The sequence below is a fragment of the Fonticella tunisiensis genome, assembly GCF_004364155.1.
GTDB classification, from domain to species: Bacteria; Bacillota; Clostridia; order Clostridiales; family Caloramatoraceae; genus Fonticella; species Fonticella tunisiensis.
The window spans coordinates 1-97,571 of sequence record NZ_SOAZ01000012.1 but is presented as its reverse complement, the minus strand read 5'-3'; the positions used below and the strand labels follow the sequence as shown (position 1 = coordinate 97,571).

The 97,571-nt window shown below is 37.2% G+C and carries 81 protein-coding genes, 3 pseudogenes and 4 riboswitches; of the genes and pseudogenes, 64 read left to right on the top strand and 20 right to left on the bottom strand.

The genetic code is table 11. The features are described from left to right. The first annotated feature begins 157 nt into the window (after positions 1-157). The 3 genes from EDD71_RS08720 to EDD71_RS08710 all read left to right on the top strand — a co-directional run bounded on the left by EDD71_RS08720 (position 158) and on the right by EDD71_RS08710 (position 5,475). Positions 158-2,791: a DEAD/DEAH box helicase gene (locus EDD71_RS08720; protein WP_133628349.1), complete on the top strand. Its 2,634-nt coding sequence runs from the start codon at positions 158-160 to the stop codon at positions 2,789-2,791. A gap of 8 nt (positions 2,792-2,799) precedes the next feature. Continuing rightward, positions 2,800-4,401, top strand: a complete 1,602-nt coding sequence (locus EDD71_RS08715) for an ATP-dependent helicase (RefSeq protein WP_133628348.1) — start codon at positions 2,800-2,802, stop codon at positions 4,399-4,401. Between the two features lie 297 nt (positions 4,402-4,698). Then, complete coding sequence (locus tag EDD71_RS08710) at positions 4,699-5,475, top strand: YhfC family intramembrane metalloprotease (protein WP_133628347.1); 777 nt, start codon at positions 4,699-4,701, stop codon at positions 5,473-5,475. 25 nt (positions 5,476-5,500) lie between these two features. Here EDD71_RS08710 and EDD71_RS15335 read toward each other — a convergent pair whose 3' ends face one another. Then, on the bottom strand, positions 5,501-5,671 hold the full coding sequence (locus EDD71_RS15335) for a hypothetical protein (RefSeq protein ID WP_166636414.1): 171 nt from the start codon (positions 5,669-5,671) through the stop codon (positions 5,501-5,503). 252 nt (positions 5,672-5,923) lie between these two features. Between EDD71_RS15335 and EDD71_RS08705 the strand changes: the two genes are divergently transcribed. From EDD71_RS08705 to EDD71_RS08675, 7 genes are all read left to right on the top strand, one after another. After that, a complete protein-coding gene (locus tag EDD71_RS08705) occupies positions 5,924-6,427 on the top strand; it encodes a YcxB family protein (protein ID WP_133628346.1) in 504 nt (167 codons plus the stop codon). Between the two features lie 163 nt (positions 6,428-6,590). Next, the gene (locus EDD71_RS08700) at positions 6,591-6,833 is read left to right on the top strand and encodes an SHOCT domain-containing protein (protein ID WP_133628345.1); all 243 of its coding nucleotides are present in this window, start codon (positions 6,591-6,593) and stop codon (positions 6,831-6,833) included. Positions 6,834-6,900: 67 nt separating this feature from the next. Further along, on the top strand, positions 6,901-7,281 hold the full coding sequence (locus EDD71_RS08695) for a NusG domain II-containing protein (RefSeq protein WP_166636413.1): 381 nt from the start codon (positions 6,901-6,903) through the stop codon (positions 7,279-7,281). Positions 7,282-7,400: 119 nt separating this feature from the next. After that, the gene (locus EDD71_RS08690) at positions 7,401-7,670 is read left to right on the top strand and encodes a metal-sensing transcriptional repressor (protein WP_133628343.1); all 270 of its coding nucleotides are present in this window, start codon (positions 7,401-7,403) and stop codon (positions 7,668-7,670) included. Between the two features lie 5 nt (positions 7,671-7,675). Further along, entirely contained in the window at positions 7,676-10,120 is a 2,445-nt protein-coding gene (locus EDD71_RS08685) for a heavy metal translocating P-type ATPase (protein WP_133628342.1), read from the top strand. A 59-nt stretch (positions 10,121-10,179) separates the two neighbouring features. Beyond that, a complete protein-coding gene (locus EDD71_RS08680) occupies positions 10,180-10,392 on the top strand; it encodes a heavy-metal-associated domain-containing protein (protein WP_133628341.1) in 213 nt (70 codons plus the stop codon). A gap of 252 nt (positions 10,393-10,644) precedes the next feature. Further along, positions 10,645-11,541, top strand: a complete 897-nt coding sequence (locus tag EDD71_RS08675) for a GNAT family N-acetyltransferase (RefSeq protein ID WP_133628340.1) — start codon at positions 10,645-10,647, stop codon at positions 11,539-11,541. 26 nt (positions 11,542-11,567) lie between these two features. On the opposite strand, the gene EDD71_RS08670 is transcribed toward EDD71_RS08675, so the two are convergent. Beyond that, positions 11,568-13,358: an urease accessory protein UreH domain-containing protein gene (locus EDD71_RS08670; RefSeq protein ID WP_133628339.1), complete on the bottom strand. Its 1,791-nt coding sequence runs from the start codon at positions 13,356-13,358 to the stop codon at positions 11,568-11,570. A 374-nt stretch (positions 13,359-13,732) separates the two neighbouring features. Here EDD71_RS08670 and EDD71_RS08665 point away from each other — a divergent pair, with 374 nt between their 5' ends. The 3 genes from EDD71_RS08665 (at position 13,733) to EDD71_RS08655 (ending at position 17,307) form a co-directional block, all read left to right on the top strand. Next, on the top strand, positions 13,733-14,428 hold the full coding sequence (locus EDD71_RS08665) for a response regulator transcription factor (RefSeq protein WP_133628338.1): 696 nt from the start codon (positions 13,733-13,735) through the stop codon (positions 14,426-14,428). Between the two features lies 1 nt (position 14,429). After that, positions 14,430-15,824, top strand: a complete 1,395-nt coding sequence (locus tag EDD71_RS08660) for a sensor histidine kinase (RefSeq protein ID WP_133628337.1) — start codon at positions 14,430-14,432, stop codon at positions 15,822-15,824. 238 nt (positions 15,825-16,062) lie between these two features. Further along, a complete protein-coding gene (locus tag EDD71_RS08655; RefSeq protein WP_133628336.1) occupies positions 16,063-17,307 on the top strand; it encodes a hemolysin family protein in 1,245 nt (414 codons plus the stop codon). Between the two features lie 308 nt (positions 17,308-17,615). Here EDD71_RS08655 and EDD71_RS08650 read toward each other — a convergent pair whose 3' ends face one another. Further along, the gene (locus tag EDD71_RS08650) at positions 17,616-18,182 is read right to left on the bottom strand and encodes a class I SAM-dependent methyltransferase (protein WP_133628335.1); all 567 of its coding nucleotides are present in this window, start codon (positions 18,180-18,182) and stop codon (positions 17,616-17,618) included. 181 nt (positions 18,183-18,363) lie between these two features. Here EDD71_RS08650 and EDD71_RS08645 point away from each other — a divergent pair, with 181 nt between their 5' ends. The 4 genes from EDD71_RS08645 to EDD71_RS08630 all read left to right on the top strand — a co-directional run bounded on the left by EDD71_RS08645 (position 18,364) and on the right by EDD71_RS08630 (position 22,657). Next, positions 18,364-18,918, top strand: a complete 555-nt coding sequence (locus EDD71_RS08645; RefSeq protein ID WP_133628334.1) for a rubrerythrin family protein — start codon at positions 18,364-18,366, stop codon at positions 18,916-18,918. Between the two features lie 597 nt (positions 18,919-19,515). Continuing rightward, a complete protein-coding gene (mnmL, locus tag EDD71_RS08640) occupies positions 19,516-20,469 on the top strand; it encodes a tRNA modification radical SAM protein MnmL/YtqA (RefSeq protein ID WP_133628333.1) in 954 nt (317 codons plus the stop codon). A 173-nt stretch (positions 20,470-20,642) separates the two neighbouring features. After that, positions 20,643-21,185: an ECF transporter S component gene (locus tag EDD71_RS08635; protein WP_133628332.1), complete on the top strand. Its 543-nt coding sequence runs from the start codon at positions 20,643-20,645 to the stop codon at positions 21,183-21,185. Between the two features lie 332 nt (positions 21,186-21,517). After that, on the top strand, positions 21,518-22,657 hold the full coding sequence (locus EDD71_RS08630; RefSeq protein WP_133628331.1) for an NlpC/P60 family protein: 1,140 nt from the start codon (positions 21,518-21,520) through the stop codon (positions 22,655-22,657). Here the strand turns inward: EDD71_RS08630 and EDD71_RS08625 are convergent. Together EDD71_RS08625 and EDD71_RS15330 are read right to left on the bottom strand one after the other, a co-directional pair. After that, positions 22,657-23,157: pseudogene (locus EDD71_RS08625) on the bottom strand (recombinase family protein); the annotation flags it as partial. The gene EDD71_RS08630 and the pseudogene EDD71_RS08625 sit on opposite strands and share 1 nt — an antisense overlap. 109 nt (positions 23,158-23,266) lie before the next feature. Continuing rightward, on the bottom strand, positions 23,267-23,404 hold the full coding sequence (locus EDD71_RS15330; RefSeq protein WP_166636412.1) for a hypothetical protein: 138 nt from the start codon (positions 23,402-23,404) through the stop codon (positions 23,267-23,269). A gap of 1,175 nt (positions 23,405-24,579) precedes the next feature. Here EDD71_RS15330 and EDD71_RS08620 point away from each other — a divergent pair. Continuing rightward, entirely contained in the window at positions 24,580-24,822 is a 243-nt protein-coding gene (locus EDD71_RS08620) for a hypothetical protein (protein ID WP_133628329.1), read from the top strand. Between the two features lie 1,055 nt (positions 24,823-25,877). On the opposite strand, the gene eam is transcribed toward EDD71_RS08620, so the two are convergent. Next, positions 25,878-27,167, bottom strand: coding sequence for a glutamate 2,3-aminomutase (eam, locus tag EDD71_RS08615; RefSeq protein ID WP_133628328.1), 1,290 nt, complete (start codon positions 27,165-27,167; stop codon positions 25,878-25,880). Between the two features lie 305 nt (positions 27,168-27,472). Here eam and lspA point away from each other — a divergent pair, with 305 nt between their 5' ends. Continuing rightward, a complete protein-coding gene (gene lspA / locus EDD71_RS08610; RefSeq protein WP_133628327.1) occupies positions 27,473-27,922 on the top strand; it encodes a signal peptidase II in 450 nt (149 codons plus the stop codon). 76 nt (positions 27,923-27,998) lie between these two features. On the opposite strand, the gene EDD71_RS08605 is transcribed toward lspA, so the two are convergent. Then, the gene (locus EDD71_RS08605) at positions 27,999-28,604 is read right to left on the bottom strand and encodes a DUF1836 domain-containing protein (RefSeq protein ID WP_133628326.1); all 606 of its coding nucleotides are present in this window, start codon (positions 28,602-28,604) and stop codon (positions 27,999-28,001) included. 266 nt (positions 28,605-28,870) lie between these two features. On the opposite strand from EDD71_RS08605, the gene EDD71_RS08600 reads away from it, so the two are divergent. Next, entirely contained in the window at positions 28,871-29,290 is a 420-nt protein-coding gene (locus EDD71_RS08600) for an NfeD family protein (RefSeq protein WP_133628325.1), read from the top strand. Positions 29,291-29,303: 13 nt separating this feature from the next. After that, on the top strand, positions 29,304-30,239 hold the full coding sequence (locus EDD71_RS08595; RefSeq protein ID WP_133628324.1) for an SPFH domain-containing protein: 936 nt from the start codon (positions 29,304-29,306) through the stop codon (positions 30,237-30,239). Between the two features lie 86 nt (positions 30,240-30,325). Here EDD71_RS08595 and EDD71_RS08590 read toward each other — a convergent pair whose 3' ends face one another. Beyond that, positions 30,326-30,520, bottom strand: a complete 195-nt coding sequence (locus EDD71_RS08590) for a hypothetical protein (protein ID WP_133628323.1) — start codon at positions 30,518-30,520, stop codon at positions 30,326-30,328. 432 nt (positions 30,521-30,952) lie between these two features. On the opposite strand from EDD71_RS08590, the gene EDD71_RS08585 reads away from it, so the two are divergent. Both EDD71_RS08585 and EDD71_RS15540 read left to right on the top strand, forming a co-directional pair. Next, positions 30,953-32,665 carry a flavin monoamine oxidase family protein gene (locus tag EDD71_RS08585; RefSeq protein ID WP_207669317.1) on the top strand — a complete coding sequence of 571 codons (1,713 nt, stop codon included), beginning with the start codon at positions 30,953-30,955 and terminating at the stop codon, positions 32,663-32,665. A 346-nt stretch (positions 32,666-33,011) separates the two neighbouring features. Continuing rightward, positions 33,012-38,696: an Ig-like domain-containing protein gene (locus EDD71_RS15540; protein WP_133628322.1), complete on the top strand. Its 5,685-nt coding sequence runs from the start codon at positions 33,012-33,014 to the stop codon at positions 38,694-38,696. 221 nt (positions 38,697-38,917) lie between these two features. On the opposite strand, the gene thiE is transcribed toward EDD71_RS15540, so the two are convergent. The 5 genes from thiE to thiW are packed head-to-tail and all read right to left on the bottom strand — an operon-like array spanning position 38,918 to position 42,856. Next, positions 38,918-39,556 carry a thiamine phosphate synthase gene (thiE, locus tag EDD71_RS08575; RefSeq protein WP_133628321.1) on the bottom strand — a complete coding sequence of 213 codons (639 nt, stop codon included), beginning with the start codon at positions 39,554-39,556 and terminating at the stop codon, positions 38,918-38,920. After that, positions 39,540-40,358, bottom strand: coding sequence for a hydroxyethylthiazole kinase (thiM, locus tag EDD71_RS08570; RefSeq protein WP_133628320.1), 819 nt, complete (start codon positions 40,356-40,358; stop codon positions 39,540-39,542). Before thiM ends, thiE begins: the two co-directional genes overlap by 17 nt. Beyond that, on the bottom strand, positions 40,316-41,554 hold the full coding sequence (cytX, locus tag EDD71_RS08565) for a putative hydroxymethylpyrimidine transporter CytX (RefSeq protein WP_133628319.1): 1,239 nt from the start codon (positions 41,552-41,554) through the stop codon (positions 40,316-40,318). Before cytX ends, thiM begins: the two co-directional genes overlap by 43 nt. Continuing rightward, a complete protein-coding gene (thiD, locus tag EDD71_RS08560) occupies positions 41,547-42,353 on the bottom strand; it encodes a bifunctional hydroxymethylpyrimidine kinase/phosphomethylpyrimidine kinase (protein ID WP_133628318.1) in 807 nt (268 codons plus the stop codon). The genes cytX and thiD overlap by 8 nt, the downstream gene beginning before the upstream one ends. Positions 42,354-42,364: 11 nt before the next feature. Continuing rightward, on the bottom strand, positions 42,365-42,856 hold the full coding sequence (gene thiW, locus EDD71_RS08555) for an energy coupling factor transporter S component ThiW (RefSeq protein WP_133628317.1): 492 nt from the start codon (positions 42,854-42,856) through the stop codon (positions 42,365-42,367). An 82-nt stretch (positions 42,857-42,938) separates the two neighbouring features. Continuing rightward, positions 42,939-43,051: riboswitch (TPP riboswitch) on the bottom strand. 248 nt (positions 43,052-43,299) lie between these two features. Between thiW and EDD71_RS08550 the strand changes: the two genes are divergently transcribed. Together EDD71_RS08550 and EDD71_RS08545 are read left to right on the top strand one after the other, a co-directional pair. Then, positions 43,300-43,935 carry a DUF2238 domain-containing protein gene (locus EDD71_RS08550; protein ID WP_166636410.1) on the top strand — a complete coding sequence of 212 codons (636 nt, stop codon included), beginning with the start codon at positions 43,300-43,302 and terminating at the stop codon, positions 43,933-43,935. 152 nt (positions 43,936-44,087) lie between these two features. Beyond that, a riboswitch (SAM riboswitch) is annotated at positions 44,088-44,187 on the top strand. Positions 44,188-44,312: 125 nt separating this feature from the next. Continuing rightward, positions 44,313-45,122, top strand: coding sequence for a MetQ/NlpA family ABC transporter substrate-binding protein (locus EDD71_RS08545; protein ID WP_133628315.1), 810 nt, complete (start codon positions 44,313-44,315; stop codon positions 45,120-45,122). A 219-nt stretch (positions 45,123-45,341) separates the two neighbouring features. On the opposite strand, the gene EDD71_RS08540 is transcribed toward EDD71_RS08545, so the two are convergent. Together EDD71_RS08540 and EDD71_RS08535 are read right to left on the bottom strand one after the other, a co-directional pair. Next, on the bottom strand, positions 45,342-46,139 hold the full coding sequence (locus tag EDD71_RS08540; RefSeq protein WP_133628314.1) for a metal ABC transporter permease: 798 nt from the start codon (positions 46,137-46,139) through the stop codon (positions 45,342-45,344). 4 nt (positions 46,140-46,143) lie between these two features. Next, on the bottom strand, positions 46,144-46,797 hold the full coding sequence (locus EDD71_RS08535; protein ID WP_133628313.1) for a metal ABC transporter ATP-binding protein: 654 nt from the start codon (positions 46,795-46,797) through the stop codon (positions 46,144-46,146). 137 nt (positions 46,798-46,934) lie between these two features. Between EDD71_RS08535 and EDD71_RS08530 the strand changes: the two genes are divergently transcribed. After that, a complete protein-coding gene (locus tag EDD71_RS08530) occupies positions 46,935-47,837 on the top strand; it encodes a metal ABC transporter substrate-binding protein (protein ID WP_133628312.1) in 903 nt (300 codons plus the stop codon). Positions 47,838-47,976: 139 nt separating this feature from the next. On the opposite strand, the gene EDD71_RS08525 is transcribed toward EDD71_RS08530, so the two are convergent. Together EDD71_RS08525 and crcB are read right to left on the bottom strand one after the other, a co-directional pair. Beyond that, complete coding sequence (locus tag EDD71_RS08525) at positions 47,977-48,414, bottom strand: Fur family transcriptional regulator (protein WP_166636409.1); 438 nt, start codon at positions 48,412-48,414, stop codon at positions 47,977-47,979. 72 nt (positions 48,415-48,486) lie between these two features. Beyond that, complete coding sequence (gene crcB / locus EDD71_RS08520) at positions 48,487-48,852, bottom strand: fluoride efflux transporter CrcB (protein WP_133628310.1); 366 nt, start codon at positions 48,850-48,852, stop codon at positions 48,487-48,489. A 44-nt stretch (positions 48,853-48,896) separates the two neighbouring features. After that, a riboswitch (Fluoride riboswitch) is annotated at positions 48,897-48,957 on the bottom strand. Positions 48,958-49,529: 572 nt separating this feature from the next. Between crcB and EDD71_RS08515 the strand changes: the two genes are divergently transcribed. The 9 genes from EDD71_RS08515 (at position 49,530) to phaZ (ending at position 59,508) form a co-directional block, all read left to right on the top strand. Further along, positions 49,530-50,843 carry a Fe-S-containing protein gene (locus EDD71_RS08515; RefSeq protein ID WP_166636408.1) on the top strand — a complete coding sequence of 438 codons (1,314 nt, stop codon included), beginning with the start codon at positions 49,530-49,532 and terminating at the stop codon, positions 50,841-50,843. A 52-nt stretch (positions 50,844-50,895) separates the two neighbouring features. After that, positions 50,896-52,179 carry an ABC transporter permease gene (locus EDD71_RS08510; RefSeq protein WP_133628308.1) on the top strand — a complete coding sequence of 428 codons (1,284 nt, stop codon included), beginning with the start codon at positions 50,896-50,898 and terminating at the stop codon, positions 52,177-52,179. A 22-nt stretch (positions 52,180-52,201) separates the two neighbouring features. Continuing rightward, a complete protein-coding gene (locus EDD71_RS08505) occupies positions 52,202-53,473 on the top strand; it encodes an ABC transporter permease (protein WP_133628307.1) in 1,272 nt (423 codons plus the stop codon). A 1-nt stretch (position 53,474) separates the two neighbouring features. Continuing rightward, positions 53,475-54,149, top strand: coding sequence for an ABC transporter ATP-binding protein (locus EDD71_RS08500; RefSeq protein WP_133628306.1), 675 nt, complete (start codon positions 53,475-53,477; stop codon positions 54,147-54,149). Between the two features lie 287 nt (positions 54,150-54,436). Next, positions 54,437-56,725, top strand: a complete 2,289-nt coding sequence (locus EDD71_RS08495; RefSeq protein WP_133628305.1) for an EAL domain-containing protein — start codon at positions 54,437-54,439, stop codon at positions 56,723-56,725. Positions 56,726-56,936: 211 nt separating this feature from the next. Further along, positions 56,937-57,101 (top strand): hypothetical protein, encoded by a 165-nt coding sequence (locus EDD71_RS15305; protein ID WP_166636405.1) that lies wholly within the window; start codon positions 56,937-56,939, stop codon positions 57,099-57,101. Positions 57,102-57,367: 266 nt separating this feature from the next. Continuing rightward, a complete protein-coding gene (gene larE / locus EDD71_RS08490) occupies positions 57,368-58,177 on the top strand; it encodes an ATP-dependent sacrificial sulfur transferase LarE (protein WP_133628304.1) in 810 nt (269 codons plus the stop codon). A gap of 18 nt (positions 58,178-58,195) precedes the next feature. Then, complete coding sequence (locus EDD71_RS15300) at positions 58,196-58,354, top strand: hypothetical protein (RefSeq protein WP_166636404.1); 159 nt, start codon at positions 58,196-58,198, stop codon at positions 58,352-58,354. 260 nt (positions 58,355-58,614) lie between these two features. Further along, complete coding sequence (phaZ, locus tag EDD71_RS08485; protein WP_133628303.1) at positions 58,615-59,508, top strand: intracellular short-chain-length polyhydroxyalkanoate depolymerase; 894 nt, start codon at positions 58,615-58,617, stop codon at positions 59,506-59,508. 308 nt (positions 59,509-59,816) lie between these two features. On the opposite strand, the gene EDD71_RS08480 is transcribed toward phaZ, so the two are convergent. Further along, positions 59,817-60,494: a heparan-alpha-glucosaminide N-acetyltransferase gene (locus EDD71_RS08480; RefSeq protein ID WP_133628302.1), complete on the bottom strand. Its 678-nt coding sequence runs from the start codon at positions 60,492-60,494 to the stop codon at positions 59,817-59,819. A gap of 395 nt (positions 60,495-60,889) precedes the next feature. Between EDD71_RS08480 and EDD71_RS15535 the strand changes: the two genes are divergently transcribed. Further along, positions 60,890-61,837 carry a M15 family metallopeptidase gene (locus EDD71_RS15535; RefSeq protein WP_207669316.1) on the top strand — a complete coding sequence of 316 codons (948 nt, stop codon included), beginning with the start codon at positions 60,890-60,892 and terminating at the stop codon, positions 61,835-61,837. Positions 61,838-61,872: 35 nt separating this feature from the next. Here the strand turns inward: EDD71_RS15535 and EDD71_RS08470 are convergent, their stop codons facing one another. After that, on the bottom strand, positions 61,873-62,556 hold the full coding sequence (locus EDD71_RS08470) for a YetF domain-containing protein (protein ID WP_166636403.1): 684 nt from the start codon (positions 62,554-62,556) through the stop codon (positions 61,873-61,875). Between the two features lie 243 nt (positions 62,557-62,799). Between EDD71_RS08470 and ymfI the strand changes: the two genes are divergently transcribed. The 19 genes from ymfI to EDD71_RS08370 all read left to right on the top strand — a co-directional run bounded on the left by ymfI (position 62,800) and on the right by EDD71_RS08370 (position 90,343). Continuing rightward, the gene (ymfI, locus tag EDD71_RS08465; RefSeq protein WP_133628300.1) at positions 62,800-63,543 is read left to right on the top strand and encodes an elongation factor P 5-aminopentanone reductase; all 744 of its coding nucleotides are present in this window, start codon (positions 62,800-62,802) and stop codon (positions 63,541-63,543) included. A 73-nt stretch (positions 63,544-63,616) separates the two neighbouring features. After that, the gene (locus EDD71_RS08460) at positions 63,617-65,107 is read left to right on the top strand and encodes a TIGR02677 family protein (protein WP_133628299.1); all 1,491 of its coding nucleotides are present in this window, start codon (positions 63,617-63,619) and stop codon (positions 65,105-65,107) included. Beyond that, positions 65,104-66,273, top strand: a complete 1,170-nt coding sequence (locus tag EDD71_RS08455) for a TIGR02678 family protein (RefSeq protein ID WP_133628298.1) — start codon at positions 65,104-65,106, stop codon at positions 66,271-66,273. Before EDD71_RS08460 ends, EDD71_RS08455 begins: the two co-directional genes overlap by 4 nt. After that, entirely contained in the window at positions 66,266-70,339 is a 4,074-nt protein-coding gene (locus EDD71_RS08450) for a TIGR02680 family protein (protein ID WP_133628297.1), read from the top strand. Before EDD71_RS08455 ends, EDD71_RS08450 begins: the two co-directional genes overlap by 8 nt. Beyond that, positions 70,339-71,631 (top strand): TIGR02679 domain-containing protein, encoded by a 1,293-nt coding sequence (locus tag EDD71_RS08445; RefSeq protein ID WP_133628296.1) that lies wholly within the window; start codon positions 70,339-70,341, stop codon positions 71,629-71,631. Before EDD71_RS08450 ends, EDD71_RS08445 begins: the two co-directional genes overlap by 1 nt. 74 nt (positions 71,632-71,705) lie before the next feature. After that, positions 71,706-72,182, top strand: a complete 477-nt coding sequence (locus EDD71_RS08440; RefSeq protein WP_133628295.1) for a coiled-coil domain-containing protein — start codon at positions 71,706-71,708, stop codon at positions 72,180-72,182. Positions 72,183-72,583: 401 nt separating this feature from the next. Next, positions 72,584-74,371 (top strand): single-stranded-DNA-specific exonuclease RecJ, encoded by a 1,788-nt coding sequence (gene recJ, locus EDD71_RS08435; protein WP_133628294.1) that lies wholly within the window; start codon positions 72,584-72,586, stop codon positions 74,369-74,371. Positions 74,372-74,862: 491 nt separating this feature from the next. Continuing rightward, positions 74,863-76,425 carry an ABC transporter substrate-binding protein gene (locus EDD71_RS08430; protein ID WP_133628293.1) on the top strand — a complete coding sequence of 521 codons (1,563 nt, stop codon included), beginning with the start codon at positions 74,863-74,865 and terminating at the stop codon, positions 76,423-76,425. A gap of 333 nt (positions 76,426-76,758) precedes the next feature. Continuing rightward, the gene (locus EDD71_RS08425; protein ID WP_133628292.1) at positions 76,759-77,763 is read left to right on the top strand and encodes an ABC transporter permease; all 1,005 of its coding nucleotides are present in this window, start codon (positions 76,759-76,761) and stop codon (positions 77,761-77,763) included. Positions 77,764-77,800: 37 nt separating this feature from the next. After that, complete coding sequence (gene nikC, locus EDD71_RS08420; protein WP_133628350.1) at positions 77,801-78,667, top strand: nickel transporter permease; 867 nt, start codon at positions 77,801-77,803, stop codon at positions 78,665-78,667. 13 nt (positions 78,668-78,680) lie between these two features. Continuing rightward, complete coding sequence (locus tag EDD71_RS08415; RefSeq protein ID WP_133628291.1) at positions 78,681-79,658, top strand: ABC transporter ATP-binding protein; 978 nt, start codon at positions 78,681-78,683, stop codon at positions 79,656-79,658. A gap of 2 nt (positions 79,659-79,660) precedes the next feature. Further along, complete coding sequence (locus EDD71_RS08410) at positions 79,661-80,623, top strand: ABC transporter ATP-binding protein (protein ID WP_133628290.1); 963 nt, start codon at positions 79,661-79,663, stop codon at positions 80,621-80,623. A 586-nt stretch (positions 80,624-81,209) separates the two neighbouring features. Beyond that, on the top strand, positions 81,210-82,031 hold the full coding sequence (locus EDD71_RS08405; RefSeq protein WP_133628289.1) for a flagellin N-terminal helical domain-containing protein: 822 nt from the start codon (positions 81,210-81,212) through the stop codon (positions 82,029-82,031). A 110-nt stretch (positions 82,032-82,141) separates the two neighbouring features. Further along, on the top strand, positions 82,142-83,284 hold the full coding sequence (locus EDD71_RS08400; RefSeq protein ID WP_133628288.1) for a tetratricopeptide repeat-containing glycosyltransferase family 2 protein: 1,143 nt from the start codon (positions 82,142-82,144) through the stop codon (positions 83,282-83,284). 504 nt (positions 83,285-83,788) lie between these two features. Further along, complete coding sequence (locus tag EDD71_RS08395; protein ID WP_133628287.1) at positions 83,789-85,423, top strand: glycosyltransferase family 4 protein; 1,635 nt, start codon at positions 83,789-83,791, stop codon at positions 85,421-85,423. Positions 85,424-86,497: 1,074 nt separating this feature from the next. Continuing rightward, a complete protein-coding gene (locus tag EDD71_RS08385) occupies positions 86,498-87,304 on the top strand; it encodes a Cof-type HAD-IIB family hydrolase (protein WP_133628285.1) in 807 nt (268 codons plus the stop codon). A 230-nt stretch (positions 87,305-87,534) separates the two neighbouring features. Continuing rightward, a riboswitch (Lysine riboswitch) is annotated at positions 87,535-87,717 on the top strand. 177 nt (positions 87,718-87,894) lie between these two features. Next, positions 87,895-88,743, top strand: coding sequence for a transporter substrate-binding domain-containing protein (locus EDD71_RS08380; protein WP_133628284.1), 849 nt, complete (start codon positions 87,895-87,897; stop codon positions 88,741-88,743). A 65-nt stretch (positions 88,744-88,808) separates the two neighbouring features. Then, complete coding sequence (locus EDD71_RS08375) at positions 88,809-89,591, top strand: amino acid ABC transporter permease (RefSeq protein WP_133628283.1); 783 nt, start codon at positions 88,809-88,811, stop codon at positions 89,589-89,591. A gap of 14 nt (positions 89,592-89,605) precedes the next feature. Continuing rightward, positions 89,606-90,343 (top strand): amino acid ABC transporter ATP-binding protein, encoded by a 738-nt coding sequence (locus tag EDD71_RS08370; protein ID WP_133628282.1) that lies wholly within the window; start codon positions 89,606-89,608, stop codon positions 90,341-90,343. Positions 90,344-90,781: 438 nt separating this feature from the next. On the opposite strand, the pseudogene EDD71_RS16120 reads toward EDD71_RS08370, so the two are convergent. Further along, positions 90,782-90,922 (bottom strand): annotated as a pseudogene (locus EDD71_RS16120) (DUF2922 domain-containing protein); the annotation flags it as partial. A 294-nt stretch (positions 90,923-91,216) separates the two neighbouring features. Here EDD71_RS16120 and EDD71_RS15750 point away from each other — a divergent pair. From EDD71_RS15750 to EDD71_RS08325, 9 genes and pseudogenes are all read left to right on the top strand, one after another. Further along, on the top strand, positions 91,217-92,095 hold the full coding sequence (locus EDD71_RS15750) for a cysteine peptidase family C39 domain-containing protein (RefSeq protein ID WP_243116427.1): 879 nt from the start codon (positions 91,217-91,219) through the stop codon (positions 92,093-92,095). Further along, positions 92,047-92,211 (top strand): annotated as a pseudogene (locus EDD71_RS15995) (hypothetical protein); the annotation flags it as partial. The gene EDD71_RS15750 and the pseudogene EDD71_RS15995, both read left to right, overlap by 49 nt. Before the next feature lie 126 nt (positions 92,212-92,337). Beyond that, entirely contained in the window at positions 92,338-92,592 is a 255-nt protein-coding gene (locus tag EDD71_RS15740) for a hypothetical protein (protein ID WP_243116426.1), read from the top strand. Then, positions 92,579-93,076 (top strand): hypothetical protein, encoded by a 498-nt coding sequence (locus tag EDD71_RS08350; RefSeq protein ID WP_133628281.1) that lies wholly within the window; start codon positions 92,579-92,581, stop codon positions 93,074-93,076. Before EDD71_RS15740 ends, EDD71_RS08350 begins: the two co-directional genes overlap by 14 nt. Continuing rightward, positions 93,063-94,175 (top strand): HlyD family secretion protein, encoded by a 1,113-nt coding sequence (locus EDD71_RS08345; RefSeq protein WP_133628280.1) that lies wholly within the window; start codon positions 93,063-93,065, stop codon positions 94,173-94,175. The genes EDD71_RS08350 and EDD71_RS08345 overlap by 14 nt, the downstream gene beginning before the upstream one ends. A 67-nt stretch (positions 94,176-94,242) precedes the next feature. Beyond that, entirely contained in the window at positions 94,243-94,665 is a 423-nt protein-coding gene (locus EDD71_RS08340) for a hypothetical protein (protein WP_133628279.1), read from the top strand. A 5-nt stretch (positions 94,666-94,670) separates the two neighbouring features. Further along, positions 94,671-95,270, top strand: coding sequence for a hypothetical protein (locus EDD71_RS08335; protein ID WP_166636402.1), 600 nt, complete (start codon positions 94,671-94,673; stop codon positions 95,268-95,270). Between the two features lie 212 nt (positions 95,271-95,482). Further along, entirely contained in the window at positions 95,483-95,902 is a 420-nt protein-coding gene (locus EDD71_RS08330; RefSeq protein ID WP_133628277.1) for a hypothetical protein, read from the top strand. A gap of 109 nt (positions 95,903-96,011) precedes the next feature. Beyond that, positions 96,012-96,887: a hypothetical protein gene (locus tag EDD71_RS08325; protein ID WP_133628276.1), complete on the top strand. Its 876-nt coding sequence runs from the start codon at positions 96,012-96,014 to the stop codon at positions 96,885-96,887. Positions 96,888-97,571 lie beyond the last annotated feature (684 nt).

Below are 97,571 nucleotides of genomic sequence, written 5' to 3'. Positions count from 1 at the left end.
AGGGTATCCCTCCATTTATGAATTGTGTTTGGTGGTACATATATAATTCGATAAATGTTGGGGGATATCCTGCATATAGATGAATGCAGAGCCTTAAAAATTAAGCCTTTCAAGGTTTTGCAAGAGACTATTTTAGAAACTTAAAGGGGGGAAGATGATGAACATTCCTCAGTTAAAGCTCTATGAAAATAGAATTGTAGGTGAAATTAAAATAGATAAAAGAGAACCAGAGTATATGCCCTTTCCGGAGGAAATGAGTGAAGAGCTTATATCATACCTTAAGTCAAGGGGAATAGAGAGGCTTTACTCCCATCAGTACGAGATGTTTAAAAGGGCATCACGGGGGGAAAACGTAGTAATTACAACTTCAACTGCAAGTGGAAAGACGCTAAGCTTTCTTCTTCCCGTTGTTGAAAGAATACTTAAGGACCCTGCAACGAGGGCCATATTTGTCTATCCAACAAAGGCGCTTGCCCATGACCAGTTTAGAAATTTCCTGCCCATACTTGAATACTTTGGCGGAGATAGAATTCAGGCGGGAATCTATGACGGCGATACACCAACAAATGAAAGGGCTAGAATAAGGAAAAACGCCAATATAATACTTACAAACCCTGAAATGCTGAACTCTGCCTTTTTGCCAAACCACAGCATATATGGCTTCAACCATATTTTTTCAAGGCTTAAGTTTTTAGTTCTTGACGAGCTTCACGTGTATAGGGGTGCCTTTGGCTCCCACATGGCAAATGTCATGAGAAGGTTAAATAGAGTCTGCAGCTACTATAAGTCAAATCCCCAGTTTTTATTCAGCTCAGCAACTATAGCAAACCCGGTGGAGCTTGCCGAGAGCATTTCAAGTAGACCCTTTGCCCATATAAGCAGGGACGGTTCACCGGGAAGCGAGAAGAAGGTATACATATGGCAACCTCCCTTTGTGAGGGACACGGAATATAGAAAAACGCCTGAGGAAGAGGCATCTGATTTCATACCGGACCTTGTTCAGGACAATATCAGATTTATAACCTTCTGTAAAAGCAGACGTGAAGTTGAGGTCGTTTTAAAGGAGGCGAGGGATAGGCTTTCAAACATAGAGGGCCTTCCAGCCCTTTCAAATGGTCTTACAGACAGGATATCGGGCTATAGAGGTGGATACAAGCCTCAGGAGAGAAAGGAAATAGAAAGAAGGCTTTCTAAAGGCCTTATAACGGGAGTTATTGCTACAAATGCCCTTGAGCTTGGAATAGATATTGGGGATATAGAGCTTGCAATATCCTGCGGCTTTCCTGGAACAAAGGCGTCCTTCTGGCAGCAGATAGGCCGTGCCGGAAGAAAGGGGGGAACCTCCCTTGGTATTCTAATACTTGATGTATCTCCAATAGACCAGTATATAGGTATTAATAGCGAGTGGCTCGTAAAGACAGGAGTTGAAAATGCCGTTATAGATAAAAATAATTTATTTATACAGCTCGCCCATGTAAGGGCTGCAGCGGCGGAGCTTCCCCTATCCCTTGATGATGCCTCAATTTTTCCAGACCTTGGAGAGATTGTACCAGTCTTAATTAAGGCAGGGGAGCTTAAAAACGATGGGGGGCTTTTTATCTGGACAGGAAAGGATTTTCCTGCAGGGGATTTCAGCCTAAGAAACATATCAAGGGATATATATAAGGTTGTAAACAAACAAAACGGAGAAATGCTTACTGAAATGGATGAGTACCAAGCCTTCCATGAGGTTTATCCAAAGGCAATATACATACATGATGGAATGCAGTATCTTGTTGAAAGGCTTGATCTTGTAAACAGGATTGCGGAGGTTGTACCTGTTGATATGAACTATTTTACAGTTCCCTTCACAGAAACCGCCGTAAGCATTATAAAGGAGTTTAAAGCCAGGGATATAGCAAGGACCAGGGCTTCCTTTGGAGATGTAAACATTAGGGAGGCTGTGCCTGCATATAAGATGATACAGTTCCACAACAGGCAGAACCTTGGCTTTGAGCCCATAAGGGAGAATCTGTTTACAGAGCTTGAAACCGAGGGTCTATGGTATTTAATCCCTGAAGATGTCGATAACGTCATAAACGCCTACGGAGAGTTTAACTACTACAGTGGATTAAAGCATGCCCTTTTAACAGCAGCAAGGATGAGGACTATGGCAACTTCCGAGGACATCGGGGGAACCATATTTAACACCATAGAGGAAAACGGGAAAATTAAAAGGGCATACGTTATACTCTACGATCTTTACCCCGGGGGACTTGGCTTTACTGAAAAGGCATTTGATTTTGCAGATGAAATTCTCCACGAGGCCATAAACCTGGTTAAAAACTGCAGATGCAGGGATGGCTGCCCCGCATGCGTTGGAGATTATCACCTTGATAAAAAGTTAGTTCTCTGGGGCCTTGAAGGAATGCTCCAGGAGAAAAAATCTCCAGTTGAAATTAAAAAGAAAGCACCTGAAGTTGTTGTTATAGAGGAAAAACCCTTTGACTTTAGCGAGCTTGAAGAAAATTGGAGTGAATATGTAAGCTTCCTCAGCAAAAAAAGCGAGGCCTATGTTCAGTTCTTCAGCACAATAGATAAGGTTAAAGTTAAAGGCGATGTTCTTATATTAAATGTAACGGGAGATTTCTACAGGGAATGGATTCTTGAAACGGCTAACAAGAATAGGATTGAAAACGTAATTAGAAGGTATGTAAAGGTGCCCGAGAAGTTTAAAATAGATGTGGAAGTTAAGGAGTATGACAGTAAGCTCGATAAAATACTAAGAAGATACGATGATTTAACGAAATAGGTGATTTGATGGAAGAAATTTATCTAAAGGAATTTGAAAAACTAAATTCCTATCAGAAGGAGGCAGTAATTTCAAAGGGTGGTCACATACTTCTCAATGCCGTTGTTGGAAGTGGAAAAACAACGGTTCTAACCCATAAGGTACTTTATCTCAACATAATTGAAAAGATTCCCCTCGAGGACATGGTGGTTTTAACCTTTACAAATAAGGCTGCAGAGGAGATTAAGGAAAGGGTTTTGGCCTTCAGGGAGAACTTTAAGGAGGGAATGAAATATTTTGGAACTTTCCACTCCATTGCCAGGGCCATACTCTCTGAAAGCAGCAGCCTTGAAGCCCTTGGCTATTCCAGGGATTTTGAAGTTATAGATAATGTAAAGGCGGGGGATATGCTTTTAGAAATAATTGAATCAAACAAGCTTAAAGTTAAGTACAAATCAAAGCTAATGAAAAGAATCGAAGAGTTTAAAAAAGGAAATACCCTCTATGGAGCAATGAAAAAGGATGATGATATAAGCAGGCTCGCAGAACTATATAACGAGGAAAAGAGAAGGAGAAACCTCATGGACTTTGATGATCTTATTGAAAAATGCATTGAAGCCTTAAGGGAACCGATAAACCCTAAATGGATAATAATAGACGAGTTTCAGGATACGGATTTAAGGCAGCTTGAACTCATAGGAAAAATTGCTGGAAGGGATACCAGTATATTTGCAGTTGGAGACCCTAACCAGATAATATACTCCTGGAGAACGGGAACTACAAATATATTCAGCGAGTTTAAAAAGGTCTATAACCCCAGGGAAATGAGCCTTCCTATAAACTATCGCTCAAGCAGAACGATAATCGGGGCCGCAAAGGCCCTTCTTGGAGGAGAGGATATAAAGGGAGTAAAGGACGGTGGAGGCCCCATAATAGTTAAAAAACATCACGATGCCTTTAACGAGGCCCTCCACATTGCAAGAAGGATAAAAAAATTTCACGGAGAAGGCATTCCCTACAAAGACATTGGAATACTTTATAGAAGGCAGTCCCAGGGTGAAGTTTTATCTGAGGTATTTGAAAAGGAGGGAATACCCTTTAAAATAGTGTATAAAAAGGGAATTCCATTTGAAGAGGAAGGAGAATTTGACAGGGAAAGCGTAAGCCTTTTAACCATTCATGCATCAAAGGGACTTGAATTTTCACATGTTTTTATCACAGGGGTTAACATGGGAAATATACCATTAAGCACTAAAAGGGATCAGGAAGAGGAGGAGGTGAGGATCTTCTTTGTTGGAATAACAAGGGCTAAAAACTATCTTGAACTTTCATATATTACAAAGCCATCCCTTCCAGGTATGTTACCTTACCCGAGCACATATATTTCAATGATACCCTCAAGTATGGTTAAAAGGGATGATGAAGGCGAAGGTACAAGTTTTAAGGATATCATGAAGCTCCTCAGGGAGGAACGGGAAAAAAAGCAGCAGGGTGCTTCTCAAAGAAGGGCTAAGCACCCAAAGTACGGTGAGGGAATAATAACCTATGAGGATGACAGCATTATAAAGGTGGAATTTGAGGGCTACGGTGAAAAAGAATTTTCAAAGCTCTTTTGTCCACTTGTTATGTAGCAAGTTTAAATTAACTCGTTGTGCTAGATAAATTTACAGATCGGCGCTACGATAAAAAATATATTTCATTCACCAGCACGCTTAGCAAAGAAGTTCTAAGGCTTGGGATTTGAAAAATCAAGAACTTTCGTTAAACTCGCTTCTCTTAAGTCACGAAAGTTCTAGGATTTTTCTGCATCCCTTCGCCTAGAACTTCTAGCTCTTGGCTTTATGTGAATTTCATATATTTTTTATCTTCGCTCAACCCCTGAACTAGCACAACGGATTAAATTATTATTAATGTAATGGAGGATTAACATGGTAAGCGACTTATCAATAATTTTTATGTTTGTATCACTTGTTATAGCCTTTTTATTTCCAATAGGGCTTGTAATTTTCATGTATAGAAGGTATAGAATATCCTTAAGGGCTGTATTCGTTGGAGCACTTGTATTCTTTGTTTTTCAGGGTATAATAAGAATTCCGCTTCTAGCATATTTTGGCAATCAGAGCTGGTATATCTCCCTGGCACAGAACACCTTTTTAACTGCCCTTTTCCTTGGACTTACTGCAGGTATATTTGAAGAAGTTGGAAGGCTTATAGGCATTAAGCTTTTTCTTAAAAAGTATCTGAGCTGGAAAAATGGAGTTGCCTTTGGAATAGGTCATGGGGGAATTGAGGCGATTTTGCTGTTAGGTATGAACAGCCTGGCTAATTTAATGTACAGCAGCCTAATAAATACAGGGAGCTTTGATACGGTTATCGGCTCAAAAATTTCTGGTGAACTGGCAGCTCAAATTAAAAATACACTAATAAGTGCACCTTCGTATATGTTTTTAGTAGGCGGTATTGAAAGAATATTTGCAATAACCATACAAATCGGACTTTCTCTTATAATTTTCTATGCAGTTATGAAAAGAAGATATATATATGTCCTTTACGCCATACTTCTTCATGCACTTATAGATTCACCAATTGCATTTATACAGAAGTTTGGAGTATTTGCTGCAGAAGGATATACCCTCCTCTGGGCCATGATATCACTGGCATTTATAGTAAAATCAAGGGATATTTTTAAATCATTGGAAAAATAGATAAGAGGCTTTTGAAGCCTCTTTTCTATATTTTATCAATCATATGCACATAAAATCCATTATTAAACACTTCTGGGTTATAAATTATCTCTATATTTTCAAAATACATTCTATGGTTTGCTTCAATTACGAATGTTATTCCCTCGATTCTTTCGTAAATATCATTATCCCTTTGCTCATCCAGAACAAGCTCCATGGCAGGTTTCCCTCATCCGAAGGCAAGGACCTTGAGCCTTATCACCCCGTTCACCTTTGATTCCTGCAGTTTTATTAATGCATTCTTCGTTTTTTCGTTGAATTTAATGTTCACGGCACTTACCTCCATATAGTTATAGCAGCTTTGTTAATATTATAACAAAAAATGAAGAAGAATATCAAAAAAGCTTGAGGAAATGTTGAATAGGAGATGATAAAATATTTATAAAATAAAAATTAGGGAGGAAATTAAATGAGAGTAAAGGCTGATATAACACGTGAAGATTACTGGAACTTCAACAAATATGCGATTTTTAACGTTCCCTATGTTCGTACAACGTTTATTTTAAGCGCTTTGATTTTACCGATAGTCGTGCTTGTAATAGAGCTTCTAAAAAATCTTTCACCTTCAGTTATAGTAGTATCAATGCCGGTATCGACTGCAGCTGGATTTCTTTTAATGATTTATATAACTAAAAAGCAGGCAATGGGTTTACCTGATAAAAAGGAGGGGCTTATTGGAGAGCATATTTTTGAAATAGGAAAATCAGGGTTTAAGGAAATTACATCTGTTAATAGGGGATCTGTTTCATGGAATGGAGTCAAAAGCATAATGGAAAATGAGGAATATATATTCATATTTAAGGATAAAATGATGGGACACATTATTCCCAAAAGAGCCTTCTCATCCCCTGAGGAAGCAAAGGAGTTTTACAATAAGGCAATATCCTTATGGGAGGCAGGGAAGAAAAAATAGATGATTAAAAGCAAAAACGAACTTTTAAACCCTAAATCCCTAATGGGGTTAAAGCGCCAAAGGCAGCAAAACAGAGCGAAAATATAGAATTTTATCTTCATAATTCCTTCAAAAGTAGGTAGTAAAATAAATATCAGAAAAAGCAAATGAGGGAGGTAAATTTATGTTTTACGGCTGTGGAGGCTTCGGTTATGGATGGGGGCCATTTGGTATGATAATACCTATAATTTTATTTGGAGTTATTATATATGCAGTGTTCAAACTATTTGAAAGGGATAAAATGGGTTACAGATATAGGGGTACGGAGGAAGCACTTGAAATTTTAAATATGAGATATGCAAGAGGGGAAATTACAGAGGAAGAATATTTAAGCAGGAAGAAAGCCCTTAGAAATAATCGATTTTAAAGACCAGTAGTTTATCTACTGGTTTTTCCCATGTTTAAAATAATACTATATGTAAAGGATGATGGGTATGAAGCTGTGGGATAAACTGATAATAGTTACCGTTGTTTTTGGAATAATAGGAGGTTTTATTTATAACTATTTTGTATTCAGCAATAAGATTGGAAACACTGCGGTTATTTTTGTTGATAATAACATTGTAAAAAAAATTTCTATAAACTCGGAAAATAAGGTATATGATTTTAAATTTAAAGATCAAATAGGGTACGTTGAGGTAAAGGATGGAGCTATTAGAATGCTTGAAATGGATAAAAGGATCTGTCCTGAGGGGATATGTTCAGATACAGGATGGATAAGTAAAAGCTATCAAAGCATCGTGTGTCTTCCTAATAAAATTATGGTGATCATCGAAGGACAAGAAAATGAGGAGCTGGATGCTATAGTAAGTTAATTTTTATGTAAAATCCGAGTAAAATAGTAAGGATTTTTAAAAATGAATATTGCATTTTAAAAATGGAAAGAATATAATAAAAATAAAGACACCCCACTATGGGGGAGGGAGGTATAGGGATGAACGATGAGCAAAAAAAGGCCATGCAATACTTGAAAACTGCAAAGGGACAGATAGATGGAATAATTAAAATGCTTGATGAGGGACGGTACTGCATAGACATATCCAATCAAATAATTGCAGCCCAGTCCATTTTAAAAAGGGCGAACATGTTAATACTTAAGCAGCATTTAAATCACTGCGTCAAGGATGCCTTTCTTCATGATACGGGGGAGGAAAAGGTTGACGAGATTATAGATATTCTTGGAAAATTAATGGAAAGTAGGTGAATTAAATGGAAAAGGTTCTTAAGATAGGTGGTATGACCTGTGCGGCCTGTGCAAGGGCAGTAGAGAGGGCAGCAAATAAGGTTGATGGAGTTGAGGCTAACATTAACTTTGCTGCGGAAAAGCTTTACGTAAAGTATGATGAGAATAGGGTCAGCGTTGAAGATATAATAAGGGCAATTGAAAAGTCAGGATATAGTGCCGAGGAGGAAATAGAAACAAGGCGGGTTGTAATTGGCGTTGGAGGAATGACCTGCGCATCCTGCGTCAGGGCGGTTGAAAGGGCGGTTTCTAAAATAAATGGTGTAAGTAAGGCAGAGGTAAACTTAGCGACGGAGAGCCTGTTTGTTGAATATGATCCATCAAAGGTCAGACTTTCAATGATAAAAAAGACTGTAAAGTTTGCGGGATATGAACCCCTTGAGGAGCAGGATAGAACAATAGATAAGGACCAGGAGAGGAAGGAAAGGGAGGCTAAAAAGCTTTTCAGAAGCTTTATAATATCGGCTGTTTTTACAGTTCCTCTACTTTATATAGCAATGGGGCATATGACCGGGCTTCCACTTCCGGATATCATTAATAGCCACATGCATCCGCTAAACTTTGCTTTGGTACAGCTTATACTTGTTATTCCTACAATATATGCAGGTGAAAGGTTCTATAGAGTAGGTTTTAAGTCCCTCTTTAAAGGTGCCCCTAATATGGACTCCCTTGTGGCAATAGGAACATCTGCAGCGATAGTTTATGGACTCTTTGCAATATACCAGATAGCAAATCATAACGTTGAATATGCAAAGGATATGTACTTTGAAGCGGCTGCAACAATTATAACCCTCATACTTCTTGGAAAGTATCTTGAGGCGAAGACAAAGGGAAGAACCTCAGAGGCAATAAAGAAGCTTATGGGACTCGCACCTAAAACAGCAAGGGTTATCCATGATGGAAAGGAGGCTGAAATACCCATAGATGAAGTTGAAGTTGGCGACATAATAGTTGTAAGGCCAGGGGAAAAAATACCAGTTGACGGAGTAGTGGTTGAAGGTGCAACTTCAATAGATGAATCAATGTTGACGGGTGAAAGTATTCCAGTTGAAAAACAACCTGGCGACAATGTATTTGGTGCAAGTATAAATAAAAATGGAATGATTAAGTTCAAAGCAACAAAGGTTGGAAAGGATACGGCGCTTGCACAGATCATAAAGCTTGTTGAATCCGCACAGGGTTCAAAGGCGCCTATTGCAAGAATGGCAGATATCATATCAGGATACTTTGTACCTGTTGTTATAGGAATTGCCGTTCTTTCAGGGCTTGCATGGTATATTGGAGGAAGGGATGCAGTATTTGCACTTACAATATTTATTTCCGTTCTTGTAATAGCTTGTCCCTGTGCCCTTGGTCTCGCAACCCCAACGGCCATTATGGTGGGCTCTGGCAAAGGTGCAGAGTACGGTGTACTTATAAAGTCAGGTGAGGCACTTGAGACAGCACATAAAATAAACACAGTTGTATTTGACAAGACTGGAACAATAACAGAAGGTAAACCAAAGGTCACAGATATATACGCAGCTATAATGGATGAGAGGGATATTTTAAGCTATGCGGCATCCTGTGAAAAGGCTTCAGAGCACCCCCTTGGAGAGGCAATTGTTAAAGAAGCAGAGGATAGAGGGTTAGAATTATATGAAGCTTCGAATTTCTCTGCTATACCTGGCCAGGGAATTAGGGCATCGGTAAATGGAATGGAAATACTTTTAGGTAATAAAAAACTTATGAATGAAAAGGATATTGAGATAGAAAGCCTTATAGATATTGCCGAAAAATATGCAGAAGAAGGTAAAACTCCTATGTTCATTGCAATAGATGGAAAAGCAGCAGGGGTAATTGCAGTTGCGGATGTTGTAAAGGAAAACAGCAGAAGAGCCATTGAAAGGCTCCATAAAATGGGCATTGAGGTTGCCATGATAACAGGTGACAATAGAAAAACTGCCGAGGCCATTGCAAAGCAGGTTGGGATAGACAGGGTCCTTGCTGAAGTTCTTCCTGAACACAAGGCACAGGAGGTTAAAAAGCTCCAGGATGAGGGTAAAAAGGTTGCCATGGTTGGAGATGGAATCAACGATGCACCTGCCCTTGCTCAAGCAGATGTTGGCATTGCCATAGGTTCAGGTACAGACGTTGCAATAGAGTCTGCCGATATAATCCTTATGAGAAGTGATATACTAGACGTTGTAACAGCTATACAGCTAAGCAAGGCAACTATAAGAAATATCAAACAGAACCTGTTTTGGGCCTTTGCATACAACACTGCAGGTATTCCAATAGCAGCAGGGCTTCTGGTACTCTTTGGAGGGCCAAGGTTAAATCCAATGATAGCAGCGGCAGCAATGAGCTTAAGCTCTGTGTCAGTTGTATCAAATGCCTTAAGATTAAAGGGCTTTAAACCAAAGTTTTAAAAACCTGGGATATGCTTGCGGGGCATATCCCAATACATAAATAAAAGGGAGGAGTTTATATGAAAAAGAGAATAAACATCGAAGGAATGTCATGCAATCACTGCGTAATGCATGTTAAAAATGCCCTTTCAGAGGTAGCTGGTGTAAAGTCAGTTGAAGTAAGCCTGGAAGGAAAGTACGCTTTAGTTGATGTTGAAGGAGCATCAGATGATGCAATGAAGGCAGCCGTAGAAGACGCAGGGTATGATGTAATTTCAATAGTTGAAGCATAAATAAATGAATATAAGAGGGTATCTTATTTTTCGAGATACCCTCTTATATTTCTTAATGATAAGTTTTATTAAATCCCTTAAAAACCATCCTTCGAACATATTTTTCCTTTAGAATGGTTTAGATGTATTTAAAAATGGAACTTTAAATTTGTAAATTTTCTTTTCATTTCATAGCTTGCAGGAAAGTTATATTATATATAGAATATATTGTTAATAACGGTTGAGCTAATTTACAGAGTGGGGTGAGGGTTCATGATTATAAAGAGCTTTATCGAGCTTACCATGGAGGAGAAGCAGAAGCTATATAATTATATAATTAGTATAGGAAGCAACTACTCCTTTGACAGTTTTAAAGAGATGGTTAAGGATTACATTGGAATAGTATTTAACTGCGGGGAGAGCCATTTCTCCCTCTGGGATGACGGCGAGATAAAGGGAACCCTTGCTGTTATAACAAAAAACGTTGAGGAAAATGGAGAAGCTTTTTTAACCTGTGTTAATATTAGGGAGGAGGATAAGGGATATTTTACCTTTCTTCTTAAAAGAGGAATGAAATATATCTCAACAATAAAACCTAAAATAGTAAAACTTGGAATTTATACTGGAATCAGTTACCTTATCCCATGTGTCCTGGATTTTGGCTTTAAAGAAGTATACAAGGCCATGATCATGAAACATGAGGAAAACAGTGGATATTATATGAAATTTCCCGATGAAGTTGAATTCATTAACATATCCAAAGAGAATAAGATGATTTTTCAGCAAATCCACAACGATGCCTTTATAAACTCCCCTAATGGTTCAATATTAACAGATGACCAGATGGAGGAGCTTATGAATGAATACAGGCAGTGCCCTCATATGGCTGGATTAATGTATTATAAAGGACGTCCTGCAGGGATATATGAGCTTTCAATTAAAAATGACGTTGGATGGATAGATGGAATAGGCATAGCCCCTGAATTTCAGGGAAAAGGCCTTGGAAAAATTCTTTTATATAAAGCCATGGACATTTTATATACTTCGGGGACAAAGGAAGTTAAACTTTTTGTTATAAGCTCAAACGAAAGGGCTGTTAAGCTGTATGAAAAGAACGGCTTTGTAAAAGAAAAGGTAACTTCCACATGGTTTGAAAAAAGGTTAACATAAAAGAGGCTGTTTATGCCTCTTTTATGTTACTTAAAATACTTTTCCCTTATCTTTTCAAGGTCTACGTTTTTATTGTTATCAACAGCCTCAATTATGCCAAGCACGACTCCATCTTTTATGATCCCATAGGCACCGCTCTCTTTTAATGTAAATTGAATTTGAACAATTCCCTTTTTGCCTTCAAAGTCCATAAGGGTTTTACCGGAATAGCCGTCAACTATTTCAAACTTGCCTTCAGGTATTTCGAAGGAGCTTAAATCCAATGTAAGGTTTGTTTTAATACCTTTATTTGCAACAACAACCAGAGGTTCGAATTCATACTGTATACCTTTTATTTTTATGCTCTGATAATTTCCAAGCACAGTGCTTTTCCTTATAAGCCTGTCTGTTGGAACCTTTGAAATATCATTGCCGTATATGCTTGAAGGCTTAGATTCTGGAACCTCACCATCAATGCCACCACCTGTGCAGCATGATGGGCTGTTTGAATTAGGTACATCAATATTTGAGGTATCGGCTGTATTAAGATCATCCACAACCTCAATAACTCCACCTATCATCCCCATCCAGCAGCTAAAGCGTATAGTTCCATCTTTATCAGGCGTAAACTCGATTACATTATCTCCGGATTTTATCTTTTTCTGAATATTAAGTGACGGCACTACTATGGCATTGTTGCAGGAAGTTATCCTTTCGCCTTTGATAGTCCACTTAACAGGAAGCCCCCTTTGTACTACAAAGGCATTTGGGCTGTATCCGCTGTAATTTGCAGTCATGGTTATGGTTTGAACTCCGTCTTTAATTTCCGCCTTTACTATATTTGATGATCCTATAGAAGCTTTACCACCAAAAGGAATAGATGGAAGACTAATACCTGCAAGGGCAAGACCTCTGTTTGACATTATGATACCGAGAACCACAACTAAAACACCGCTTAATTTTAAAATTCTCTTTGTATAATCCTTAGCCAGAAGGCCTGTTATTGCTCCGAGGGAGAGCATAAGAGGAACTGTACCTATTGAGAAGAAGAACATGGATGCTGCGCCTTTAAGGGGGCTCCCTGTTCCAAGGGCGAAAATTTGCATTGTTTGAAGTGGACCGCAGGGCATAAAACCGTTTAAAAGTCCAACAACAAAGGGCGCCTTAACTCTGCCATTTATGTTACAGGACGACCATGGAAGCCTTATATGTAGCTTTCTAAGTATATTGAATCCTGCCATATTAAGTCCCATTAAAACCATGAAAAGACCTGCAAAAGTCATAATTAAGGACTTAACACCAATTGAAATGTTAAATATCGATCCAAGCGCACCTATAATACCTCCAAGTATTGTGTATGATGTTACACGCCCGATATTATAGAGAAGGGATGGCTTTATAGACTCAAACTTGCCTCTACTTTCCTTTAAAATACTCTGGGAAATCATTATGCCTCCGCACATTCCAACACAGTGGAGGGATGTTAGCATACCTATTGCAAAAAGTATTGGGTAGGTTACATCGCCTTTAAGCTTTGACTCCATATCAAAGCTTGCAGAGAATTTGCCGAGGAGCAAAATTACAAGTCCAATAATAATAAAACCTGTAATTTTATCAAAACTGGAATTTTTAGTGCTGTAACCGGCTCTTTCGATGGCAGCATTAATCATATCTCTGCTGCAAAGTTTGCTGTCAAACTCCACCTCAACGTTTTCTTTTTCATAGTTAGCCTTTACATAAGTAATTCCATTTAATTTTCTTATCTCACGCTCAATTCGCCCTTCGCATGACGTACAGTGCATGCCAAAGGCCTTTATTTTCTCCCTTTTAATTCCCATAAACAACCTCCTTAAAAATGATGGAGAATTCATTATGTAATATTTATTGGAAATATATTACAATAAGGATGTGTAGAATTTATGAAGATAGATAATATAAAGCAACTTGTCGTACTTGTTTTTATAGAACAAGGGATGATAAAAAATATATGAAATTCCCATTAAGCGACCAGTTGGAGGTCCTTCCATAACTTCCCTGAGCAAGTGGATTGGTGAATGAAATATATTTTTTATCGCAGCGTCTTTTGAAAATAAACTTGTACAACAAGGTGAAACCAGTATAGTGTATTAATAAAACTAAAATTGATTATTATAATCATTTTGAAGTATATATAAGATAGTTACTGTTACAACCTTGATCTGGAGGGAAAAATATGGCTGACAGAAAATCCATTCTTGTAATAGATGATGAAATAAAAATTGTGGAGTTTGTAAAATCCTATCTTGAAAGGGAAGGGTATGAAGTCTACACGGCATTTAGCGGCAGAGAGGCTATGGAAGCTTTTAAAAAGAATAGTCCATCCCTTGTTATACTTGATCTTATGCTCCCTGATATTTCAGGAGAAGAAGTATGCAAAAGGTTAAGAAGAAGATCAAGGATTCCAATAATAATGTTGACTGCAAAGGTGCAGGAGGAGAATATTCTCGAGGGTTTTGCCCTTGGTGCGGATGATTATGTTACAAAACCCTTCAGCCCGAGGCAGCTTGTAGCCAGGGTTAAGGCACTTCTTAGAAGAACAGAGGAGGTGATCCCTCTTTCAGACACCATGTCATTCAATGATGGTGATCTAGTTATAGATAGTGTAAAACACGAGGTAAAAAAAGGAAATAATATCGTAAACCTTACACCAACTGAATACAAGCTGCTTTTAACCATGATAAAATATCCCCATAAAGCCTTTACGAGGGATGAGCTTATATGCCTTGTTCTTGGAGACGAGTATGATGGTTATGACAGGGTTATAGATACACATATCAAGAATCTCAGGCAGAAAATAGAGGATAATACAAAAGAGCCCAAGTATATTATAACAATTCATGGAGTTGGCTACAGGTTTGGTGGTGAATAAAATGTCAGTAAGCCTTAGAAAAAAGCTTATACTATCATATGTGTTTATTGCAGCTGTATGCGTATTTTTAATAAGCGTTTTTGCTAATATTTTCCTAGAAAGTCAGTTTAAGAAATATATAATAGAAAATCAGGAAAAGAAGAATCAGGAAATCATAGGCCTTATTATGCGGCAGTATGATGAAGATTCAGGTTGGAACGAGGAGGTTGTCCAGAAAATAGGAATAAATGCCCTCGAAAATGGACTTATTTTGAAGGTAAGGGATGCCTCAGGAAGGATGATATGGAATGCCAGGGCCTATAACAATGGAATGTGCCAGCAGATAATAGAGCATGTATCCCAAAATATGTTCGATCGCTATCCTGGATGGAAGGGTCAATATGTTGAAAATACCTATCCTGTCTTAATAGGCTTGAAACATATAGGCAGTGTTGAAGTAGGGTTTTATGGGCCTTTTTACTATACTGATAGGGATATAGCTTTTTTAAACACATTAAATAAAATATTTATGGGAGTTGGAATTATATCAGTTTTAACAGCGGTAATACTTGGGTCATTTATGGCAAGGGGGCTTAGCAGGCCTATTTCAAAGGTTATAAAAACCTCTGAGATGATTTCAGATGGAAATTATAGCGTCAGGGTTGATGTAAGGTCAAATATAGATGAGATAAAACAGTTAACCCATACAATCAATAACCTGGCGGCTACACTTGAAAAACATGAAAAGCTCAGAAAACAGCTAACACAGGATATAGCACATGAGCTTAGAACGCCTCTTACAACCCTTCAGGGACACATGGAAGCCATGATAGATGGAGTATGGGATCCGGATGAAGAAAGGCTTAGGAGCTGTCATGAGGAAATAGTTAGAATTAGCCGCCTTGTAGGAGATATCGAAAAGCTCACAAGGTATGATACGAATAATATAACCCTGAATAAAACATGTTTTGATATTTCACAGGTTATACGGGGGATAATGTTGAATTTTCAAAGGGATTTTATGGAAAAACATATAGAGTTCAGATATAATGGAAGTGAGCAGATAGTTGAAGGGGACAGGGATAAGATAAGCCAGGTTATAATAAACCTTATATCAAATGCACTGAAGTACACGGGAGAAGGTGGAAAGGTAAGCATAATTCTCAGCAGGAAAGAAAATGGAGTCGAGATAAAGATTAAGGACACCGGAACAGGCATTTCAGAGGAGGATCTTCCATATATATTTGAAAGGTTCTACAGGGCCGATAAGTCAAGAAATCGTCTGACAGGCGGGGCAGGGATAGGACTTACCATAACAAAATCAATTGTTGAAGCCCATGGAGGAAGCATAAGGGTTAATAGTAAGTTAGGAGAAGGCACAGAATTTACGGTAATTCTACCCATTTATAGAAAATAATAATTTTTAAGGTTAAAAATGTAAGTGACAAAGGAATAGAGAAAGTCAGGATATACAATCAATAAATTTATGCTAGAGAGAAAGAGAGGAAGCATCCTATTAAATTAAAAAAAATATTTTAGATTACAAAGGAAATTTATAGGAATATATTCGAATTTGACTAATTAAATATTTAGTAAAGTTTTTTAAGTTATGATATCATATATACTATACTTTAATATTAAGGAGTGTGGTATACTTGGACCCTAGTGGTATATGGCAGCTGCTTATTTTGTTCATACTATTAATCCTATCAGCGTTCTTTTCCAGTTCTGAAACAGCCCTTATGTCCTTAAGCAAAATAAGGCTGAGACAAATGATTGAAGAAAAGGTTAAAGGAGCCGAAAGGGTTTATAAACTGATTGGAAATTCTGGAAAGCTTTTTGAAGCTGTGCTTATCAGTAGAAACATCGTAAATATTGCTGCATCAGCCATAGCTACTTCAATTGCCATCAGGTTGACAGGGGATAAGGGTGTCGGGATAGCAACAGGCGTTATGACAGTATTAATACTTATTTTTGGTGAGATAACTCCCAAGTCTTTTGCAGCTCAAAATTCAGAAAAAATTTCCCTTAAGGTTGCAGGAATAATGCTCTTAATAGTCAGGCTATTAAATCCGGTTGTAATCGCATTTACCCATGTTAATAATTTTCTTATTAAAATATTAGGGGGGAATCCTGCAGGGGAACAGTCTTTCATAATTGAAGAGGAATTTAAAGCCATTGTTGAAGAAAGTCATGAAGAGGGATTAACAAAGACAGGGGAAAGAGAAATGATATATAACGTATTTAAGTTCGGGGACCTCTATGTAAGGGATGTTATGGTGCCTAGGACCGATATAGTTGCCGTAGAAGTTGAATGGAGCTATGAAAGAATAATGGAGGTCATAAAAAGTGAGCAGTTTTCTTGTATCCCTGTTTATAAGGAGACGATTGATGACATAGTTGGTATTTTACATGTAAAGGATTTAGTTTTCTTTAACAGTGGTAAGGAGGATTTTAATATAAATAAATTTATTCGCGAGCCATATTACACCTATGAGTTTAAAAAGATAACCGAGCTTTTTGAGGAAATGAAAAGAAACAAGGCACATATGTCGATAGTTTTGGATGAATACGGCGGTGTAGTTGGAATTGCTACAATGGAGGATCTTATTGAAGAAATAGTGGGAGAAATTCAGGACGAATATGACGATGAATCAGACGAAATAGATATAATAAAAGAGGATGAGTATGTAATAAACGGAAACGTGAAGCTTGATATAGTAAACGATATGATAGGAACTGACATTGAATCGGAAAAGTTTGATTCAATAGGAGGCTTTATAATAGGGCAGCTTGGAAGGCTTCCGAAGCCCGGTGAAACCATTGAGTTCAAAAACATAAAGTTTGTTGTTGAGGGAGTGCAGAAAAACAGGATTAAAAAGGTAAGGGTATATACGTAATAATAGGCTTATACAGCCTATTTTTTATGGAATAAAAATGAAAAGCTGGCAGTGGGCCAGCTTATAATCTTTTATATATTCAAGGTAGGGGGTAAAAAGATTTCACTATTATATGATAACAGCAATTTGTTAAAACAAGGTTTAGAAAGCATGAACAAAATGTAAACGATAATTATTATCAAAAAAGTAATTGAGCCGGTTAATATCTAAACCGGCCGGAGATTTATTTTAAAGGGGGAGTTACTTATTATTGATATAATAATAACAATATAATATTAACATCCTATTGCACTAATGTAAAAATAATGTTAAAATCTCGCTTTTATCCCATAATGCTTATCTGATATTTCCACCTCTTCAAGTCTGCTAAACCCTGCCTTCCTGCAGTATTCCTTTAACTCATCCTTTGAAAGCCTATGTTCAAATGGAGGACCACCTTTTGTTTCCTTCTTTTCCCATTCGATTATATAAAGTTCACCTTCAGCTTTAAGTACACGTTTAACTTCAAGTAAATATTTAACTTTATCTTCAACTTCATGAAGAACATTTGACATTAATGCAAAGTCAATGGAGTTGTCTTCAACGGGAAAGGAGTATTCCTTACTCTTTCTGAAATCAACGTTTTCAATTTCATAGGCTCTTTCCCATGCATGCTCAAGCATTTCGTCAACCACGTCTATTCCAATTGCAGTACCACCCTTTAAAATTTTAGCCGCAGGAATTGTGAAATACCCTATACCGCAGCCAATATCCAAAAAAACCGCACCTCCGATATTTTTAAGACCAAACCTTTCCAGAGTTTCATATGGAGGCATATCCCTTCTTCTTTCGGGATTATCGAGCTTATCAAGATTTATGGAATCAAACTTATGCATAATATCACCCTTTGCTGAGTATTATAATACAGTGTGGATATAAAACACTTATTATATATATTATTATGCAAATAGCATTTTTTCACACTAAAGAATTTAGTAATAAGTATTTAATTGATTTATTTCTAATATTCAGATAAAATTATTTTATTAAACAATTATTATTGATGAGGTGATAGATATGTCAGTTAAAAACGCTATGACCGCTGATTTCCTCCGCTCAGCATATGGTGGGGAAAGCATGGCACATATGAGGTACCTAATTTGGGGAGAGGCAGCAGAAAAGGATGGCTTTCCTAATATAGGAAGGCTTTTTAAGGCTGTATCCTATGCCGAATGGGTTCATGCAAAGAATCATTTTACCGTACTTAAGGAGCAGGTTGGAGACTACACAGTTCCTGCTGGTGCTGTATTTGGACTTACAAACATAGTTGAAAACCTTCAGGGAGCGATAAATGGAGAGCTTCATGAAATAGAGCAGATGTATCCTGTTTATCTTGAAACTGCAAAGTTCCAGAATGAAAAGGATGCTCAAAGATCCTTCCACTTCGCAGTTGAAGCTGAAAAGCAGCATGCAGACCTTTTCAAGAAGGCACAGAACCTTGCAAAGGAAGGCAAGGATATGGCTGATAGCAAGTTCTACGTTTGTCCCGTATGTGGCCACACAGTAGAAGGAGAAGCACCTGATAAATGCCCAATTTGTGGAGTTAAGGGAGAGCTTTTCAAAGAATTCTAGGGATTATAAAAAGCAGTTGACCATAACAATATTATTGTGAATTTCATTCCAATTCTTTGTGGACGCGTATTTTTTAGTGGTTAAATGAATGGTGAAGCCTTCGCTGGGTGTAGATATAGTCCCTAAGGGAATGAAAGGAATGAAATGTTTATAGGAATAAACAAAGGAGCCCGGTTTAATTAAATCTGGCTTCTTTGTTTAATTTATAGGAATGTTAAAGTTTTGACCATATTGCTAAAAATGATAATTGCATAAAATGAGCGAAATTAAAAGATCTAAGTTTAAGGTGCAAGGAAAATTAAAAAATATTGCAATTCTACCATCTCTTGAAAGGGTTGTGATCTATTTTGTTCATAAATTCAATATAAAAACAAAATGCCGGTTAAACCGGCATGAAAGATATTTTAAAGGGGAATCTATCTACTATTAATAATATCACGTTATTTCTAAAAGTAAATTGTTAATTTGTAAACAATGTGTTAAAAAAATTACTGTATATAATTAATAGTTAAAATATAGTTATTAATAATTGTTTTCTTTTGTGATAATATATAAAATTGATGGTCGCTGGCGATATTAGAAAAAAGGGATGATACTATGATAAAGATGTGGGGAGATAAGCGATATAATTCAATTAATAATTATTTGAGAGAACATTTTGGTGAAAAGGTGTTTAAGATATCCCTTGACGCAGGCTTCACGTGCCCAAACAGGGATGGGACAGCAGGATACGGTGGATGTATATTCTGCAGCGAAAGGGGATCTGGAGATTTTGCAGGAACAAAGAAAAACCTTGTTGATCAGTTTTATGAAGTTAAGGAAATGATGAACAGGAAGTGGAAGGAAGGAAAGTATATAGGGTACTTCCAGGCCTACACAAACACCTATGCACCCGTTGAAGTTCTCAGAGAAAAATACTACAGTATACTTGAGCTCGAGGATGTTGTTGGGCTTGCAATTGCAACAAGACCTGACTGTCTTCCAGAACTTGTTCTTGAGCTTTTAGAGGAAATAAATAAAAAAACATATCTGTGGGTGGAGCTTGGACTTCAAACTACAAAGGAGGATACTGCAAAGCTTATAAATAGAGGATATCGTCTTGACACCTATATAAATGCCGTAAGGGAACTTAAAAAAAGAAACATAAGGGTTGTAACCCATGCCATATTTGGACTTCCGGGCGAAACAAGGGAGGATATGTTAAAGACCGTTGAATTTATTGGGAACACAGGAAGCTGGGGGATTAAGATTCACCTTCTTCACCTTATGGAAAAAACGAGGATGGTAAAGCTTTATAAGGAAGGAATTCTAAAATTCCTCGAAATGGATGAGTATGTTGAAATTGTAGTGGATGCCGTTGAGAGGCTGCCAGAGAGCATGGTAATACACAGGCTAACCGGAGACAGCCCAAGAAACCTTCTAATAGGACCAATGTGGAGCCTTAAAAAATGGGAGGTTTTAAACGCTATAGATAGAAGGTTTACAGAAAGGGATACATGGCAGGGTAAGAACTTTGTGCCGAACAGGGAAATAGAAAAGCTGTTCGTATAAGAGTGCAGATTCCTGAAAAGGAATCTGCACTCTTACATTAAGGCTTCCAATCCAATACAGTTATTTAATTAGTGTGTCTGCCATCTTGCATTTCAGCCATTCCTTTGTATAATATATTGTATCCGAAACAAATGCATTATTGTATCGGTACAATTATAATAGGAGGGATTGGTATGAACAGCTCAATTTTAAGATCACAGACTAACAGCAAAACAAAGGATATGGTAACCACATCTTTACTGATTGCTCTTGTTTTTATAGCCACAAGGTTTATAAACCTTCAGCTTCCCATATCTGTTAATGGAGGTCTGGTACATCTTGGCAATACAATGTTATTCATGACTGCAATAGTTTTTGGAAGAAAAAAGGGGGCAGTAGCAGGAGCTTTCGGAATGGGGCTTTTTGATCTTCTTTCGGGAGGCCCATGGGTTGCCTGGGCACCATTTACGTTTGTTATAAGAGGAGTAATGGGATACATTATTGGAAGCATATCGAATGCCAGGGGCAGAAATGGAAATAGTTTTATTTGGAATCTGATCGGTATCGTAATAGCTTCCATATGGATGATTATAGGATATTACATTGCAGAGGGAATACTCTATGGAAACTGGATTACTCCTATAAATTCCATCCCTGGAAACCTGATTCAACTTATTGTTGGAGCAGTTGTTGGACTTCCCCTTGCAGCGGCGCTTAAAAGGACAAAGCTTGTATAGCAAACAGACTGTGTTTATCAAGCAGGGGTTTTTAATACCCTCTGCAGAGGTATATCATGGTATGTCGTAAGGCCTTGAAGAATAATGGGTGCAGTTTAAGAAGGACTTGCGGCTGCAAGCAAGATATAATATTTAGAAGGTAGATGACCCAGGTGATAAGGTTTACAATACCTGGGTTTTTAGTATTTTTCAGCATGGTTGCTGAGGTCATGGGATGGAAGAAGACTTGTGGCCTAATGAGAGGCAAAGAATGATTGGCAGCCCTAAAAGGTTATTAAAGCTGACACCTATGGCATAGTTATATATAGAATCAATTGTTTAAGGGTGAGGAAATGTTTGGAAGATTGAGGCTACGAAGGCCATATAGAAGATATAGGAACAACTACTTATTGGACTTTTTAAAGGCATATGTTGTATTTTTCATTCTAATAAGCTCAGCAGTCTTTTTACTCAAGTTGTTCTATAAAGAAAAGCATGAAAATATAAAGCCTCCTGCAGAATATGCAGCGCTTAATAAAATGAAACGAAGTGAAGCCTTTAAAAGGGGAATGGATATGATTAATTACGTATGGGAGTATGATGTACTGAAAAACGGCCCTAAAAACAGCAGCGAAGTAGAACTTCCGGCTTTCTTAAGGGGGGCAGAAGTTAAAAAGGTTAGCGGTATACCATATGCCTGGGGAGGATATACAGCACTTGATATAAGCAATCAAAAATATGTCAAAAATTTTGAGGAGTCGGTTAAAAGTGGCTATACAACAGGAAATGTTTTGTGTGTAGGGGGATATAAAGAAATGACAGCGGGACTCGACTGTTCAGGCTTTGTAAGTGCAGTATTTAAGTTTAAGGAGAACATGGGCACTAAAGGCTTTGAAAGAGCCTTTACCAGGATAGAACTTGAAGATTTAAAGCCTATGGACATCCTCGTAAGCAGGGGTAACCATGCTATGATATATCTTGCGACAACCTCTGATAAAAGTGGAATTATAGCAATGGAATCTACAACGGGAACATCCTATGAAAAGCCGGAAAAAACGGTTATAAGCTATAGAAGCTGGGAGGAAATCAGGGAGGGGATAAATTCAGAGCCCTACATTGCAATGAGATACAACAAAATAGAGGATGATGACATTGAGTTTTTCAAAGACAGCAATGAGTTCAACAATTATGCTAAAAGGGCAGTGGATATAACCCAGGGGAAAAATTATACAGGATATATAGATTATGTTGATGATGTTGATTATTTTAAATTCGCTGTGAGCGGCAAGGAATCCCTTGTGCTTTCAGTTTCAACCATTCCTGAGTTTTGTAGAGCTGAGGTTTTAAGCCAGGGTGGGAATGTAATACTTGGGATAAATAAAAAAGGCTCATATGGTCTTAACCTGGACAAAGGGACATATTACATAAAGCTCTATGGAATGGATTTCAAATACAGTGAAGAAAAGGAGTATGAGTTTTCATTAAAAAGGTAATACTTATAGGGTGGATTCGTTGTTAAATGCTCTCCGGCCTGTCCTTTGGTACGGAATACGGCACGGATTTTCTTGCTGGTATCCCGGCAGTACCATTCGTTAATGATATTGCGAAATGGGGTAAACTCATTGTCTCCACAGGCACTGTCTACACCGTCATTTACTGCGATAAAGCGGACATTCTTCTCAGGAAACATTACCTCGGTATAAAGTCCTACTTTCAAATAGTCACGTCCAAAGCGGGACATATCCTTGATGATGGCCGTGGATACTTTCCCGTCCTCTACCATTTCAATCATACGTTTGAAATCCGGACGGTCAAAGGTGGTGCCGGATATTCCATCGTCTATAAAGAATACAGGATTGGGAAAGCCATTCTCCTTAGCGTATTTACTTAGTATTTTCTTCTGATTTACAATGCTGTTGCTATCGCCCTGCAACTCGTCATCCCTTGACAAGCGGCAATACAGGGCGGTGATATTGTCTGACTGTCTTTGTATAATATCCTCCTTTGTGGACAGTCGGACAAACGGATATTGTATGAGAATATTTTACCATACCCGTTATCCGAAGTCATGCTTTTAAGCGATAAACTGTTATTCCTCGTCCTCATGCTCTCTTAAGATAAGCCGTTTGACTTTTATAGTCATATCCTCTTTTGCATCCTGCTCTTTCTGACAGGCTGCACAGCTTTCCATATTCCGATTCCGTAAAGCGGATATGAAAGGTTTTGTTGTGTTTACGCATGCGATTCCTCCTTTGCATTTTGATAGGGGTTTCAGGGGTATCCCCCTGACAAGCGAACTTGGGCACACAAGTTCAGTGCTTGCTACAACGTAAGACACGCTACTTTTTGGCAGTATACCAACCGAAAAAAGAATAGGTGGTATGCCGTAAAATTTTGCCCTTTTCGGCTGGTTTGCTATAATATTTTGAAAAATCCCCTCACTAACCCTTTCATTTTTTTGCTAATATCGGGGAGGGTTTTAGCAAAAAATATATCCCCCTATTAATCAGCAGATTTTTTGGGTATTTGTTATCCCCCATTACAAATTTTTTTGCAAACAAGTGATGTGCTCTGCCGGAAGCTTTTTAAGGTTTTGCTTTATGAAGAAAACATCAGTATCATTAGGAAATTCCCTTATGATACTGATGTTTTCAGAATGGTATAATTGTTGGAATATATGTATTTATACTAAAAGTATGTAGTAATATATAAGATTGTCAAATGATGATAACTTTTAATTTAAAAATATTTTTTTCATCTCGTTTATGTATAAAGTACTGGTCAAGAAGTGAGAAACGTATAGAACCTAAGTGAATAAGTGGCATCTCTCTATATATGAAAATACCCTAATATTACAAACCCAAAATTTTTCAGCATTTTTTGCCACGCAGGACAAATTATACAGTTTTGTATTGAATGATAGCTTCAAGAGCGAGGCAGTATAACGAGGTGTAGTGAACCCTTGATGCTATTATTTGATACAAATATACCGATGTAAACTGCTGACAAATTTCCAGTCCGGATTTTACAAAAGCGAGGAATTTTCACTTGCAAAAACAACTTCCTCAACATAAGCAATAATAAGGCAATATTAAAAAAATACTTTTAATCGGGTGTATGAAATATAATATAAAGTTCTCTAATTCCAATAGAATAGATAAATTACATGTTTTTTAGATGAGTGGCAACGATTTATTCAACTTCTAATCTTTTTTCACATGAATTTAAGCATAGTATGCTTTGATGGATTTTATAAATTGTGAGGATGTATTAGTAAAATACGTGTTTTACTATACTAACATATGACTTTGAAACCTATTCAGGTGTTTTAGAGCGTGCATTATACGATTATACAATAAGAACAAAAAAAGCAGAAGTATATCAAACTGATGGATATAATTATTACTGGGCGCCAATGGCTACTACAGAAAAAAGAGAAACTTATGCGCAATTAAATACCGTATACCATGATATAAATGGCTACAGACAGGAGCCTGATAACCACGATGTAGGTGAAGTTAAAGAACAATACGGTGAATACTATTTAGATGAAGATAGACTTATGCAGTTAGCACAGAATACAACATCTCCACTATTCTATTCTTACACTACTGGTCCATCCTACAATTATAATAATGACTATTTACTTAAATATTAACTTGCAAAAATTAGAAAAAATGTCATAAAGAGACTATCGTACTAAGAAATTAGTGTAGCGACCCCTTACTTCACAAAAAATACGATCCCCGAACCTTTCAGGGCCGAGAAAAGAGGTTCAAAAAAAGATTAATAGCATATGGATCTTTTATTAAAGCTAACCTTTTTTTGATTATCGTCTGTTGCAGTGCACGAAAAAGATTTGGAATATCCTAACATATGGTAAAAAGGGCTGCCGCCTAACGATTTTGTCAATCGCTAAAGCGACAGCCCCCTTAATAGTGCTAATCATAATAGATGCAAAGATAGTAGAAAAAAATTAATTAAAACCTTTGCATCTGAAGCCAATAAGTATAGAAATAGAAGTCATCAAACTCTTGTACCTAATGATTTGTTCCTTCACTTTTTTAGCAAACGGATTACTTCTAATAGTGATAAAAAACTATTTATAAAATATTACTATTTGATTTATGGGGGTATCTAAATGAGAAAAATTTAAATTTCAATCTTCTTTAAAAAATTCCCTAATGGCACCTGAGAAAAAACCTTTACAAAAGTGAAGGATTTATAGATTCTTTCCCGAAGTTATTGAATTTTACTATTTTATCGTTATATAATTTGGTGACTACTGTTCCTATGCTTCATGCTTTAACTTATTCATCGCACTTGCTAATTCTAATTGCTTGTGCTTGCTTATTCGGTAGATTTCTTTTTTTACTTTTACTGGTCTTATACATAGCTTTCCATATTATTTCCCATGTCTGCTAACTCACTTAGGGAAGATATATTTGCAGACTTCCAGACAATACCGGTTTTGCATACAAGCCACGTCAATGTTTTTTAGGTAAGTATGACATACGATGTCATACTTACCTGTTTTAACATCTTCCTGCTTTGGTGATTACAAATTAGGGAGTAGATAGTTACTAGATTGTGAATTAGTTAATCTCTTTCAATTGTTTAGAATCCAATCCAATACATTCATAATGGCTGTTTCCAGCTTATTTACAATACCGTTTGCCGACTTTCCAATGTTTATTTGAGATTACTTCCTTATCACATACCCCGAATTGGCGCCTTTAAAAGTTTTTTGATATCCACTGTCGGACTGTTTGGATATTTTATTATATTCCCTTCCCAGGTTCTTAAAACTATATACTCCTTCCCCCTTGAGATCATGTACTGAGGAAGTATGGGAGTTTTTCCTTTACCTTCAGGGGCATTTATTATATAGGATGGAATTGCCATTCCGGATGTATAGCCCCTTAAATATTCCATAATTTCAATTCCATCGTCTACTGAAGTATTAAAGTGGGTAGTCCCGGTAACATGCTTGGCGTGGAAAATATAATAGGGTTTAACCCTGCATTTTAGAAGTTCATGATTTAATGCCTTCATTGTATGCCTGTCATTATTTATTCCATTAAGCAGCACTGCCTGATTTCCAAGTGGTATTCCTGCATTTGACAGCTTTTCACAGGCCTCCTTTGATTCCAGTGTAATTTCCATGGGATGATTGAAATGAGTATTTATATATACAGGATGATATTTTTTAAGCATATTGCACAGATCATCCGTTATTCTCTGGGGCATAGTTACGGGGATTCTTGTGCCAATTCTTATGTAATCAACATGGGGAATGCTTCTGATTTCCTTTATAATCCACTCTAAAGTTTCATCGGGTAAAGTTAAAGGGTCGCCTCCAGTTATAAGAACATCTCTAATTTCAGCATTAGCTCTTATGTACTGAATTGATTCTTCAATAGTATCCTTTGATTCGGCTTTATCAGTTTGTCCTATGAGCCTTCTTCTCTGACAGTGCCTGCAGTACATGGCACACACGTTTGTAACGTTAATAATCAGTCTGTCGGGGTATCTTCTCGTTATACTTCCTGCAGGATTTGTAAATTCCTCTAACATAGGGTCAGATTCACCTGATTCTTCAAGTTCAAGGTGAGTTGGAATGGACATGAGTCTAATGGGGTCAAACATATTCTGTGGGTCAATAAGGCTTGCATAATATGGAGACACAGCCCATCTGAATTTCTTACCAACTTTACTTATTTCTTCAGCCTCTTCATCACTTAAGTCTAATATTTTACTCAATACCGAAACGTTCATTATTCTATTTTTAAACTGCCATTTATAATCCTTCCAGTCATCATTTGTACCACCAAGAATTTTAAGTATTTTTTCCTTCCTTTCGTTTATAGCATCTTGAAGTTCAAGGCCTGATGGTATAGATTTGCGTGCACTAACATAATCATCTATCCTGCTTCTAAGCTCAGAGGCCCTTTGAAGTGAAATCTCCCGCTTCAGATTATGCAAAATATCACCCCTTTCCATTTTATATATTGTTTATGGATTGTAAGAGTTTAGTAAAACATAGACGTTAGTACGAAATGATGGCTGTGAAATAAGTAAAATTAAGAAAAATGCTGAATATAGAATGAATATTAAGAATATTATAATATTTATTGTTGTGGTTGTAAAGTTTTTCATCATCAATATAATTATCTTATATATCATGTTTTGTGATAGTTTCGGCTTTGGAAGATGCTGCGATAAGATAAAAAATTAAGATATTTGATATTTTAACATACTATGAATAAAATGAACATAACACTAAAAAATTTCAGGAAGGTTTTTTTATGGATGCATTATTTTTTACTTTGGTTGCAGCGATAATATTAATAGACCAGTTTAGCAAGCAGCGTGTGTTTTCCTACTTGGAGAGGAGAGGGTTTCCGGTTATTGAGAAAAAAATTATAACCTTAAGGATAGCCAAAAACGGCGGGGCAGCTCTGGGACTTTTTGAAAACAGGAGAAAGCTTCTTGTAAGCCTTACCATTATCCTTATGGCAGTAGTGGTTTATTATTTCGTCTATTCTTTAAAGAGCGAAGAAATGTTTCTTATAAAGTTATCATTATCCTTTATACTTGGGGGAGGAATAGGAAACCTTATAGACAGAGTTAAGTATAAATATGTAATAGACTTCTTCAGCTTTAATTTTAATAGGTCTCCAATATTCAATCTTGCGGATATTTTTATATTCATTGGAGTTATTATACTTCAAATCACATTAATTTTCTTCATATAAAAAAGATATTTTAAAACAATGCTTTTTTCTGAAGGGGCAGGGTGCTATCCCTGCCCGCCCCATTGGAGTTCAAGACTCAATCTTGAGTTTCTGCTTTTTTGAAATAGTTATCTATAATCTTTTCTGCAAGTCTTTTCTGGGCATCTGCCTGGGCAATAAGGATGAGAACGGTAAGGAAGAGCTCGGCCAGCTCCTTATTTTCTCCATCAAGGTTTGAAGTTTTATCCTTTATCAAATTGAACTTTTCATCAAATACATTACGGTAATTTTCGAATTCCCTGTGTTTAATTTCAATAAGTGTTGAATATATATCCTCTAGAGGGATTATGTCGTCTTCTTCTGTGTTTATATTGTTTAGTATAGGACCTATTATTGTTTTGATATCGTTTATTGAAATGATCTGTTTTAGATAATAAATAAGTATAAGAAGAATTATATGGCGTTTGCTGTATTTTTTGTTTTTAGGAGGCATGAGTATTCCAGCCTTGGTGTAGTTATTTATCATAGTCTTTGTAAGTATTTTATCCTTTTCATCCCTTTTAAGGTGCCCAAGCCTGTCATTAAAGAAGGTTGTAACCTGATCCATATATAGATCGATGTCGGGTATTTCGCTGGGCCGTATGTCATCCAGCAGGGACATGTCACTTATCAGTTTAGCTAAGTCATCTTTATTAAGTCTCATTGGTATCACCTCACATATATTATATAGTATTTAAAACTATATATCAACAATATTAACAAGATATCATAAGATTATTAAAGATTTATAGTGAGATATGAAGATATAAATATATAGTTATTTAATTTAAACAAGCTAATGCTGATATCATCTTAAAAGAGTATTGTTATTACAAATACCATGTGCTACTATTAATATAAATATTAAACATAGTATTTAATACTATGTTAACTTATATTAAGAAATAAATTTGTAAAGGGGGGAGTAATATGGAATATATAGTGCTGTGGGTTGTAGTGTCAGCAGCTGCTCTGGTATTGGATATAGTTACAACAAGCTTCTTCTTCTCCGGATTTACAGTTGGAGGTATAGCTGCAATAATTTCTCAAATGATTGGAGCTTCATTTTTAGTTCAATTTATCGTATTTGCCTTTGTAAGTGCTGCTGCAATAGCACTTGAATATTTGTGGGTCAGGAAAAGACTTAAAGGTACAATACCTAAAACTCTGAGAATGGAGGAGGAGTATATCGGAAGAAAAATTACAGTGGAAGATGACATTATTGATAGAGGCAAACTTAAGATTGATGGGATCTATTGGACGGTTGAAAATGCAGGAGAGGCTGTAAATAAGGGCGATACGGTTGAAATTATAGGCATAAAGGGCAACAAACTTATAATTAAAAAATAGGGAGGCTTAAATTATGGAAAGGATCATTATAGCCATTATTATCGTACTTGCACTGGTGCTTGTATTAATGTCAATTAAAATTGTAAACACAGGATATCAACTTGTAATTGAAAGATTTGGACAGTTCTACAGGGTTTTAGATCCAGGCTGGCACTTTTTAATCCCCTTCGTTGACTTTGTAAGAAAGAAGATTTCAACAAAGCAGCAGATACTTGATATAGAGCCACAGAGCGTTATTACAAAGGATAACGTAAAAATTTCAATTGACAATGTTATATTCTATAAGGTTATGAATGCAAAGGATGCAGTATACAACATAGAAAACTACAAGGCAGGTATTATATATTCAACAATAACCAACATGAGAAACATAGTAGGCAACATGACGCTTGATGAGGTGCTTTCAGGAAGGGACAAGATCAACTCGGAGCTTTTGAAGGTTGTTGATGAAATAACTGACGCCTATGGAATTAAGATTTTATCCGTTGAAATCAAAAATATCATTCCACCGGCTGAAATTCAACAGGCAATGGAAAAGCAGATGAAGGCAGAAAGGGATAAGCGTGCCGCAATACTTCAGGCAGAGGGTGAAAAGCAGGCAGCAATCGCAAGGGCGGAGGGTGAAAAGCAGGCAAAAATCCTTCAGGCCGAGGCTGAAAAGGAAGCAAACATAAGGCGTGCAGAAGGGCTTAAGGAATCGCAGCTCCTTGAGGCAGAGGGTAAGGCAAGGGCCATAGAGGAAATAGCAAGGGCCCAGGCTGAGGCCGTTGCGATGGTAAACAGAGCGATTATAGAATCTGGAACAAATGAAACGGTAATTGCGTTAAAGCAGGTTGAAGCTCTTCAGGAGATGGCAAAGAATCCGGCAAACAAGCTTATACTTCCAACAGAGGCAGTGTCATCCCTTGGAAGCATAGCCGCAATAAAGGAAGTCCTAAAGGATCGTTAATTACAGATATTTACAGGATAATTTACAAAAAACACTATCGGGACTGGGAACCGATAGTGTTTTTAATATAATAATTTTTTATATATTTATCTTAAGCCTCTTCTTGCACGATTAAATATTTTAAGCAGCTTCAAATCGGAGCCAAGATCGTACACCTTTTCCTTCTCCTGCCCATCGCCGGAAAATTCAGCACTACATTTATTGCATCTGTAGGAAAATGTCTTTTTCCTCATGTTATACACTGTAGTTAACCTTCCATTGCATTTGGGGCATTTTTTCATAACAGCATTGCTCCCTTCAATTTTTAATCGGTAATCATGTCAATCCGAGGCTATTATGCTTTTGACAGATACAGAATTGCGGAGATCAGTTTTATTTCCTAATTTAATTATAAACGAAATATTTCAAAATATAAAGAATATTTGTTAATATTATACAAAATATTTCAAATAAATAATTACAATTTATAACTTTGCATGTAATTTTAGATAACCTTACTGCCCACAAAATAGCAGAAAAAGTTTGGAATACGTAACACTCCAAAAGGTGTAGTTGCATTTCAAATCGAATATCTTCGAATATATTATAGTTTGTGAAGTTTTTCTAATTTAATTTCTTTTACACCTTTCTGGATTTGAAAAGTTTTCATCATATTTTACAGATGAATCAATTAAAATATTACAGATAAGTAATTCTAAGGAGTTATTTGATTTATGGATATGGATAAATATCGCCTTCAGCCCCCAAATCCGACTAATGCTAAGAGGCATGAACTACTAAAAGCAGTTTTGATAAAAGAAGGAAGAATTGAGGATTATGAAAATATTATAAACCTCCTTAGCCCACCGCCCGAAATAACAAACTACATACCTTCGGGAAAATTCAAGGGCAAAAAGGTTGGCATCATTGGTGGAGGACTTGCCGGTTTGTCGGCTGCCTTTGAGCTTAGAAAACTAGGGTTTGATATAACTATATTTGAGGCAATTAATGACCGCATTGGAGGAAGGGTCTATACCCATTACTTTGATAATGAAGGTAAACTCTACGGGGAGCTTGGAGCAATTAGAATACCCGTTTCACATGAGACCACATGGCACTACATCAATCTATTTAAGCTTGATACGATTCCATTCATACAATCAAATCCCAATGCCTTTGTATATGTTAAAAATACAAGAGTAAGAAATGATTCACAGGGTAGAAACATAACTGAAAAAATATATCCTCTGTTCAATCTTAAGGAGTGGGAGAGGAGCATACCATGGAATAAGCTTTATGAATATGTCTCTTTATATCCTCTTAAAAAGCTATCTCCTTCGGTTAGAACCGAAATATTAAGGATACTTCCGGAATATGATTATGAATACAATTACTTTATAAATTCAAGTGTCCGGCAGGTTTTAGAGGATTTAAAACTCAGCGATGAGGCTATAAACCTTTTAACAAGTATAGATCCATTTGGAGCATTTTTATACAATTCCTACAGCAATGCCATTCAAGAAGATTATTCTGCATCGTTTACTTACATGTATCATATAAATGGAGGAATGGCAAAGCTTCCTCTTGCCTTTTATAAATCCCTGATTTCGCCATATCCTTCAGAGTATAAGAATATATCCCATGAAGATTTAGGAAAAGTATTCTTAAAGTGCGGTAATTGGGTAACTGGAATATATAAATCGGCAAAAGGCGAAAAGGTTGTTCTAAAATATGAAAATAAGGAAATTGGCCATCCCATGAAGGAAGTCTTTGATTATGTTATATGCGCAATACCATATTCAACATTAAGAGAAGTAGAAATATATCCTTTGTTTAGCAATAGAAAGATGCAGGCAATAAGAGAGATTAACTATTCTTCATCCCAAAAGACCATATTCCTGTGTCGTAAGCGCTTCTGGGAGGAGGATAGACACTATGGAAGGATAGCAGGCGGTGTATCAACAACTGATATGATGATTCAGTCAATTATTTATCCACCTGATCATGCAGGTTGTAAAAAATTTTATGGAGAAGATGGGTATGTTAAAGGCTGCAGCCCATATGAGTCAGGAGTTCTTACGGCTTCATACAATTTCAATCAGGATGCAATAAGGCTTGGGAATATGGAGGAGGAGAGGAGAATAAGGCTTATTAAAAGGCAGGTGGAAAAGGTTCATGGGCTTCCTGAGGGCTACATGGATTCCATAGTTTTAGATTATAAAACTGTGCACTGGAATAGGGAGCCATGGTTTAAGGGGGCCTTTACAATACTTAACCCCGGACAAAGGAGGATTTTTTCATATGATATGCTAAAGCCTGAATACAACGGCAGGGTATACTTTGCAGGCGAACATACTTCAGCAACCCTGGGATGGATTCAGGGGGCCCTCTATACAGGGATGATTGCAGCAAACAACCTTGCATATAATGCCGCAAGGCAAAGATAAGCAAAAGGAACGGTTCATTCCTTTATTAAATTAGCCTTAAGGGGCTAAAAAGTAATGAACCGTACATGGTTAGCTTGAAGCTTTCAGAGGTGACTTTGAAATTGATATTTAAAGATACTATCAATAAACTTCATAATTTTCAAAAAAATTCATAAAATCTATTATAGGCTTATAAAATTAATACCATTCGAAATCAAATCCTCCCTGGAATTTATTAAGAAGTCAATCGTTTTTTCTTTAAGTAACTTAAATTTTTTAACATAAATAGAAGCAATTCATAAGGGGTGAAGTGAAAGATTAAGGTGAAAAATTATAACATCAAGTATTATTAACTGGGGGGGTATTGATGAAAGGTAAAAGGGAGAAGAGGTTTTTAAGCTTAATTTTGGCACTGACCTTTGTGCTAAGCAACTTTATGATGTTTGCTAATGTTAAAAAAGCCATTGCCGTTGAAGTAACACTTATAGACGAAGGCTTTGATAGCGGGAAGACAGCACCACAAGGATGGACGTTTAACAATATAGAAGGCACATATACTACATCGGGAAATTATGGACTAGCATCTCCTTCATTAAAATTAGACAGTTCAGCAGACGGCATTGTAACTCCTCAATTTAAAGATCCAAAGGTTCTGTCCTTCTGGATAAAGGGACAGGGTACAGATGCAAATTCATCCTTATTAGTTGAGCAGTTTGATGGAACAAACTGGGCTATACTGGACAACATAAAGCCTCTTCCAACATCAGGTGTTATAAAAACATATCCACTTAACAGTAATATAGTTCAAGTTAAGTTTAGCTATACAAAAGTTGCAGGTAACCTATCCTTTGACGATGTGAAAATCACAGGAACAGTGGATGAGGGTGAAACAGTCAGGGTTACAGGAATAACTATTGATAAACAAACTGCAGAGGTTGAGGTTGGAAACGCAATAACCCTTGAAGCATGGGTTCAGCCTCAGGATGCAACAAACAAAAATATAATCTGGTCATCGAGCGATGAAACCGTTGCACAGGTAAATGGCGGAGTAGTTAAGGGCATAAAGGAAGGAAAGGCCATAATTGCTGCAATAACAGAGGATGGAGGATATAGGGATACCTGTGAAGTTACAGTTAAGCCGGCAAGTATTCTTTCTATAGCTGAAGCCAGGCAGAAGCCTGAGAACACAATTGTAGCGGTCAGAGGAATAGTAACCTGGGTAGATGGGAGCAACTACTATATACAGGACGATGCTGCAGGAATTAATGTGTATAAATATGGGCTTGATTTAAAGGTTGGAGACCAGATAGTTGTAAAGGGTCCCCTTGCAATATACAATGGTCTGCTTGAAATAAAGCCTGCGTCAAATTCAGACGTTACTGCTGAAAGCAGCAATAATGCACTCCCACAGCCAAAGGTTGTAAAAATAAGCCAAATAGGGGAAGCCTATGAAGGCCAGCTCGTAAAGATTAAGGGAGCAATCCTTGGGGCTATAAACACAACAGGAAATACGACCCTTACCGATGACACTGGAACGATTAATATCTATAAAATACCTTCTTTAATGGATATTAAGGAAGGGGACAAGGTAGATGTAACGGCAATAGTTTCGCAATATAAGGATTATCAGCTAAGGGTTAGAAATACCTCAGACATTGTTCTACATCAGGGTGTGTTTGCTGACGACCTTTTCATATCGGAGTACATTGAGGGTAGCAGCAACAACAAGGCAATTGAGATATTCAATGGAACCGGTAAAGATGTAGATCTGTCAAAGTATACTCTAAAGCTTTACTCAAATGGTTCTACAACACCAGGCAATACTTTAAATCTCGCAGGAACATTGGCAAATGGGGATGTATATGTAATTGCAAACAGCAGTGCAGCTGATGCAATAAAGAGTAGAGCCGATATAATCTCAGGAGTTGCAAACTTTAATGGTGATGATGCCTTAACCCTTGAGCACGATGGAGTAGTTATAGATTCCTTCGGCCAGGTAGGTTTTGACCCCGGTACATCATGGGGAAGCGGTGCAACAGTCGACCATACACTCATTAGAAAAAGCACGGTTACAAAAGGTGATAGCAATTCAAGCGATGCCTTCGATCCGTCAAAGGAGTGGGATATTAAGAATATAAATTATTTTGATGACCTGGGTATACATACTATGGACGGCTTTGAGGGTGGAACAGTAGGAGAGGATACAACACCTCCTGCTATAACACACGATCCCGTTACTGAAGGGAGTACATCTGCAAACCTTGATATAACCGCAAAGGTTACGGACAATAAAAGGGTTGCGGCAGTTAAGCTTTACTACAGAGCAATTGGACAAACAACCTATAAGTCTATGGAAATGGAACTTTTAAATGGCAACTATTCAGCATCGATTCCAAGGGAGGATCTAAGCACTACAGGGCTTGAATATTATATTGAAGCTACAGACGGAACAAATACAGTAACATCCCCGGAGGATAAAAACTCTCCATATAAAGTAAATATTACCGATTCAGACCTTTTAGGCCCTGAAATCTCTGATATGACACCCGGAAGTGGTGAATTTACAGGGGAAAATTTAAGGCCTGTTATAAGCGCTAAATACAAAGATACAGGGTCTGGAATTGATACAGGCTCAGCAAGGTTGTACCTGGATAATACCGATGTTACAGATAAGGCAGTTATTACAGAGGATGGAATATCCTACACACCGGAGCAGGACCTTTCAAAGGGGATCCACTATGTTAAGCTTGAATTAAGGGACAAGGCACCTGTTCCAAACACCGGCATAATGGAATGGAACTTTTATGTTGGTAAGGAAGAGTATAACATATACTTTGGACAGCTCCACAGCCATACAAACTACTCTGATGGACAGGGAACCCCTGAGGAGGCCTATGACTGGGCGAAAAATACTGCAAAGGCCGATTTCTTCGCAGTAACTGACCACTCAAATTCCCTTGACAATGATACAAGTGCAACCCTTGCCGATGGTTCTGCAAGCAACGAGTGGAAGAAACTCCATGAAATTGCAGATAAGTACAATGAAGATGGTAAGTTTGCAGCCATTGCAGGATTTGAAATGACCTGGAGCGGAAGCACAGGAGGTTGGGGACACATAAATACCTTTAATACTCCAGGATTTCTTTCAAGAAACAGCAAGATAGATGGTAAATCGGTTGACCTTCCAATGTACTACAATGAAATAAAGAAATATCCTATGTCCATATCCCAGTTCAACCATCCGGGAACCACATTCGGGGACTTTGGCGACTTTGGATATTATGACCCTCAGGTTGACAGTGTAGTAAATCTTATAGAAGTGGGAAACGGTGAGGGTCCGGTTAGGGGCTCAGGATACTTTCCAAGCTATGAATATTATACCAGGGCACTTGATAAGGGGTGGCACGTGGCTCCAACAAATAACCAGGACAACCATAAGGCCAATTGGGTAACTGCAAATACTGCAAGGACAGTGGTTTTAGCACCGGCACTTTCAAGGGAGTACGTATATGATGCATTAAGAAAGATGAGGGTATACGCAACTGAAGATGAGAACCTCAGGATAATGTTTAAGGCTAATGACAAGGTGATGGGCTCCTTCCTTTCAAATCCATCATCCCTTGATATAAATATAAGTATTCAGGACCCTGATATATCCGATAAAATAGGCAAGGTTTCAATAATAACCAACGGTGGAGTTGTTGCGGCATCTAAGAATTTTGATTCAAATACTGCGGATTGGAGTTTAACCTTAAGTCCACAATACTCATACTATTATGTAAGAGTTGATCAGGAAGATAAAGATATTGCAGTTACAGCACCGGTTTGGACAGGGGCCAATATATCAGCAGGAATATCAAAGGTTGAGGCTTCCCAAAATATCTATATTACCAATAACCCGGTGGATTTAAAGGCAACACTTTTTAATAATGGCGATGAGGCCCTAAAGGATGTAAAGGTTGAATTCTTCGTAAACGAAATAAAACCAGAAAACAAAATAGAGGAAAAAACAATTTCAGAAATACCAATTAGAGGAACAGCCGACACATTAATTAACTGGACGCCTGATAAGGCAGGCAGCTACATCATATATGCAGCCACGACCCTTAACATAAATGGAGAGGACAGAGCATTTACAGCAAGTACAAAGGTTGAGGTTGCCAATAAGGATGACATAGTAAAGGTTGTAGTAGATGCGGGACACTATAATCAGTATGTTAGCGGAGACTATTCAAACAAAATAACTGCCCTTAAGGGAATACTTTCAGATAGAAAGTTCCTGTTTTATGAGAATAAGGACGCCTTAACACAAGAGGATTTGCGGGATGCAAGGATTCTTATAATAACAGACCCTCAAAGTAAGGATGATTCAAGATATAATCTCTTTAGGTCAAACTTTACAGATGCAGAGATAGATGTAATAAAGAACTTCGTGACTAATGGCGGTTCACTTATCATAACATCAAGGGCAGATTACAATGATAAAGGTGTAACCGAAAAAGCCTATGAGAACTCAAATCAGGGCAACAGAATTCTTGAAGCTATAGGCTCTAACCTGAGGTTTAACGATGATGAGGTCATAGATAAAACTTCAAATGGGGGACAGGAATATAGACTATATTTTGATGATTATGTATCAACAAAATATGGACTCACGAACAACATTCCAGAGGGGCTTACCTACAGTGCATACAGCGGATGCTCTGTGATACTTAAAGATGGTGGAAGTGATTCGGCTGTTGATTGGCTTATAAAGGGCCACGAAACAACAGAAACATTAGATTCCGACCTTCAAAATGATGCAGCTCCGGTTGAGAAGGGTAACGTTTACTCCCTTGCAGCAGAAGTTCTTCCTGGAGGAGGTAAGCTAATAGTTGCAGGAACAACCTTCTTCTCAGACTTTGAAACTACAGGAGATAACGAATATGCAAACAGGCAGATAACACAAAACATACTTGGCTGGATGACAAGGCCTAAGCTTTCAACTATCGCACAGGTTAGGGAAGATAAAGACAGGGATGGAATTTTAGATAACCTTGGAAAGAAGTTCATGGTTGAAGGAAGAGTCACGGCAGCTTCAAAGGCAGCAGTTAAAAATACAGCCTTCTTTGACGTATTCTATGTTCAGGACGAAACTGGTGGAATTACAGTGTTTGGTGTTTCAAACAAGTCCCTTCCGCTTGGTTCAAAGGTTAGGGTAATAGGAAAGGTTGACCAGTATGATGGGGATGCTGAGCTTCAGCTTTCAAATGAAAACTATGACATTGAAATATTGGGCAGCAACATAGAGCTTGTTGAACCAAGGGTAATGAAAACCTACGAGAGTATGCTTGAGGAAAATGAAGGATGGCTTGTTAAGGTTGAAGGTAAGGTAACAAAAATGACAGAGAACTCACTATTCCTTGATGATGGCAGTGGAGAAGCAAGAATATATGTAAATGGATATATTGGAGATGATACAGACAATCCTGACATGCTCGGTAAATGGGATAGAAGAATTAAGGTGGGTGATGTTGTAAGTGCAGTTGGTCTTGCATCAGAGGATCCGGAGGGGCACAGAATAAGGGTTAGAAACACTTCAGAGATTGTTCTGGTAAATTCAGCTGTGTTAGTAACAGGAATAAGCCTTGATAAAACGAATGCCGAGCTTAAGGTTGGAGATACATTAAACCTTAAGGCATCAATAACTCCTGATAATGCAACAAACAAGAATGTTAGCTGGAAGTCTGACAACGAAGCTGTGGCCAGGGTAGATAACAATGGAAAGGTAACGGCATTAAAGGAAGGAAAGGCAACAATAACTGTAACCACTGAGGACGGAAGCTATAGTGCAGAATGTAAAATCGTTGTAAAAGCTAATGAAACAACTACACCAGGGAATATAGAGCAACCAGGAAATTCTGGCGGAATAGATACACCAATAAGTTCAGATGGTTCAAAGGTTATTCCCAAGACAGGGTCACCCGTTGATAGAAACCTTCTTATAACACTGGGCATTCTTGCTTTAGGTGCAGGGGTATTTATGGTAGTTCGTAAAAGAAAGGCTGAATAATATAATAAAAACCAGGCTTAATTGCCCGGTTTTTATTTACGATATAATTCACGCTTCATTAAGCACATATGGATATATGGTATCAAGCCCTTTAAAGCGGGAAAATCTTTAGAAGAGGATGTTAAGAATTTCGAAGCAAATAGGGGACAGTTCATTCTTTTTTAAGTTAGCCTCATTAGGCTAAAAAGTTATTAACTGTCCCTAAGTAGTTTAAACTTTTATCAACTGTCTCCGTTGAGCTTTTTCTTAAGCTCGAGGGCAGCCTGCTTAATATCCTTTCTGCCGAGTATTGCAGAGATGACTGCTGCTCCGTCTGCGCCTAACTCAATAATCTGTTTTACGTTGTTTTGGTTTATCCCGCCTATTGCAACAACGGGTATTTTTATACTTTCCTTAATCCTTTTAAGCTCATCAAGGGTAACGTCCCTTGTGTCGCTTTTGCTGATTGTTGGAAACATGGCTCCAACTCCTATATAGTCAGCGCCGTCCTCCTGTGCCTTTAGTGCTTCTTTTAAATTTGCTGTGGATACTCCAAGTATCCTATCAGGTCCCAGTATTTTTCTTGCTATGTGGGCAGGCATATCATCCTGTCCCACATGAAGCCCTGCCGCATCAACAGCAAGGGCGATGTCGAGCCTGTCATTTATTATAAGGGGGATGTTATATTTATCTGTTACAGCCTTTACCCTCAATGCTGTGTTATAAAATTCAAGGGTTGAAGCTGCCTTTTCCCTAAGCTGTACGAGGGTTACGCCTCCTAATATAGCCTCCTCCACGGCCTCTTTAAGATCCCTTCCATTTAATATTCCCCTGTCAGTGACAAGATAAAGGCTGTAGTTAACATCAATCTTGTTTTTCATATACTCTTCCACCTTCCATAATGTCCCCTTCAGACAGGTTGTATATGCTATCAAACAGCCTCATTCTAAAGGTTCCTGTTCCTTCCCCTTTCCTAAGGCTCTTATATGCCTTTTCCCCTGCAAGACCCATTGTTAAAATGCCTGCTGCTGCACTTAGGTAGTAATCATTTGTTACTCCTGAATAGGTTCCAATAAGGCATGTACTCATGCAGCCTGTTCCTGTAACCATTGAAAGCATTTTGTGCCCGTTTTCTATTGTGCACAGCCTTTTTCCATCTGATATGATGTCCTTTGCACCTGTAATTGCAATAACGCTTCCCAGGCGCATTGCAAGGCTTAGGGCTATTTCTTCACCTCCGTGGGTGCCCTCCGTTGAATCCACTCCCTTTATTCTGGCGTCAATGCCTGCCAATATTTTAATCTCAGACATGTTCCCTCTTATTACCGAGAACTTAACTTCATTTATAAGCCTCTCAGCAGTTTTAGTCCTTAGTGTTGTGGCCCCAATTCCAACCGGGTCAAAAATTACAGGTATTCCTGCTTCATTTGCCTTTTTGCCTGCACGTATCATGGGTTCAATGGTTCTTGAATTTAGGGTACCGATGTTTATAACAAGGGATGATGCAATTGAAGTCATTTCTTCAACTTCATCTATATCGTCGGCCATAACAGGGGAACCGCCGAGGGCTAATATTATATTTGCACAGTCGTTTACTGTAACATAGTTTGTGATGTTATGGATGAGGGGTTTTTTTTCCCTTACCCCTGATAGGAGTTTTGAGATTTCCTTAAGTATTTCCAATTTTCAATCCACCTCCAGGATAAAATATAAATCAACGAAGTTAATATCATTACAGGGACGGTTGAGCCCAAAATGAAATCGAATTTAATAAGTATATAGTATAGAACAACTCCAATGATCCACACGATCATGGCTCCCCAATCGATTATAAGGTTATCCTGAATCCTTGTGCGCTTTTTAATTATGAAGTAGTCAGTAAAGAGTATTGCAAACAGAGGAGCAAACACCGATCCTATTGCATATAGGAAGCTCTCATACTGTTCAATAGGTACAACAATTGCAACTATAGTACCTATAACTCCCATAATAACAGAAACTGTTTTTTCATTTAAATTTGGCATTATGTTTAAGAAGGTTACCCCTGCTGAGTAGACATCCATAAAGGTAGTTGTAACTGTTGCCAGAACGATTATTCCAAGGGCTGCAAATCCCAGGTTGGCAGCAGTCATTATAGCTCCAACGTCAGGGTTTTCAAAGAGTATTGCAGCGCCAAGCCCAACAAGGTACATCCAGGAGCTTGCAACAAAGTATCCTATAAAACTTCCTGATACTGCCCCTTTTTTGCTTTTAGCAAACCTTGTGTAGTCGGCAATCAAGGGAAGCCAGGATAGAGGCATAACTATATTTAATTCTAAAGCCCCTCCAAAGCTCATGTTTCCTGTAGCCTGCTTTGTAAAGAGTTCTCCATTTTTAAAGACTATAAAGCTTAAAACAATGGTTAAAATAAGCAGGAGAAAAACAGCCGCAGTATTTATCTTCTTAAAGCCTGCACTTCCAGATACAATCCAAAGGCAAACAAGAAGTCCTATAACGATGGACCAGAAGTTAATGCTGTCAAATGACCACAGCGTTTTGCTTATTATGTTTATCGAACGCCCTCCGGATATGATCATAACTGCCGTCCATCCAATGAGCTGAAGAACGTTTAAAATCGAAAATAAATAGGAACCATATGATCCAAAGGATATTCTTGTGGACATGATTGCCGGGATTCTTTCCTCTGTTCCGATAACTCCACCTAAAACCAGTATTGCAGTTCCTATGGCATGTCCAAGCAAAATAACTAAAAATCCTGTTTTAAAGCCAAGGGGTGCTATGAGACTTCCTGTCATTATCTCTGCAATTGATATTGCAGCACCAAACCATAAAAATAGAAAATTAAATGCTGTTAAGTTGTTTTTTGTTTCGTTATTCATTTAAAACACCTGCTTTCTTGTATAGTGTATAGAAATGGTTTGTTGGACCAACACCCTTTCCAATGGACAGGGAGTGTTCAATTGCAACTGTAATGTATTCCTTGGCCCTTTCAACTGCCTCAAATATTGAGTAGCCAAGGGCTAAATTCGAAGCAATGGCAGAAGAGAGGGTGCATCCCGTTCCATGTGTATTTTTTGTATTAATTCTATGGGACTTAAAGTGATTTATTTCATATCCGTCAAAGAGAACATCAGTTGCATCCTCCTCAAGATGCCCTCCCTTTACAAGGACGTTCTTTGGACCCATTTCGAATATGGCTTTTGCTGCCATTTCCATGTCATTTATATTTTTAATTTCCATACCGGTAATTGCTCTTGCCTCATGTATATTTGGCGTAATTATCGTTGCTATTGGCAGAAGGTTTTTAATAAGGGCATCCTTTGCCTCGGGCCTTAAAAGGTCAAACCCGCTTTTGGATATCATAACAGGGTCAAGTACAATATTTTTAGCATTGTATTTTTTTAGCTCCTCTGCAATGGTATTTATAGTATCTATTTGAGATACCATTCCGATCTTTACTGCGTCAACATCTATATCCTCAAAAATTACCTCTATCTGTTTTGCAATAATATCCTTTGATATATCCTGAACAGCAAAGACACCCTGTGTGTTTTGAGCTGTTACTGCTGTAATTACGCTCATTCCAAAAACTCCGTGGGCAGAAAAGGTCTTTAAATCCGCCTGAATTCCTGCACCACCGCTGCTGTCTGAACCTGCAATTGTAAGTACTTTCTTCATATTTTTACCTCCTATGCTGTTAGTTTTTTTAACATTTCATTTTTTTCAAATATGCTAACAAGAACGTATCCTATAATGCTTCCTCCTATGGTACTTATAAGGAAGGGAACTACATAGAAAAGCACCGCTGCATCCTTTCCCACTACAAACTTTGCAACGGGATATGCAGCAATTCCTCCCAGTATACCCGTTCCAAATACTTCTCCAATAGAGGCAAAAAGCTTGCTCCCTGTTCTTTTAAATACAACGCCTGCAAGAAATGCTCCTATCATGCTGCCTGGAAATGCTAAAAGAGAGCCTGTACCAAGGATGTTCCTGAGAAGTGAAATTAAAAAAGCGTTTGAAAGGGCATACCAGGGGCCTAGCAAAACTGCTGAAATAACGTTGATGGCATGCTGGACCGGGAAGCATTTTGATGCTCCAACAGGTATGTAAATTATATTACCAAGGATTGTACCTGTTGCGATTAGCATTGCTGAAAAAGTAAGTTTTCTTGTATTCAAGATCTATACCTCCCTTCATGTTAAGAAATAAAAAAGCACAAACCCAGATAAGGATTTGTGCCATTAAATATACAAATTAAAATGCATATAAATAGCACTTCCCTACGCTGGCATTATCCAGATCAGGTACAAGGGTCAAGGTTTTTCCGGAATCCTTATCTCAGCTGGCCAATTCCAGCTCCCCTAGTGCCGGTAATTTATTCAATTCATTCTTTTAGTTAAATTTTAACATAACTTAAATTAAAATCAAGTTATTAATTAAAGGGAAAATTGGAGCCGATCTGTAAATTTATCCAGCACAACGAGTTAATATAGTGCGAAGATATGGAAAGGAAGCAGGATTATATGTTTAGATTTAAAATGCAAGTAAAATGCATACATTATAACTGAACAAATAAACGCTTTATTCATTCAAACGTAAAATGAAAAATGAGGTGAAGGGAATGAAGGCCAATTCTACCAATAAAAAATTTAATATCTTACTTACAGTTGTAATAGCGATGCTATTTGTTACATCTTCATTGTCAAACCTTCTTAATCGCAATTATGTAAATTTCGTAACTGCAGCAGCAACCCTTGTCATTATATTTTTAATTCCAGCAGCAGTAAGCAAGTTGCATATAAGGTTTCCACAAAATATATGGATGATAATGATAATATATGTTTTTTCGGCTAACTACCTCGGAACTATCAACTCCTTCTACGATAGATTCTGGTGGTGGGATATAGTGCTCCATGCTTTGTCAGGAGTTATAATTGGTACTATCGGCTATCTTCTTATATTTGTTATAAATCGTAAATTTGATAAGGATATTAAGCTGACTCCTGCTATGGCGGCGATTTTTACCTTTAGCTTTTCCCTAAGTCTTGGGTCAGTATGGGAGATATATGAGTTTTTAATGGACCACATATTCGGCCTCTTTATGCAAAAGGGAAGCCTTGTTGATACAATGCTTGATATAATAGCTGATGCGGCTGGGGCTTTAATTTCTTCGCTTTTAGCGTTTAGACATGAAAAATATAGGAAAGGAAAAGCGCTAAAGGAGCTTGTTGAAGAATTCATCGAACTGAATAGGTGACATTTGCATTTATTTTTGTATTTAAAAACTATTTGAAAGAATTGTTATATGGTATTAGTGGACGATCCAGAAAATTGAGAAAAAGTTTAGAAAGATATATTGACATAGAATATATAACAAAGTATACTTATTTTCAATAAATTAAATAGGAACTCTTATCAAGAGAGGCGGAGGGACTGGCCCGATGAAGCCCGGCAACCAGCAATCTATTGCAAGGTGCTAATTCCAGCAGCATATGCTGACAGATGAGAGAGAATTCACATGCGGCCGCAGACCTCTTTCATCGAAAGAGGTTTTTTTAATACCTAAAAATATAAATAATCGCGATTTAAAAAAGAGTACGTATAATATATTTATTCTGTTGAGGAGGAATATTTGTGAAAAATATACTTAGTAAAGCTTTAATTTTTATAATAGCAGCAGGGGTTTTATTAACCGGATGCAGCAAGAAAGCAGATGATAAGATTTTAAAGGTTGGAGTTACTCCGGTACCCCACAGTGATTTATTAAAGTTTGTTGAACCCAAATTAAAGGAAAAGGGCATAAAGCTTGAGATAGTTGAATTCAACGATTATGTTACACCAAATAAGGCTCTGGTAGAGGGAAATATAGATGCAAATTTGTTTCAGCATGAACCTTTTCTAAATAACTTTAATGCACAGAACAACACAAACTTAGTTGCCCTTGGAAGGGTAAACTTAAATCCAATGGGGCTATATTCGCATAAAATAAAAAATCTTAAGGATATTAAAAAGGGTTCCACTTTAGCATTACCCAATGACCCTATAAATGAGGCAAGGGCACTGCTGTTTCTTGAGATAAACGGATTGCTTAAGGTAAAGGAAGGGGTAGGATTAAAGGCAGATATTAAGGATGTTGTAGAAAATCCGTATGAATTTAAGTTTAAGCCCGTAGAAGCCGCACAGCTTCCTAGAGTTTTGGATGATGTTGATTTAGATGTTATTACAGGAAACTATGCCCTGGGCGCCGGTATATCACCTGTCAAGGAGGCATTGGTACTGGAGGATGCAAGGTCAATGTTCCCTAACGTTCTTGTTACAAGGCCGGAATTGAAAGATGATGAGCGTATAAAGGCTCTTTTAAGTGCACTTCAATCCAAGGAAATGGCCGATTACATGAAGGAAAAATATAATGGTGCGGTAGTGCCGGGATTTGAAGTAAAATAAGCTGCCAAAATTCCTGGCAGCTTTAATTTTTTGGGAAATACAATTAAAGGTGCCTAAAAACTCATATTTCGCTGAAAGGCATGAAAATCAGGACATTTTTCTTAACTTAAAAAACAGAATTTCTAGGACTTGCTTGTTCCTTGTTTCACCTCATCCATATGCAAGTAATTTTCTAGATAATCCATACTGCCATGCAGCAGGAATTACGCTACAAACTCTTCAGGGGACTAAATAGAATCGTCTTGTTAAAAGTACAATAAAAAGTACAAAAACAGATGTTAAAGCAATAACTCCACCCGGAGCACTGTTAATGTAATAGGAAATTATAAGTCCTCCAATTATATCTATAAAGCCAAACAGTATAGAAAAGACAAGTGTTTGCTTAAAACCTTTTCCAAGCTGCAGGCTTGCTGCAACAGGTATAATGAGCATGGATGAAAGCACAAGTATTCCCATAATCCTTATAGATGCAGATATTGTGGCACCAACGATGAGTGCAAATATATAATTTACAAGTTTTACTTTTATTCCGGCAATGCGAGCACCTTCTTCATCGAAGGTTGTATATATAAGTTTATTGTATAGAAGCATAAGTGCAGTTATTGAAATTACATTCATAACCAGAATAGTAAGGAGGTCCCTGTCAGATACCGTTAATATACTTCCGAACAAAAATGAATTGACATTGGCGCTTGCTTTCCCCATGCTTATTATGGTTATTGCGATTCCAACACAAAGGGTAAGTATTATTACAAGTATGAGTTCGGCATATCTTTTATAGTAGACTCTGAGCCCTTCTATCAAAAGGCCTGCGATGGATGTAAAAATAAATGCACTCAGGATTGGGTTAATACCCAGTAAAACTCCCAGGGCAACCCCTGCAAATGACGCATGGGATAGTGTATCTCCTATCATTGACTGCCTTTTCAGAACCAAAAACATACCTATGGATGGGTATAATATTGAGATAAGCAGTGATGCTAAGAGGGCATTTCTCATAAAACTATATTGAAACATCGATTTATACCTCCTGGAGCATTGCTGTATATTCATCTACTGAAAATAGAATGCCTTTTCCATTTTCAATCTTAAATATATGTGTGGAATTTAAAAGAGCGGCATTTAAGTTGTGCTCAACTGAAATAACGGTAACCCCAAAGTCCTTGTTAAGCCCTTTTATTATGCTGTATATCTCCCTCTGGCTTTGAACATCAACTGCCGTGGAGGGTTCATCGAGGACCAAAAGTTCAGGCTGCCCCATAAGTGCCCTGGCTATGAATACCTTTTGAAGCTGTCCACCGGATAGATTTCCTATCAGTGAATTTTTATATTCCTTCATTCCTACCTTCTCTAAAATGCTGTCGTTTAATCTTAAACCCTTCATGCCTAGTGCTTTTCTGTGGACGTTTAGCATTTCAGATACGGTTATGGGAAATTGAGGATTAAACCCTTCAACCCTCTGGGGAATATAGCCTATTCTGTTTGTATATAATTTAATAGTACCTTTTAAAGGCTTTTTCTCCCCGAGTATTAGTTTTACAAGTGTGCTTTTTCCACATCCATTATCTCCAACTATTGAAACATAGCTTCCCTTTGGAACTTTTAGATTTATGTCGTTAAGAAGATAGGTGGAAGATCTATTATAAGAAAAATACAAGTTTTCAATTTCAAGCATGTGTTAACCTCCAGAAAATTGTTTGTGTAAAATGGCTATCCCAAATATATATAACCTGATTGACAAATATTAAATTCACATTTATTATATACCTAAATGCAAAATATTTGCAACTAAAATGCGGGGTGATTGATTTTATGCATAGAAAATTTGCTGCAATTATTGTTGCAATGATTATGATTGGAGTGTTGTCCTCATGCAGCAGCAATTCTAATAGTGGAAGCACAGATACCTCTGGAAAAATTAAGGTTATGGTGAGTATTAACCCACTAAAGGAGTTTGTAGAGGCAATTGGCAAGGACAAGGTTGAGGTTCAGATGATTGTACCAGAGGGAATGGAGCCCCATGATTTTGAACCGAGGGCGAAGGATATTGAAGCTATAGGAAATGCAAAGGTGTTTGTTTATAACGGACTCGGAATGGAGAACTGGGTGGATAGGGTGCTTGGTTCTATCGATAACAGGAAATTGATAGTTGTAGATTCCTCAAAGGGGGTAAGCCTCATTAAAGCCAGCGGAGATGAAGATCATGATGCATTTGATCCTCATATATGGCTTAGCCTTAAGGAAGCTAAAGTACAGGCTGGAAATATCAAAGATGCGCTTATAAAGGCGGATGGAGCAAACAGGGATTTTTATGAGAGCAACTACAATGCCTTTGCATCACAGCTTGACAGCCTCTACAACGAGTACAGGGAAAAATTTGATAAGGTTACCAATAAGAAGTTCGTAACAGGCCATGCAGCCTTCGCATACCTGTGCAGGGACTTTGGACTTGAACAAAACAGCGTTGAAAACGTATTTGCAGAGGGCGAGCCAAGTGCTAAAAAGCTCAAGGAACTTGTAGAATATGCTAAAAATAACAATGTTAAAACCATATTTTCGGAGTCTATGGCAAGCCCAAAGGTTTCAGAAACCCTTGCAAGGGAAATAGGAGCAAAGGTTGAAAAGATATATACAATAGAGAGCAGGGAGGACGGAAAGGATTATCTTGAGAGCATGAGGTACAATCTTGAAAAGATATATAACAGCTTGAAATAGCTAAGCGTGCTGGTGAATGAAATATATTTTATCGCAGCGCCTACCTGTAGATATTATCTACCTTTATTCCAATGGACTTTTCAGAGTAGCACAACGAGTTTAATTAATATATACTTATATAAATACAAAAGCGGAGGAATTATTTCTCCGCTTTTTTTGCACAATTTTTACAATATCCATATAATTCGATTTTATGGTCAGTTACTATGAAATCGCTGTTTGAAATAATGGAGCTTATGCTGTCCATGGGGCAAAAATCTATGACTCCGGTTTTGCCGCAGTTTTTGCATATTACATGGTGATGGTGACATTCATCACATATGAGCTGGTAATAGGACGATGTACCGTTTACCGTTGTTTTATGAACGATGTCAGTTTTTTCCATCATTTCAAGGTTTCTATATATGGTTGAAAGATTTGTTTGAGGATATTTTTCCTTCGATTTTAAAAATATTTCCTCAACGCTTAAAAATTGATCTCTATGTTCAAGGAGTACTTCTATTATGGCCTTCCTCTGGTTGGTAAGTTTAAATCCCTTTTCCTTGAATATCTTTTCTGCAGAATTAATGTTAACCATCATAAACACTCCTAACGTATCCTATTAACATTTTATAATATTATTAAGACATATTCAAGGATATCGAGGCGTTTATATGATTGCTTTCCCGAGCCACACCCCGAAAAGGCTTAAAAAAAGGTTTAAGAATATATTCAAAAGTCCGAGCAAATAGCTGCCATCAGAAAACATTTTTATGGTCTCATAACTGAAGGTTGAAAAGGTTGTAAGCCCTCCCATAATACCTGTTGTGAGAAAAAGCCTTAAATTCGAGGGGATTAGTTCAGTTATAAGGCTTAGTTCCATTATAAGCCCAATTAAAAAGCCTCCAGCCACGTTTACAATTAGAGTACCATATGGAAGATAATCTCCAAACCATTTCACGGAATTAGTGGATATTATATACCTGAGTGATGCTCCTATAAAGCCTCCAATGCCTACATAAAATATCTGCTGCAATTTCAATCCTCCTTCGTATATAAAATAAAACTCCTACTTTATGATATAAAGCAGGAGCCATCAGCACAATGGCAATTAAAGGTGAACTCCATCACCTCTTTATTTATTATAACATTATTATACAATATTATTTTAATAATAGATAGATTTTGAATAAACATCTAATAAATGCCCATCAAAAGAATTTCCTTATGCTCTATGCTTTGACAGAGGTTTAACATAGTTCGGAACGATTGGAACAAAATTATTAAAGAAGAATCAGTTGCACTTACAAAAAATTTTTATATAGAATAAGCAACATACATTAAAAACTGTATAAAAGACTTGCACTCCTTTAGGACGGGGCAGTGTTTTAGACATAAATAATTTTTTCACAAAAATGCTTGTATTGATTAAAGTTATCAATTATAATTATCTTTAGAATGATAGCATTTATCAATTATTCACTAAGTTTCTATAAATTACATTTATTATGATAAATTTTAGTTTCAAAAATATTAATCTCTACTAGTAGAGATTAATATTTTTGAAGGTTAGATGAGAATGAATGTCAATATATTTTAGAGGAGGGGTGTAAAGCTTAAGTAGAAGGGTAAATTTTTGATATATACTAAGCTTGATTGTTAAAAACAAACATAAATATTTAAGTAAATTTTATGAATGAAAGGATGAAAAATATGATAGAAGCTTTAGTTGTTACCTTAAGGGAAGGTATTGAAGCGGCATTGGTAGTTGGTATTATTGTTGCATATCTGAACAAAACCGAAAAATTTGAACTAAAAAAGCATGCTTATTTTGGTTTAGCTTTAGCCGTAGTTGCAAGCATTTTGGGTGCAGTAATTTTCAATTTAATAGGGTTTGATCCTGAAAATGAAGTATTAGAAGGGATTATGTTCTTTACAGCAGCGGTATTTGTAGGAAGCATGGTTATCTGGATGCAGAAAACTTCAAAGAATATAAAAAATGAGATGGAAGAGAAGCTACATAACATTGTAAATCAAAGCAGTGATAAAGATTTGAAAAAACAAGGTATAGGAATTTTAGCATTTACATTTTTTATGGTGTTTAGAGAAGGAATTGAAACTGTGCTATTTATGACAGCTTTAACTACTGAAAGTAATGCATTTTTGAGTTTTTTAGGAGGACTTGTCGGTATAGCCCTTTCTGTGCTATTTGCAGTATTCTTCATTAGAGGCAGTCTTAAAATCAATCTTTCAAGGTTCTTTAAAGTTACCAGCTGGATTTTAATGATACTTGTTGTAAGGCTCTTTGCAGGTGGACTTCATGAGTTTGGAGAGGTTGGAATTATACCTCTAGGTCAGCTTGCTATGAAAATAATTGGTTTAATAGTAAGGGATAACTCTACTGTAATAATTTCAATGATGCTTCTAACCCTTCCAATTGTAATGGTGCTGTTAGACAGTAAAAATACAAATATTGAAATAGAAGGAGTAAAAGAAGAAACAGGGGCAGAGAAAAGAAAGAGACTGGCTGAAATTCAAAGGGACAGGATGTGGAAGAAGGCAGTTATTGTGTCAGCCTTAGCTATAAATTTAATACTTGGATTCAATTTGTATTCCCAGGCTACAAGACCTGTATTCGACCCAAATCCACAGATGATTTCAGCGGTGAATGGAGAAATCAAAATTCCATTGGAGAGCCTTAAAGAAAATATAATGAGCAAGTATGCATATGAAGTTGATGGGGTAAATGTACGATTCATTCTGGTAAAAAGACCTGGAAATGCTGTTAGCAGTGGATTAGATGCATGTGACATATGTGGTGCAATAGGATACTTCCAGGAACAAGGTAACATAGATAATATAATCTGCAAAAATTGTAATGCACCTATACCTATGACAACAATAGGATATCCGGGTGGATGTAATCCAATCCCTATTAAAACTGAAGTTGTAAATAACAATATTGTTGTAAAAGTAGGGGATTTGGCAGCTTCCAAAAATGTATTTGCAGGGGGAGTGGTAAAATAACCTCCTCCCCATTATGCTGTTCATTGTTTATAAGTTATGAGGGGGTTGTTACATGTATAGAAGAATAATTTTGAAATCCTTTAAGATTCGAAGAAAACAAATAGCCTTAGCGGTTATAGCAGTTATAATGGGCGCCTCGCTTATTTCAGCTCTTGCAGGTGTATATTTAAACATAGAAGAAAAGGTGGGTAAAGAATTAAGTTCCTATGGAGCTAATATCATTGTTAAGCCAAAGGATGATGGTATCCAGCTGGAAATCGGAGGTGTTAATTATGGCTCCAATAAACAACAAAATTATTTAAGGGAAGACGAGCTTTATAAGATAAAAAAGATATTTTGGAAATACAATATTCTTGGATTTTCCCCTTCACTAAATACAGTAGTAAAGGCTGGTCCTAAGAATGAAAGTATAGTTTTAACTGGAACATGGTTTGAAAAGGAACTTGAAATCCCGGATGAAACATTTAAGACGACTAAGGCAGGTGTAAAAACCGTTTCTTCATGGTGGACGGTTGACGGTAAGTGGATAAATGATGAAGATAACAAGCCTGAGGCAATACTAGGCGCTGCCGCAGCAAAACAGCTAAAAAACAAAGTTGGGGATGTTATTAGAATCAGATACAACGGTAAAAGTATTGATTTAAAAGTTGTTGGTATCTTACATACAGGTGGAGAAGAGGAAAACCAGATATTTACCAATCTTTCTATTGTACAGGATTTAATGGGGCTTAAAGGAAAAATCTCTGAAATAAAAGTTAGTGCAGCGATTACGCCCGAAGATGAGTTTGCAAAACGAGATATAACTAAAATGACTAAGGAAGAATATGACCGCTGGTACTGTACACCTTATATAAGCTCCATTGCCCTTCAAATTGAGGAGGTAATCACAGGATCGGATGCACAGCCAATTGAACAAATAGCCAGTGCCCAGGGGAATTTTCTAAAGAAGATTAAGCTTATGATGATGCTCATAACCCTTGTAGCAGTTGCTGCTTCAGCTTTAGGAGTAATGACGGCAATGACCACAAGCATTCTGGAGAGAAGAAAGGAAATAGGTATCATAAAGGCTATAGGAGCTCAAACATCCCAAACGCTTGCCCTATTTATGACGGAGATAAGTGCTATAGGTATAATAGGTGGTGTGATAGGTTATGGTGCAGGAATTGGCTTGGCTCAGTTAATAGGTAATGCCGTATTTAATTCCAGGATTGTAGTAAATGTTATAGTATTTCCTTTAACTATTATCATTGCCATTGGAATTACCCTTATAGGCTGCCTCATACCAATTAGAAATGCACTTAAAATTGATCCTGTTATAGTATTAAGAGGTGAATAGGGAAAGGACGGTGAGACTTAGGATGCTGAAAAGAGTTGTTTTTAAATCAATTAAAAACAGAAAAAATAGAATTTTAGTTGCCGTACTTGCTGTTGTAATGGGAGCTTCAATGATCTCTATATTGCTAAATATTTCACTGGATTTAAATGGAAAGATGGCAAAGGAGTTAAGAGCATTTGGTGCTAATTTAGTAATTCTTCCGGATGAAAATAGAGAAACTAACTGGCAATTAATATCCATGGATGAAGTAAATGAGTTGAATAATTCGAACATATCGGCCAATATATATGGTTTTGCCCCCTATATCTACAGCGTAGGAAAGATTAAAGAGCAGAATGTTGTTATCGTTGGCGGTAACTATGAAAATATAAAAAAAATAAGCCCCTGGTGGAAAGTTGAAGGTAGTTGGAATGATGACAGCAGCAGCGAAAGCACTATTATGATAGGTGCAAAGGTTGCAGCTCAGTTGGGATATAGGATTGGTGACGATGTTGTTTTAAACATTAGAAAAGAATCTTATAAAAAGCAAACAGAAGTAAAAGATTCTAATCAGACACAGGTTGATGCAACAACTTCAGCATCTCAAAATGCCAATGGTGATGCATCAAAACGGTGGCCCCTTAATATACTGTCCGGGATAGATAATGGGGAATATGAACCAAAGAAGTTTAGGCTTGTTGGTATTGTAAGCACAGGAGGTTCTGAAGATAACCAGGTATTTATAAAGCTAAATGAGGCACAAAAGCTATTTAACAGAGAATCGCAGGTTAATTTAATTCAGGTCAGCGTACTTACCAACAAAAATCCTATTGATAAGGTTGCATCACAAATCGAAAAACAAATACCAGGAACCAGAGCTAGAGTCTTAAGCCAGATTTCCAAAGCTGAAGGAAATATTCAGGGTAAAATACTATTCTTAATGATTTTGGTAACTATTTTAACTTTAGTCGGCTCGGGTCTTAGTGTTATGAGCACTATGACGACTACAGTTTTAGAGAGAAGAAAAGAAGTGGGAATGATGAAAGCAATTGGAGCTGAAAATAAAAAAATTGCTGAAATCTTTTACCTGGAGGCAAGTGCAATAGGTTTAGCGGGTGGAGCAATTGGATATATTTTAGGTTTTTTAATGGCACAGGTAATTGGGAAGAGCGTATTTAATACATTTATAAGCTTCCACGTTACTGTGATACCCATTACTTTAATTATAACTGTTTTGCTTGTTTTAATTTCCAGCAAAATACCTGTAGGGCAAGCTATAAAGATCGATCCTGTAGTGACACTGAGGGGGGAATAACATGGATAAAAATGATATGATTGTAACAACGAACCTATCAAAATCCTATGATGACAAAACACATGTTTTGAAGGATTTAAACATTGTCATTAGAAAGGGCGAATGGGTAAATATAATGGGGCCGTCCGGATCGGGAAAAACAACCCTTTTAAATATTTTAAGCTGTCTGGATAGGCCAACTAATGGCTCAATAATTATCAATGGAACGGAAGTGACAAAACTATCTCAAAATGAAATGGCTAAATTTAGGAGAGAAAATATAGGTTTAGTTTTCCAGCAGTATCATTTAATACCTTATCTAACTGCCCTTGAAAATGTAATGCTTGCCCAGCATTTTCACAGCATGGTTGATGAAGAAGAAGCTAAAAAAGCCCTGGAGCTTGTAGGATTAGGGCATAGGCTTGAACATATTCCTGCACATCTATCCGGAGGAGAGCAGCAAAGGGTGAGCATCGCAAGGGCACTTATTAATCAACCTTCACTTATTCTTGCTGACGAGCCAACTGGGAACTTAGACAGGACAAACGGTAAAATTATCTTAGATTTGTTTAAGAAACTGCACAAAAATGGCCATACCATCGTAATTGTAACCCATGACCCCGAAATAGGAATGATGGGAGATAGGTTAATAAAACTTATGGATGGAAGAACTGTTGATGAGCGTGAAAGCGCATAACTTACAGTTATAGCAAATTGTACATAAATAGGGAGTCATATCACACTGGATATGGCTCTTTCTTTATAGTCAACCTATAAGTATAAAATTATCGACATCTTTGTAGAGCGAGGATAGATTATAATTTTTATGATTAAACTATCGAAATATGAAGGAATTAAATATTTTTTGTAGAACTATTATTTATGATTCTATTCACATAAATAGTTATTTTATGTATACTTACAAATTATGGAAAGGATATGGAGATATAAATCAATTGCGACTTTCAAATACGCTGACTTTATATGATGGCATTTGGGGGATTGGATTTTATGAAATACAACGTTAGGATTGCTGGTTTGTTAATAATGATTGGAATAGTTGTAATTTATTTTATCTTACGTATACACTTTTTTTATATACATCTAATGGCATTTGGAACATTGCTCTCTATCCTGATTTTTATAGCGTTCTGGTTGTTTATGGTCCGGCATGGTAAAGCAAAATTCCGTTTAAAAGAACCAGGCCTAAGGAAAAAGGAGATTTCTGAAGGTGAGAAATTGCATAGAAGTCTTATGGACATATTACCTCAACCAATAGTTATTTACAGGGAAGGAATAATAATTTATGCAAACCCTGCCTGCGTGGATGTTTTGGGGGCTGAAAAACCGGAAGAACTAATAGGAAGACATGTTTACGACTTTATTCATCCTGACTGTGCTGAAGTTGCCACCGCAAGGGTTCAGGAAGCACTGGAAGGAAAATATATAGGGATAAAGGATCAGAGGCTTGTCAGGGTTGACGGGAAGGAGATAGATGTTGAGATTGTATCTGTAAACGTAATATATGAGGGGCAAAAAGCCGTTATGAGTACATTCAATGATGTAACCGAAAGAAAATCTATGGAAAGGGCACTTAAGGAAAAGGAAAAATTCCTGTCGGACGTTTTTGATTCAATACAGGATGGAATTGCTGTTATTGACAGGAATTTTAAAATAATACGTACCAATAAAACGATGGATGAATGGTATAAGAAATGGCTCCCAATTGAAGAGAGGATTTGCCGCAGGGATGCATTTGGAGAGAACAAACAGATCTGCGCTGACTGCTCATCTGTTAAAACTATGAAACAGGGAACACCTCATACGACGATTTCAGAGTATACCTATCCATCGGGGGAGAAAAAATGGTTTGAAATATATGCATATCCTTTAAGGGACGATAAAGGAAATATAACAGGGGTAATACAGCAAATCCGCGATATTACCGGGAGAAAGAAGATTGAAGATAGGATAAATCAATTGGCACATTATGATGCTGTTACAGGTCTGCCAAACCGTAATATGATGAGAAGCAGCCTCAAAAAAGCCATAAGGGATGCTGCTAAAAAGGGTGAAAATGTAGGAGTAATATTTATAGACCTTGATAGATTTAAAATGATAAACGATACCCTGGGCCACATCTATGGGGATAGGGTCCTAAAGCTCATGGCACAAAGGCTGAGCTTCTGCGCAGAGGAGCCATACACCATATTCAGACATGGAGGGGACGAGTTTATAGTGATTCGTAAGGCAGTGGATAAGGAGGAGCTTAGATGCTGCGCGGAAAAGATCATAGATAAAATATCCCGTCCATTCGTAATGGATGGAAGGGAAATTTACATAACTCCCAGCATAGGTATAAGCATATATCCGTCCGATGGGGATGATGTGGATACACTGATTAAATATGCCGATTCGGCCATGTATCTTGCCAAGGAAAAGGGAAAAAACTGCTATCAATTTTATAACTCAAGCCTTAACGATCAAATAACTAGAAAAATGAACCTGGAGAGTGGACTTAGAAGGGCTATAAAAAACAACGAGTTTATACTATACTACCAGCCTCTGGTGGACCTTTCTACAGGGGATATAGTAGGAATGGAGGCCCTTATAAGATGGAAGCACCCGAAACTTGGAGTCGTACCGCCTTCTGAATTCATACCTTTAGCTGAGGAAACGGGTCTTATTATACCTATTGGAGAATGGGTTCTTAAAGCCGCATGTAAGCAAATCAAGGATTGGCATGATAAAGGATACCATCAAATGAGTATTGCAGTTAATATATCGGTACGTCAGCTTCAGAAAAAGGATTTTGTTAAAACTGTAAAGAAGGTGCTGCAGGAAACAGGGCTTGAAGCAAAGTATCTTGAACTGGAAATAACCGAGGGAATAATGCTTGATGTTGATGAACTTTTAACCATTTTAAATGAATTGAAGGAAGCTGGAATAAAAATATCCGTTGATGATTTTGGCATGGGCTATTCATCCCTAAGCGTATTAAAACATCTTCCTATAGATATCTTAAAGATAGATAAGTCCTTTGTAAATGGTATTGTAAATGATGAAAGAATATCAACCCTTGTCAAAACCATAATAGATATGGGCAGCAGCCTTAACTTCAGTACGATTGCTGAAGGAATAGAAACCAGAGAACAGGCTGATTTTTTAACGAGAAACAGGTGCAATATAGGACAGGGATATCTGTTCAGCAGGCCTTTACCAGCTAACGAAGCCGAAAAACAGCTTGAAGTTATAAAGAGGTATGGAGTATAAAAACCAATCTTTTAGAGAAAATATAATTTAGCTTGTTGTGCTAAATAAATTTACAGATCGATGCTGTGATAAAAAATATATTTCATTCACCAGCACGCTTATTAAAGAAGTTCTAAGGCTTGGAATTTGAAAAATGTGAATTTCATATGTTTTTATCTTTGCTTTGATGATAAAACTGGCACAACCCGTTAATTTAAGGAGGATTGGTACAATGGCAAGAAAAAGGATAGAATATACTCGACGTGAAGCAAGAAGAGAACAGTTTAAGAGCATATTTCCACTGGATGATGTAGATACTAACGCTGAATACTATGGAGATGATGACGATATATCAACTCAGATAATTACAAATTACAAATATGATCCCAATAGATAATAAAGCTTCAGGGAATTCACTAAATAAACCAGAGCTTTGAGTATGCCCTGGTTTATTTAGATGGAGGGATTAACCCATCAAAAACTTTAGCGCTTTAGCTATATATTAAACCTGCTATGTTAAGATTTTATGAAGAAACAAATTATTTTTGATAAAAAGTTGCATTATGGTGTAAAATGTTGAAATAAATCTTCATAAAATCCACACAATTTACTTTTAAGCTTAACATGAAAAGGTGTATAATAGATTTAAAAGGGGGAATACATATGAATTTAGACCAAAAACTTGAAAAACTAAAGAATATACTTAAAGATATGGAAAGCGTTGTTATTGGCTTCTCGGGAGGTGTTGACAGCACATTTCTTCTTAAGGTTGCCAAGGATACACTTGGGGATAAAGTGCTGGCGGTTACAGCATCATCCTCAACCTTTCCTGAAAGGGAGATGAGGGAGGCTATAAAATTTGCAAAGGAAATAAACGCTAATCATATGGTTATAGAATCTGAAGAACTTGAAATTGAAGGCTTCGCAAAGAACCCTGAAAACAGATGCTATTACTGCAAGAATGAGCTGTTTTCAAAGCTTACAGCTATAGCAAGGGAAAGGGGATACAATTTTGTATTAGACGGTTCTAATGGAGATGACACAGGGGACTATAGGCCGGGAATGAAGGCAGCCAGGGAGCTTGGCGTTAGAAGTCCCCTCATTGAGGCAGGACTTTCTAAAACTGATATAAGGGCATTATCCAGAGAAATGGGGCTTCCAACCTGGAACAAGCCATCCTTTGCCTGCCTGTCATCAAGGGTTCCATATGGGCAGGAGATAACAAGGGAAAAGCTCAACATGATAGATGCGGCCGAGCAATTCTTAATCGACCTTGGATTTAGACAGCTTAGAGTAAGGCATCATGGGGAAATCGCAAGAATTGAGGTGGCGCCACAGGAAAGGGAGAAATTCTTCTCGGCTGAAATTATGGACAAGGTTGCAGATAGATTAAAAGAGATAGGGTTTAATTATGTAACTTTGGATTTAAAGGGTTATAGAACTGGCAGCATGAACGAAGTGCTTAACAGATAGAGATTGAGGAGATGAACAATGTCCTACATAATCGGAGGAATTTTTATTGCTGCGGTCATTGCAGTTTATATAATGCTTTATAGAGGAAAGGTGAAGGGCAAAGCAGAAAACATTAGTGTAAGAGGATGCTGCGGAGGATACTGCAGGGATATAAAAAACAGCAATAAAGTTGAATAGCTTAGGGTAGGTGGTTTTATAGGCCATCTGCCTTTTATATTGAACTTAAATCAACCATCATTCCTTCAACAATACTTCTTTTTTTCAAATCCCAAGCCTTAGAATTTCTTTGCCAAGGGCATTGGTGAATGAAATATATTGTTTTATCGCAGCGTCTCTTAAAAAAAACTTGCATAAAAAGTTGCTATATCAAAAAAGCATCATAAGGCATAGAGTATATATTAGGAGCTTTTTATTAATAAATTGTGTAGGTGATATTTATGGGTAAGAATATTGTTTTTAAAACCCTTGAACTTTCAAACGGGGAAACTCTGGGTTACAGGGAAGCGGGGGAGGGGGATCGAACTCTTCTTTTAATTCACGGAAATATGAGTTCATCCTTAAACTGGGATATCTTTATGGAGAACATGCCTGAAAACTTCAGGATGTATGCAGTTGATCTCAGAGGATTTGGAGCTTCAACATATAATAAACCAATAGAAACCATAAAAGATTTATCAGACGACATAAAGCTCTTTGCAGATGCACTGGGACTTAAAGAAATAATTGCAGCGGGATGGTCGGCAGGTGGAACAGTTGCAATGCAGCTTGCATCTGATTATCCTGAACTCATAAAAAAGCTAATACTTATAGATTCAAGCAGCATAAAGGGCTATCCCGTATTTAAAAGAAACCTTCTAAACAGGCCAATGCAGGGGCAATATGTAAAAACAAAAGCTGAAATGACGAGGCTTCTTTCCTATCTTAAAAGCACATTTGAAAAGAAAAACGTGGCTGACATAAAAAAGATATGTGACTCGGAAATTTATACAATTAAAAAACCTGACGAATCAAGGTACGATAAATATGCCGAGGAAATTACAAAGCAAAGGAACATAGTAGATTTCAACTACGGCCTAAGCATTTTCAATATTTCACACGTGAATAACGGTGTTGTTAATGGAACTGGCGAAGTTGACAGGATAACTATGCCTGTGCTTGTTGTTCAGGGGGATAAGGATAAGCTTGTTACAATGGACATGGCAAGGGAGATTAAGGATGGAATAGGAGATAATGCTGAGCTTGTTATCTTAAAGGACAGTGGACATGTTCCCTTTGTCGATAACCCCGAAGACTTAATAAAGGCTGTTGTGGAGTTTATTTATAAAGAGTAGCTCTGCATGAAACAAAATTCACCACAATATTATGAAAACAGTTTTTAAATTAATCCGTTGTTCCAGTTCAAGAACTAAAGCGGAGATAAAAAATATATGCAGGCAGCATTTTAGCAAGCAATTAGAAGTTCTTGGCACATAGGATGAAGCAGAGCCTTAGAAGGGTTCGTGGTGTCTGAGCGAGAGCGAGTTCACGAACCTTCTTAGGCTGTGCGAATCCGGTGCCATAGAACTTCTTTGCGAAGCGTAGCAGCGGCTGGAATATATTTTTTATCTCCGCGTCGGTCTGTAGATATTATCTACCTTCATTATATTTTATGAATAATATATAGTGCTGCAAGAAGTACTGGTTGATGCACAAAATATATTAAAAGGGAATGCTGTCCCATGTACGATAAGGGATTAAATTTAGGTTCAAACTTAAAGAGACTTTTCCTTTCTTTATAAAGAATCCTTCCAAGAACTACGCCAAGTAGAAAGACTCCAAGCCACGGGAGAAGAGGATAATAGTCGAGGGAGGCAAAGTTCGCATCCCGCAGCCCCAGCATAAACAAAAATGGGCTTTTTACAGTCATATTTGAAAATATATTTCCCAGCGATATGATTACAGCAGAAAAAATGATAAGGTAAATGTTTTTAACTCTTCTTATAAAATGATATATTATCATACTTGCGCCAAGAAGATGAAGTATACCAAACCTTATGTACATCGATGGAAAGGTTATAAGGGTAAATAAAGTCAATATCATTCCAGCACTAAACACAAAGGCTCCCCTTTTAAGGTTATTTCTACTGAAGCTGCAGCTTATGCCCGAGATGAGCATAAATAGGATTGCCGATAGCTTACCCTCATAATACCAGAAGCCACTTAAGTATTCTATATTATATGAGTAAAAATCGCTTAAGTCATAAATTAAATGAAATATGACCATAAGAACGATTGCGATTCCCCTGAGAAAATCTATTTCCCATATTCTATTCTTCATTATAGCCCCCCTAACGCATCTTATTAACGACTATATTTTAATTCTATATATATTTTCAATATATTACAAGAAAACGTATTGATAGCCGTTTTTCAATTTTCAAATCCCGAGCCTTAGAACTTCTTTGCTAAGCGTACTGGTGAATGAAATATTTTTTATCGAAGCGTCTGTCTGAATATATTTTCTGCTTTTATTTTAATGGGCTTTTCAGAGTAACACAACGCTTTAAATTAAGATTTTTTAAAGTTAGGAATAATATTTGGAACTTGTATATTAAACGAATAATTTTTACAATGATATTGTACAATAAGTATTTTTATGTAATAATATGGGCATAATTAGAAAATGTAAGTACTAAAGGGACAAAAGATTTTAAGTGTACGGGTGATTATTAAATGCACGGGACAAAGTTTATTTCAATGCTTTTAGCAATTTCAACTATATTGATTTCATGCGGTGGAGACAATAATTTTCGTGTATCCAATGAATCGAAAAATTTATCAGCAGCACAAAATGCTGTGGCAAGTAATAATAACAGCCTTCATGAAAAAACCAGGGAGTCAGCAGCAAAAGCACCTGAGGCTTTGCAAGGTACTGTCCAAAGCAGTAAGAAGAATGAAACAGTAGAAAGCAATCAGAGCACAACTAAAGCAAGCAATGGCAGTGCAAACAAATCAAAGCTCCAAAATCAGCAGCCATCTACCAAAGCTAAAGGCAGCTCAAGCCAGAAAAATACGACCAGCTCAAATATTCAGGGAGCAGTTTTGGTTACAAACCTTCAAAGTACAATGGTTTTAGTTAATAAAAGGAGCTATCTGCCTGCAAACTGGGAGCCATCAGACTTGGTAAAAGTTAACGTTTTGTACAAAGGTAAAAGGGGAAACAATAGAATGAGGAGAGAAGCTGCTGAAGCCCTCAATAGTTTATTTGCAGCAGCACAAAAGGATGGTATAATCCTTGCAGCTGTTTCAGGCTTCAGGTCCTATGAATATCAAAAAAGTTTATTTGCAAGGCATGCAGCACAGCTTGGAGAAACAGAAGCTAGAAAGATAAGCGCATATCCAGGTCAGAGTGAACATCAAACTGGCCTTGCGATGGATGTTTCCTGTGCATCTTTAGGATATACCCTTAAAGAATCCTTTGGAAATACTCCTGAAGGAAAATGGCTAAGATCCCATGCAGCTGAGTACGGATTTATAATAAGATATCCTAAGGGAAAGGAAAGCATAACAGGCTATAGCTATGAGCCTTGGCACATACGTTATGTAGGCAGGGAAGCCGCAGAAGAAATAATGAGTAAGAACATTACGCTGGAGGAATATATAGGAATGCAAAATAGTTGAAGAAGGGACATTTTAAGCTGCAAAATGTCCCTTCTTTAATCCCTATAAAGATCCACATATAGATTTCCATTGGATCCTATGGCTGCAAAGGCAACGTTTTTAACGTCGTTTACACCTTTCTTTTTAAGCTCATTTATAAGCCACTCATTATCCACATTCCTTATCCTTAAGTTGTTTTCTATTATCTCTCCATCGAGTATCAGCTCAGCAGCCAGGAATTCTTTTTGAGGTGTTAGGTTTAAATCCTTTGGGGTTAAGGGTCTGTTTTTGGATTTAAGTTGTATGCTCAGCTTTCCATCGGGCTCAAGCACGGCAGACTTAACCTGACCTATATCAAAAATTTTTTCCTCCCTCAGCTGTTGGGTTAGATAATCAAAGGAATAGTTAAGGCATTTCATATTGCGTTCAAGTATTTTTCCATTATGTATTATAACGGCGGGATGACCTGCAACAAATCTTCTAAAGGGCCTGAATTTTAGGGATATATAGGATACCAGTAATATTATTACTGTAACAAGGAATATGGAAAGTATGAAATTTAAAATATGTACCCTTAAGTTGAAAGCCAGGTTTCCAGCAATTGTTCCAAGGAGGGAGGATGCTACAAAGTCAAAGTAGGTAAGGTTTGAAAGGCTTCTTTTGTTTAAAAGCCTTGTTGATGTGAACAAAAGTACAATTGCAAGCAAAACCCTTATTGTAATGTTTAAAGGTTCAAACAAAACAATCCCTCCCAATGAAATCTACATAATAGGTTTCCACCGATGAGGAATTTTTATGAAGAACAGCCGGAAGACTTGAAACTCCCTTGCCATTTTCCAATGGCTGTGGCACAATTTTTGATATGATGATAGTTTAGAAATTCAGCTTTGGATAACCTTTACATTTATAGGTAATAGAATGGTAAACCAAACAGCCTTTAGCTTTCGTATGAGAATATTGAAAAAATATTTAAGGAGGACAAAATGTATAAATATCCTGAGAATATCATAGTAACCGGTGCCTCGAGGGGTATAGGAAGAGCAATAGCTGAGGCCTTTGCACGCAGGGGATGCAGTGTCCTTATAAATTACAACCAATCCGTAGAAAGCGCCATTACCCTATATGAAAAACTTTCAAGTGAAAATTTAAGTGTCAGGCTTTTTAGGGCAGACGTATCCAGGAGGGACGAGGTTAAATCCATGGTCGACTACTGTATAAGGGAGTTTGGGGGAGTTGATGTTTTAGTTAACAACGCAGGAATAGCTGAAAGCAAGCTTTTTATAGACATAACGGAGGAAGAATGGGACGATATGATGGATGTAAACCTGAAGGGGATATTTAACTGTACCCAGGAGGTTTTAAAGCATATGATCTCGGAAAAAAGAGGGAAAATAATAAACATTTCCTCCATATGGGGGATTGTTGGAGCTTCCTGCGAGGTGCATTATTCCGCAGCAAAGGCTGGGGTTATCGGCCTTACAAAGGCCCTTGCAAAGGAGCTTGGGCCTTCAAACATTCAGGTCAACTGCATAGCCCCTGGAATTATAAAGACGGACATGCTTTCTCCCTACAGCGAGGAGGAGCTTGAGGAGTTAAGGCAGGAAACTCCCCTTATGAGGCTTGGGACTGCGGAGGATATTGCTGCATGTGCTCTGTTTTTGGCATCAAGGGAGGCGGACTTTATAACGGGGCAGGTTATAAGCCCAAATGGAGGATATGTGATATAAAAATTGTATTAGTATATTTATAGGCAGGTATGTCAATATTTAAAATGATAACGTTGAAATACGGAGGATATCCATGGAGATAAACAACAAACTTACAAAACAGATAGATGAAACGAGATACCTTACGGCAGATAATGCATGGAGATACAGGACAATAATGAGGTTTTTCTATCTTCAATACGAGAAGATGAAATACTGGATGTATAAGGAAGAGGTCTATGAGGAGCTTAAAAAGCACAGTGAATTTGAGGGTTATACCATGGACCTTTTAAAGCAGGATCTTGACGTTTTAGTTGAATGGAAAAACCTGATACCTATACAGGACACATCAAGGGTATCGACAGTTGAGGAGTTCAAAAACAAGCAGTTCAGATATCAGCTCTCGGAATATTCAGTTGAAATAGAAAGAATGACAATAAAGCTTGAAAACCTCTTTGTTGAAAATGCTTCCCTTGAGCCATCCCTGCTTGAGAGGCTCAAGGAGTACCTTCAAAGGTTTTCAAAAATGGCGGATGAGGATGAAAAAACAGCAGGCTCATGGTGGAGAGCTCTAAACGATAACTTTAGAAGGCTAAACCAGAACTATCAGGACTATATAGGGGACTTTTACAGCTTAAAGGCTGAGGAAATGATGAAGAGCAGGCAGTTTTTGATATATAAGGAAAAGTTTATAGACTACCTCAGGGATTTTATAAAGGGGCTCCAGTATAACGTAAACGCCATAGAGAGCATTTTAAAAGGAATATCTCGGGAGGATGAGAGAAGGGTTATGGAAAAGGTACTTTCCTACGAAATGTCCATACCAAGGCTTGATATGGAGGTACCTGAGGGAGATATATTTGACAACATAATGGGAAAATGGAACAACATTAAGGGATGGTTCCTGGGGGAAGGCGGCAGGGAGAGCGAGGCAGTAAGGCTCTTTGACATAACCAATGAAATAATAAGGAAGATAACCCGCTACGCATCTCAGATTTCTGAAAGCAGAAACAGCGCCGCCAATAGAAAGGAAGAGTATAAAAAACTTGCCGAGATGTTCCTGTCCTGCAGGGATATAAGCGAAGCCCATAAGCTGTCGGCCCTATCCCTTGGAATATTAAGCCCAAGGCACATAAAGGGTGACTTTGAAAGAAGGACAGAGAGCATAAATTCAGGGGTCTTTGACGAGGAAGCCTATATATACACAATAAAACCAAGGGTTAGAACCTACAGGGAAAAGGGAAAAAGAACTCCAATCACCGATAATACACAAAGGAAGGCCGAGATGCTTGAGAAGGTAATGAAATCCAGGCAGGAGGAAAAGAAAATAATGGAAAGCTTCATAAAAAACGGCGTAATAGATTTTGAAAGCCTTCCTGTAATAGATTCAAATGTCAGGGGAACCCTTTTAAGATGGCTGACAAAGGGTATAAGCACCATGGATGGAACATCCAAGACAGAGCATGGAAGGCTCTACAGGGTACTTGCCCCAAAGGATAATAAAAGGTGCAGGGTGGTATGCGAAGATGGTGAGTTTGAAATGCCAGCATACAAATTGATTTTTGAACCGGAGAGTGAGCTATGAGGGAACTTGAAATACTACTTGAAAACTACTGGATAAGCAAGGATGATGATAAGGAGCTGTACTACAGAGTAAAGGACAGCCTTCCTGAATACAAATCCTTTTTAAATGAAAAGCTTGGATATCATGTTATAGTAAACCCCTACCTCATAAAGCTTGAGAAAATCCCGGGCAAGGCTGAGGAGTGGATGGGCATACAGGAATTTGAAAGCACCATGGAATATGCCTTCCTATGCCTTCTTCTTATGTTTCTTGAAGATAGGGGACGTGAGGAGCAGTTTGTACTTTCAAGCGTTACTGAGTTTATACAGGCAAACTACCCGGGAGATGAAAGGGTTGATTGGACTCTTTTCAGACATAGAAAATGCCTTGTTAAGGTCCTTCGATTTGCAGCTAAAATTGGAATTATAAAGGTTGACGATGGGGATGACAGCGGCTTTGCAAACGACCAGAGCCTGGAGGTTCTATATGAAAGCACAGGGCTTTCAAGGTATTTTGTAAGGAACTTTGCGGTAAACATACTAAACTACAATTCCTACAGGGATATTGAAAAGGAGGAGCTTGCTGAAATTGACAGAGAAAGGGGTACAATTAGGCGCCAGAGGGTTTACAGAAGACTTATAATGTCCCCCGTTGTATATAATGAGGGCCCTGAAGACCCTGACTATGCATATATTAAAAACTTTAGGAGCGTAATTGAAAACGACCTGGAAAAATACCTTGGATTAAGCCTTCATGTCCATAGAAACGGTGCAATGGTTCTTCTCCCAGAGAGCCACAGCTTTAAGGACACCTTCCCTGAAAACAGGGCTATAAGTGAAATAGTGCTTCAAATGAACTACCTAATAAGAAGCCTTATAGAGAATGGGGAGCTTAAACCTGAAAAGGATGACACCATAACGATATCAGGTGCGGCCTTTGATTCCATGGTGAAAAGCCTAAGGGATGAAAATTCCCCCGGCTGGAGCAAGGAATACAGGGAGATGAGCCTTGACAGGCTTATAGATGAGATAAGAAATTACATGAGGGGCTTTAACATGATAGAGGAGATAAACGGCGGAAGGGAAATAAAAATAATGCCCCTTGCAGGAAAGATAGTAGGACGATATCCTGATGATTTTAAAGCAGGGCTTGAAATAAACAGGGAGGTAGCTGTAGATAATGAGTAACAGGTGGATAATAAACAGGGCAGGACTTATAAATTTCTGGTATTACGACGATGAGGAATTCAGCTTTTCAGATGGAAGGCTTCTTTTAAGGGGCTCAAACGGTTCTGGAAAGTCCGTAACCATGCAGAGCTTCATACCTCTTCTACTTGACGGAAACAAGAGCCCCGAGAGGCTTGATCCCTTTGGCTCAAAGGCAAGGAGGCTTGAAAACTACCTCCTTGATGAGGATGAGGAAAGGGATGAAAACACTGCATACCTTTATATGGAGTTTAAAAAGGAAAAGAGCGAAAACTATCTGACCATTGGAATGGGTTTTAAGGCTCAGAGGGGAAAGCCGCTTCAATCCTGGGGCTTTTCAATAACCGACGGCAGAAGGGTTGGAAAGGATTTTTATCTTTATAAGGATGTGGGGGATAAGCTGCCCTTAAGCAAAAAGGAATTGGAGAACAGGATAGCAGGAGGAGGAAGGATAACTGAAACCCAGGGTGACTACATGAAGATGGTAAACGACCTCCTGTTTGGTTTTGACGACATAGAGGAGTATGACGAGCTTATAAAGCTTTTAGTTCAGCTTAGGACCCCAAAGCTTTCAAAGGATTTTAAGCCAACGGTTGTTTATGAGATAATGGAAAACTCCCTTCAGCCATTGTCTGAGGATGATTTAAGGCCAATGTCAGAGGCTATAGAGAATATGGACAACATAAAGAGCAGGCTTGAGGAGCTGAAGGAGAGCCAAAAGGCTGCTGAGAAGATAATGGACGCCTATGACAGGTATAACCGTTTTATCCTTGTAGACAAGGCAAAGTCCTATATAAACGCTTCAAGGGAATATGAAGGGCTTTTAAAGGACAAAAGGGCCCTTGAGGAAAAGAGGGATAATGCAAAGGAAGAATATGAGGATGCCTCAAGGAAGGTGGATGATCTTAAGATAAGAAGGGCTGCTGCTGAACAAAAGAAAAAGCAGCTTGAGGTGCACGACAGCATAAAAATAAGAGAGAGGCTCCTTGAGGTGGGAAAAAACATTGAGGAGCTTGAAAGTGAAAGGGCTGAAAAACTAAAGCAGCTTGATGGAAAAAAGAGCAGGGAAAGGCAGCTCTACCATGAAATAAAGGGGCACAGGGAAAGGGAGAACATTCAAATCCAGAGCATAAAGGAAAGACTGGATGAAATGGATGGCCTTGCAGGTGAGTTTGCATTTGATGAGCAGAGCTTCATGAAGGATGAGATAACAAGGAGTATAGATAAAAGGTACGACTTTTCATATATCAAAAATGCATTTAAAAAGCATGTAAAGTGTATTGAGGATGGAAGGTCAGCAATACTTGAAAGGGAGAGGAAAAACAGCGAATACGACAGGGCCCTTCAGGAGCTTGAAGGGGCAAAGGCTGAAAGGGAGATGAAACTTAAAAGGGTTGATGAGGTAAGGCTTCTTCTTTCTGAAACGAAGGAGGAGCTTATCGAAAAGGTATACACCTGGAGGAAAGGAAACAGGGAGCTTTTGATATCCGATGACGGGTTAGTCAGCATATCAAGGGCCATAAACAACTTCAACTACAGCAGCAGCTATGATGAAATAACCTCAATAGTAAGGGATGAATACAGCATATATGAAGATGGATTTAACAGGGAAATATCAAGGCTCGGGTTCGATCTGGAAAATCTTGAAAAGAAAAGGGATGAGATTGAAAATGAAATAAAGGAATGGAAAAACAAAAGGGATCCCGAGCCTGAAAGAAGTGAAAAGGTAATGCTTAACAGAAAAAGGCTTGATGAAGAAGGTATACCCTATATACCCCTTTACAGGGCCGTGGACTTTAGAGAAGACTTATCCGATGAAGTTAAGGGAAGGATTGAAGAGGCCCTAATGGATATGGGTCTTCTCGATGCCCTTATTGTGCCTTCTTCATTTAAAAGCAGAGTTCTAGAAACCGACTCTGATATGGCGGATAAATACATTTTTCCATCCCCAGGTTTTTTAATGCATGATCTCTCTGAACTTTTAAGGCCTGAGAAGATAGATGTAGAAGGCATAACAGCGGTGGATATAGACAATGTATTAAAGAGCATTTTAATTGATGAGGAGAGCAGCAGAACATACATCAATGAAAAGGGAGAGTATGGCATAGGAATACTTAAAGGTAAAACGTCAAAAACATATGTTCCAAGGTTTATAGGGGCATCCGCCAGAAAAAGGTTCAGGGAGGAGATGATAGAAAGCCTGACCAGGGAGCTTGAAGATATAAAAATGCAGATAAGAGCCATAGAGGATGAAAAGGAAAGGGTTTTAGTAAGGCTTGGGGCTTTAAGGGAAGAGCTGAATGCCTTTCCTAAGGACATGGACCTTAAAGTGGCCTTAAATGAACTCAGGGATGCTGAGTTTAACCTTCGAAAAAGTGAGGAAGAGGTTTTAAAAAGGGAAAGGGAGGAAAAAAGGATTTACGATGAGCTAAAGGAATTGAATCAGAGGGTATATGATTTTACCCATAAAATAAACTTAAGATCATCCCTTGAGGTATATGACGCAGCCGTTGAAGCAGCAGGAGAATACAGGGAGCTTCTATATGAGCTTGACAATCTCCATCAGGAGCTTGTTAGAAACATTGAAAACGTGAAAAGGCTTGAGGATGAGAAGGAAAATGTGGAGATAGACATAGAAAACCTGAGCTTTGATATAAATATCAGGGACAGAAAGCTCAAGGAGGCAGAAAATCTCAAATCCTCCCTTGAGGATCAGCTAAAGCTTTCCAATTATGAGGAGGTAAAGAAGGAAATAGAGGAGTGCTTAAAGCTTATAAATGAGCTTCCAGGGCTCATTGAAAGGGAAATAGACAGGAGGGCAAAGGGAGAAAACCTTTATAGAGCGTCAGTAGATGAACTTCATTCATTAAATGAAAGGATAGCTTTAAAGGAAAGGATTCTTGAAATATACAGGGATGCCTTTATTGAGGAATACAACTTGAGGTTCCTGAACCTTCCTGAAATTGAGGATCCCTTAAAGGGAGCATGGTTTGTTATAAGGGAGATAAAGCTCCCTGATAAAAACCAGAGGGAGGATTATGTAAATAAGCTCTATGAAAGGTTTACTGAAAACACACAGTATCTCAGGGAATATATTTTAAAAATGGAGAACATATTTGAAAAGGATACCGAGGGAGAACTCCCCGAAATAGCGGAGGCCCTTTCAAAGGGTAAAAGGCTTTCGATAACAGGTAAGATAAGGGGAAGGGACGTTGACTTTTATAAGCTTCTCGACTTTATAAAGGAAGGAATAGAGGAAAACGAAGGGCTTTTAAAGGAGAGCGACAGGCAGCTCTTTGAGGATATACTCGTTAAAAATATAAGCAAGAAGATAAGGGCTAAAATATACCACAGCGAGCAGTGGGTTAAGAAGATGAACGAGCTTATGGAGACCATGAACACCTCAAGTGGATTGTCCTTCAGCCTCAGGTGGACCAGCAAAAGGGCTGAAAGCGAAGGTCAGCTTGACACAAAGGAGCTTGTTGAGCTTTTAAAGCAGGAAGGAAGCCTTATGAAGGAATCTGACCTTAATAAACTCTCTGAGCACTTCAGATCTAAGATTTCAGAGGCTAGAAGAATTCAGGAGGATACGGGAAAAAGCCAGTCCTTCCACAGCATAATGAGGGAAATACTTGACTACAGGAAGTGGTTTGAGTTTAAGCTGTTTTTTATAAAGACAGGCCAGCCCAGGAAGGAACTGACAAACAACGCCTTCTTCCAGTTCAGCGGTGGGGAAAAGGCAATGACCATGTACGTTCCCCTCTTTTCAGCGGTATACGCAAGGTATGAAGGCGCAAGAAAGGACTGCCCAAGGCTCATATCCCTGGATGAGGCCTTTGCGGGAGTTGACGAGAAGAACATTAGGGATATGTTCAGGCTTTTAAATGAACTTAACCTTGACTTTATAATAAATTCCCAGATACTCTGGGGAGACTACGATACCGTTCCATCACTGTCAATCAGCGAGCTTATAAGGCCCGACAACGCAAAGTTTGTAACGGTTATAAGGTATCACTGGAACGGAAGGGTTAAGGAGCTTGTTGTGTGATGAGTCTGGAGAAAAGTTGCATTGAATACTTTAAATCCGATAAAGGTTTTAAGAGGCTATTCGAGGGCATAAGGGAGAAGTACAGGTCCCTTGGCAGCCTGGGGGGAACCGTGGTTATAAACAACTTAACCCAGGATGAAAGGGAAGCACTTTCCGGGCTTTTTAAAAAGGACTACTACAGCAGGAAGTCAGCCTCCATAAAGGTTGAAAAACTGGTAAAGGCCCTTGAGGATACAAGGTTTTCAGGAGTAGATTTTGAAAGGGTTTTAATGGGGTATTTTGGCGAGGAGCTTATCTCCAAAAGGAAAGAGCGGGATATATATGAACTTGAAAAAAGCAGCTTTTTTGATGAAATACTGTATAGTTTTCAAGGAACAAGGTCATGGAAGTGGCTGAAATCCATACTTGAAAGTAGAGACAACGCCTATAGGATGATACTTCAGAAATATGACAGGGAAAGGGAAAGCTTAAAAGAAGCGTTAATCCTTACTATGAAGGCATTAAATGAGCTTACTTTTAATGAGAGAAATGCCACGAGGCTTGCCCTTTTTTCATCTAAAATAAGCAGAAACCCCCATACCTTTGACATGGACAGGAACTGCGGAAGGCTTCTTATGTATGGTATTTCATATTTTTTAGGTATTCAATATCCAAAGGGAGCGGAGGATAAGGCAGAAGCATTATACAGCGCTGGTATTATAGCGGATGAGATTTCAAATTACACAGCAATCAGCGGGCTTTTGGCGTACAGAAATGGGAAGGTTCACAGGGGATGGGAGGGTTTTTATAGTCTTGGAGAACCACTTCAGGTATCCCTTTGGAACCTGTCTGAAATAGATTATATATTAAGCCCATCGGGAAAGATTTTTGTATTTGAAAACCCAACTGTATTTAGTGAAGTCCTGTACAGCACAAGGGAGAAAAGGCCTCCCCTTGTATGCACCTGCGGCCAGATAAAGCTGGCCTCCCTTGTGCTTTTGGATAGGATCATTGATAATGTCGACTATATATATTACTCCGGAGACTTTGATCCAGAGGGACTTCTAATCGCAGACAGGCTTAAAAAAAGGTATGGAGAAAAGCTGGTGCTCTGGAGATATAGTATAGAGGACTACGAAGGGATAAAATCAAATGAGGTACTGGAGGAGATTAGGCTTAAAAAGCTTGATAATTTAAAAAGCCCTGAGCTTAAGACCCTTGGAGAACACATCAGGAATAAAGGTTTAGCCGCATACCAGGAACTTTTAACTGACAGATATATAGAGGATATAAATAAATATATGTCTGGGTAGGATGATGTGGAGTTATTGATTTTTTATGATAAAATTTAAATAGGTGGTGGTAAAGATGGATAGAGAGATTCTTGATGTGTTACAAAGTTATCCAAAACGATATAGGCAATATAAACAAAAGAATAGACATAGTGCAGAATGATATTAGTACTTTAAACAAAAGAATGGACACAGTGCAGAATGATATAAATACTATAGACGGAAGAATGGATGTAATGCAAAACGACATAAGTACAATGAATGGCAGAATGGATGTTATGGAGAAGGATATAAAGGAATTAAGGGATAGAACGGATAGGAATACGATAATGCTTGAAAATGTAAATAGAAGTATTGAAATCCTTGCAGAAGTTCAAAGTGCATCAACAGAACAGCTTGAAAGGGCAAAGGACAAGGATGGTAAGTCCATAGCTGAAAGGTTGGATATTATAGAATTATCTATCAAAGATACTTTAGGAAGGGTAAAGGAGATACAAAAGGATTTATCAAGGGTTGTTAGGGCAACTGCCGAAAACTGGGCTGAAATCGTTGAACTAAAGGCTGTGAAATGAGTTTTAAAAGTAATCAGATGGTGGTAAACACCCTCTGGTTACTTTTTTCTGTTATAATATATATAAATTAATTCGTTGTGCTACTCTGAAAGATATTTTCATTCATATTGGTGAACAATTATTCATCTGCAGCTAGTTCAGGGGCTGAGCGGAGATAAAAAATATATGAAATTCACATAAAGCGGGCAATTAGAAGTTCTTGGCGAAGGGATGCAGAAAAATCCTAGAACTTTCGTGACTTAAGCAAGGCGAGTTTAACGAAAGTTCTTGATTTTTCAAATCCCGAGCCTTAGAACTTCTTTGCTAAGCGTACTGGTGAATGAAATATATTTTTTATCGCAGCGTCGATCTGTAAATTTATCTGGCACAACGAGTTAAATTAACTCTTTGGAGGACGGAATATGGAAAAAAGATGGAGGCTAAAATCAAGAAAGCATAACAGCGATATAGATAGAATAGCAAAGGAAGCAGGAGTAAATAGATTTATTGCTGAGATACTCGTAAATAGAGGGATTGAAACACCGGAGGAGATGGTTAAGTTTTTAAACCCTAAGCTTAAACACCTCCACAGTCCGAGGCATATGAAGGATATGGACAGAGGAACAGATATAATAATAAATGCAATAAAGTCTGGTAAAAAAATAGTTATCTACGGGGATTACGACTGCGACGGGGTTACAAGCACAACCATAATGTATAAGGGGCTAAAAAGGTGCGGTGCAAACGTTTCATACCACATACCCCATAGAATAGAAGAGGGTTATGGCATGAACAGCGAGGCTGTTAAAAGGCTCGCCCACGAGGGGTGTCAGGTTATTATAACTTGCGACAACGGAATATCCTGTGTAGAGCAGGTTGCACTTGCAAAGAGCCTGGGCATGGAGGTTGTTGTAACTGATCATCACGAGGTTCCATTTACAGTGGACGAAAACGGTGTAGAAAGGGACATACTCCCCGAAGCAGACGCGGTAATAAATCCTAAAAGGAGGGACTGTGATTATCCCTTTAAAGGTCTTTGCGGCGCAGGCGTTGCCTTTAAATTTGTTCACACCCTTTACCACAAGCTTAAAATAGATACAAAGGAGCTTTATGAGCTTATAGAAATAGCAGCAATAGGAACCGTGTGCGACGTTGTGGATTTAGTTGATGAAAACAGAATACTTGTAAGCATGGGACTCAGGATGATAAACGAAACAAGAAACATTGGCCTCAGGGCCCTTATTAAGGAGGTAGGGCTTGATGGAAGAAAAATAAGGGCGGGAAATATAGGCTTTCAGATAGGGCCATGCATTAACGCCACGGGAAGGCTGGATACTGCAAACCTTTCAGTTGAGCTTCTTATGTGTGAAGATGAAAAAAGAGCTTTAGAGCTTGCAAAGGAGCTTAGAAGGCTTAATCAGGAAAGACAGGAAATGACGGATAAGGCCCTTGAAGAGATATTCATGGAAATAGAAAGCAGCAGCCTCAAAAATGACAGGGTACTTGTTGTTTACAGGGAGGATCTCCATGAAAGTTTAGCGGGAATCATTGCAGGAAGAATAAGGGAAAGATATAACAGGCCTGCCTATGTAATTACAAATGCAAAGGATAAGGCAAAGGGATCGGGAAGGTCAATTGAGGAGTACGACATGTTTGAGGAGATATCAAAGTGCAGGGATATCCTTCTTGCTGCAGGTGGACATCCTATGGCAGCGGGCTTCTCCCTTTTAGCTGAGAACATACCCCTGTTCAGGGAAAGGCTGAACAGCCAGTGCACCTTAACCGATGAGGACCTTGTTTGCAAGGTTGATATAGACGATGAGATTGAAGTTGGCGATGTTACGTTTAATCTTATAGATGACCTTGAAAGGCTTGAACCCTTTGGGAAGGGAAACAGGGAACCCCTCTTTATGGCTAAAGATTTATACATAGACAGAATATTTTTGATGGGGCAGAACAGAGAGCACTTCAGGCTAACATGCAGGGACAGCAAAAGCGGAGCAACAATAAATGCTGTAGCTTTCTATGAAACTGATGTTCTAAGGGAAAAGCTTAGTGAAATATACGGTGTGGATATGGTGGATGATGTAATTTTAGATCCACAGGGAGCAGATCTTAGAATGGATCTATTGTTTAAGCCGGCTATAAATGAATGGAACAATACAAGGTCCATTCAGCTGATACTTGAGGACTACAGGGTTAGGGAGTAAAAGCAGGAAAATTGGAAAGCTTTTTAATACAAACAAAGGGATGTGAGATAATCACGTCCCTTTGTTTGTATTAGGGGACGGTTAACAAACTCTGGTAATTCAGGCACATCCATAATTGCATGATTATGCTGCCAATCAAAGTTTATGAATGGGAATTATATATTAAAAACTGAATTTATGTCGAAAATATGAAACATGAATTATATAAAATTTCACAGAATAAATGTACACAATGAAAATATTTCATAAAATTAATAAAAAACATAGCGAAATATGTCGAATTTAATGTAAAATGAAATTTTAATAAATGGATATTGCATGTGGTGAATTTCTATGATAGAATTAAGACTAATTAATGATAAATTAAAATGATTACAAAAAATGAATTAAAAAATTTTATTAAAAACATGTGTATAAATACAAAGTGAATACATATTAAAAATATATTATATTTTATATATCCTTAAATTAATCAAAGGGGGAGGAAGGAAATGAAAAACAAGGTATTGGCTTCTTTAATTATTGCACTTATTGCTGCCACAACGCTCCTTTCAGGATGCGGTAAAGGCACTCAAACAGGTTCAAAAAAGCCTAAAACATTAATTTATGCACAGGGTGCAGACCCCAGAGGATTGGACCCGGCCTATGTAGATGATGGAGAATCCGCAAAGATAATTGTAAATGTATATGAGGGGCTGGTTAAATATAAGCCTAACTCCACAGAGATAGAGCCATCCCTTGCAACGGAATGGACAGTTAGCCCCGATGGAAAGGAGTACACCTTTAAACTTCGCCAGGGGGTAAAGTTTCATGATGGAACACCCTTCAATGCAGATGCTGTAGTGTTTAGCGTTGAACGTCAGCTACCCCCAAAGGCAACTGATGATATGCCATACGCTTCATTTACATTTGGACCGGTTGAAAAGGTTCAAAAGGTTGATGATTATACTGTAAAATTCATATTAAAGCAGCCATACACGCCGTTCTTGGCTAACCTTGCAATGAGCCTTGCAGCACCAATTGTAAGCCCTGCAGCTGTTCAAAAATATGGAGATAAGTTCATTGAAAACCCGGTGGGTACGGGTCCCTTTAAGTTCGTTAAATGGGATAAAGGGCAATCCGTTACACTGGCAAAGAATGAGGACTACTGGGGAGAAAAGGCAAAGGTTGACACCGTAGTATTTAAAATAACAAAGGAAAATTCAGTTCGTGCAAGCGAGCTTATAACGGGTTCCGTTGATATAATAGACGGAGTTGATCCAAACGATATTAAAAAGCTTGAAGACAACAAGATTCAGATATTTAAGGGTAAGGGAATGAATATCAACTACATGGCATTTAATACTTCAAGGGCGCCATTTAACGATCCGAAATTAAGGGAAGCAGTTTCACACGCCATTGACAGGGATGAACTTGTTAAATATTTATACCAGGGATATGCATCGGTTGCAAACACCTACCTTCCAGACTTTATTCCTGGATATAACGATAAGGTGCAGCCATATAAATACGATGTAGAAAAAGCAAAGGCACTTTTAAAGGAAGCTGGCAAAGAAAATCTTGAAATTAAGATGATTACCTACTCAAACCCAAGGCCATACAACCCTGTAAACGGACAGAAGCTTGCTGAGGCAGTACAAAATTATCTTGCCAAGGTTGGTATAAAAGCTACAATAGAGGTTTATCCATGGACAGAGTACAAGCAAAAGGCTGCACAGGGTGAAGGCGATATATTGTTCTACGGATGGGTTGGAGACAACGGTGATGCAGACAACTTCCTGTCCCTGCTGGATTCAAACGAAATAAAATCATCATTAAATGCTGCAAAATACAGCAATCCAAAGGTTGATGAGCTTTTAGCAAAGGCAAGAAGGCTGCCAAATGGAGAAGAGAGAAATAACGTATACAAAGAGATTCAGGAAATATTAGCAGTAGATGCTCCATGGCTTCCTATTTCAAATGCAATGGATATGGCGGCATATTCACCAAAGGTTAAAGGGTTTACTTTACATCCAACAGGAGCTGTATATTTAAAGGATGTAGATAAGGAATAAATTGACTTGCTGTGCTGGCTTCGAATTTAAAAAGACGCTGCGATAAAAAATATATTTCATTCACTAGTATGCTTAGCATAGAAGTTCTAAGGCTTGGGATTTGAAAAATCAAGAACTTTCGTTAAACTCGCCTTGCTTAAGTCACGAAAGTTCTAGGATTTTTCTGCATCCCTTCGCCTAGAACTTCTAAGTGCACGCTCTATGTGAATTTCATATATTTTTATCTCCGCTTGTTTATAATGAGCTAAGGAAATACGTTAATAAAACGTTATTTCCTTTTTATATATCTTGTTGCCTGATGTCAGGTTTACAAATTTATTGGGAGGAAGAAAGATGGTAAAGTATATAATAAAGAGATTGATACTTCTAATACCTGTGCTATTAGGCGTATCAATAATGGTATTTGTGGTAATGCATGTCTTTCAAGCAGATCCTGCCAGCATCATACTGGGGCAGCATGCAACAGCAGAACAAATTGAAAAGTTGAGGCAGGAGCTTGGGCTTAATAATCCACTTTATGTGCAGTACTGGGATTTTTTAAAGGGGGCACTTCAGGGTGACCTTGGAAGCTCACTAATAACAAAGACGCCGGTGGTAAAGGAAATACTGTCGAGATTTCCTGCCACAATTGAGCTTGCTTTAGCTGCTATTATAATCGCATCGATTTTTGGAATTTCAATTGGAGTTATTTCAGCTGTTAAACAGAATTCAATTGTTGATTATATCGGCATGGTATTTGCGCTACTTGGAGTGTCCATGCCTATTTTCTGGCTGGGTTTAATCTTAATAGTTATTTTTGCCGTACAAATGCACCTGCTTCCAGTTGCAGGCAGAATACAAATAGGCCTTGAACCAGCACATATTACAGGTTTTTATTTGATAGACAGCCTGCTCACAGGCAATATGGCATCATTTAAAAGTGCCCTATCCCACATAATACTTCCTGCAGTTGCACTTGGCTCATACTCAACGGCCATAATTGCACGTATGACAAGATCTACAATGCTTGAAATAATAGGACAGGATTATATTCGTACTGCAAGGGCAAAGGGCCTTGTTGAAAAGGTTGTAATTTTACAGCATGCTTTGAGAAACGCTCTTATTCCAATAATTACGGTTATAGGGCTTCAGCTTGGCTCACTGCTTGGGGGTGCTGTTTTAACAGAAACCGTATTTTCCTGGCCTGGAGTCGGAAGTTATACGGTTGAAGCCATATTAAAATCCGATTACCCGGTTGTTCAGGGAGCGGTTATATTGCTTGCAGTGGTGTTTGTACTTGTAAACCTTGCTGTTGACCTTTTATATGCATACCTTGATCCAAGGATAAAGTATTCTTAGGAGGTATATTATGGAACTAAATCGTGAAGAAAATGTAATGCTGGAGGGAGGAGTGGAAAAAACGAGTTCTCCCTGGAGAAATATATGGAGTGAGCTTGTAAAAAATAAAGCAGCTATGGTGGGGCTTTCCATTATAGTTATTTTGATATTAATTGCCCTATTTGGAAAATACCTGATGCCCTATGATCCGAATACAGGTGTGCTGGCTGAAAGCCTGCAAAAACCATCATCGGCACATATCTTCGGAACCGATGAACAGGGAAGGGATATTTTTAGCCGAATTATTGACGGGACGAAAATATCTTTAAGAGTTGGAATTACAGCAGTAGCAATAGCTCTAACGGCAGGCATAATATTCGGCTCCTTTGCAGGATATTATGGAGGAAAGATAGATATGTACATTATGAGGTTAATGGACATTATTTTAGCCTTTCCATCCCTGCTTCTGGCAATCGCATTTATGAGCGCACTGGGAAAGGGAATCGATAAAGCAATTATAGCCATAAGCATTGTTACAATTCCGGAATATGCAAGAATTGTAAGGGGTTCCATATTGTCGGTTAAAGAAAATGAATACGTACAGGCTGCTAAAGCCATTGGGAATAACGATATGGGAATAATATTTAAACATATTCTTCCAAATGTTATGTCACCCATTATTGTCCGAGCAACCCTTGGAATTTCCACAGCCATTCTTGAGACATCAGCCCTGGGATTTTTAGGCCTCGGGATTCAGCCGCCGCAAGCTGAGTGGGGAAGCATGCTCGGAGCTGGCAGGGGATACTTTTATAACGCACCACATATAGTCCTCTTTCCGGGAATTGCAATCACCATAACAGTGCTTGCATTCAATTTGTTTGGCGATGGTCTTAGGGATGCTTTAGACCCAAAACTTAGAAAGTAAGGTGGTGCTTGATATGTTGTTGCAGGTAAAGAATCTTAAAACTCAGTTTAAGGTAAAGGGCGGCGTTGTAAATGCCGTTGATGGAGTAGATTTTGAAATCGATAGGGGAGAGGTAGTGTCCATCGTTGGAGAATCGGGAAGCGGGAAAAGTGTAACATCCCTGTCGATTATGGGACTTATCCCAAACCCTCCCGGAAAAGTTATAGATGGGGAAATACTTTTTAAGGGAGAGGATCTGCTGAAAAAAACTAAGAAGGAGCTTCAAAATATAAGGGGAAACGAGATATCAATGATTTTTCAGGAGCCCATGACCTCCCTAAACCCTGTATTTACAATAGGCAAACAGATATCTGAAGCCCTGATCAAACATAAGAATATGAGTAGGGAGGAAGCACTTAAAAAGTCCATTGAGATGCTTGAACTGGTTGGAATTCCTTCCCCTGAAAAGAGGGTAAAGGACTACCCCCATCAGCTAAGCGGAGGCATGAGGCAGAGAGTTATGATTGCCATGGCACTTGCCTGCGGTCCGGAGCTTTTAATTGCAGATGAGCCCACAACAGCCCTTGACGTTACCATACAGGCCCAAATTCTTGATTTGATGCTAAAGCTTAAGGATAAGCTCGGCACCTCAATTCTTCTTATAACCCATGACCTTGGAGTAGTTGCGGAGGTATCCGACAGGGTTGTTGTAATGTACTGCGGAAAGGTTGTTGAAAAGGGAACTGTCATGGAAATATTCGAAAGGCCTCTGCATCCGTATACAGAGGGGCTTCTCCTTTCCATACCCAGGGTTGATGAAAAGCATGATAAGCTCTTTATGATACCGGGAGTTGTGCCAAATCCACTCAATATGCCTAAAGGGTGCGCCTTTGCCGATAGATGCCACAGGTGTGAGGAGATTTGTAAAAAGGAAGTGCCTCCCCTTGTTGAGTACGAAGGAAGACAGGTTAGATGCTTTAGGTATCTTAACCATAAGGAAGGGAAGGTGTGATTATGGAAGCTTTATTGGAAGTAGTAAACTTGAAAAAATATTTTCCTGTTGAATCGGGTTTTTTAAAAAAATCCGTTGAATATGTAAAGGCCGTGGACGATGTGTCCTTTAAAATATATAGGGGAGAGACATTAGGCCTTGTTGGGGAGTCAGGATGCGGTAAATCCACAACTGGCAGAATGCTTGTAAACCTGCTGAAGCCTACATCCGGTGAAGTAAGGTTTGAAGGAAAGGATATTACAAAGCTAAAGGGAGCAGAGGAAAGGGAATTTAGAAAAAACATTCAAATAATATTTCAGGACCCCTATGCTTCATTAAACCCAAGGATGACCGTAGGGGATATAATTGCAGAACCAATAAAGATTAACAGGCTCGCAAAGGGGGAAGAGGTTGAAAAAAGGGTTTTAAAGCTGTTAGAATACGTTGGCCTTGCAAGCTATCATAGAAACAGATATCCCCATGAGTTCAGCGGGGGACAGAGGCAGAGGGTTGGAATTGCAAGGGCCCTGGCCGTAAATCCCAAGCTTATAGTCTGCGATGAACCTGTATCGGCCCTTGACGTATCCATACAGGCTCAGGTTTTGAATTTACTTGATGACCTGCAGAAGGAGTTTAAACTCACCTATTTATTTATTGCCCATGGGCTCAATGTTGTAAAGCATGTAAGCGACCGCGTCGGGGTAATGTATTTAGGAAAGCTTGTGGAGATTGGCGACGCCGACAGCCTGTACGATAATCCCCTGCACCCCTATACGAAGGCCCTATTATCTGCAATACCCGTGCCTGACCCCGCTAAAAAGAGGGAGAGAATAATTCTTTCAGGTGATGTGCCAAGTCCATTAAATCCTCCAGAGGGGTGCCGCTTCCATACCCGCTGCCAGAGCTGTATGGAAATATGCAAAAAGAAGGAGCCTGAACTTAAGGATGTTGGCCAAAACCATAGGGTGGCATGCCACTTATATTGATAATAGATAAAAGAGCCGTACAACTCCCCCATTCAGCGGCTCTCTTTTAATTTCCATAGGTAATTTGTGTGTTTATCAAAGTGCATCTGAAATTGTAGAGGTTATATAAAATCGATGATTTAGAAAAACTTGAATTAATCCGTTGTGCTAAATAAATTTACAGATCAGCGCTGCAATAAAAAATATATTTCATTCACCAGCACGCTTAGCAAAGAAGTTCTAAGGCTCGGGATTTGAAAAATCAAGAACTTTCGTTAAACTCGCCTTGCTTAAGTCACGAAAGTTCTAGGATTTTTCTGCATCCCTTCGCCAAGAACTTCTAGTTGCCCGCTTTATGTGAATTTCATATATTTTTTATCTCCGCTTAGCCCATGAACTAGCACAACGAATTGAATTAAAAATTTTTTATGCAAGGGTATAAAGCTTTTAAAAAACACCACGATAAAATAAGTAGAAAAGTTAGTATATAAAATTTAAAAAACCTGATCAGGTAAATGCGTATTAACTTTGTCTATCAAGCCAAAATGGCTTGACATAAAACTTGTGGACAAGGATGTTCACAAAAAAATTCATGGAGGGATCTAGTATGATAATCAACCACAATCTTAATGCGATGAACGCATACAGACAGCTTGGAATCAACACTGTAAATTCTGGAAAGTCAATGGAAAAGCTTTCATCAGGACTTAGAATCAACAGAGCAGGAGACGACGCAGCAGGTCTTGCAATATCAGAAAAGATGAGAGCACAAATAAGAGGTCTTGACCAAGCATCAAGAAATGCACAGGATGCAGTTTCACTTGTTCAAACTGCTGAAGGCGGATTAAATGAAACTCATGCAATTCTTCAAAGAATGAGAGAACTTGCTGTTCAAGCTGCTAATGATACTAACGTTACATTAGATAGGGATGCAATAGCTACCGAAATTAGTGCATTAAAGGATGAGATTGATCATATTGCACAGTCTACAAACTTTAACGGAACTAATTTGTTAAATGCTACAGGATCAATATCATTCCAAATTGGTTCCACTCATAATTCTTATGATCAAATGTCTCTTAACCTTGCGTCTGTTCAAGCAGATGCAAGCACTTTAGGCGTGGCTACTTTAACTGTTTCAAGTTCAACATTTGCACAGGCATCAATTTCTACTATTGATAGTGCAATCGCAAAAATATCAACTTCAAGGGCATATATAGGTTCATTACAAAATAGATTAGAACATACTATTACTAATTTAAATACTGAATCAGAAAACCTATCAGCAGCAGAATCAAGAATTAGAGATGTAGATATGGCCAAAGAAATGATGCAGTTCAGTAAAAATAATATCTTAGCACAAGCTGCACAGGCAATGCTTGCACAGGCTAACCAGCAACCACAGGGTGTTCTACAATTACTAAGATAATATAATATTTTTCATAAAATTTTGGAGTCAGATATCTGGCTCCAAAATTTTATGAGTCAAAATTTGAAGCCAATTACTGTAATTGGTTATATTTTTAAGGGGTGTGTATTTTGAAATTAAGCCTTTGTATGATAGTTAAAAATGAAGAAAAATTTATTAAAATGTGCCTTGATAACTCATTACCTTTAGTTGATGAGGCCATAATTGTTGATACAGGGTCTACTGATAATACAAGAGAAATTATAAAAAGTTTTGACAATAAAGTAAGATTAATTGAAACAAAATGGGAGAATGATTTTTCAAAGGCTAGAAACTTATCTATTGAAAATGCTACTGGAGATTGGATACTTGTGCTGGATGCAGATGAAAAGTTGGTTGCAACAGATAAGTTAAGAAAGTATATTGAAAAATGTCACTATGAAGGCATTAGAATTCCATTTTATCATGTAGTTAATGATGGAGATATTTTATATACTAATGTTTATGCAAAAATATTTAGAAACAAATATAGATATTCTGGAAGAATTCATGAACAAGTACGAATAGAAGCAGATAAGATTGTGGATGTACCCGAAGATATAGCGAAAATATATCACTTCGGTTATTTAAAGAAAGTTTATGAATCAAAGAATAAATTAAATAGAAATTTAACATTGTTGAAAGATGAATATAATAAAGATCCTAATAATCCTTTTATCTTATATAATTTAGGAGTTACTTGCTTTTCTGAAGGAAATTATGAAGAATCATTGAAATATTTTTTTAAATGCAATGAACAATTGAATTATAAGTATGCAAATCAAGTTACTTTTTATGAATTTGATATTTTAAATAGAATTCCTTCAATATTAAATCGTCTTAAGAAATATGATGATTGTATCATCTTTTTAGAGGGTGTGACAGGAGAAATAAATAACATACCAGATTTATATTTTAATTTAGGTGAAGCATATGAAGGAAAAGGTGATTTGGAAAAAGCAATAGAAGCATATAAAAAATGTATTGAAATTGGAGAAAATAGAGATTTTGTAAGTGTTAAGGGAATTGGAAGTTTCTATCCAAAATTTAAAATTGCTAAAATATATGAAAAAAAAGGTGAAATAATGAAGGCTGCATCTATGTACATTGAGGGTGTGTTTGATAAGAATAATATATTGAGGAAAGGAATAAACGAAACTAGAGAATTTCTTGAGAGAAATAAGCTTTATGAAATATTAATTGAATTCAATAGCCTGATAAAGAATTTATTATAATATTAATATTAACATTAACTTGGTGATTTTATGATAAGTTTATGTATGATTGTTAAGAATGAAGAAAATAACTTTAAAAATTGCTTAAACAGTATAAAAATTATGTTGATGAAATTATAATTATTGATATTGATTATTAAGACAAAACTTAAGAGATTGCGAAAAGTGTTATAAATTAAGTTGTTGATTATAATTGGGATAATGATTTCTTAAAGGTAAGAAATTTGATTTTGCTACAACAGCTCCTGTATAAAACTGGTGATTAACACATTGAAAACCTCACAAAATTATTTGAGATAGCTGTGCTCATTTTTAGGTAAAATAGGGTAAAATTATGAAAAAAGAAATACACAAGATAACCTTAGGTCAAAAATTGACTTAAAGTTTCATAAAAACCTTGAAATTTTCCTAATAATGGTTATTGTCTGATGTTGTTAAAATGCATATTAATATATAAAATATATTTCTGAAGTGGAATTAAATATACTTAGGGAGGACAATATAATGCCAACAAGTTGGTACCAAGCAATTCCAGATATAATTGAACAAGTAGTAAGTCTGCAACCAACTTCAATACTAGATGTTGGAATCGGATTTGGGAAATATGGGGCTCTTTTAAGGGAATCCTTAGACATTGCTCAAGGAAGGTATGACAAAGAAAATTGGAAAATAATTATTGATGGTATAGAAGGGTTTGCTAGATATAGAAACCCTATACATGATTATATATATAATAAAATCTATTATGGAGATGTTTTTGAAATATTGAATTTTGGTCTTCCAAAATATGATTGCATCCTGCTAATTGATGTTTTAGAACATTTTACTAAGGAAGAAGGATTTAAATTAATTAATAATCTATTATTGTACACTAATAAATCGTTAATTATCTCTACTCCTCTTTTTCCTGATTATCAAGAAGAGTATTTAGGTAATTATATGGAACATCATCTTAGCCGATGGTCTATAATCGATTTTTCAAAATATGATTTTAGCTTTAAACAAATTAATATAGGCGATAATGCAGCACAAATATTTCATATTTTTCCTCAGAAAGTATCATTAAAAGACAATAAAAAAATAACTACTAAACCAAAATTAAGTGATAAAAAATTGAATATTGGTTATATTCTGCCACATAAAAATTTAACTGGCGGTATGAAAATGCTTTTATTACAAATGAACGAATTAAGTAAAAGAGGGCATAATATTTTTGCATTTTATAGGGGCGATAATGATCAATCTGTATTACCAGATTGGTTAGAAGTAAATACGTTTAAAAATATACTGGTGCCTTATAATGAAAGCTATACAAAGTACACGGAAGAATGTGATGTACTTTTCGTCGGGTGGATTCAACAAGTATTGGAACTAAAAGATTCAGATATTCCGTTAGTTTATTGGGAACAGGGTAATGAGTGGATATTTGGAGATTTTAACAATTTGTTTATGGATAGTATTGTTAGAAAAGTATTAGTTAACTGTTATTCCTCAAATATAAAACTTGCGTCTGTTTCGTCAATAATACAGAAAATTTTAAAAGTAAGATATAATAAAGACTCAACAATAATCTCAAATTTTATTGATTGTAATTTTTATTATCCAAGTAAGCATGAATTCAATAATACTATTTTGTTAGTTGGTAATCCTGTGTTAAGATTTAAAGGGTTTAATATTGCATTAAAGTCATTACAAAAACTTTGGACATTGGGATATAGATTTAAAGTAAAATGGATTTGCCAAGTCATACCGAATATTAGTGGCATAAGTTTTCCAATAGAATTTATTGAAAAACCGGCACAGCATATCTTGGCTAAGGAATACAGAAATGCAGATATTTGTTTATTCACATCCTGGTATGAAGGCTTCGGCATGATACCTTTAGAAGCAATGGCATCGGGTACACCAGTAGTTACAACAGATTGTGGGGGAATTTCAGATTATGTAATTCCTGGATTTAATGCATTAGTTGCAGAACCGGGAGATATTGATTCACTAGCCGGAGCGGTTGGATATCTCTTAGAGAATGAAAACGCTAGGTTGCTTTTATCACACAATGGACGCGAAACAGCATTAAAGTTTTCACCAGAAAATATTATACCGAAGCTAGAAGAGTTTCTATTTAATTCGTTAGAGTAAAAAATGCATCTAAAGTGACAGGCTCATGAGTTATGAGTTATTGAATGTTTAGTGCTTAGTACTTGAGTTTAAATTAAGCGGCTCTGCGCCTATATATACTAATATTTTACAAGATATTAGCCGTTTCAAAACCTAAATTATATTGGCTCGTGATTTGCAGCACCTAAGAAGGCTCGTGAAACTCGCTGGCGCTCAAATACCACGAACCTTCTAAGGTTCTGCTGTATCACTTCGCAAAGAACTCTAACGGCTACGCCCACTGGGAAAATTTTAACGCCGCTTTTGTGGTTAATTTTCCCGCAAAAAGCCATTTAGGCTTTTTGCCTCGCTTTATGGTCCATTCCATATATTTTTTATCTCCGCTTAGTTCTACTATTATCCGGAATACAAATATTGGCTTCTTAAGTTGATGACGTTGCACATAGCCTTGCCCTACAAATCTAAAGGGGGTTCCTCCCCTTTAAATTTCTAAACATAGATTTTCAAAATCTTCCTTGTAAACTCATATCCAAATTCCCAAATGTTCATAAGGTTAAGGAGAAGTTAATCGGTGGTATCCCTGTACTCTACCTTGTAGAAAAACTGAAGGCAGAAGTTGTTGTTGATGCAAATATCAGCTTTCCTAATGCCTTTTCTAATTCCTTCTAATGTAATAAAATATGTTAAATATACACCTATCACAATTTATTTCAGAAATTGCTTTGGGTGAAATTATGCTTGTAAAGGGTATTATATGGGGCATTGGCCATTTTGAAAGGCCTGAAAGGGAGTTGTTGAAAAAGGCGAAGTTTCCAAAGGATGTAATAAGATTTTCAAGCTCTTTCTTTACCTCGTTTTCTTCCTGCTATTTTAAGATGGACATATTGTATCCCCATTTAAAACTACATTTATACCTTATTATGCAGCGAAGATAATTTATGTTCAAACTGTTAGTGTAAGAAGATTATAGATGCACCGATTTTTAAAAGTTTTTTATGTAAATATTTAGAGGATTTTGAAATTTAATGACGAATATATTTTAAATAGCTTTTTAGAATTACAGCAAAACTGCTTGAGTTAAAGGGGATGTAATTGATGTATAAGTTAATAGCGCTTGATATGGATAGAACGCTGCTAAGAGATGACAAAAGCTTGTCGGAAAAAACAATACATGCAGTGAGAAAGGCCAGGGAAAGAGGAATCAGAGTAGTAATTGCCTCCGGAAGACCAACGAAGGGGATAAGAAACTATCTTGAAGCCCTGGGGCTTGTTTCAGAGGAGGACTATGTAATAAGCTATAACGGTGCTCTGGTACAGAATGTGAAAACAGGAGAGATTATAAGTAAAAACGTATTATTAGGGAAAGATGTTCATGTAATATATGAATTGAGCAAAAAACTGGGGCTGCATATTCATGCATTTTCGAAGGAGCATGGGCTTATAACCCCAAGGGATAACCCTTATACCCAGATAGAGTCTATTGTAAACGGATTCCCAATAAAGGAGATGGATTTTAGTAAGGTTTCAATGGATGACGAAATAATCAAGATGGCCATAGCAGAGGAGGAAGAAATCCTGACAAATGCCATAAAGTGTATTCCCGAAGAGCTATCCCAAAGATACACTATGGTAAGGAGCATGCCCCGCAGCCTGGAGATATTAAGTCCAAACAGCAACAAGGGCAGGGGAGTTGAAGCCCTGGCTAAACATCTTGGAATAAAGAGGGAAGAAGTTATATGCGTTGGAGACGCGGAAAACGATATGCACATGATTGAATTTGCGGGCCTTGGGGTTGCCATGGGTAATGCCACCGACAGTTTGAAAAGAATAGCTGATTATGTATCAAAATCCAACGAAGAAGACGGAGTGGCACACGTAATAGAGAAGTTTGCACTAAAGTGACAGGCTCATGAGTTATGAGTTATTGAATGAAAATTTTACACAGTGCCCAATAATAGGGGACTAATTTGAATTAGCTGATATGGTTGTTTTGGAAGGGAGTACAAATCCCTTTTCATTTGCTTGTTAAAAATTTACATTAAACTTATTGTAAAAAAATATTATAGGATGTTGACAAGAACACAATCGTAATGTAAACTTTAACATATAATTTAATAAGACCTCACTTTTACAAGTGAGGTAGAGGCGCGGTATTTAACAGTCCCTGGTGGAGCGTGAGGGAGCAATGAGCCTGGGGAGAAGGAAATATCGCCGAAGCTTGTAATATCCTCAGTATTACTTGCTGGGCCTACAGTTAAGAGCTGTAGGACTGTCTCAATAAACGTCCCGGTTTATTGAGTTGTGCTATCTCATTTGGGGAAGGAAGGGGATTAGGAGCAATTATGCATATTGCGGCCTGAGTTTACCTCAGGTTTTTATATTTGTTTTGATCCCCCACAAATGAAATAGCGCCATCTGAGGGAAAAATCAGAATGGCCTTTTTTATTTTTAAAAACTTACCATATTTTTAATAACAAAAGGGGGAATTAAATATGAAAAAGAGATTAATAACATTAATAGCAATAGCCCTATCAGCTATTATGTTGCTAACAGGCTGTAAAGCAGGCAGCAGTTCAGTAAATACAAAATCATCCTCAGGAGCTGACGATGAAGTATTTAGGGTGGGCATGGAGGCAGGATACGCGCCCTTTAACTGGACCCAAACGGATGATTCAAATGGTGCCGTTAAAATCGAAGGAAGCGCAGAATATGCAGGCGGATATGACGTGGAAATTGCTAAGAAAATTGCAGAAGGATTAGGTAAGAAGCTAGTCATTGTTAAAACTGAATGGGATGGACTTGTACCTGCATTAACTTCAGGGAAAATAGATGCAATAATAGCAGGTATGTCGCCAACAGCAGAACGTAAAAAGACAATAGACTTTTCAGACAACTACTACAAATCAGATTTAGTTATGGTTGTCAAAAAAGGTGGAAAATATGAAGGGGCTTCTTCTATTCAGGATTTCAATGGAGCAAAGATAACGGCCCAATTAAATACCTTCCACTATTCAGTTATAGACCAGATTAAAGGGGTAAAAAAGCAACCTGCTATGGATAATTTCCCTGCCATGAGAGTTGCTCTTGAATCAGGAATGATTGATGGATATGTATCAGAGCGTCCAGAAGGTATTAGTGCTGAAGCTGCAAATCCAAATTTTAAAATGATAGAATTTAAGGATGGATTTAAAACTTCAGAAGAGGATACTGCTGTAGCTGTAGGTGTTGCAAAGGGCAGTCCTTTAACTAAGAAGATAAATGAGATATTATCAGGTATTTCTGAAGAACAGCGTAAAGCTATTATGGACAATGCCATCAAGAATCAACCAGCAGCAAAATAATTATCATATGAAACCGGGTGCATTTTGATGCATTCGGTTTTGTGATGTTTTAAAGGAGGAGAAAGATGAGCTTTGATTGGATGATAAAAATTGTTTCGGAAAATTGGCCGATGTTTCTCAGGGGAGCAGGTATGACGCTCTTTATCTCCATCATTGGTACAATTTTAGGCTTTATTATCGGGCTAATAGTAGGAATTATACGTACTATTCCAATGCCTGAACGTGGGGGGAAGAGGGTAACTCTTAAGATAATAAATTCAATTCTTGGTATTTATATAGAAGTATTTCGCGGAACACCTATGATTGTGCAAGCGATGGTAATTTACTATGGTTCTGCTTTACTCTTTGGTATAGATATGAACAAACTAAATGCAGCGATACTTATAGTATCCATAAATACAGGAGCTTACATGTCGGAAATAGTCCGTGGCGGTATTATTTCTGTTGATAAAGGGCAGTTTGAAGCAGCTTATGCTATAGGTATGACACATTTTCAAACCATGATTAATGTGGTATTGCCTCAGGCTATCCGTAACATCTTGCCGGCAATAGGTAATGAGTTTGTTATTAATATAAAAGACACCTCAGTTCTTAACGTGATTGCTGTATCGGAATTGTTTTTCCAAACAAAATCAATTTCAGGAATCAACTTTAGATATTTCGAAACCTTTTTCGTTGCAAGCGTTTTGTATTTTGTAATGACCTTTACAGTAACAAGGATTTTACGCTACATCGAAAGAAAAATGGATGGACCGGAGAACTATATTATGTATGCCAACCAAATGCAGGTGGAAACCCCTGAAGACACACTTCGCAGAACCCAAAGTGTCAATGGTAATAACAGGTAAAGGAGGGTGGAATTATGGAAAAAATAATTGAAGTACAGCACTTAAGCAAATCCTTTGGAAATCATGAAGTTTTAAGAGACATTGATTTTTCAGTAAATAAAGGAGAGGTAGTTAGCATAATAGGCTCATCAGGATCCGGCAAATCAACCCTTCTTCGCTGTATTAACCTATTAGAAAAACCTAGCAGTGGACAAATCATCTATAAGGGAGAAAATATATTAGATGACAAGCATGACACCCGTGCATACCGTACAAAGCTTGGCATGGTGTTTCAGCAGTTTAACCTGTTTAATAACCATGATGTTTTAGGAAACTGTATAGTAGGCCAAATGAAGGTGCTAAAGCGCTCTAAAGAAGAGGCTGAAAAGGTGGCCATGAAATATTTGAAGGTCGTTGGAATGGATAAATATATTAACGCAAAACCAAAGCAGCTATCAGGCGGACAAAAGCAACGTGTAGCTATCGCCAGGGCACTTTCCATGGAGCCAGATGTAATGCTTTTTGATGAACCAACTTCTGCCCTTGACCCGGAGATGGTGGGAGAAGTTCTTAAAGTTATGAAGGAACTTGCTGAAAGTGGACTTACAATGCTTGTAGTAACCCATGAAATGGGATTTGCAAGGGAAGTATCCGACCGAGTTGTATTTATGGATAAGGGAGTCATCGTAGAAGAAGGAACACCTGAGCAAATCTTCAACAATCCAACACAGGAACGTACGAGAGAATTCCTGAAGCGCACCTTGAAAATATGATTATAGGTGAAGGCTCACCAAAGGCACTATGATTTGTAAATCATAGTGCCTTTTATGTACGCCCAGCATGTTTGATGAGCAGATAGGCTGAAAGAAGCCTTGTCGCCTTATAAACAGGAAGACAACCCGTAAGCAAGGGCATAATCGGCAACGGTTTAGGGACATCATGGGATGGATACGAAGAAGACTTAGAATGAAGAAGATGAAGGACTGAAAATCCTGGAAAGCCCTGCATAAGCAACTTAGAAGAATTGGGTATAAAGGAGAATTTGAGAAAATATCAATGTTGAGATGGATAAATTCAGCATCTTTCCTTATCAATATGGCACTTCCTAACAAATGGTTTGATGAAATAAAACTGTTTGACATTTCTAAGATACAAGCCGGCACTTTCTCACTCCACTATCTTACTGCAACTTCCTGAACATCCCTGGAGATTTAGTTTGCCTCCATAAGCCAAACTAAATCTCCTCCGATGCTGCCGAAGATGTTCCTGGAAACTATAAGCTTCATGAGAGCCTTCATTTCAGCTGGGGTTAGGCCCTCTCCAACCTCAGGAATGCTAATTGAAACGTTCTTTCCAAGCTGATTTTAGAAGACCATTTGAAGGGTTAATGCCATCTAATTCATCTCCTAATTTTCTTTTTAATTATTCTCAAATAGTGAGGTTAAAAAAACTATTTTCTCCGGTGCTTGGCATATCAGTAGTATCTTTCTACCATAATGGTAAAATGTCGAAATTTTACTAGTGAAAAATGTTGCCATAATTTAATATATTTATGTATAATAATTACAAATGTTAAAAAAATATCAATTTATATCTGTAATAATTTCATTTAGTCAAAAAATGTTTGTCATAAAGGGAGAATTGATGTGAGCTACAAAAAATATTTAGTAAAACAGCATGACATGACTGATTGTGCGGCAGCATGTCTTGCAACAGTCTGTATGTATTATAAAAAAGAAATTACTATAACAAAATTACGAGACATATTGGGAACAGATATTAAGGGAACAACCTTAAAGGGACTGGAGGATGGTGCAAAAAGACTGGGGTTTGATACAAGAGCTATTAGAGTGGACAAGCAGGGCTTTATGAGCAAATACACTTTACCTGCAATTGCCCATGTTATAACGGATGAAGGCCTTAGCCACTTTGTAGTTATACATAGGGTTAAAAAGGACAAGGTTATAATTTTAGATCCTGCAAAGGGAGTAGAAAAGAAGGAGATAGATGAATTCTTTAAGAATTTTGATGGCATTTTTCTTCTAATGGTTCCTAACAATGAGTTTTCTTCAGGAAAAAATAAAAGCGGCAGTATGCTGTCTAAATTTATAAGTTTACTTTTACCTCAAAGGGCATTGTTTATTTATAGCATTATAGCCTCAGTAATACTTACAGTTTTAGGCATAGCTTCATCCTTCTTTAACAAAATACTCATGGATGAGATACTTCCCTATGGATTAAAAAATCAACTTAAAATATTTGTAATAGGATTTTTAGTTTTAGGAGTCACACAAATTATTCTATCATCCATAAGGCAGCACATGCTTCTATACCTATCTCAAAAAATAGATATTCCACTACTTTTAGGCTACTTTAAGCATGTCTATAAGTTACCCATGCAGTTTTTTACAACCAGGAAAGTAGGGGATATATTAACGAGGTTTAGTGACGCCTTTACTATTAAGAATGTTCTTACATCCATATCACTGTCGTTAATAAAGGTAGTGCAAGCTATCAAGAAATAAAAGATGCCTGTGAAGCTGCTGGTTGTAACTCTTTTATAGAAAAACTTCCAGCAAAGTATGATACCTTCCTGGATGAAGCTGGCGGAGGGTTATCAGGAGGAGAGAGACAAAGGCTTGCTCTTGCAAGGGCTTTAATTAAGAAATCCAAGTTTTTAATTCTTGATGAAGCCACAAGCAACCTTGACTTTATAAGTGAGGCGAAGATTTACGATACCCTGTTTGTTAAGGGAAAGAATCTAACCATGCTTATAATAGCCCATAGATTATCCACTATTAGAAATTGTGACATTATATATGTTATGGATAAGGGAAGAGTAGTTGAGGTTGGAGATCATGAAACACTTTTAAAGAAAAAGGGTTATTACAATAAACTTTACATAAGTCAGGTTGGAGAGTTAGATTCCTCAATAGATAAGGCAAAAGAAGAAATTGCATATGCAAATAACGAAGGTATAACAGGAGAAGAGGGGGATAACGATATATATGAGTACAGGTGAAAAGATAATTTTAAGGGAGAATAAGACACTAAAATTAAACAATGTACTTATTAGAGAGGTAAGAGAAAATGAGTTTATGGATATAAATAAGATAGCTTATATGATGGAAAGCTATATAAAATCTAAGGGAAATTCCATAGTTGGGCCTATGATAAACTATTCAGCAGCATCGGCAGATGAAAGTGGACAAGTTAAGATTATTTTGAAACTAATGGTACAGCTTAAAAATCCTATACATAATATTGAAGAGCCTTATGAGTTTAAAAGTCTGTTAAGAGTTCCAAATTGTCTATTTGCCAGATTTTCAGAAAAGGAAGAAAATCTTCAATTTGCTTATTCTAAGCTTCAGCTTCACGCCTTTGAGAATGATATAAAGCTTAAAGGTGATAGCTATACTGTATTTGTTGATAAAAATGGAAATAAAATAGTTGCGGATGTATTTATGGAAGTACAAAAGGAGGACTTAGCACTTGAAGGTATATAGTTTAAATGAAATAACGGATAGTAGACTTCTTTATGATAAAAATCCTCCAAGGTTTTTGATGTATATAATTTTAGTTGTTCTAGCACTGGTTATTGCTTTTCTTGTGTGGAGTACAAAATCTGTTAAAACCTTTGTAGTTAAAGGACAAGGAATTATAACCACTGAAAAAAAGAGCAACATAATGGCAAAGGTATCAGGAGAAATTAAGGAGGTTTATGTTGAAGAAGGAAAAGAGGTAAAAGAGGGGGATTTACTCATAGTGTTTAACTCTCCGGAGCCTAAATATCAGCTTCAACAGATAGAGGGACAGATTGAGGTTTTGAATAAAAGAATTGAACTTTTAAAGAGAGCAGAAAATGATGCAGCCAAAGGAACAAATACTTTTAATAAGAAAAACGCAGATGAAGCAGAATTTTACAACAAACTTGTAAATAGCTATATAAAGCTAAAAGAGTATAACATAGATGAAGAAGCACTTAAAAAACAGAATTATACGGAGGAACAAATAAAACAGAATAAGGAGCAGGTAAAAATAAAAAAAGATCAGTTATATTATGATATAATCCTATCCTTTACTAATGAGAGAAAGCAGCTAGAAATGGAAAGAAGTAAGCTGGAGATACAAAAGGCATCTATTTCTCAATCAACTGAAGAGTACAAGCTTTATGCTCCCAGTAATGGAAAGGTTCACTTAAATATATCTCTTAAAAAAGGCGTAGTACTTCAAGGAGGAAGTTTAATAGGCACCATATCAAGTAATGATGGTGATATAATAGTAGAAACTCTTATACCAAGCAGCGATAGACCTAGAATACATGTGGGGGATGAAGTATCCCTTGCAGTAGGCGGCTTAAACCAAGCCGAATATGGAACTTTAAAGGGAAGGGTTATATCCATAGATGAAGACGCCACGATAGATAATGAAAAAGGGAATGTTTATTTTAAGGTAAAGGTAAAACCTGAGAAAACATATCTTACGGATAAAAAAGGTGAAAGGGTAAACCTTACTCTAGGAATGGTTACTGAAACAAGAGTAAAGTACGAGAAAATAACTTATATGAAATACTTCATGGAACAAATAGGGATAAAATTTGATTAATTGGTTATTAAAGGTAGCTGCAGATGCCTTTAATAATATATAATTTAAATGAAAGGAGTATTTAAACATGGGTGCATTTGCATTGCAAAGAAAGTACGAATTGCAATTGCCAAGCAGCTTCGTGGATATTGACAGAGATGAAATGGAATATATTGAGGGAGGGTTTCCAAGATGGTATGTAAGTATTCCAGTAGACGCATTATTACTGGCTACACCACTAGGATGGGCGATGGCACCTCTAAAGTACTTGGGAAGAACTGCTGCAATCTCATTATTAAAAAGATATGCTGGTAAATTAAGTGGAATAATTGGCTGGGCTGTCACAAAGGCAGTTGGAGCGGCCGGAAGTGCTTTGTTCAATATAACGGGGAGTTCTTTACTAAATCTTTTAATCCCAAATCTCGGTAGTTTTACATCCATAGGTGGAATAGTTGCATTTGCAGCTGACTATTTTTCAGATGGAGCCGTGAATAATAATATTGTATTGTGATTAATATGATATTATCGATTGAAAATAAATATTATAAGGATAATTATAAATGCCTTATTACTTGTAACGGTAAAGAATTACCCCTCAATTATAAGAAAGATTGTATATTTGTAGAATTAGAAGATAATCTTGAGAAAACTATAACGATAAAATTTGTAAATTTTCTTTTTGAAGATAAGAAAGGAATATTTTTAATGATATTTTATTGGTTTGTAGTGCTTCTTTCAGGTACAAGTGATAATCAAATGTTTGGTAAACCGTATAATGCTATTCTATCATTTAAAACAAAAAGTGCTGAGAATATCAATATAAAAGTTAATAAATTTAAAGCAGATAAACCATTTGAACTATTAAATTGTAATTGTGAAGTTTTGCAGAATTGTTATGAAGCAAAAAAAGGATATAAAATAAAATGGTTCATATTCACAGCATTACCATTGATTATTTTGTCCACATTTACCTTTTTTGTTCTGTATCGTGCTATCTTTTTAAAAAATATATTATTCTTAAGAATAATATATTTAATGTTTGTTATAACCATATATTTGCTATTAGGTAAGTGGATATATAATATTGTTAATAAAGACAATATTAATAACCTATAGTGTTTGTATGGTTATCAAAGAAAACATATAAAAAGGCAAAAGAGTAAACCTTACTCTAGGGATGGTTACTGAAACAAGAGTGAAGTACGAGAAAATAACTTATATGAAATACTTCATGGAACAAATAGGGATAAAATTTAATTAATTGGTTATTAAAGGCAGCTGCAGATGCCTTTAATAATATATAATTTAAATGAAAGGAGTATTTAAACATGGGTGCATTTGCATTGCAAAGAAAGTACGAATTGCAATTGCCAAGCAGCTTCGTGGATATTGACAGAGATGAAATGGAGTATGTAGATGGGGGAGTTTATATTTCACATGCTACTCTTTGGGGTTTTTGTAAAGGGACATTTTTAGCGGCAGGAATCAATCCGGTTGGGGCAACACTCGTTGCATTAGGAACATGGAAAGTATATCGTATAATAGCTGCAGGATGGGCAGCTATAAGTGCTAGGTTAGGAGCGTTTTCAGGACCAGTAGGTTGGGTGTTAGGTATTATAGGTTTGGCTGCTATTAGTGGATTAGGTTATGATATTGCAGATGCCTTAATTCAAGGTAAAGGTCTTGAGATTGGAATAAAGTATTCAAGGTGGGGAATACCATACGGAATAGATTCTTCTGTAAAATAGTATTTTACTAATCAACATTGCGTAGAAATTAACTATAACTGCAATGACTGTCTTGAATTATTGATAAGAAGTCATTGCGGTTATAACAATTAAACATAGGAGATTGATTATGAAAAAATGGAATTTGTATATAGCTACTTTATTGATATTAAATGTAAATAGTTTGATTTTTGGTATGTTATCTTCATATTTTGGAAGAATAATTGATCTATGGAGCTTGTCCCATTATTTTACTTATTCTATTTTGTTACTTTTGTGTAGCAAGATTATTAGAACAACAGACTTTAAATCAAGATTTGTGAAGGGGGTTTTTGTCTCAAGTGTTATTATAAGTTTGTTAACATTGATTGCAGGATGGTATTTATCGACTTTAAATATCAAATCTACAATTTTCATTTATGTTTTTATTAGTCAGTTGACTTTGGGACTTTTAACTTTTTTTATGACACTTTACTGCAAAAGATATTCATCATTCAATGCTGATAAAGATGAAAATCCTAAAATTTCAATTAGAGATGGAATAAAATATGGTTCTAGAGTTATCATAGGACAAAGGTCTAATGAATCTCATATAGAAAATATTATAAAGTGTTCAATTTTGGCATCTATAGTGTTTATTTTAATAATTATTTTGTATATAATTATTCCGCCTATATTGAAACAAAGTGATAATAGGAATAGTATAATACTTTTTTCAATTCCGATTATTTTTGGTCTTATTTTAATAAACGATTATAAGAATAAATTATATTACAAGAAAAACATATATTTAAAGTTAACAATTTTAGAAACAATACTAATATTAACAGGAATCTCCTTTTTATTTTTCTTTCAAGGATTTGTTTACCATAAAACTCACTTTACTAATTTTTATGTGTTAATTATTCCAATAGCTATGTTGTATAGTATTTTGAACACAAATTATAAAATATCAAAGGAGTATCATAGAATTATTAATGATAAAAAACGTAAAGAGTTACAATAATATAAATGGAAAATAATGGTGATAAATATAGGATATTATAAAATACCTAGTTTTATTTTCTTGTTATTCTACCAGTTATATGATATTACGCATAAAAAAGTGAATAACAAATTTCTGTTGTTACAGTGGGTAAAGGGGGGTAACCCCTTATTTTTCTGCGCAATATTATCAATTTATAGCTAAAACCAACGTGGAGTGCGTTGCGAGGATAGAGAGGAAGTAGGTTGAAACAAAGACTTTGGGATAGGTACTAGGGACGGTTAACTAAGAAGTATTACATATTAAAGTGAATATCGTCTCTATCATAGGCAAGTTTTAAAAAATATTAACTTCATATAATTCGAAACTATAAAATAACCAATGTGAAGTGAAAAGAGCACAGTTAACGAGAGTTCATATCATCTCCATTAAAAGTAATATTAAAAATAAAAGTTATTAAATTGAGGTATCTTTATGTCTAGATTAGTTAGAAAATGACAGATACACCTAAAGTAGCTAGAGAAAATCATAAACTTGGTATTGAGTATAATACGAAAAATATTAATCATGAATTTGAAGTTTAGAATGAAGGAACTGGATACAGGAGCATCAGAGATTTCGCATCTAATTTCCAGTAAAGCTTTTTTCTTTATAGGAAATTAGATTTTTTCTATTTTATTGAAATTTTGGAAGGGAAAAAGGCCG

Excerpts from the sequence above, each read along its gene's own strand:
- EDD71_RS08410 (WP_133628290.1), top strand. The coding sequence starts at position 79,661 with ATGGAAGCTTTATTGGAAGTAGTAAACTTGAAAAAATATTTTCCTGTT.
- EDD71_RS15305 (WP_166636405.1), top strand. The coding sequence starts at position 56,937 with ATGGCAAGAAAAAGGATAGAATATACTCGACGTGAAGCAAGAAGAGAA.
- EDD71_RS08665 (WP_133628338.1), top strand. The coding sequence starts at position 13,733 with ATGGCTGACAGAAAATCCATTCTTGTAATAGATGATGAAATAAAAATT.
- EDD71_RS08380 (WP_133628284.1), top strand. The coding sequence starts at position 87,895 with ATGAAAAAGAGATTAATAACATTAATAGCAATAGCCCTATCAGCTATT.
- EDD71_RS08585 (WP_207669317.1), top strand. The coding sequence starts at position 30,953 with ATGGATATGGATAAATATCGCCTTCAGCCCCCAAATCCGACTAATGCT.
- phaZ (WP_133628303.1), top strand. The coding sequence starts at position 58,615 with ATGGGTAAGAATATTGTTTTTAAAACCCTTGAACTTTCAAACGGGGAA.
- EDD71_RS08550 (WP_166636410.1), top strand. The coding sequence starts at position 43,300 with ATGAAGGCCAATTCTACCAATAAAAAATTTAATATCTTACTTACAGTT.
- EDD71_RS08500 (WP_133628306.1), top strand. The coding sequence starts at position 53,475 with ATGGATAAAAATGATATGATTGTAACAACGAACCTATCAAAATCCTAT.
- EDD71_RS08530 (WP_133628312.1), top strand. The coding sequence starts at position 46,935 with ATGCATAGAAAATTTGCTGCAATTATTGTTGCAATGATTATGATTGGA.
- cytX (WP_133628319.1), bottom strand. The coding sequence starts at position 41,554 with ATGAATAACGAAACAAAAAACAACTTAACAGCATTTAATTTTCTATTT.
- EDD71_RS08430 (WP_133628293.1), top strand. The coding sequence starts at position 74,863 with ATGAAAAACAAGGTATTGGCTTCTTTAATTATTGCACTTATTGCTGCC.
- thiE (WP_133628321.1), bottom strand. The coding sequence starts at position 39,556 with ATGAAAAACAAGATTGATGTTAACTACAGCCTTTATCTTGTCACTGAC.
- EDD71_RS08325 (WP_133628276.1), top strand. The coding sequence starts at position 96,012 with ATGAAAAAATGGAATTTGTATATAGCTACTTTATTGATATTAAATGTA.
- EDD71_RS08535 (WP_133628313.1), bottom strand. The coding sequence starts at position 46,797 with ATGCTTGAAATTGAAAACTTGTATTTTTCTTATAATAGATCTTCCACC.
- EDD71_RS08635 (WP_133628332.1), top strand. The coding sequence starts at position 20,643 with ATGAACAGCTCAATTTTAAGATCACAGACTAACAGCAAAACAAAGGAT.
- EDD71_RS15535 (WP_207669316.1), top strand. The coding sequence starts at position 60,890 with ATGCACGGGACAAAGTTTATTTCAATGCTTTTAGCAATTTCAACTATA.
- EDD71_RS08685 (WP_133628342.1), top strand. The coding sequence starts at position 7,676 with ATGGAAAAGGTTCTTAAGATAGGTGGTATGACCTGTGCGGCCTGTGCA.
- EDD71_RS08340 (WP_133628279.1), top strand. The coding sequence starts at position 94,243 with ATGGGTGCATTTGCATTGCAAAGAAAGTACGAATTGCAATTGCCAAGC.
- EDD71_RS08385 (WP_133628285.1), top strand. The coding sequence starts at position 86,498 with ATGTATAAGTTAATAGCGCTTGATATGGATAGAACGCTGCTAAGAGAT.
- nikC (WP_133628350.1), top strand. The coding sequence starts at position 77,801 with ATGCTGGAGGGAGGAGTGGAAAAAACGAGTTCTCCCTGGAGAAATATA.
- EDD71_RS08650 (WP_133628335.1), bottom strand. The coding sequence starts at position 18,182 with ATGCATAAGTTTGATTCCATAAATCTTGATAAGCTCGATAATCCCGAA.
- eam (WP_133628328.1), bottom strand. The coding sequence starts at position 27,167 with ATGGAAAGGGGTGATATTTTGCATAATCTGAAGCGGGAGATTTCACTT.
- EDD71_RS08540 (WP_133628314.1), bottom strand. The coding sequence starts at position 46,139 with ATGTTTCAATATAGTTTTATGAGAAATGCCCTCTTAGCATCACTGCTT.
- EDD71_RS08495 (WP_133628305.1), top strand. The coding sequence starts at position 54,437 with ATGATGGCATTTGGGGGATTGGATTTTATGAAATACAACGTTAGGATT.
- EDD71_RS08670 (WP_133628339.1), bottom strand. The coding sequence starts at position 13,358 with ATGGGAATTAAAAGGGAGAAAATAAAGGCCTTTGGCATGCACTGTACG.
- EDD71_RS15300 (WP_166636404.1), top strand. The coding sequence starts at position 58,196 with ATGTCCTACATAATCGGAGGAATTTTTATTGCTGCGGTCATTGCAGTT.
- EDD71_RS08335 (WP_166636402.1), top strand. The coding sequence starts at position 94,671 with ATGATATTATCGATTGAAAATAAATATTATAAGGATAATTATAAATGC.
- EDD71_RS08425 (WP_133628292.1), top strand. The coding sequence starts at position 76,759 with ATGGTAAAGTATATAATAAAGAGATTGATACTTCTAATACCTGTGCTA.
- EDD71_RS08515 (WP_166636408.1), top strand. The coding sequence starts at position 49,530 with ATGATAGAAGCTTTAGTTGTTACCTTAAGGGAAGGTATTGAAGCGGCA.
- EDD71_RS08445 (WP_133628296.1), top strand. The coding sequence starts at position 70,339 with ATGAGTCTGGAGAAAAGTTGCATTGAATACTTTAAATCCGATAAAGGT.
- EDD71_RS08590 (WP_133628323.1), bottom strand. The coding sequence starts at position 30,520 with ATGAAAAAATGCCCCAAATGCAATGGAAGGTTAACTACAGTGTATAAC.
- EDD71_RS08690 (WP_133628343.1), top strand. The coding sequence starts at position 7,401 with ATGAACGATGAGCAAAAAAAGGCCATGCAATACTTGAAAACTGCAAAG.
- EDD71_RS08715 (WP_133628348.1), top strand. The coding sequence starts at position 2,800 with ATGGAAGAAATTTATCTAAAGGAATTTGAAAAACTAAATTCCTATCAG.
- EDD71_RS08525 (WP_166636409.1), bottom strand. The coding sequence starts at position 48,414 with ATGGTTAACATTAATTCTGCAGAAAAGATATTCAAGGAAAAGGGATTT.
- thiD (WP_133628318.1), bottom strand. The coding sequence starts at position 42,353 with ATGAAGAAAGTACTTACAATTGCAGGTTCAGACAGCAGCGGTGGTGCA.
- EDD71_RS15740 (WP_243116426.1), top strand. The coding sequence starts at position 92,338 with ATGCTTATAATAGCCCATAGATTATCCACTATTAGAAATTGTGACATT.
- EDD71_RS08605 (WP_133628326.1), bottom strand. The coding sequence starts at position 28,604 with ATGAGACTTAATAAAGATGACTTAGCTAAACTGATAAGTGACATGTCC.
- EDD71_RS08510 (WP_133628308.1), top strand. The coding sequence starts at position 50,896 with ATGTATAGAAGAATAATTTTGAAATCCTTTAAGATTCGAAGAAAACAA.
- EDD71_RS15330 (WP_166636412.1), bottom strand. The coding sequence starts at position 23,404 with ATGCGTAAACACAACAAAACCTTTCATATCCGCTTTACGGAATCGGAA.
- EDD71_RS08405 (WP_133628289.1), top strand. The coding sequence starts at position 81,210 with ATGATAATCAACCACAATCTTAATGCGATGAACGCATACAGACAGCTT.
- larE (WP_133628304.1), top strand. The coding sequence starts at position 57,368 with ATGAATTTAGACCAAAAACTTGAAAAACTAAAGAATATACTTAAAGAT.
- recJ (WP_133628294.1), top strand. The coding sequence starts at position 72,584 with ATGGAAAAAAGATGGAGGCTAAAATCAAGAAAGCATAACAGCGATATA.
- EDD71_RS08440 (WP_133628295.1), top strand. The coding sequence starts at position 71,706 with ATGTGTTACAAAGTTATCCAAAACGATATAGGCAATATAAACAAAAGA.
- EDD71_RS08675 (WP_133628340.1), top strand. The coding sequence starts at position 10,645 with ATGATTATAAAGAGCTTTATCGAGCTTACCATGGAGGAGAAGCAGAAG.
- EDD71_RS08415 (WP_133628291.1), top strand. The coding sequence starts at position 78,681 with ATGTTGTTGCAGGTAAAGAATCTTAAAACTCAGTTTAAGGTAAAGGGC.
- EDD71_RS08660 (WP_133628337.1), top strand. The coding sequence starts at position 14,430 with ATGTCAGTAAGCCTTAGAAAAAAGCTTATACTATCATATGTGTTTATT.
- EDD71_RS08600 (WP_133628325.1), top strand. The coding sequence starts at position 28,871 with ATGGAATATATAGTGCTGTGGGTTGTAGTGTCAGCAGCTGCTCTGGTA.
- EDD71_RS08375 (WP_133628283.1), top strand. The coding sequence starts at position 88,809 with ATGAGCTTTGATTGGATGATAAAAATTGTTTCGGAAAATTGGCCGATG.
- ymfI (WP_133628300.1), top strand. The coding sequence starts at position 62,800 with ATGTATAAATATCCTGAGAATATCATAGTAACCGGTGCCTCGAGGGGT.
- EDD71_RS08645 (WP_133628334.1), top strand. The coding sequence starts at position 18,364 with ATGTCAGTTAAAAACGCTATGACCGCTGATTTCCTCCGCTCAGCATAT.
- EDD71_RS08700 (WP_133628345.1), top strand. The coding sequence starts at position 6,591 with ATGTTTTACGGCTGTGGAGGCTTCGGTTATGGATGGGGGCCATTTGGT.
- EDD71_RS08395 (WP_133628287.1), top strand. The coding sequence starts at position 83,789 with ATGCCAACAAGTTGGTACCAAGCAATTCCAGATATAATTGAACAAGTA.
- EDD71_RS08710 (WP_133628347.1), top strand. The coding sequence starts at position 4,699 with ATGGTAAGCGACTTATCAATAATTTTTATGTTTGTATCACTTGTTATA.
- EDD71_RS08455 (WP_133628298.1), top strand. The coding sequence starts at position 65,104 with ATGAGGGAACTTGAAATACTACTTGAAAACTACTGGATAAGCAAGGAT.
- EDD71_RS15335 (WP_166636414.1), bottom strand. The coding sequence starts at position 5,671 with ATGGAGCTTGTTCTGGATGAGCAAAGGGATAATGATATTTACGAAAGA.
- EDD71_RS08480 (WP_133628302.1), bottom strand. The coding sequence starts at position 60,494 with ATGAAGAATAGAATATGGGAAATAGATTTTCTCAGGGGAATCGCAATC.
- EDD71_RS15540 (WP_133628322.1), top strand. The coding sequence starts at position 33,012 with ATGAAAGGTAAAAGGGAGAAGAGGTTTTTAAGCTTAATTTTGGCACTG.
- EDD71_RS08595 (WP_133628324.1), top strand. The coding sequence starts at position 29,304 with ATGGAAAGGATCATTATAGCCATTATTATCGTACTTGCACTGGTGCTT.
- mnmL (WP_133628333.1), top strand. The coding sequence starts at position 19,516 with ATGATAAAGATGTGGGGAGATAAGCGATATAATTCAATTAATAATTAT.
- EDD71_RS08450 (WP_133628297.1), top strand. The coding sequence starts at position 66,266 with ATGAGTAACAGGTGGATAATAAACAGGGCAGGACTTATAAATTTCTGG.
- EDD71_RS08460 (WP_133628299.1), top strand. The coding sequence starts at position 63,617 with ATGGAGATAAACAACAAACTTACAAAACAGATAGATGAAACGAGATAC.
- EDD71_RS08620 (WP_133628329.1), top strand. The coding sequence starts at position 24,580 with ATGGCTACTACAGAAAAAAGAGAAACTTATGCGCAATTAAATACCGTA.
- EDD71_RS08630 (WP_133628331.1), top strand. The coding sequence starts at position 21,518 with ATGTTTGGAAGATTGAGGCTACGAAGGCCATATAGAAGATATAGGAAC.
- EDD71_RS08350 (WP_133628281.1), top strand. The coding sequence starts at position 92,579 with ATGAGTACAGGTGAAAAGATAATTTTAAGGGAGAATAAGACACTAAAA.
- EDD71_RS08680 (WP_133628341.1), top strand. The coding sequence starts at position 10,180 with ATGAAAAAGAGAATAAACATCGAAGGAATGTCATGCAATCACTGCGTA.
- EDD71_RS08330 (WP_133628277.1), top strand. The coding sequence starts at position 95,483 with ATGGGTGCATTTGCATTGCAAAGAAAGTACGAATTGCAATTGCCAAGC.
- EDD71_RS08705 (WP_133628346.1), top strand. The coding sequence starts at position 5,924 with ATGAGAGTAAAGGCTGATATAACACGTGAAGATTACTGGAACTTCAAC.
- lspA (WP_133628327.1), top strand. The coding sequence starts at position 27,473 with ATGGATGCATTATTTTTTACTTTGGTTGCAGCGATAATATTAATAGAC.
- EDD71_RS08695 (WP_166636413.1), top strand. The coding sequence starts at position 6,901 with ATGAAGCTGTGGGATAAACTGATAATAGTTACCGTTGTTTTTGGAATA.
- EDD71_RS08720 (WP_133628349.1), top strand. The coding sequence starts at position 158 with ATGAACATTCCTCAGTTAAAGCTCTATGAAAATAGAATTGTAGGTGAA.
- EDD71_RS08370 (WP_133628282.1), top strand. The coding sequence starts at position 89,606 with ATGGAAAAAATAATTGAAGTACAGCACTTAAGCAAATCCTTTGGAAAT.
- EDD71_RS08505 (WP_133628307.1), top strand. The coding sequence starts at position 52,202 with ATGCTGAAAAGAGTTGTTTTTAAATCAATTAAAAACAGAAAAAATAGA.